This window comes from Halomonas campaniensis (assembly GCF_002211105.1).
GTDB classification, from domain to species: domain Bacteria; phylum Pseudomonadota; class Gammaproteobacteria; order Pseudomonadales; family Halomonadaceae; genus Vreelandella; species Vreelandella campaniensis_A.
The window spans coordinates 484,053-599,395 of the sequence record NZ_JPUA01000034.1; the positions used below are offsets into that span (position 1 = coordinate 484,053).

Genomic DNA, 115,343 nt, shown 5'->3' on the forward strand with positions numbered 1-115,343 from the left:
AAGCACGCTTGGAGTGTCCTAACGCCACGTGGCCGATCTCGTGGGCAATAACGTAGCGCACTTCATCGTCGGTCATTTCATCCATCAGCCCGCTATGTAGTCGAATGGAGCCATTGGGTACTGCAAAAGCATTAACTTCGTCTAAATGATAAACGTTGTAGTCAAGCGTATGGCCGTCGACGGTTTCCAAGCCTTGGGTTAGCTTCGCTAAACGTTGTGCATACTGGCTATCATCTGCAACAAGGTGGTTTTGGGAATCAAGCTGAGCAATGGTTTGATCGCCAAGTTGTTGCATTTGCTGATCCGACATCGTGGCAGCACCAGCGAAACTGGAGCCCGCAGACATTAGGCCGCCGAGATCAGCGCCGGATTGACAGCCGCTAAGAGCGAGTGTCGCCGCTAAACCTAATGCATAAGATGTTTTGCGAACCAAAAAAGGTGTTTGCATCGTCCGTTCCTTCGTCAATGTGCGTGCATAACAGTAATCGTCTGCACGTTGAGTATTGCGCCTTTATTAGCCGAACTAATATTAGACTAATCCTTTAAGTAACTCCATACCTTATCGCACATTAGCTTATAGGGATTGGCTGAGAACATCGAAACGTTGCACTTAAAGTCAATGCTCCGCTAGACCTTGCGCTGATTGTTAACGCTTTAAAATTGCACAAAGTGTTATTAATCGTAGCGGTAGAGAGCATTAACGCGATTTATCTTTACAGGGAGCGTCGCATAATTGAAAGTCGAATGTGCCAAATCAGCTGGCTGTAAGGCTACAAAAAAACGCCTCGTTAAACGAGGCGTGTATGGAGCTGAAACAGCATGCGGGTTCTATATGTTTAACGCAGATAAGCCTTAATAGCGTCAAGTGCCGCGCGCTGCTGCAGAGCGCGTTTCGCCCACACTTCCATAACATCAGCTTCTAACGCTTGTGCTGGGTTGACTAAGTCTTGCATGGCGTTTATTCCTCTTTCAGGGGATCAGAGAATGTGGTGAGACCTTGTTGTAAAAATGATGTTGTAAAAGCTCATGCCGTAAAAAGCGCATGTTGTACACAGCTTGTGTTGTGCAAAGCAGCAATGTAGCTGTGGTGAGATATTAAGAGCTTTATTTGCGAAGGGCTAGTCCTAACGATGTAGGTGATTTGCCATTTTCCGTAAGCTGTGGCTTACAAATGACGTTATGACGATATTAGGTCTTTGAATGGAAAAGGTTTTCATAACTATAAAAAAGCCGGAAATTATTCCGGCTTCGGTGATTATCTTTGGTCTAAAAGGGTGCAAAAGCACCTGAATTAGCCTAAATAGGCTTTCAGCGCTTCGACTGCGGCACGATGCCACTGAGCATGCAAGCTCCAGAACTCTAGAACTTCATTATCGCGTGCAGGGGGGGTTATTAAAAAAGTCATTGTGCGGTCCTCCTATTGGGACTACACCTCCATTATAGTCTATTTTTGTTGCGGTGCAGCATTTCTTGGTATAACACCGTCGTTGTGCGACAAAGTGTCTTAGGCTGAGTAGGATTGGTTGGGGTACTTAATTAGGTATTTGCTATGGAGAGCTCTATGCGCTTGCGTATTTTGTCTGATCTACACCTGGAATTTTTTGACGGCGACCGCGAGCTGCCTGAGGTTGATGCCGATGTCGTGGTTCTGGCAGGGGATATCCACCGTAAGAGCGAAGGCCTTGAATGGGCGCGCCTCCGCTTTCCGGCTACGCCGATTATCTATGTGCCCGGTAACCATGAATTTTACGGTACCTGCATGCCGTTGCTACGGGATGAGCTGGCGCTCGAAGCCGAGCGGCTCGATATTGAACTGCTGGATAATCGTGCCGTTACCCTCAATGGCGTACGCTTTTACGGCACTACGCTATGGACTGATTTTGCGTTATACGCCGGTGATCCAACTCAAAACCCCGCCGATACGGAGTCCAAGGCGCTACGCTACATGCCCGACTTTAAAATCGTTCAAACTTCGCCCGGGGTAACGTTCACACCCCAGGCAAGTCAGCAGGTGCACGCTGAAGCACTCGCTTGGCTTGAAGGCGAACTGTCCCAGCCATTTGATGGCCCAAAAGTGGTAGTTAGCCACCACGCCCCGCTGCACGACTGTATTCCTGATCAATATCTGGGTGACGCGTTATCCCCCGCGTTTGCCTCCAATTTGCCTCATTTAATGGGCAATATGGATGTATGGGTGCACGGGCATGTTCACGAACCCGTGGATATTCTGCGCAATGGCACGCGTGTCATTGCCAACCCCGGTGGATACCCTTATGAGTTTACGCCAGAGCTGTTTAAGCCAGACTGGGTGGTTGAAATTTAAAGAAATTTAAAATCAGTGGCTTATGGTTTTTAATAGATTGTTCGTAAATCGCTGGCAGTCAAACCGGTGAGTGCTACTTTGGTTTAAATTCCACCTCTTCTGCTTGCGTCTTAAAGCCACGCTACTTATCTTCTTGCTTGTATGATGTATGACATATAGGGCTGCATAAAATATTTATGTAGTCATGAACGGGATGCTGATCTACGCGCTAAGGCTGCTTACTGGAGAATTGTTTATGTCGAGCCACGACACTCCCACGATAACCGAGATGCAGGTCATTCCCGTGGCAGGGCGCGATAGCATGTTATTCAATATCGGTGGAGCGCACTCGCCGTATTTTACCCGCAACCTGGTTATTCTCAAAGATAGCCACGGTAATGTGGGGGTGGGCGAAGCTCCCGGTGGTGAGACGATTCAAACGTCTCTTGAGCAGTCGCGAGAGCGGGTAATTGGGCAATCAATTGGAAAAATGCGCTCCATGATTGCTTCGCTGCACAATGCCGGCAGGAGTGCCGATTTTGAAGACTTCGGTAAAGGCTCTTGGACCTTCGAGCTGCGTATCAATGCGGTTGCCGCGCTTGAGGCTGCGTTACTTGATTTGATGGGGAAATTTCTGGGAGTGCCGGTGGCAGAACTCCTAGGCAACGGCAAGCAGCGTGACAGCGTTGATGTGCTGGGGTACTTGTTCTTTATCGGTGATGGGCACGCCACGCCGTTGGATTTCCGCCGGGGCACCGAGGGCTTGGATCACGACTGGTACCGTCTGCGCGACGAGCCGGCCATGACCCCTCAGCACATTGTTGAGCTAGCTCAGGCGGCGCATGATCGATACGGCTTTAAAGACTTTAAGCTAAAAGGCGGGGCGCTGGCTGGTGAGCAAGAAATAGCGGCCGTCACGGCGCTGCACAAGGCGTTTCCGGATGCGCGCACGACCATTGACCCCAACGGCGCCTGGTCGCTCGAAGAGGCGATCCGATTATGCAAGGATCTTCACGGTGTAATCGCCTACGCCGAAGATCCTTGTGGGGCGGAACAAGGCTTCTCCGGTCGCGAGATTTTAGCTGAGTTTCGCCATGCCACCGGGTTGCCTGTCGCCACCAACATGGTAGCCACCAATTGGCGAGAAATGGCCCACGCGCTGATGCTGCGCTCAGTCGATATTCCATTAGCCGACCCGCACTTCTGGACACTTTCCGGTGCCGTACGTGTCTCCCAGCTCTGCCAGGATCATGGTATGACCTGGGGCTCCCACTCCAACAACCATTTCGATATTTCTTTGGCCATGTTCGCCCAGGTGGGGGCCGCCGCCGAGGGGCGCACCACCGCGCTTGATACCCACTGGATATGGCAGGAGGGCGACGCGCGCCTGACTCGCAATCCGCCGGAGATTGCGGGTGGCAAGGTAGCCGTCACTGATGCGCCGGGGCTGGGTGTAGAGATCGATATGGTGCAAATCGAGAAGGCCAATGAGCTTTATCGTTCACTGCCTGCTGGTGCTCGGGATGATGCGATGGCAATGCAGTATTTGATAGATAACTGGAAGTTTGATCCGAAAAAGCCAGCGTTGGTGCGCTGAGCGAATCCCCTAAATGTGACAAAGAAGGACATTACAATGAATAAAATAGTACTCAATTTATCTATTGCGTCAGCGATACTGGCCAGCGGCGGTGCATTTGCCGACTATCCTGAGAAAAACATCGACATGATCGTGCCTTTCTCAGCCGGCGGCGGTAACGATACCTTCGTTCGCGCACTACAGCCGCTACTGGAAGAAAAGCTCGATACCAACTTGGTTATCCGCAATATCTCGGGCGGCGGCGGCGCTGTGGGGCTGACGCGTGCTCAGGCATCAGATGCCGATGGCTACACCTTAGCTGCCGCCAGTAACGCATTGCTGACCTTGGAGGCGTTGGGTAATGTCGACTTTACCTACGAAGATTTTGATTTTGTCGCCAAGATTCTTGAAGAGCCCTATGTCATCGCTGTCGGTGAAGACAGTGAATACGCCGACTTGGACGCTATGGTCGAGGCTGCGAAGGAAGGCACCTCGGTGCAAGTTGGCGTTTCGGGTGTAGGGTCATCGGCTCACATCGCGGCGGTGGCATTTGCTGATACCGCAGAAGTCGATTTCAATTTCATTCCCTATCCCGGCGGTTCTGAGACCATTTCCGCGGCTATGGGAGGGCACGTGGATGCTGTGGTGTTAGGTGGGGCGGAACTTCGCTCGGCGCTAGAGTCAGGTCGCCTAAAAGCCTTGGGTATGTCTTATGAAGAGCGTAGCGAGGCGCTGCCCGATGTCCCCACTTTCCAAGAGGAAGGCTACGATCTGTCTCTAACAGTATGGCGCGGCATCGCGGGCCCGGATGGTCTACCGGAAGAGGCTAAAGAAGCGTGGATCAGCGCCATTAAAGAAATTGTCGAGGAAGGCTCCTTTGAAGAGACTGCCTCGAATCTGGGCTTGGATATTGTACCGCTGTATGGAGATGAGCTAGAGGCGTTTATCGCTGAATCTGCTGAAGTGATGAAAGAGAGTGCTGGCGACTTAGCTGCTAAATAAAATAAGGGGTTAGTGACTGATGGCGAAGGATATAGGTAAACCGATCTTTGATCTGTTTCTTTTAGTGGCATCGGCAATTGGGTTTTATATGGCCACTACGCTGCCAGCAGTCAGCATGGCGGGGGGGCTTTCCCCCGTTTCTTTTCCAAAGTTGATCTCTGGCTTGATTTTTGTGTGTGCCGTCCCCTGCTTAATACGTGATTCTTACGAATGGCTTGTTGCAAGGCGAGTGCGGAAAGCCGAAACAGCCCTTAATGCCACTGCTTCAAAGAAAGGTATTTTGCAATGGTTGACCATCGTGGCTTTGATTATTGTTTATATCAATGTGTTCGAGCGGCTGGGGTATCTCGTAAGCACAGCGCTATTTTGCTTCTTTAATGTCGTTTTACTTGTTGTAGTTAGCGGTGAATTCCAGAAGTTAAGCAACAGCCGTAAACTGCGAAACTTGGCAGCTTATACAATTTTCTCGGTCATATTGTCATTGGTTATTTATTATGTATTTACCGAACTGTTCAATATCCCGCTACCGAATTGATGAAGGAGAAGTGTGATGCTGATGGGATATATGGAAGGTTTGGGATTAGTCTTTCAATTCGGAACATTACTGGCAATCGCTGGGGGAACCTTTCTTGGCATCATCATGGGGGTGCTGCCTGGCCTAACATCGGCCATGGCGATAGCTCTGTTGTTGCCGGTAACCTTTGGAATGCCGCCTGTGATGGGTATTGGTATGCTGCTGGGTACCCTGTGTGGTGCTGGTGCCAGCGGCTCGATACCCGCCATCTTATTGAATATTCCAGGTACGCCATCCTCGGTCGCGACGACGTTCGATGGCTTTCCAATGGCTCAAAAAGGTGAGGCGGGGAGAGCCCTGGGGCTGGCCATTGTTGCCTCTTTCTTTGGCGGTGTTGCCAGTATGGTGGTGTTAAGTCTTCTCGCACCACCCATCGCTGAGTTTGCATTACGATTTGGTGCTGCGGAGTATTTTTCGCTGAGCATTTTCGGGCTAGTCATTATTGCGTCTGTTGCGGGCAAGTCACTCCTTAAAGGTTTGATTGCAGGCCTGATAGGTTTCTTTTGCGCTACCATCGGTACAGATCCTATTGCGGGGGTCGACCGTTTTACGTTTGGACAACTCTCTTTATTGACCGGGGTTAACCTTTTACCGGCGCTGATTGGGTTGTTTGCTGTATCACAAGTACTGAAAGATGCCTTCGAATATGACCCCTCCAATAAACTTCAGAATAGCCCCCATAAGGTCGATATTGCACGGCCGCGGTTTATTGAAACACTGCGCAATTGGCGCGCTCTTCTCGTCGGTATCGTGTCGGGTTCTGTCGTGGGCCCAGTACCGGGTGCGGGGGGCAGTATTGCCTCGCTGGTAGCCTATGACCAAGCACGTCGTTTTTCTAGAACACCTGAAAAGTTTGGTAAGGGGCATGGTGCTGGCATTGTCTCCGTTGAGAGCGCGAACAATGCGTTGTTAGGTGGGGCGTTAATTCCTACGCTTGCGCTGGGCATCCCTGGCGAGGCCGCGACGGCTGTTCTATTGGGTGGTTTAATGATTCAAGGCGTTACGCCGGGGCCGATGCTCTTTGAAAGCCAGAGCGGCATCATTTACGGGATATTTTTAGCGTACTTAGTCGCTAACTTCTTCATGCTTATCATCATGTGTTTAGGCATCAAGCTGTTTGTTCGTGTACTGCTCGTGCCAAGAAAACAGTTGATATCGGCTATCATTGTTTTTTGTTTTATCGGTGTTTACGGAGTCGATGGGGATGTGTTTAACCTCTACATAATGCTGGCTTTTGGATTGCTCGGCTATTTTCTCAACCGATATGGCTTTGGAACCGCTCCGGTAATACTGGGTTTAATTCTGGGGCCGATAGCGGAATCTAACTTGAGACGGGGGCTGCAGACCTTCGGTGGTGATTGGACACCGTTTTTCACCCGCCCCATCAGCGTTACCTTTTTAGTTATCGCCTTAGGGTTGCTGGCGCTGACACTGTGGCAGAACTACCGTCCTCGTCAACAAGACGCGGCGTCTGGCGCTGCTTGAAGTCCATGGCCGCCATGCGAGGCGGCTGGGGTGTTGAAGCCCACTCCCTGAGTGGGCTTTTTTAATGGTGGGGGTAAGTGATGGCTAACATCGATTTTGAGACATTGCGCAGTACGATTGAAAAATCACTCTTGAAGGCGGGCCTAAAGCCCGCTGATGCTGAGATCTGCGCGCAAATCCATGCTGAAAGTACTCGAGACGGCGTGCATTCGCATGGTATCGGGCGGGTTCCACGTTTCATTGAGTACGTTGGGAAGGGCTGGGTCGATATCGACGCTAAGCCATGCCTTGTTCAGCGGCTGGGGGCGATTGAGGTGCTGGATGGAGGGTTTGGAATAGGCGTGGTCAATGCACTTCATGCCACAGAACGGGCCATTGCATTGGCACGTGAGCACGGTATGGGGCTGGTGGCGTTACGCGATACCACTCACTGGATGCGGGGCGGAAGCTATGGTTGGCATGCGGTTGAGCAAGGGTTCGCTACGATTATGTGGACCAATACCGAGTCCTGTATGCCCGCCTGGGGCGGGGCTTCCCAATCGATTGGCAATAACCCACTGGTGATGGCTGTACCACATAGTACTGGGCCTCTGGTGCTCGATATGGCGATGTCGCAGTTTTCCTATGGGAAGCTACAGACGACTCAGTTGAAGGGCGAGCATTTGCCCGTTGACGGTGGTTTTGATGAGCGCGGAGCGTTGAGCCGTGATCCTGCGGCGATCGCTGCGACGCGCCGCTTGCTGCCGACCGGGTACTGGAAAGGCTCTGGGTTGGCGATTCTACTGGATGCGTTGGCAGCACTGCTCGCTCAAGGGCGTCCTAGCCATGCTATTGATAAGGTTCAGCGCGGCAGTGGCGGCGGTTGTAGTCAGGTGTTTATGGTCTTTGACCCTGAACAACTCGGTGGTCGAGAAGCCTGCGATAGCATTGTCGAAGGTATCCAGACGCATCTGGCCGCTACCACGCCTGCCGAGCCGGGGCGTAGAGTGCGCTGGCCGGGCGAATCGACCGCTGACAAGCGATACGGAGAGGGGACGATTATGCTTGATGACATGCTCTGGCGTTCTGTTTGTGAGCTCGCTGGGGACTAGTTAAAGCCCTTTAACCTTCAATAGGTTTATAGAGCTTGGCTGCTACTTTGGTTTAAGTTTTGATGGTTCTGCTTGCACCCTATGAGCTGGGTACTTATCTTTTAGGTTGTATGATGTATGACATAAGGTCGTTGGCTAACGAATGGTGACTGCTCACCCTGTGACCAACACATTTTAAAAGAGGGCGCAAAGTGACGTTTTCAAGAGAAGCTGTAACAAAAGCCATCGGCGATGGCCTGCTATCGTTCCCGATTACGGATTTCGATAGTCAAGGTCGTTTCGATGAAGCGAGCTATCGCAAGCGGCTTGAGTGGTTTATTAGCCACGAGATCTCGGCGGTCTTCGTCGCAGGTGGCACGGGGGAGTTTTTTAACCTGTCACTTGAAGAGTACCGCGAGATCGTTCGCGTAGCCGTTGAGGTGATCGACGGTCGCTTACCGGTAATTGCCAGCGCGGGCTTAAGCGTTGAAACGGGCAAAGCTTTTGCAAAAGCGGCCGAAGAAGTGGGCGCTGATGGCATTCTGCTGATGCCGCCGTACCTTACTGAGTGCCCGCAGGATGGCCTGGTGGAGTATGCCCGTCAGATTTGTGATGCCACCGCCGTCAACGTGATTTATTACAACCGCGGCAACGGCATTTTAAACGCCTCCTCGGTTCAGCAGTTGGCCGACCATTGCCCTAACTTGGTGGGGCTAAAAGATGGCAAAGGCGATATTCAGGCGCTCAACAAAATTGTCAAAACCGTCGGTGACCGTTTGGTCTATATCGGCGGAGTGCCTACAGCTGAAATTTTTGCCGAGGCCTATGTCTCCATTGGCGTGAACACCTACTCGTCGGCCGTGTTCAACTTTGTGCCGGAAATGGCGGTGAAATTCTACAAGGAGCTGCGTAAGGGCAATAAAGAGGTCGTCAAACAGATCACTAACGACTTTTTTATTCCCTTCGTGGATCTCCGGGATCGAAAAGCGGGCTATGCCGTTAGCCTGATTAAAGCAGGCGCTGACATTGTTGGCCGCCCCGCGGGCAGTGTTCGTGCGCCACTGGTAATGCCAACCCAGGAGGAGTGTCAGGCGCTTAAAAAGCTGATTGAGCGTGTTAAGTAGTCATAAATGACTGAGTAGTGCGCCACTCATCACTCAATAAGCCATAACAATTTAACAACGAGCGAAAGAGGTGAAAGTATGATCATTTCTAAAAAAACAGTGACAAGTGTTGGATCCGCAGCGCTGATGGCAACGTTGAGCATCAGCGCTGGTGTGGCAATGGCCCAGGATGGCCCGTTGCGCGGTAATATTCGCGTAGTCATCGGCTCAACGTCCACCGGCGGCGACACTTATCAAAACTCTACCATTGTGGTGGATCAACTAGCTGAAAAGCTGGATCTCAACATGAAGGTGGACGCGGTGGGCGCAAGCTCTGCTTTCCGCACCCTCGACCGGGACTCTCGCGGCAATACGTTGATGATCTTCCACGACCAGTCCTACCTTGGCCATCTGTATGGCGTAGAAGGTTACGACGATATCTTTGAGAAATATACCGTTGGCCCGACCATTGCTATCAACCCCGGCAATGCCTATCTGGTGCCTAAGGATTCGCCCTACGAGACCCTTGACGACATCATCGCTGCAGTCGGCAGTGGCGAGACCGTGCGTGTGGCGATCCAGCCGGGCGGCGTCTCTGAGATTGGTTTCAGTGCGTTGAAGAATGCCATCGCCATTGAGCATCCTGGGCAGGAAGATAACCTGGTCGCTGTTAACACCGGCTCCCAATCTGACAAGAACCAGCAACTGTTTGACGGTCAAGCCGACGTGATTAATGGCACCGTGCAGGCTAACGAGCAGTACACGCGGTTACCTGAAGATGACCAGAAAGCAATGCGTTTTGTCTGGTTAACGGCCCGTCAAGACACTATTGAACAGGCGCCGGAAGAGGGGCTTGGGCAAACATCTCGTGAGCAGTTGCTGGAGTATGTAGAGCCGAACGTGCACGTCACCATGGGAGACGACGAGAGCTTCACGTTCGATAAGGAGTTCTTCTTCCTCTACAACAAAGACATGGATCCGGCGATTGTTGAGCAAATCGATGAAGCGCTAGCGGAGATCTACGAAGAGGGTGAAATACAGGAGATTCAGAAGAACGCCTTCTTTATCCCCAACTTCAAGCCTTCTGATGAAGCCTCTGCGTATCTCGCCGATAAAATGGCTCGCTACGAAGAAATCATCAGCAACATCCAGTAACGGGTATGACACTCGCTGCGTGGGCGGCGGGTGTCTCACCTATGCATGAGTCGCTATAGAACCGCTATAGAAAGAACAATAGTAAGCAGGGTATCTGCTGCTAATGCCCGGAGCTGTTATGGAATCAGGTCTTTCAAGTCTGCTCAGTGTCTCTATCGATTTCGAGACCTCCCACCTGTTCTTCCCCAGGATTATCCATTGGATCATGGCGGGTCTGTTTGCCCTGATTCTGGTGACGAAGGTAGCTCCCTTCATGGCCTCTGTGAAACGGGGAGAGCGCACCATGCCCATTTTGGGGGAGGTCAGGGATAATTTTCGCTTCTTCGGCACGCTCGTCTTGATTGCGGCGTATTTTTACTTCATGGCCGTGGTGGGCGATATGTTCCCCTACACAGGCTATGGCTTCCTGCTGGTATCGATGGCTTTCGTTCTCCTGATGTCACTGCTCTATCTGCATGACTGGACGAAAAAGGCGCTTACCATCGTCGTGGTCAATGCCATCGTCGCCCCCAGTCTGGCCTGGTTCGTTCTCGCCAAGCTGTTCACTATCACCTTACCGTGACCGGAGCGAGTGCCACCATGGAATTCCTCTCACTTCTCGATATAACCTTCTTTTTACTCGCCGGGTTCGGTGCTCTGGTCGGCATCATCTTCGGTGCTATCCCCGGCATGACCGCTACTATGGCAGTCGCTGTTTGCCTGCCGCTGACTTACGCCCTTGGTTTACACCACGGCCTAGCGCTGCTGCTTGGCCTCTATGTGGGTGGTATTTCCGGCGGTATGGTGCCAGCCGTGCTGCTCAATATTCCCGGTACACCCTCTTCCATTACCACCACCTTTGATGGCTACCCAATGGCTCAGAAGGGGGAGGGTGAGAAAGCGCTGAAAATATGCGTGGTTGCATCCGTCGTTGGCGGGCTTATTAGCGCCGCTATACTCTTCTTGTTTGCGCCTCTGCTGGCCGATTTCTCGATCAAGTTCTCCTATGTAGAGAAGTTTTTGATCATTTTGTTAGCGCTGAGTGTCATTGCTTCGCTCTCCAGCAGCATGCTGATTGGCATCTTTAGCGGCGTCATCGGCATCTGGCTGAGCCTGATCGGTGACTACAGCATCTCTGATGGCGGCAATGGCAAAACCCGGCTGATGTTTGATTTCATGGAACCCTACTTATTTGAAGGGTTTTCCCTGCTGCCGGTGCTGATCGGGGTGTTTGGTATCTCTACGATTCTGCTTGAGGCGGAAAAGGGGGCGAAGAGTGATATCGCTAACCAGCGCATCAAACTCAGCAAGGGAGCAGGCTTTTCACTTTCGATCTTTAACGGTCGCCTGACTAACCTGGTGCGTTCGTCTTTTATCGGCACCTTCGTTGGCATGCTGCCTGGGGTCGGTGGCAGCGCCGCCTCCGTATTGGCTTATACCCAAGAGAAAAACTTAACCCGTGATTCATCGCAAATGGGCAGAGGGGCGCCTCAAGGGCTTATCGCCTCGGAGTCCGCCAATAATGCGTTGACCGGTGGTGCACTGATTCCACTGCTATCGCTAGGTATTCCTGGCGACTCGACAACGGCGGTGCTGATTGGTGCATTCACCCTGCAGGGCATTCAGGTCGGGCCGCTATTTATTCCTGAGAATACCGACACCTGGTACGTCATGATGACGGCGCTGGTGTTCGCCAATATCGTGATGTTTTTCTTAATGTTCTATGCCATTAAGTACATCGCCAAAGTGGTCATGGTGCCCAAGCATATTCTCTTCCCCATCATTGTGATGATGTGTGTGGTCGGTGCCTATGCCATCAACTACGGCATTATGTTTGATGTCTGGACGCTGCTGATTTTCGGCATTTTAGGCTACCTGGTGCAGAAAATTGGTTTGGAAGTGGCCCCGCTAATTATTGGCTTCATCTTGGGGAGCCAAGCCGAGGTCTACTTCGTCAAGAGCCTGGAGTCGTTCGGCACTTTCTCGATCTTTTTCACCAAAAGCCCCATCGCCATGGTGCTATGGGGGTTGATTATCGCCTCGCTAATGTTCGCCATCGTCATGGGCTTCAAATCCCGCGCCAGGCAAAAAATGGAACTGACCCAGGTAACGGGCAGTACACGCACAGCCTCAGGAAAGGGTCATGACACAGACAACGACTAATACGCGCGTGATTCGCATACACCCCAACGATAACGTCGCCATCGTGGTTGAGCCGGGCGGTCTCGCTGAGGGCGCCGTCATTGAGGGAGGGGTTACCACCACAATGGCTGTCCCCCAGGGGCATAAGGTGGCTCTTGTCGATCTGGCGGAGGGGGAGCGCATCATTCGCTACGGTGAAGTGATCGGCACGGCGGCCACGCCTATTCCCCAGGGCGGCCACGTCAGCGAGACCAACTTGCACATGCCGACACCACCGCCGCTTGCGGACCTACCGCTGGCGACTCGGCCAGCACCGAAAACCGCACCGCTTGAAGGCTATACCTTCGAGGGCTTTCGTAACCCTGATGGCAGCGTGGGCACCAAAAATGTGCTGGGTATCACCACCAGCGTGCAGTGCGTCGCCGGTACCGTCGACTTCGTCGTGCAGCGGATCAAGCGCGAGCTGCTGCCGCGATTTCCCAACGTGGATGATGTGGTGGGGCTTAATCACTCTTATGGCTGTGGGGTCGCCATTAATGCGCCTGCGGCTATTGTGCCCATTCGAACGCTTAAAAATATCGCCCTGAATCCCAACTTCGGCAACGAGATAATGATCATCGGTTTGGGGTGCGAGAAGCTGCAACCCTCGACACTGCTTTCCGATCGACCGGTGAAAATTTATGAAAACACCGAGGCGGCCGACCCGGAAGCCAACGTGTTGAGCCTTCAGGATGACTCTTTTCAGGGCTTCGGCGAGATGGTCGAGGGTATTTTGGCCATGGCCGAACGACACCTTGAGCGACTCAATCGACGCCAGCGTGAGACCTGCCCGGCGTCCGAGCTCGTCGTCGGCATGCAGTGTGGCGGCAGCGATGCCTTTTCGGGGGTGACGGCTAACCCCGCTGTGGGCTTTGCAACCGACTTGATCGTGCGGGCGGGGGGCAGTGTGATGTTCTCAGAGGTTACCGAGGTGCGCGACGCTATCCATCTGTTAACCCCGCGGGCTGTTGACGAAGAGGTGGGAAGGGCACTGATTGAGCAGATGGCGTGGTACGACAACTATCTGGCTCAAGGCCAGGCTGATCGCAGCGCCAACACTTCACCGGGCAACAAGAAGGGGGGGCTTTCCAATATCGTTGAGAAGGCGCTGGGCTCGGTGATCAAGTCGGGCAACTCGCCGATTGTCGATGTCATCGGCCCCGGTGAAAGGCTGCGCAGTAAGGGATTGACCTTCGCCGCGACCCCGGCCAGCGATTTCATCTGTGGCACGCTTCAGTTAGCCGCAGGTATGAATCTTCAGGTATTCACCACCGGGCGGGGGACACCCTATGGTCTGGCCATGGTGCCGGTGCTGAAAGTTTCCACTAACTCAGCGCTGGGAAAACGGTGGCACGACATCATCGATCTGGATGCCGGGCGCATTGCCACTGGCGAGGCCAGTATCGAAGAGGTGGGCTGGGAGCTTTTCCACCTCATCCTGGACGTGGCCAGCGGCCGCCAACAGGCCGCTGCCGACCGACTGGGAATTCATAACGATTTGGTGTTGTTTAATCCTGCGCCAGTGACTTAATCGCCTGAATAAAATTTCAACTTGGGTCAATAATAAGTAGAGGTTTACGAGATATGTTTCCAAAAATTAAATCAATGAAAGTGGTACCTGTCGCTGGTTACGATGGTTTCTTATTAAATCTCAGTGGTGGTCACGCTCCCTGGTTTATCCGCTGTGTGGTCATCCTCGAGGATGACGCGGGTAACCAGGGCGTTGGTGAGATTCCTTCCAGTGGTGGCATTCTTAAGGGGCTGGAGCAGTGCCGTGAGCTGGTGGAAGGCTCGCCGATCAATAACATCAAACACACCCTCAATCAGGTTCGCCTGCGATTAGCCCAGAACGGACGCGAGGAGCGGGGCAGGCAGACGTTTGATCTGCGCGTAGCGGTACACGTGATCACCGGTATTGAGTCGGCGCTGTTAGATCTCTATGGGCAGACGCTCCAGCTACCTGTCGCCGACCTGCTGGGTCAGTACGGCCGTCAGCGCGATGAAGTCGAGGCATTGGGCTACCTGTTTTTACTGGGTGACCCGGGCAAGACAGACCTGCCATACCCTAAAGCGCATCACCCTCAAGATCGCTGGGACGAAATACGCTACCAGGAAGCGCTAACACCCGACGCCGTCGCTAATTTGGCCAAAGCCGCCTATGAACGGTATGGGTTTAAAGACTTTAAATTAAAAGGTGGTGTATTACGTGGGGAAGAGGAGGCCGACTGCATCCGCGCCCTTCATGATGCCTTCCCCGATGCGCGGCTAACGCTTGATCCTAACGGTGCCTGGAAACTGGATGAAGCGGTGCGCGTGCTGGAGCCCATCAAACACTTGCTAAGCTACGCCGAAGACCCCTGTGGTCAGGAAGAGGGCTACTCGGGTCGTGAAACAATGGCCGAGTTCAAGAAGCGCACCGGCCTACCTACTGCCACCAATATGATTGCGACAGATTTTAAACAGCTGCAGTATGCCGTTCAGCTAAATTCTGTCGATATACCGTTGGCAGATTGCCATTTCTGGACGATGCAAGGTGCTGTCAAAGTCGGTGAGCTGTGTAATGAGTGGGGTATGACCTGGGGCTCTCACAGTAATAACCACTTTGATATTTCGCTCGCCATGATGACGCACGTTGCGGCGGCTTGTCCGGGTGAGATTACCGCCATTGACACCCACTGGATTTGGCAGGACGGGCAGCGTATCACTAAAGACCCTCTGCTCATCCGCGATGGCAAGCTCAAGGTGCCCACGACGCCAGGGCTAGGAGTTGAGCTTGACGAAGAGAAGCTTATGGAGGCCCACACGCTTTATAAGTCGTTGGATACCACCCAGCGAAACGATGCCATGGCGATGCAGTTTTTGATTTCTGGGTGGGAGTTCGATCCTAAGCGTCCTGCTCTCGTTCGTTAAAGTGCTTTAACGATAACGGTGGATTAAGCCAAATGTATTGCCGATAGAGAGATGTGGTCAACTGGGTAAATGCTCGACTTTGGTCTCATTTTTATATCTCTCTATTGTAGAGCTAACGAGAACACACTAAGTTTCAGGTTGTATGATGTATGACTTGATCATGAGAAGAAGTCTGCTGATAGGTTTTTAACCAAGGAGTACACAATGTACAAAAACAACAAAACCCTGCTAACCCTGACCGCTGCCGTCGCTTTAGCCTCACTATCTGGCGTGGCGCTAGCTGACTACCCTGAGCGCGATATCCGCGTGATTGTGCCTTGGGGGGCCGGTGGGGGTACCGATGGAATCGTTCGTAAACTGACCACCATCGCTGAAGAAAGCCTCGATGTTTCCATGTACGCAGAAAACATCGAGGGTGGCGTGAGTGCCACCGGTATTGGCCAGCTTATGAGCTCCCGGCCTGACGGCTATACCATTGGCGCGTTAACCTACGACAGCCTGGTGACCGTGCCTTGGCAAGCCATGCTGCCCAGTTACGATATGGATAAATTGAAGCTGATTGCACGGGTCACCAGCGAGCCCGATGCTATCGTCGTTGACGCCGATTCCGACTACCAAACGATTCATGACCTTATTGAGGCGGCCAAGGAAAACCCTGGCGAGATTCGCGTTGCCATTCAGAATCTGGGTGGACGCGTTCATCTCGCGATCCTGCAGTTTCAAGAGTTAACCGGTACGGAGTTCCGAATCGTCTCTTATCCTGGTGGTGCCGCCCCTCAGAAAGAAGCCATTCTGTCCGATGAGGTCGATGTTGCCCTTACCAGCCTGGGCGATTTTTCCAATCTTCTGGAAGATGGCACCGTACGCGGTCTTGTTGAGTTCTCCGATACGCAGAATCCGACCTACCCCGATGTGCCTACCACCGCTGAAGAGGGGATCGACCTCCAGATTGGCAGCTTTATTGTCTTTGCCGCACCAGCAGACACCCCGGAAGAAACCATTAACGCACTGGAAAGCGCTTACAAAACGGCGTACGACAGCGATGAGTTTCAAGAGTGGGTGGCCAACGTCGGGGTAACGCCGAACTGGCTGGGTACCGATGAGGTGACTGCCTGGGCTGATGAAACGGCCGAGTCACTGTTCAGCGAAATGGATGCGCTGGTAGAAGCAGGTGTGATGTCCAAGTAATTCGCAGCTCAAAGCGCGTGGCACCGGTTACCGGTGCCACAGCTAACTCAAGCAGAGGATTTTGAGTCAATGAACAACGTCGAACGCTTTAGAAGGTCGTCAGTACTGTTTCCTGCCTTCTTGCTGATATTGACCACGATCTACCTGGCGGAAGCCTTGAGCATACGCTCACAGTTTGGTGGTGACACCCTTGTGGGGCCGCGCTTCATGCCTATCCTGATGGCGTTCATCATGTATGCAGCGTTGATAGTCGTAACCGTAGGAGAGTGGCGCAAAGAAGCAGAGGCGGCCACTGGGGGCTCTCTGCTAAGGCCATTGCTGATTGTGGTGGCGACAGGCATCTACATCGCCTTGTTTCGTCCCTTGGGTTACGTGCCCGCTACGCTGGGTTTCGTGGTAGCCCTCTTTCTTATCTTTGACTTCGAGAAACATCGGCCCGCCTTCTTTATCTTTTATGTGATCGCCGTTACAGCGCTCTTTTACGGACTATTTGCCGGTATTTTTGGAGTGCGTCTGCCTCCCGTGTTAGGAGGATTCTAATGGAGACCTTTGTTAGTTTCCTGGGCGGTTTTGAAGCATTGCTGAGTTGGGAAGTGCTTGGCTTCATGATTGCCGGTTTCTTGATTGGTACCTTTTTCGGTGCGATGCCAGGCCTCACATCAGTGCTAGCCATTGCGCTGTTGTTACCTATTACCTATACGATCGACGTAGTACCCGCGCTGGTCATGTGTGCCTCGATCTTTATGGCGGGGATGTACTCCGGCAGTATCACGGCTACCACCATCAATATTCCCGGTGCGCCGTCCTCAATGATGACCGCCGTGGAAGGTAACGCCTTGATGTTAAAAGGGCAGGGCGCCAATGCACTGGGGCACGCGGCGCTGGGCTCGATGATCGGTGGGTCAATCGGCGCGTTACTGCTCATGGCGTTCATGCCCATTGCCGGTGAGCTGGCGCTATTGATCCGCACCCCAGGGAAGTTCTCATTGGTGCTTTTTGCGTTGGTGGTGATCATCATTGTCGATAAGGGCGCTATCGCTAAGGGCATTGTCGCTACGACGCTGGGCATCATGCTGGCGACAGTCGGCATTGATGTACTTCAGCCGATTCCACGCTTTGAGTTCGGCACTGAACTGCTGGTGGAAGGTATCGGTTTAATGCCGGTGGTCATCGGTGCCTTTGCGGTCAGTGAGCTACTGGTACAGGCGCAGAACTGGAACCTCTCTTTAGAGAGTACTTTGAAGCGGGCGAAAGGCTTAAAAATTCGTCGGCGCGATTTTATTCCCCCCTGGTCTGAAATCCGTGAAGTGGGCTTGTTTACCTATATTAAGAGCGCTTTCATTGGCTATGCGATTGGCATTCTACCCGGCGCGGGTGGCTCGATGGCGGCTTTCGTGGCCTATGCTGATGCCAAGCGCAGTTCGAAGAAGCCCGAAGAGTATGGCAATGGCAGCCGTGAAGGTATTGCAGCGGCTGAATCGGCAAATAACTCCATGTGCGGCGGTGCTTTTGTGCCGATGCTGATGTTCGGAATCCCGGGCGACCCTACCACGGCTATTGTGCTTGGTGTTTTGGTTATCAATGGCTTACAGCCAGGGCCACGTCTCATTGAGCAACAGGCTGATCTAATAGCGCCCATGTTTGCCTCTCTGTTTGTAAGCGCCTTGATCCTCATACCCCTGACGCTGTTCCTGTTCGGGCCGTACTTTATTCGCATCGTCTCAATCTCGCGTGGTCTGCTCTACAGCGCCATCGCCGTGGTAGCGCTCGTCGGAAGTTATGTGGCGACCTACTCAATTTTTCAGATGTTTTTAGCCCTATTGTTTGGTGTGTTGGCTTTCTTCCTGCGCAAACATAACTACTCGGTTGTGGCCATGTTGCTAGGCTTCATCCTGGGGCCGGATCTGGAACAGTATTTGCGCCGCTCCTTGTCGTTCAATGACGGTAACCCGATCGTCTTTTTGACGAGTATGGACAGTCTGGCTTTCCTGGCGCTAACCATCGTTTTCGCCTATCTAATTCTGCGCAAGAAGCCGAAACTTGATGCTATTCCGTGATCTTAATAAACATTTGTACAACAACAAGATTGGATTCTGTTACTCGCTATGCGCCTCCCATACTGATCATCACGAACGGCTGGGGGCGCTCTTCTCTGCCATTAGGATGCCAACATGACAACAAAAACTCGCCCCTTGCCGCGTACCGGGGGAAAAGTACTGGTTGACCAGCTTCTTATACACGGTGCTGATAGTGGCTACTGTGTGCCCGGAGAGAGCTACCTGGAAGTGCTCGATGCGCTTTATGATCAGCGTGAACATTTCACCCTCTACAATGCGCGGCACGAGGCTGGAGCGGCGAATATGGCCGAGGCTTATGGCAAGCTGACGGGGCGCCCCGGTATATGCCTGGTGACACGCGGGCCTGGCGCTTGCCATGCCGCTATTGGCGTTCATATTGCCCAGCAGGATTCGACGCCTATGATCCTGCTGATCGGCCAGGTCGACCGCAACTCTATGGATCGAGAGGCGTTTCAGGAAATCGACTACCGGGTGATGTTCGGCGGTGTCGCCAAGTGGGTTGCGCAGATAGAGGATGCGAGCCGCATTCCCGAATACATGGCGCGCGCCTTTCGGGTGGCAACGTCAGGCCGCCCAGGCCCGGTGGTGCTGGCGTTACCAGAGGATATGCTAACCGATATCGTCGAAGTCGAAGACGCTGTTCCCTACACGCCGTCAAGGCCGGGCATTGCCGTGGAGGAAATCGAGAAAATCGCTGCCCTGGTCTCCCGTGCCGAACGTCCGATGATGTTGGTCGGTGGATCGGGCTGGACGGATGAGTCCTGTGTGCAGATACGCAGCTTCGCTGAAACTAACGGTATTCCCGTCGCCTGCTCATTTCGCCGCCAGGATATAATGGACAATGCCTCAGACTGCTATGTCGGTGATTTCGGTACCGCCGTGGTGCCGTCACTGATTAAGCGCCTTGCTGAGGCGGATCTGCTGTTGGTCGTCGGAGCCCGGCTCGGCGAGATGACTACCCGAACATATACTACGCTGGCGTCTCCTACTCCCAGCCAAACGCTGATACACGTGCATATTGACCCGGATGAGATAGGCCGTGTGTTTAGCCCGGCGCTGGGCGTTGTTTCGGCCCCTGATAAGCTGGCTGCAGCGTTAGCCGCTCACGACTGGGGGCAGCGCAGCCGCTGGAGTGAGTGGTGCAAAACGTTGCGAGATGAGTATCTTGCCGATATTTTGCCTCCGTCACACGATTACCCGCTCGATATGGGCGCGGCAATGCATGCGTTGCGCGATAGCTTGCCGAAGGAGTGTATTGTCACTCTGGACGCCGGAAACCATACCGGATGGGCGCAGCGCTTTTTGGCCTACCAGCGTCCTGGTCGGATTATTGGCTCAACCTGCGGTGCGATGGGGTATTCAGTACCTGCCGCCGTGGCGGCTTCTCTACGCGAGCCCGATAAGTGTGTACTGGCGTTTGTCGGCGACGGCGGCTTTATGATGAGCGGTGTTGAAATCGCCACTGCCGTACAGCATGGCGGACGGCCCATCGTGCTGCTATTTAACAACGGTACTTACGGCACGATTCGCATGCACCAGGAGCGTGAACATCCTAATCGCGTTTCGGGAACCGATCTGGTGAATCCAGACTTTGGCCAATTGGCAGCAGGGCTTGGCGCGCATTTCGAACGTGTTATCGATACGGCCGCTTTCAAGCCCGCTCTGGAGCGGGCCATGGCCTCGGGTCGCCCTGCCGTGATCGAGCTTGTGACTGACCCGGAACGGATTTCAACACGTACTACCGTCACAGCACTGCGTTCAGCTAAAGCTCGTTCATAAAGGAACCACTTTAAGAAGAGACCCGCTAATCAAGAAGTCAGTCTTTAAAGAAGGGGGCGGGGACAACAATCTTGTTTTCCTGGCTAATTAGATAACCGGCCTCGGCACTTTTCTTGAGATAGGCGGCCCACTCTGGGTCGCTCTGCATAGCGGCGCGCCGCTGGCTACGGTCAGCGGCATCTTTGAACACCCAGATATGTACATAGGAGTTCACATTGCCGGTTTCGACCGGCCCGTATAGCAGAGGTTCGCCAAGGTGACGTTTTTGGATGGCCCAGCCATGCGCTTCGTAGAGCGCCATCTGTTTCTTCAACGTGCCAGGTGTGCAGGTATAGGTACGGTGGTCATACAGCATGGTGATACTCCTTGGTGATTACTCTATTAAGGGCTGCGGGCTATCCACCCAAGGTGGCGCTATGCAAGTAAAGAACCTTGTGTGATCTCGCCGGTATGAGGGTTACGTTAAGCCTTATTGCCTTTGGTTCCCTCTATCAATCACATGTTGTATTACATCATACAAAACTGCAACAAAAAGCATGCACCGATTGCGCCATAAGCAAGGGGGGTAAGGTATATGAGACCGTAATGTTGATGAGCTGATTTTTATCAAAGTGCTACTTTAACTTTGGTTCGGATTTCGTTAGTTATGCTTGCTTGGCACAATAATAAGGCCTATTTTTTTCTTGTATGATGTGTTGTATCTAGCATGAAAAAATATTCGTCGTTACTCGTGATGGCATTAAAAATAGAAAACAGGCTGCCTGGGGTCATTCAGAAGCCATTTATTGGCACTTCCAAGACCTAGGTTGTACGATATAATACAACTTGGATATTAATGAAGGATAGCTTCCATGGTCAAAACCAGCGCAGCGGCATCTGCCCTAAAACCGCTTCAAATAAGTAAAGTGACACAACAGGGAAGCTTGTCCGTGCACGTGGCCGACCAGTTGGAAGCGTTGATCACGCAGGGCAAAGTCGCGGTAGGAGAGAAGCTGCCTACTGAGAATAGCCTGTGTGACTCCTTTGGCGTTAGCCGCACTGTGATCCGTGAAGCGATTACCCACCTTAAGTCTCTGGGGCTGGTGGAAACCCGGCGAGGCGTAGGCACATCAGTGCTGCGCTCTTCCACAGTAGAGGCGCGTCCTGCAGAACGCATTAACCCCACTACTGTGGAAGATATCTTGCACCTGCTAGAACTGCGGCTAACCTTAGAGCCAGCGGCGGCGGAACTGGCCGCCTTACGCCACGACGATGAAGATCGTCAGCGGCTGGAGGCGCAGCACCTTGCCTTTAGTAATGCCTGTACTGCAAAAACCCAAGCCCGTGAAGAGGATTATCTGTTTCACTTTGCGATTGCCACGGCGACCAAAAATCCCTTTTTCCAATCTTTTTACAAGCAGTGGAGCCAGAGCGTGATTCCCCGCGCCAAACTGCTAAGTATTGATATTAACCCGATCTCCTCCGAGCGCTATTTAGAGCGAGTTCAGGAAGAGCACAGCTATATTCTTGAAGCTATTCTTTCCCGCGATGCGCAGGCTGCCCGTGAAACAATGTTTCAGCATCTTAACCGGGCGCGCAACACCTATGGCCAATATCGTGGGCAGAAGTAACGCGCACAGTAGCAATGCGACACGGGCGACCAGTGATATCACTGACCATTTAAGGAGCGATGTATGACAATGCGAGGCGAAATGCTGATTGGGCAACAATCAGTGACCGGGACTCAAGCCAACATTCAAGCGGTTAACCCTGCTACCGGCGAAAAGCTAGAGCCCATTTATGTCGGCGGCAGTCGTGCGCATGTTGAGCAAGCCTGCGAGCTAGCTGAAACGGCCTATGCTATCTACCGCGAAACGTCCCTCGAAGAGCGCGCTACGTTTTTAGAAACCATTGCCAGTGAAATTGAAGCGATTGGTAGTGAGCTGATTGAGCGCGCCATGGCCGAAACGGGCCTGCCCCAGGCGCGCATTGAAGGCGAGCGGGGCAGAACCTGCGGGCAACTGCGGTTATTCGCTTCCGTTGTTCGTGCCGGAGAGTGGTTAGATGTGCGTATTGATCCGGCGATGCCGGATCGTCAGCCGCTGCCGCGTGCTGACCTGCGTCAGCGCCATATCGCTCTGGGGCCTGTCGCTGTATTCGGCGCCAGCAATTTCCCGCTAGCATTTTCCGTTGCTGGGGGGGATACCGCTTCGGCCCTAGCGGCTGGCTGCCCGGTAGTGGTAAAAGGCCACTCTGCACACCCAGGCACTTCCGAGCTTGTTGGTAAGGCGATTCAAAAAGCCGTGAAAGCCTGCCAGTTACCAGAAGGCGTATTCTCGCTACTGTTTGGTGCCGGTAACGAAATTGGCCAGGCGCTGGTCGATGACCCTCGCATTCAAGCGGTTGGTTTCACCGGTTCGCGCAGCGGTGGTACAGCGCTGATGAGAACCGCCCAAGCGCGGCCTCAGCCGATTCCGGTTTACGCTGAGATGAGCAGTATTAACCCCGTCTTCTTGCTACCGGCCGCCCTTAAAGCGCGTGGTAAAGCGCTGGGAGAAGCCTTTGTGGGCTCTCTCAATATGGGCGCGGGTCAGTTCTGTACCAATCCTGGCCTGGTGATTGCGGTAAAAGGCCCTGAGTTGGATGCCTTCATTGAAGCCGCGCGAGGCGCCGTGAAAGCCAGCGGTTCGCAGACAATGCTGACGCCGGGTATTCACCGTGCTTATCAAGAGGGCGTAGCCAGCCTGAGCAGCGCCGGCAAGGTGCGTGAAATTGCCCGTGGCCAGACTGGCAGCGACTATCAGTGCCAGACAGGCTTGTTTGCCGCGTCAGCGAGCGATTTCCTCGCATCTGAAGCGCTGCAAGCGGAGGTGTTCGGTGCCAGCTCGTTGATAGTTGAGTGCGAAGATGCGGCGGAAGTAAAACGTGTTGCTGAACAGCTTGAGGGACAGCTAACCGCCACGCTACATATGGACGACGCGGATATTGATGCCGCCAAAGCGTTACTGCCCACCCTGGAGCGTAAAGCTGGGCGCATCCTTGCCAACGGTTGGCCCACCGGTGTCGAGGTGTGCCATGCCATGGTGCACGGCGGCCCGTTCCCGGCTACCTCTGATTCGCGCACGACCTCTGTGGGTTCGGCAGCCATTCACCGTTTCCTACGGCCGGTATGTTACCAGTCCCTGCCAGAAGGCTTGCTGCCCGATGCTCTCAAAGAGGGCAACCCGCTTAAAGTATCGCGGTTAGTGGACGGCAAACGCGAGCTGTAATTAACGGGTGGTTACTCTAAATAGTTGTATTTTTCTAGCGGCCTTCGGGCCGCTTTTTTATGCACTATGCTTGGGGGCTAATTCAAAAACTGTCTAGACTGACTGGCAGGGTTCTAACCCTTAGTGAGCCAACTTAGCACGTCGGGTCAGGGCAAATACTCACGTGTAAACAAGAAACCAATTGGAGAGTATGCCCATGGAGACCCTTGAACTACTCATTGCCCCCCTGCGCGATGGTCTCTATGCCATCATGATGCCGGTCAGTAACTTTATCTGGAGCTATATTCTTGTCTATCTGCTGCTAGGCGCTGGTCTGCTGTTTACCATTATGACTCGGGGTATGCAGTTCCGTATGTTCAGGCATATGGCCTATGTGACGTTCACCGCGCGCGGTGCCGGAGATGGCGTTAGCGGCTTTCAGGCATTTGCCACCTCCATGGCGGCACGGGTCGGCACCGGTAATCTCGCCGGGGTGGCGCTGGCGCTGTGGATTGGCGGGCCGGGGGCAATTTTCTGGATGTGGGTCACGGCGCTACTGGGTTTCGCCACGGCGTTTATCGAATCGACCCTGGCCCAGGTCTATAAGCATCGCAATGAAGATGGCGTATTTCGCGGCGGGCCAGCCTACTACATTGAACGCTGCCTGGGGTGGCGTTGGCTCGGCGCGCTGTTTGCGGTATTTCTGATCATTGCTTACGGCTTAGCGTTTAACGCTGCCCAGTCCAATACCATTGCGCAAGGTATGAACGGCGCCTTTGGCATACCCAATTGGCTTACCGGCGTGGTGATTGCCATCCTGGCAGGCTCGGTTATTTATGGCGGCCTCAAATCGGTGGCGCGCACCGCCGAGAAGATCGTCCCTGCAATGGCGATTGCGTATCTGCTGGTGGCGCTATGGATCCTGTTGACCAATCTGCCAGCAGTGCCCGATATGCTCTCGCTGATAGTGATGAGTGCCTTTGGCTTTGGCCCTGCGGTGGGTGGTGCTGCGGGCTACGCGATTAAAGCGGCGATGGAGAATGGCGTCAAGCGCGGCCTGTTTTCCAATGAGGCGGGCATGGGGTCAACGCCTAATGCGGCGGCCCAAGCGACGGTCAAACACCCGGCAGCCCAGGGGCTGGTGCAATCCTTTGGGGTATTTGTCGATACCATCGTTATCTGTAGCTGCACGGCGGTGGTGATTCTGCTCTCCGGCGTTTACGAGCGGCTGATGTCGGAGTCGCCGGGCGACAGCATCGAAGGTATTCAGCTTACTCAGGATGCCATGGTCGACCATCTAGGTGGCTTCGGGGAGATATTTATCGCCTTGGCGATACTGTTTTTTGCATTTACCTCCATTTTGGCTAACTTCTCGTTCTCATCGGTGAATATCGAATTTCTATTTCGTCGTCATGCCGCAAAGGCGGTAAGCTTATTTAAGGTGATTATTATCGCTATGGTGCTGCTGGGTTCTGTCGCTGAACTGAGCGTGGTATGGGACTTTGCCGACCTGGCCATGGGGCTAATGGCAACTACTAACCTGTTTGCCATTTTGATCATGGGGCCAATTGCCGTAGCCGTGCTGAAAGATTATGAGCGTCAGCGCCGCGACGGTATTAAAGAGCCGATATTTGATCCGGCCATTCTCAAACGTCCCGAGCTGGTAGATGCGGATGTGTGGCCCGTGAAAGAGGCAAAAGACGAGTAGGGAGCTAACTCGCTGCTTCAATAAACGCTTGCGCCCTTGGGTCTTGTATATAGGCGACGTTGAGCCGGAGCCAGGGCGTTGGCTGATGATCGGCAAAAAATAGATGCCCCGGCGATAGCGTGATTTCCCACCGGTTAGCCAGTTCAGTCAGGGTTTCAGGGGCGATGGCTGCCGGTGGTTTCGCCCACACAAACATCCCGCCAGCCGGTTGGGTATACACCTCCCAACCGGCATTTTTCAGCATCGTCAGTGCCATCGCCATTTGATTAGCGAGCTTGATACGCAGCCGCTCGGTGAGCTTTCGGTAGCTGCCGTTTTGCAGCAGGGTGGTGACGACCTGCTCAGCAAACCGCGAAGCGGAGATGCTGGTCAACATCTTGATATCTACTAGGCGTTGCACCCAAGCCACGGGCGCGGCGACAAAGCCTACCCGTAGTGAAGAGGAGAGGCTTTTCGAAAAGCTGCCCAGGTAGAACACCCGGCTCAAACCGTCTAGCGCTGCCAAGCGGGTGGTGGGGGTGTGCTGAAAATCCGCGTAGATATCGTCTTCAATAATCTGAAAATCGTGTTGCTCGGCGAGCTGTAACACTCGGTGCGCCACCGCCGGGGTGAGCGTGCTGCCCGTGGGGTTGTGAAAAACGCTGTTGATGTAGAACAGCTTTGGGCGGTGCTGGGCCAACAACACCTCCAAGCGCTTGATATCAGGCCCATCGGCTAATCGCGGCACGCCAATCACGCGGATTCGCTGTAAGTGCAGCAGGCCGAACAGATTGTAATAGCCCGGTGATTCCACGAAGACCACATCGCCAGGCTCTAGCAGCATCCGCACCAGCAGATCCAGCGAATGGCTGCCGCCTCCGGTCATCACGATCTGCTGGGCGTCCGCAGTAATCGCCAGTGGGCGCAGGCGTTCCTGGATTAAACCGCGTAAATCCTGCGGCCCTTGAGGTGTGCTGTACTCGAAAATCCCCGAACGGCTTTTACGCGCCACTTGGCGAATGGCGTGAGTGAGGTCATCGCCTTCTCGCCAGTCGCTGGGCAGCCAGCCGCAGCCCAGCTTGAGCGTGTGCTCATTGGCACTGAAAAGCCCCCATAGCCCGTTGGTGACCTCTTCCAATCCGCTCGTAGCTGCGGGTTGTGATACCAGTGCTGCTGCGCTATCCGCCACATAAAAACCTGAACCGGGTTGTGAGCGCACTAAGCCAGAAGCGACAAGCCGTTCGTAAGCTTCAATCACCGCATTACGGCTGATGTGGTGGGTGGCGGCTAAGCGACGAATAGAGGGTAAGCGACGGCCACCGCCTGCACCGTGCGCGGTAATCCAAGCGCGAATGCCTGCTTCGAGCTGCTGGGCGATGGGCGTCGTGGCGTGCCGATTAACCTCTAGTTTCATAACGTGGCCTATGGCTTTCAACTGTTCGCTAAAAAGGCGGAACAGTGTCTGGAAAGTGGAGGTTAAGTGTATCTTACCGCTGAGCGGTAAGCGTGGGAGGGTAGCGGTTCAATGACTTACTTATTTAGGACTTAGCTATGAGCCGCACTACCAATCGCGCTATCAATAAAAGGAGTGCAGCCTGCCTGGCGTTTGCGCTATGTACGATTACCACGGCGGTTAATTTACAGGCCCCTCTTTACGATGCGCTGGCGGCGCGGGATGGTTTGGGCGTTGGCGCCACCAGTATCGCCTTTGCCTGCTATGTGGTGGGCATTATACCGGTGTTGCTGGGGTTAAATGGCTTGGCCGATCGGGTAGGGCGCAAGCCACTAATTATGAGTGCTCTGCTGTTATGTCTTTTGGCGACGGGGATTACCCTGATAGCGCCCGGTTTGCTGGCGCTGGGTGTTGCTCGCTTTCTGCTGGGTATTAGTACGGGGTTAACGTCTGCGGTAGCTCCCGCTTATATGCAGATGCTGTTGGGTGGTGAGGACAACCGTGTGGCGACTAACTATGTAACGGCCAGTACCGCACTCGGGTTTGGGCTAGGGGCCGCGGTGACTAGCCTGTTTGTTTTCCACACCCCAAGCGTATCGCCACCCAGCCTATGGATTTATTTAGCCACCGCTTCGCTGGCGCTGGTGGTGGTCACCACGCTTAAGGATCGTGCACCGAGCGCCACCAAAAGTCCTATGCTGCGTTTGCCCAGCTACCCCCAAGGGGCATTCTCCTATGGGTTGGCGATTTTGTTGGCTTGGGCGTTGGTGGGGTTGGTGATCGCGATCCTGCCTTCGGCATTAAGCCAACACGGTTTATCCGCCTGGAGCGGTTTCGCCACCTTCGGTATCTGCAGCTGCGGGGTACTGTTTCAGCCCTGGGCGAGAAGGCTTGCGCCGCGCAGCGCTACCCAACTGGGGCTGGTGATTTTGCCGATTGCCTACGGGTTGATCGCCTGGGGAGCTGTTCATGGTTATCTTGCGGCGGTGCTGTTGGGCACAGTAGCCGCCAGCAGCGCCTGCTATGGGTTTATCTACCTGGGTGGATTAAGCGGCGTGTTGGCGATTGCGGATACCTCGGCTAGCCAACAAGCCACCCAAGCCAGCGCGGGCTATTTTCTGATGGCCTATCTGGGCTTCAGTATTCCGGTAATCTCCACCGGAGTACTCATCGATGCGGTAGGGCATACGCTTGCGTTAACGCTATTTGGCCTTGCGCTACTGGTTGGCGTGATCGCCTCGCTAGTTCTACTGCGCAAGGCTCGGTAACCTGGACAGCCTATCTATGTGTGCTTCTCTACCAATAGACCACAGGAGGGCGCTGCCCAGCGGGTGTCGGCAGTAAACACCACGTCACACACCACGGGAGAGTAGTAGCGGCGCACCTCGTCATCGACGCGCGCCCGGAGTAAATCCTGGGTGGAGACCGCAACATCGGATTGGTCGGGCAGTACCACATGCACCATCACATACAGCAGCCGCCCAGGGCGCACCATGCGCACGCGCACTTCTTGGGTGTCGGTATCCGCCAGGGCACTCGCCACGGCTTGGCGAACGGGCACAGCGATAGCCTCTTCTGGCGTTTTGTTGAGCAACTCCTTCAAGGCCTGGGAGGCCATCCTCACCGGTACACCCAGGCAGAGTACCACCACTGCAATGACCAACACCGAATCCACGTAGGGCAGAATCGTCTGCCAGCCTAAGCGCTCAAACAGCATCACCAGGCAGAAGGCGGCGAGTACAGCGGCAGAAATCACGCTGTTAACTAACCAGTTGAGTCTGTCCGCCGCCACCAGCGGGCTGCTTACATGGCGCTGACTGCGGTGCATCACCCAGGCGGTAAGTGAACAAGCCGCGGTGGCGAATAGCGCGTACAGCACCGCCAAGCCTGCCGCGATCTCACGGCCGCCAGTGAGTAGGGCGGCAATGGCGTCGACCAAGGCAAAAATAGACACGCCTAAAATCAGCAGCCCTTTGCACAGATTCACCAGCGACTCAAAGTAGCTATAGCCGAACGGGTAGGATTCGCTATCGGGGCGGCTAGCCAGTTTGCTCACTTTGATCGTGACCAGGGCAACACTGAAATAGATCAGATTGAACAGCCCATCCAGCAGGATCGCTTGGGAGTTGGAGGCCAGCGTGGCCACGATGCCTGCACAGCCAATCAGCAGCGCCATAAAGGCTGAAAACGCTAAAGTGCTCGATTCTGTCTTCACAAAGGTTTCTTCCGGTGTGCATAAGTCGAAATAGCCGATAAGCATAGCAACTTTGTTAGCGAATTATCGAATGCCGACGTATTACGCACTTTTGGAAAGCATCGTAAGTTCTACTAACCTAATGAGGCGTTTGTTTAATTCACGTTAAGCCAAACAGGAGGGTGAGACGATGCCAATGCTGAGCGTAGGAACGGAACAGGGCACGCCGGTTGAGCTTTATTACGAAGTGCGCGGGGCGGGCAAGCCCGTGGTGCTGATTCACGGTTGGCCGCTGAGTGGCCGCTCGTGGGAACAGCAGGTGCCTGCGTTAGTCGAGGCGGGTTATAAGGTGATTACCTATGACCGCCGAGGCTTTGGCGGGTCAACCCAGGCCGATGGCGGTTACGACTACGACACCCTAGCGTCAGACCTCAAGAAACTGATCGAGGCGCTGGATTTGCACGATGCCACCCTGGTGGGTTTTTCCATGGGCGGTGGTGAAGTGGCGCGCTACCTCTCCAGCTATGGCAGCAGTCGTGTTCATAAAGCCGTTTTTGCCGCGGCGGTGCCGCCTTACCTGTATAAAGCCGATGATAACCCTGAAGGTGGTCTTGATGATGCCACCATCAATCAGTTCCTTGAGGGCGTAAAAGATGACCGCCTTGCCTTCCTGGAAGAGTTTACCAAGAGCTTCTTTACGGCGGGTGAACGCAGCGACTTGGTTAGCGAGCCGAATCGAAAGTACCATCGCGATATTGCCGCCTTCGCCTCTCCTCAGGCCACTTATGACTGCATCAAAGCCTTTAGCTATACCGATTTCCGCAAAGACCTGCCGAGTATCGATATCCCCACGCTAATCATCCATGGCGATTCTGATGGCATTGTGCCCTTTGAAGTTAGTGGCAAGCGGGCCCAGGAGCTACTGCCCAATGCGCAAACGCAAGTGATCAAGGGCGGGCCCCATGGTCTCAATGCTACCCATCCTGATGAGTTTAATCAGGCGCTGATTAGCTTTTTGAATGAATAACGTTTGAGAGTGACTGCCTGCTAACAACAGCGCCGCCCTAAGGGCGGCGTTGTCGATTTAACAAGGCTAATAAATGTGGTTACCCCTCAACCCACACTTCATCACCTTTAAATTCAACCTTCCAGGTACGTAGCTTAACGTCCTCATCCTCTAAACACTGGCCGTCTTCAAGGCGGAAGTGCTGCTTGTAGATAGGCGATGCGACTACCGCCGAGCCTTTAAGGTCGCCAACGATGCCTCGGGCGATCACGTTGGCGTTTGAGAAGGGGTCATGGTGGTCGAGAGCATAGAGTTCATCGCCCTTTCCTCGCAGCCCGGGCAAGTAGAAAATAGCTACCTGGGCGGGGCCTTCGGCGGTTTCCAGCCAGGCGGCGATGCCAGAGAACGCTACCAGATCATCTTTGGTACAGACTTTTTGCCACGCCGTGTTGTCTTCAGAAGCGTGGTTTTCAAAAGCATCGCTGTTTTGCACATCCGCCATATCCATCTCTTTTTTCAGTGCCGTTGCGGTCATGGATTGCCTCGTTTTTATTCAGTGTCAGTGTCGTTGTCAGTGTCAGGGCCCTGCGTCGCTTAAGCGGGGCGCAGCTGGCCGCGCTCTGAGGTCATAATGATTGACGGATCCGGGCGGTCGTCGTTGACGAAGCTGCGGAAGCGCTTGAGCTTCTCTGGGTCGCTGATGGCGTCGGCCCACTCACACTGGTAAGTATCCACCACGGTTTGCATCTGGCGCTCCAGCTCGTCGTTGATGCCTAGGCTGTCTTCCAGAATCACCTCTTTTAAGTACTCCAGGCCGCCGTCGAGGTTTTCGCGCCACACCGAAGTGCGTTGCAGGCGGTCGGCAGTGCGCACGTAGAACATCAAGAAGCGATCAATGGTGCGGTAGAGCTGCTCGTCATCCAGGTCAGTGGCGAACAGTTCGGCGTGGCGGGGGCGCATGCCGCCGTTACCGCAAACGTAGAGGTTCCAGCCGTTTTCGGTAGCGATAATGCCGATGTCTTTGCTCTGGGCTTCGGCGCACTCGCGGGTGCAGCCGGAAACGCCGAACTTGATCTTGTGGGGTGAGCGCAGGCCCTTGTAGCGGTTCTCTAACTGAATCGCCATGCCGACGCTGTCCTGCACACCGTAGCGGCACCAGGTGCTGCCTACGCAGGATTTTACCGTGCGCAGCGATTTACCGTAGGCGTGGCCAGTCTCGAAGCCCGCCGCAATCAGCTCGCTCCAGATATCCGGCAGGTCTTCCAGGCGGGCGCCGAACAGATCGATACGCTGGCCGCCGGTGACCTTGGAGTAGAGGCTATATTTTTTGGCCACTTCGCCCAGCACGATGAGTTTGTCTGGGGTAATCTCGCCACCGGCAACACGCGGCACTACCGAGTAGGTGCCGTTTTTCTGCATGTTGGCCATAAAGGTGTCGTTGGTGTCCTGCAGGGGAATATGCGCCGCGTCGGTGATTGGCTCATTGAAGCAGGAGGCCAGGATGGACGCCACGGCGGGTTTGCAGATATCGCAACCCAGGCGGTGGGTGTCGGCGTTGCCGTGTTTTTCAATCAAGTCAGTGAAGGTTTTGATGCCTTCGACGCGCACAATATCGTAAAGCTCTTGGCGGGTATGGGCGAAGTGCTCGCAAATCGATTTATCGACTTCGACACCGCGGGCTTCCAGTTCGTGGTCAACCACGCTTTTGAGCAGCGCGGTGCAGCCGCCGCAGCCAGTACTGGCCTTGGTGGCAACTTTGACACCGCCTAGATCCACCGCGCCAGCGTCAATAGTGGCGCAAATGTCGCCTTTGGAAACGTTATGGCAGGAGCAGATGGTGGCGGTTTCCGGCAGCGCACCGGGGCCGAGAGTGGGAGCGGCACCGCTGCTTTGCGGCAGAATCAATGAGGCCGGTTCGTCGGGCAACTCAATGCCGTTGGAGTAGTACTGTAGAAGCGTGTCGTAAACGCCGTTGTTGCCGACTAGCATCGCGCCTAGAAGCTTTTTACCGTCACTGGAGACTACCAGCTTGCGGTACTCCTGCTTGATGGGGTCTAGGTAGCGGAACATGCGTGCGCTGGGGTTTTGATTGCCGTGGGCGTCACCAATCGAGCCCACATCCACGCCCAGCAGCTTGAGCTTGGTGCTCATATCCGCGCCGCCAAACTGGGTATCGCCTTCGGTTAGCGTCGAAAATGCTGCTTTGGCCATTTGATAACCCGGGGCGACCAGGCCAAAAATGCTCTGGTTCCACAGCGCCACTTCGCCAATCGCTAGAATGGCCGGGTCGCTGGTGAGGCACTGGTTATCCACTACCACGCCGCCGCGCTCACCAATCTCCAGACCGCAGTCCCTGGCCAACTGGTCGCGGGGGCGAATACCTGCTGAGAACACAATCAGGTCGGTTTCCAACACCTTGTCGTCTTGGAAGACCATGCGGTGGCGGCTTGCTTCGCCATCTTCAATGCGCTGGGTGGCGCGCTCCAGAAGTACCTGTACGCCCAGCGCTTCAATTTTTTCCCGCAGTAGCTCGCCGCCTTCGTTATCCACCTGCATGGGCATTAGGCGTGAGGCGAACTCCACCACGGCGGTATCCAGGTTTAACCCGCGCAGGGCATTCGCTGCTTCCAAACCGAGCAAACCGCCACCTACGACCACGCCGGTGGTGGCGTTTTCGGCGGCCGCTTGGATGGCGTCTAGGTCGTCCAGAGTGCGGTACACCAAACAACCATCGCGATCGTTACCGGGAATCGGCGGTACAAAGGGGAAAGAACCGGTGGCCAGCACCAGGCGGTCGTAGGGGTAACGGCCTTGGTCGGTGACCACCTCTTGTGAGTTGCGGTCGATCTCAATGACGGCTTCGCTTGTGCGCAGTTCAACGCCGCTGGTGGCGTAGTAATCCGCTTCGCAAAGCGCTAGCGAATCGGCATCGCGGCCGCTGAAATATTCAGAGAGATGCACCCGGTCGTAGGCGCGGTGGCGCTCTTCACCAAACACGGTGACCTGATAGCGCTCAAGGGCGCCGTTATCGACGAGCTGCTCGACCAGGTGGTGGCCGACCATGCCATTACCAATAATAATAAGCTGCTGTTGGGTAGACATTTAAGCCGCCTCCGACGTTGTATGAGAAGAGTGTTTAGAAGAAGAGTGTTTTGAAGAGAACTCAGAAGAATCAGGGCTGTGTTGAGATGCTTCGCGGAGCACCTCGACATCAGCACCACCAAACAACAGGGCTTGGCGGTAAGCGTTGAGATGGGTACCTGCGAGCGCCTGCTCGAAGTACCAGGGGCCTTGGCTGGTGTCGCCGTAAAGCACCGCGCCTTCAATCTGGCCGTTGCGCAAGAGCAGGCGGCGGTAGTCGCCGCGCTCAAGGTCGTGATAGCTCAAGACGTCATGCTCGGCGCTGGCCTCAGTGGGGCCAAAGGCATAGAGCGCTACGCCGCTGATTTTAAGTTTGGTGGCGCTGGGAGTATCCGCGTAGCCATGGGTAGGCATGCCGCATAGGGTGGCGGCAAGTACCTCCACCTGGCGCCAGATCGGTTCTACCAAGCCGTAGGTGGTGCCCTCAAACTGACAGCACTCGCCGAGGGCGGAAATAGCCGTATCCGAAGTCGTCAGAAATTCGTCGACGACGATGGCGCGCTGGGTGGTCAGGCCCGACTGATGTCCGAGTTGCGCATTAGGGGTAATGCCCGCGGCTACGATCACACTGGAGGCCTTCAACTGGCGACCATCAGCAAGATGCACCTTGACGACCCGACCCTGGGCGTCACCTTCTAGCCGGGCTACTTGCGCGTCCGTAATGATTTGTAAGCCGCGCTGAGTGAGGGTGTCTTTAAGCAGATGGGCGGCGGTGGTATCCAACTGGCGGTTCATCAGCCGCTCGCTGCGCTGGAGCACGCTCACCTTGATATCACTGCCACGTTTACGCAGCCCTTCAGCCGCTTCAAGACCGAGTAGGCCACCACCAATCACCACAGCGTCGCCGCCGCGCTGAGCGATGGCCTCAAGAGAAGCGGCGTCCTGTAGGTCGCGAAAGCCGTGTACGCCCTCAAGCTCAATCCCGGGAACGTCTGGTAGTGCTGGGCGCGAGCCGGTGGCGATGATCAGATGATCGTAATCGAGTGATCGCCCGCTATCGGTGGCCAACGTTTGGCTTGCGCGATCAAGCGTCTCGACCTTTTCATCCAGTATCAGCGTGACGCCCTGTTCGGCGTACCACGCGGTGTCGCGCAGGGTCAACGCCTCTTGCTGCATTTCACCAGCCAGCAGCGGTGAAAGCAGAATACGGTTATAGGCAGGGGTGGGCTCGGCGCCAATCACCGTGATGCGCTGGGGGCGTGTGGGTTGTTTGACCAGCGCCTCGATTAGGCGGTGGCTGGCCATGCCATTGCCAATGATCACTAGATGGTCGTTAGGTGAGCACCGGGAAGTGGTTTCCATAGGTGGCTCCTCTTGTCGTTGCGGCTACTTGAGCACCAAACAAAAAACGCCCCTGTCTCGCACCTCTTTGCAAAGAATCGCAAAAGCGTGCGTAACAGGGGCGTCGTTGCCCGATAGCGTCTTTTTAAACGCGCGACAACCACCATTGGCTGTCAGCTGATTAAAAATCTTACTCCGTAACAAGCAAGGAACTAGCCAACTGGCCATTAACCATCTTTTGTATAATTATTTCAGTTGCTTAGGATTGTTAGCTGGATTGCTGGCGGCACGGCTCTGCGCATAGGCTGCACAGCGATGGTGCGAAAAGGGCGGTAGCGTGCACCCTCACATGCCATTTAACGTGCGCAGAGTGCTAAAAAGCGTGCCGCGTGATGATTCGTTATTTTTTAACCATTTGTTTTTAAATCATTATTTTTAAATAGTACGGTTTTCGGCCTGGTTTTTGCATCTATCAGGGCAATAAGTGAGTTAACAAGGGATAAGCGCTCATTGTTAGGCGATGGCAGCGAATAACTCCAAAGCCGTTAAAAAAACAAGTAGCCGAATGTGTAGCTGTTAGAAATTCTTCATTTGTTTGAAGAGACTATTGTAAAGAGTAAGGCACCGATGAAGGTGCGCTGTGGCAACGACGTCCAGCCCTCTTCTCTTAATGCGTTTATAGAGCGTATTAGAGAACGGGACTGGGCGTTTTTTTATGCCTGGCGCTAATGAGCAACCCGAGGAGTAGCTATGACTCAGGCCAAAACCACATGCCCCTACTGCGGCGTCGGCTGTGGCGTGACGGCAACCGTTGAAGCGGGCACGCTGAGCGCTGTCGAGGGCGACCGCGAGCATCCGGCGAACTTCGGGCGGCTGTGTGTCAAAGGTTCTGCGCTACATGAAACCTTGGGGAATCAAGGGCGGCTGACTCACCCTCGCGTTGATGGTGTTGAGGTCTCCTGGGACACCGCCTTAAGCACTACTGCCGAGCGTTTAAACGCCCTGCGCACTGAACATGGCAATCACAGCGTGGCCGCGTATCTCTCCGGCCAACTGCTTACCGAAGATTACTATGTGGCCAATAAGCTGTTTAAAGGCTTTTTAGGCACGCCTCATTTAGATACTAACTCGAGGCTGTGCATGGCCTCAGCGGTGGTTGGCTACAAGCGCGCCTTCGGTGCCGATGCGGTGCCGTGTAACTACGAGGATATGGAAGAGGCGGAACTGATCGTGTTGGTGGGTTCCAACCTGGCCTGGAATCACCCGGTGCTCTACCAGCGCATTAAAGTGGCGAAAGAGCGCAATCCGCTGATGCGTTTGGTGGTGATCGACCCCCGTGTGACCGATAGCTGCGAAATCGCCGACCTGTACCTGGGGATCAAGCCTGGCAGCGATGCTTACCTGTTTAACGGCCTGCTGGCGTGGATGGCGCAGCGCCGCAGGCTCGATACTCTCTACCTTGAGCGCCACACGGAAGGGTTTGACGATGCTCTGGCGGCGGCGCAGCAAACCGCGGGTTCGGTGGCGGAGGTAGCGGCGGCCTGTGATGTCGACCCCGAGCGCCTGGAAACCTTTTATTACTGGTTCGCCAGTCAGTTGCATGTGGTCACCCTTTACTCCCAGGGCGTTAACCAATCTGCCAGCGGTACCGATAAGTGCAACGCGATTATTAACTGCCACTTGGCGGGCGGCAAAATCGGCTTGCCGGGGGCGGGGCCGTTCTCGATTACCGGCCAGCCCAACGCCATGGGTGGCCGCGAAGTAGGCGGGCTGGCCAACCAGCTAGCCGCGCATATGGATTACCACACTCCAGGCGCCCTCGATCTGGTCAGCCGCTTCTGGGCTACCGACAGCCTTACACCTATCCTGCCGGAAGGGCCGGGTTATAAAGCGGTGGAGCTGTTTGACGCCATTGAGCGTGGCGAGATAAAAGCGCTGTGGGTGATGGCCACCAACCCCGCCATTAGCCTGCCCGATGCCGCACGGGTGCGCACCGCGCTGGAGAGGTGTCCGCTGGTGATTGTTTCCGAGTGCGCCGCCCATACCGATCTGCTGCCTTACGCGGATATCGTGTTGCCTGCCTCGGGGTGGTCGGAGAAAGATGGCACCGTGACTAACTCCGAGCGGCGCATTTCTCGCCAGCGGGGCATGCTGCCACCGCCGGGTGAAGCCCGCCATGATTGGTGGATAATGTGTGAGGTGGCGAAACGACTTGGGTTTACCGAGGCGTTTAACTACACGCACCCCTGGGAGATTTTCGACGAGCACGCCCAGCTCTCCGGGTTTGAAAACGGTGCCGCCACCGGCAGTCCAAAACGGCTGTTTGATATATCGGGATTGGTGGGCCTGGGCCGAGATGACTACGACGCCTTGGCCCCCATTCAATGGCCGGTCACAAAGGCCGCTCCCCATGGTACGGCACGGCTGTTTGAGGATGGCGAATTTGCCACAGAGAATGGTCGTGCCAAGCTGCTGGCAATCCATCCTCAAGGGCCTGAACAGGCGCTGAGTGCCGCCTACCCGCTACGGCTGAATACCGGCCGGATACGCGATCAGTGGCACACCATGACCCGCACCGCACGTTCACCACGGTTAATGAACCACCGCGCTGAACCCTTTATGGACGTGCACCCAGACGATGCCCACAGCGCCGGTGTTACCGATCAGGGGCTAGCAGTCCTAACCGCCGCAAAAGGGGAGTTTCGCGCCAGGGTGCGGGTCTCCAATGCCCAGCGCCGCGGTGAGGTCTTCGTACCCATCCACTGGAGTGACTGCTTCACCCAGCAGGCCAGAAGCAGCGCGCTGATCGACAGTATTACCGACCCGCTCTCCGGTCAGCCGGAATCGAAGCACGGCGCCGTGGCGCTGGCGCCTCTGGCTACCGATTGGCAGGCCACCCTGCTGGTCGCCGAAGGGGCAGCAGAATCAACACCGTGGTGCAGCATTGCCTACTGGACACGCATCCCCATGCGCGGCTGCCAACGCTGGCAGCTTGCCAATACGCAGTCGGTTAGTGACTGGCTGGCGCAGTTGAGAACGTGGCTGCCCGGCGATGTATCGGTCGTTAGCCAAGACCCCACTACCGGACGGCTGCGCGCTGCCTGCGTGGAGAACGGTCAGTTGCGCTGGTGGTTGATGGTCGGCCCACCCAAAGAGTTGCCAGGGTTAGCGTGGCTGGAAACGCGTTTTAACGAGGCGGAGCTGAGCGATAGCCACCGCCGCCGCCTATTGGCCGGCTGCGACGACGGCGCCGCGGATACCGGCCCGGTGGTATGCAGTTGCCACCAGGTGGGCCAAACCACCATCGTCAATGCCATCCGCGAGGGCGACACCAGCGTAGAAGCGTTGGGCGCCAGGCTTGCTTGCGGCACCCAGTGCGGTAGCTGTATTCCCGAATTGAAATCACTTATTGAAGAGGAGCGGCCCAATGCCCGCACTAAGCAACCCCTTGCTACTGAAGTGGTTTAACGCCTTTATGCGGTTATCGCACCGCGCGCTAACGCCGTTGGTTCAGCAGGCTGCAGACATACGTTTGCCACTGCGCGGCGAATGCCGCGCCGAGCAGGTTTACTTGGTCGGCGCAGGCAGCGGCGATGCAGAGCTGTTAACCCTCAAGGCTGCACGCTTACTTATGCAGGCGGACGCCGTGGTGTATGACCGCTTGGTAGGTGATGACGTGCTGGCGCTGATTCCTAGCAGCAGCGAGCGCTACTACGTGGGTAAAGCCCGTGGTCACCACAGTGTACCCCAGGCGGAAATTGGTGCGCTGATGGTAAAACTCGCCCGCGAGGGTAAATCAGTGGTGCGCCTGAAGGGTGGTGACCCGGCGGTGTTTGCGCGGATGGGCGAGGAGCTGGATGCCCTGGCCGCTGCCGAGATCCGCGCTGCCATTGTGCCAGGGATTACCGCGGCCTCTGCCGCCGCTGCCTGCATGGGTATTCCGCTCACCGACCGTGGTCATGCCCAGCAACTACGCTTTGTGACTGCCCAGCTCTGCCGCGAAGACGGCACGCCGGATTGGGCATCACTGGCGCGCAAGGATGAAACCCTGGTGTTTTATATGGGGCTTTCAAAAGTGAGCGCAATTTGTCATGGCCTGCGCCAGGCAGGTCTGCCGGATGAGTGGCCGATCATGCTGGTGGCCAATGCCAGCCAGCGTGAGCAGCAGTCGCTGGTGGGCTCGCTGGCGGATATGCCCGAGAGGCTCGCCGCCACTCCCTTGCCATCTCCCTGCTTGATTGTGGTGGGCAGCGTGGTGCAAAGAGTTGCCACAACGCCCGCTACCCTTGCCACCAATTTCTTCTCTGCACAGCAAACCATGCCTTAGCGGCAGGGTTTGCTGTGCGCGTTTTACGCTGCTGACCCTACTGTCCCTTTAAATCCACAACAAAGGAAACGCTCTCTATGTCCTACTTATTGCCTGCCGAATTTGCCACCAAGATGGTCGATGCTGGCGAAGCCAAGCTGCATATGTCTACCCGCGATGCGCTGATTCGCGCCTTTATGGCGGGAGCCATTTTGGCTATTGCGGCGGTGTTTGCGGTGACCGTAGCAGTGCAAACCGGCTATCCGATTATCGGCGCTATCCTGTTTCCGGTGGGTTTTTCGATACTCTATTTAATGGGGTTTGATTTGTTGACCGGGGTGTTTGTGTTAACCCCTTTGGCATGGCTGGATAGGCGGCCTGGGGTGACGATTAAGCGTATTCTCAAGCACTGGGGCATTGTGTTTGTCGGTAATTTTGGCGGGGCATTAACGGTTGCCTTTCTCATGGCGATTGTCTTTACCTACGGCTTTAGCACCGAACCCAGCGAAGTGGGGCGGGTGATTGGTGAAGTGGGTGAAGGGCGCACCGTGGGTTATAAAGAGTATGGTGCTGGTGGTATGGCGACAATTTTTATTCGTGGCGTATTGTGTAACTGGATGGTCTCCCTAGGCGTGGTGGGCGCAATGATCTCCACCACGGTGAGCGGTAAGGTGATTGCCATGTGGATGCCGATCATGCTGTTCTTCGGCATGGGCTTCGAGCACTCGGTGGTCAACATGTTCCTGTTCCCCTCTGGGCTGATGATGGGGGGTAATTTCTCGATTATGGATTACCTGATCTGGAATGAAATTCCGGTAGTGCTGGGTAACTTGATCGGTGGTTTGGCATTAACAGGTCTCACGCTCTACACCACGCACGTACGTACCGCGCCCCAGAAAGCTTTATAGATGAAGAAATTAAATGCCAAGCTTTCGCTACTGTGAAGCCCTAGGTTGATGATAAACATCGGAGCTTAGTCGAGGTCGGAATCAACCCGTAGCGGGGGTCTTTCGCCATGGATGGCGAAAGTAGCGCCCATGGATGGGTCTACAGCGCCCCCGCGTAGGGTTGTTCCGACCGTTTGCAATGTTCGCTCCGGCGGAGGCTTTTTTAGGGGAAGTATAATGGCAGCGCTGACCATTTCGCTCGGCCAGCACTCTGATAAAGGGCGCAAGCCAAGCAATCAGGATTTTTACGGCGCTTATCTACCCAGCGACCCCCAGCGCGCCACCAAAGGCATTGCGATCGCGTTAGCGGATGGGATCAGCAGCAGCGAAGTGAGCCGGGAAGCGAGCGAAGCAGCAGTAGGCGGGTTTTTAACAGACTACTATGCCACCCCGGCTACCTGGGCGGTTAAAACCTCGGCCCAGCGGGTACTGCAAGCCACCAATGCATGGCTTTACGCCCAAACCCGGCAAAGCCAGTACCGCTACAACCTGGATCGCGGCTATGTGTGTACCCTGAGCGCGATGGTGATTAAATCCACCACTGCGCACCTGTTTCACGTTGGTGATAGCCGTATCTATCAGCTCGCCGGCAATACGCTGGAGCCGCTGACCGAGGATCATCGCTTCTGGGCATCCCAGGAAGTCAGCCATTTAAGCCGCGCCATGGGAGCCAGCCAGCACCTGGAGTTGGATTATTGCGCCGTATCGCTGAGTATTGGCGATGTGTTTGTACTCACTACCGACGGCGTTTACGAATGGCTAACCGGCGCTGAAATGGCCGCGCTGATTCACACCCATTGGGGCGATCTCGATGCGGCGGCTGAGGCGCTAATCGCGGCTGCCATCGATCGTGGAAGTGATGACAACCTCACCGTGCAAATTGTGCGCATTGATTCGCTGCCTGAGCGCCACGCTAATGAACTCTACGCGGCGCTGAGCACCCTGCCGTCACCGTCTGAGTTGCGCGCAGGAAGCGAGCTGGACGGCTACCGCATTGTGCGACAACTGCATGCCAGCAGCCGCAGCCATGTCTATCTGGCGGAAGAGGTAGCGAGTGGCGAGAAGGTGGCACTTAAAACCCTCTCAACCGAGCTAAGCCAAGACCCGGCGAGTATCGAGCGGTTCGTGCGTGAAGAGTGGATTGCACGGCGTATCGATAATCAGCACGTACTCAAAGCCCCCGCCCAAGAGCGGCCTCGCCACTATCTTTATACTGTGCTGGCGTATATAGAAGGGCAAACCCTGACCCAGTGGATGCGCGACCACCCCAACGCCGAATTAGCTAGCGTACGCCCCATCGTCGAGCAGATCGCCAAGGGGCTGCGCGCCTTTCATCGTCTGGAAATGCTCCATCAAGATTTGCGCCCCGATAACGTCATGATCGATAGCCACGGCACGGTAAAGCTGATTGATTTCGGCGCTGCCAAGGTGGCGGGCATTGCCGAAGAGGTCAATGCGACTAGCGACGATATTCTAGGTACTGCCCAGTACACCGCGCCGGAGTATTTTCTGGGTGAAGGTGGCACGCCCCGTTCGGATCAGTACTCACTGGCGGTGATCACCTATCAGATGCTAACCGGCACACTGCCCTATGGCACCGAGGTGGCCAAAACCCGCACTCGGGCAGCGCAGCATAAGCTTGCCTACCAATCGGCGCTTAGCGAGAACCGTGAACTGCCTGCCTGGGTAGATGAGGTGCTCAAAAAGGCCCTTCATCCCAATCCTCACAAACGTTTTCCGGCCCTTTCGGAGTTTATTTTCGAGCTGCGCTCGCCAAGCCAAGAAATGCTTAAACGCGCGCAGTTACCGCTGCTGGAGCGTGACCCGGTGCTGTTTTGGCAGGGCGTGTCGCTGATCCTGACGCTAGTGGTTATCTTCCTGCTAGTGCGTTGATAGCACCGAGGCCGATCAAGAGATAACAAAGAAGGGGGTTGAAGTGGGGCATTGACCGCCCCATGTTAGTTAACACGCTATCAATAGAAAAGGATGTTAATGATGCAGAATGTAATGCCTAACCCCGGCTTCGGCACCTTTCGCCTGGAAGGCGATACGCTTAAGCAAAGTATCCACGCAGCGCTTGAGGCCGGTTACCGGCACATCGACACAGCACAGTTTTATGGCAATGAAAAAGAGGTAGGGGAGGCGATTCGCGACAGCAGCGTGCCACGCAGCGATATTTTCCTAACCACCAAGGTGTGGTTCGACAACCTTGAACCTACAACACTCAAAGCCAGCGTGGACGAAAGCCTGCAAAAATTAGGTACCGATTACGTCGACCTGCTGCTGATCCACTGGCCGTCCCCAGAGAATGAAGTGCCAATGGTCGATTACCTGACGGCGCTGAAAGAGGTCAAAGCCGAGGGTAAGACGCGCAATATTGGTATTTCCAACTTTACCATCGCCCAGGTGGACGAAGCGGTTAGCATTCTAGGCAAAGGTGAGATTCTTACCAACCAGATCGAAGTTCATCCCTTTTTACAGAACCGTAAGCTAGCGGAGCACTGCGAGCAGCATGGGATTCAAGTCACCGCCTTTATGCCGCTAGCCGTTGGTAAGGTTATGGATGACTCGACCCTTAAGCAGATTGCCGACGCATATAACGTCACGCCCGCGCAAATTGCCCTTGCTTGGGTCAATCAGCGCAATATGATTGCAATCCCATCATCGACTAAGGCGCGAAATATTCAAAGCAACATTGCCGCCTTTGATTTAGCGCTAAGCGACAGTGAAATGTCCGAGATCGCTACGCTTGACCGCAAAGAGCGCATTGCCAACCCCGACTTTGCACCTGCCTGGGATGAGTAATGGGTATGAATACGCGGGCTGAAGGTACTAAGATTTTTTGCTCGATTTGGAACGCTAGAGAATAGTCTTTGTCATACTTTGCCACAGTGGGCGCCTGTTTAAAGCGGGCGTCTGTTAAAGGCAGTGTTATACGCCAGGAGAAAACGATGAAACAGCGCAAGATCAAAGATAACGCGTTAAAAGCGCAGCTGCGAACGCCGATGTTTAAAATGCAGCAGCAAACGCCGAAAAAAGGTAAAGGCAGCTACTCCCGTAAAGGACGTAACTCCCTGGGAGGGCATCGCCAAGCCGCCTGAGCTGGCGTTTTGGCGATGCCTTCCCCAGGCATCTCTGCGCAGTATCCCTCATACTGTGCAGACTCCCATCAGTTTGGCCGATCCAATGGATCGGCTTTTTTTATTTATTCCCACTGCACGGCATTGCGGCGCAAAATATCGCAAAAGCCGGTCACCGGTTCGCCATAATATGTATCTTTTCGGGTTAATAACCCAAACGGCGAAAGCGTTCTTCCAAGGGTCAGTGGTAGCATCTCAATAAGCCCTATATTGAGGTGATCTCTGAGAACGGATTCAGCCATTACCAATAGTGCATCGCTTTTTTGTACTAGCTGTAAGGCAGCAAAGATTGAACCACATTCGATGATATCGCGTGGCGACATTAGTCCTTCCATCTCCAACTCTTTCTCTAGCGCTTGGCGTGCAGGCGTAGTTATCGGTTGAAGTATCCAAGGCCAGTGCTCTAGCAACTGCTCCAGGGGTGGTAAAGGGGCATCGGTTAAGGGGTGACCACGGCGTACCACGGTGACCATGTTTTCGTTACCTAATGGCTCAAAATCGAATTGGTTATGCTGAATAGAGGTCGCATAGCGAGCGATTGCGATATCTACTTTCCCCTGTTCGAGCAGCGCTACTAATTGATCGCTAGTTTCACCCATCAAACGAATTTGTAACATAGGTCGCTGGCGTTTCATCTCAATGATCGCTTGAGCCACCAAGTCAGGTGCGGCCCCCATAATGGCTCCAACTGTTAACTGCCCGCGTCCACCAAGCTGGTAGCGATGCACTTCTTCGGCACATCGATCTAAACGGGTTAACGCGTTATCAGCAAATTCCACCAACATTTCGCCCACTTTGGTCGGGCGCATACCCTTTGCCATACGTTCGAATAACTGGCACGCAAACACCCGCTCAATTTCACTCAGCATACGTGTCGCGGCTGGCTGTGACATATGCATGGCCACGGCAGTTTGGTGTAGGTTGCCCACTTTGCCTAATGTCGAGAGCATAAGAAGGTGCTTATAACGAAGCCTTGCCACAAGCAATTGAAAGCTTTCCATTCTCATCTCTCTGTTGAGTTGATACCTAAACGGTATGGTGTTTGTACTTCAGTTGGCTGTTCGACATTAGTCTAGTTATTTGGATTCTGATTATTAAGCGGTTTAGCGCAAGCTTGCGCCATTGCTGGTTTACCGGCATCTGATAACTTAAAGGTATCGAGACGAACCAGATAATCATTGGCTACCTTGCTCGCTTTTACTTAGAACTTCCTCAACAAGAGTACGTTAACAAGCATAGCGAGGAGTAATTATGAGCGAGCCCACCATCAAGCAGGTGCGTGCCTATACCGTCCGGGGTGGCGGTGCTGACTACCATGACCAAGCCGAAGGTCACTGGATCGATTCCCAAATCGCCACACCCATGAGCAAGTATCCAGAGTACCGCATGACACGCCGAAGCTTTGGACTTAATGTGCTGGGCACCTTGGTGGTTGAGGTAGAGGCGAGCGATGGAACCGTAGGGTTTGCTGTAACCACCGGTGGTGAAATTGGTGCTTGGATTGTCGAAAAACATCTTGCCCGTTTCATTGAGGGTAAACAGGTCACTGAAATCGAAAAAATTTGGGATCAGATGTTTAACGCCACACTCTATTACGGTCGAAAAGGGGTGGTGATTAATACAATTTCCTGTGTTGATCTGGCACTTTGGGATCTGCTGGGTAAGGTGCGACAACTGCCGGTACACCAGCTATTAGGTGGCCCGGTTCGCGATGAACTGGTGTTTTACGCCACCGGCGCACGCCCAGACCTCGCTAAGGAAATGGGCTTTATTGGTGGCAAGATGCCTCTCGTTCATGGGCCTGCTGAAGGCGATGAAGGGCTACAAAAGAACCTCGAGCACCTGGCAAAGATGCGTAGCGCTGTCGGCGATGACTTCTGGCTGATGTATGACTGCTGGATGAGCCTTGATGTCAATTACGCCACTCGGCTAGCTCAGGGAGCCCAGGCGTACGATCTGAAGTGGATCGAAGAGGCGCTTCCGCCCGATGACTACTGGGGCTACGCGCAGCTCAAGCGCGATGTACCCAAAGGCATGCTGGTGAATACCGGTGAGCACGAGGCCACCCGTTGGGGCTTCCGTATGCTGCTGGAAATGGAGTGCTGTGACGTTATCCAACCGGATGTGGGGTGGTGCGGTGGGATTACTGAGCTGATCAAGATTTCAGCGCTGGCCGATGCGCACAACAAGCTGGTTGTACCCCACGGCTCGTCGGTCTATAGCTACCACTTTGTAATCACACGCCATAACAGCCCGTTCGCTGAGTTCTTGATGATGGCGCCGAAAGCCGATGAGGTCGTGCCCATGTTTAATCCGTTGTTGCTGGATGAGCCGGTGCCTGAAAACGGTCGTATGGCGGCTTCTAAACTCGACAAGCCAGGGTTTGGTGTACGCCTTAATCCGGATTGTGAACTTTCTAGGCCTTACCAACATTAAAATTATGGCCTGATAAGCATTGTTTCCGCTAAAAAGTAGGGAACTTAAACCAAGTAATATCAGAGGAAACTACAATGAAAATGAATAACACCTCACGTCTTTCAATCTCTAAATTGACCACAATTGGTGCCGCAGGGCTGCTCTTCATGATGCCCTTTGGCACTGCCTATGCTGAAACGAAAATTCGTTTCGCACACCATATTTCAACTGATTCCGAGCAGCATTTAGCGGCTGAAAGATTCCGCGATCTAGCAGCTGAGTACAGTGACGGTGAAGTACAGGTTGAAATCTTTCCCGCCGGACAAATGGGAGGGCAAAGAGAGATTATTGAGTCGGTCGAGTTTGGCGTACTAGAGATGGGATACGGTGAGTCAGGTCTATATGCCAACTACGTGCCCGAATTTGGCTTATTGACGCTACCTTACCTTTATCGCGACGTTGATCACTGGGAAAACGTGGTGACAGGTGAAATAGGGGATCAGTTGATTGAACAATTGGTTACTACTTCCGGAGTCAGGCCGCTTAACTGGATTTTGGCAGGCTATCGAGATACCTATCTAGCCGAAGGCCAAATCGATGGCCCGGACGATTTCAATAACTTGAAAATTCGCGTACCGGAATCCCCCGTGTTTGTGGGCACCTTCTCCGCACTGGAAGCTCAGCCGACGCCTGTGCCCATGCCGGAAGTCTACACCGCGTTACAGGCAGGTGTTGTCGATGCCATGGAAGGCACCCCAGAAGTTGGTTACACCTTCCGCATATTTGAGGTAGCCGAGTCACTGTCCAAAACACGTCATATTCTTTTCGATGGTAGTTTTGCCATCAACGAGTCCTTTTACAACAACCTTTCTGATAGTGACCGTGAAGCGGTAAGCCGGGCCGCACGGGAAGCGGCAGAAATGCAGCGCAGTGAGTGGTTTGAGCGTGAGCAGTCCTGGTTTAGCCAGCTTGAAGAAGAGGGAATCGCCATCAATGAGGTGGATCCCGTGCCCTTCCAGGAAGCACTGGCAGGCTTCCGTGAGGAGTTTGCTGCCAATATGGGTGCCGTAGAACTCCTTGAGTCCATTGGGCAGCAGTGACGCTGAAAAGGAGCTCGCAAATGCGTCGTTATCTGGATAATGCATTTGCCACCCTTGGCGCCATGACCGTCGCCATCTTTGCGGCGATCATGGCGTTGATTTTCATACAGGTCATCAACCGATTTCTCCTGGGGCTGCCACTTTTCTGGACAGAAGAAGTGGTGAGGATGCTACTGGTTTGGTTGGTACTTATGGGAACCCCTGTGGTGGTTTACAAATGCGATGACATAAAGGTGGAGCTGTTTCGGTTTAACAACGATCGCTTTGAAAGGATAAGGCGTTTCGTGGTAGCAGCCATCTCAATCATTTTCTGTGCCGTTTTAGCCTATTGGGGGTACCTATTCACACTACGCGCTTTGGGCACCATGCAACCCTCGTTGGGTATTTCTAGGGCTTGGCTGTATGCACCCATCCCCATTGGGGGTGTGCTGACGATCCTTGCTTTCATTGTTCGTCGTGATGAAGTGAAAAAAGTATCAGGCGTAGAGGAGCTACTATGATCGTTGCCTTAATGTTTGGATTATTTACAGCTCTTCTAGCTTTTGGCGTGCCCATCGCCTTCGCCATGGGGCTTAGTGCTGTTGCTGTACTGGTCATTGATGGCGGGGTACCGCTTCTGGTGTTGCCTCAGCGCTTTTTCAGCTCTTTGGATAGCTTTCCCTTACTGGCCATCCCGCTCTACATCTTTGCCGGTAATCTAATGAATTACGGTGGTATCACTTCGGCAATCGTTGGCTTTTCACGCTCACTAGTGGGTCATATAAGGGGCGGGTTAGGTCAGGTGAATATCATGACGAGCGTGCTGTTCTCGGGAATCTCCGGTTCGGCTTCGGCAGATGTGGCTGCGGTCGGAGGAATGATGATTCCGGCAATGAAAAAGGAGGGCTACAAGCCAGAATGGGCGGTAGTGATTACTGCCGCTTCGGCAATCTTGGGGCCCATTATTCCACCTAGCCTACTCATGGTGATCTATGGGGCCATGACGGGGCTCTCCATTGGCACGCTGTTTTTGGCCGGTATCGTTCCAGGCCTGTTTCTCGCCATGATCATGATGGCACTGGTTTACTGGAAAGCTGATGAGATCGGCGCACCTCGTCACCTCAGAGCCAGCCTGGGCGAAACCGGCAAGGTGTTTTTGAAAGCAGCACCCGCGATGGTGATGCCGGTGATCATTGTAGGGGGTATCCAGAGTGGTTTATTCACGCCTACCGAGGCAGGCATTGTGGCCGTTGCCTATGGGCTCGGTTTTGGTCTGCTTTCTCATCGCCTGAATGTCAAAAATACCTACCGCTTCGCCCTTCAGTCGGTGGTTACCTCAGCGAGCATTCTGATCATCCTCGGCAGTGCCGCTTTGTTTAGTTGGATCATTGCCCGAGAGGGTGTACCCGCCACATTAGCTACTTGGCTTTCTAGTATCACCAGCGAGCCAGCTATCGTACTGCTGCTTATCGTGCTGGTACTGATCCTAGTCGGCATGTTTATCGAAACAATTTCAGCGCTAATCTTGATGGTGCCGATACTGACACCTATTGCCCAAATGTTCGGGTTCGACATGATCCACTTTTCAGTCGTGGTCATTATTGCGCTGCTTTTAGGTTCGCTGACGCCACCAGTGGCTTTAATCGTTCTATTGGGGTGCAAGATCGCTGAGGTTGATTACATGAAGACAATGCGCCCACTCGTGCCTTTCTTTATGGTTCTCGTTATTGGGTTGCTATGCATCATGTATTTACCCTTCTTAACACTTGGCTTACCTGGCCTGCTTGGGGCTTTTGACTAGTACCACTGGAGTGTAACGACGATGGAAATGCCCGTTAATACATTTAAAAGCGCACTGGCTAAAAGTGACCCCATGTGGGGTTGCTGGGCTGGTTTTGCGACTGGTTATGCCGCTGAAATAGTGGCGAGCACTGGTTTTGATTGGTTACTGATTGATGGTGAGCATGCCCCCAATACGGTGCCGACTATTTTGGCTCAACTACAGGCAGTGGCGCCCTATTCAGCGGCGCCGGTGGTTCGCAGCGTTAACCAGGACGCTGCGTTGATCAAACAACTACTCGACATTGGCGTTCAGACACTGATGGTGCCCATGGTGGAAAGCGGTGATCAAGCTGCGGCCCTGGTACGTGCTACCCGCTATCCCCCCAATGGCATCCGTGGCGTTGGTGGCGGACTAGTGCGGGCAACGCGCTGGGATGGCGTGGATGACTACCTAAAGAAGGCGCATGAGTCGCTTTGCCTAATCGTGCAAGTTGAATCCCCTAAGGGCGTTGAGCAGGCAGAGGCGATTGCAACAACTGATGGCGTTGATGCGGTCTTTATTGGCCCGGCGGATCTCTCGGTAGGAATGGGACATCCAGGCAATCCAGGGCACCCAGACGTTCAAAAAGCTATTGAGAAGGTGATTAAAACGGTACAGGCGGTGGGTAAGCCGGTGGGAATCCTGGCGCCGCTTGAAGGTGACGCACGCCGCTACCAGGCACTTGGCTGCCAGTTTATTGCGGTGGGGATCGATATTAGCCTTCTTCGCCAGGGCGCGCTGGCAACCGTTGCGCGTTACAAGGGACAAGCGGCAAGCCAGGCATCCAGTACTTATTAACTCAATGTTTGTCAGTAATAAACATTTCTTAATCCGACACTTATCACTTTAGCTCTTCCCAACAGGTGGTCTCGTTGAGGCCAATATAATGACAATAGGAGTACTAAGATGACACAGCCAACTATTTATCAAAACTATATCAACGGCGCATTTGAAGCGTCCCAGCAGCACCTGGAAGTATTTAACCCTGCCAACCAGACATTACTATCGCGTGTTCCCGCCTCAAGTGCAGACGATGTCGAACGAGCGTTAGATGCTGCGCGTGGAGCGCAAAAAAGTTGGGCAGCGACGCCTGCCGTTGAGCGTGCGGCTTTTCTACATCGTTTAGCCAATAAACTGCGTGATAACGTTGCCCGTTTGGCACGTACGATTACGGAAGAGCAGGGAAAAATCAGTGGGTTGGCAGAAGTTGAAGTGAATTTTACCGCCGACTATTTGGATTATATGGCCGAGTGGGGGCGTCGCATTGAAGGTGAAATCATTCAAAGCGACCGCCCTAAAGAGAGCATTTTTCTTTTCCGTAAGCCGCTTGGAGTGGTGGCGGGTATTTTGCCTTGGAACTTCCCGTTCTTCCTGATCGCACGTAAGATGGCGCCGGCATTGGTCACGGGTAATACCATCGTGATTAAGCCCAGCGAAGAAACACCCAATAACTGTTTTGAGTTCGCCCGTCTGCTAGATGAAGTGGGGTTGCCAAAAGGTGTCTTCAACGTGGTGAGCGGCACGGGCGCTGAAGCGGGCAACGCCCTTACCGCTAGCCAGCAGGTCGATATGATTAGCTTTACGGGCAGCGTGGAAACGGGTTCACGCATTATGGCCAACGCCGCTAACAATATCACCAAGCTCAACCTGGAGTTGGGTGGTAAAGCCCCCGCTATTGTGCTGGATGATGCGGATCTTGACCTAGCGGTGAAAGCGATCCGCAGTTCACGGATTATCAATACCGGGCAGGTATGCAATTGTGCCGAACGCGTTTACGTTCAGCGGGGCGTTGCGGATGAGTTTATTGCGCGTATTGCTAAAGCGATGGAATCCACCCGCTATGGTGATCCGCTAGCGGATAGTGATGTTGAGATGGGTCCCATGATCAACCGAGCAGGCCTGGATAAAGTGGCCCAAATGGTAGAAACCGCTCGTGGGAATGGGGCTGAGTTGATTACCGGCGGTAATGTCGCGGATCTGGGGGCCGGCTTCCACTATCAGCCGACGGTGCTGGCGGGCTGTCGCCAAGACATGGCCATTATGCGCCAGGAGATTTTTGGCCCGGTTCTGCCCATTCAAATCATCGATACCCTTGATGAAGCTATAGCACTGGCCAATGATTGTGAATATGGCCTTACCTCATCGATTTATACCCGGAGTCTTAATAACGCAATGCAGGCCTGCCGTGAGCTTGATTTTGGTGAGACCTATATCAACCGAGAGAACTTTGAAGCTATGCAAGGCTTCCACGCTGGCGTACGAAAGTCAGGTATTGGCGGGGCGGATGGTAAGCACGGTCTTTATGAATATACCCATAGCCATGTGGTGTATCTAGAGGGCTAATAATGGCTTGCAGCGAAACGCCCCGGCCACTTCCTGTGACCGGGGCGTCGGCTACGCCAAACTACTCCCGCAGTGGGGACATTTCTCGTAGGCGTCGCGGGTTTCAGCCTGAAGGCGCTGGTTGCGCTGGCTTGGCTCCTCTACGCCGTGAATGGATACTAGCTGGCCCTGCTCCCAGCGTAGGCCAATATCTTTCAACAGGTGCGGGTCATGAAAGCGCGGATCTTCGTAAAAGCGCCGCTGGTTACGATAGTGAGTGAAAGCGCTGAGTAGTTTGCGGGTCATTGTTGCGATTGCCATGGGGCGGTCTCCTGGGTTAGGAGGCCGGGCAACATCGCGATCAGGGAGTCTCAAAGGTAACGATAAAACAACATGGCCGCGACACCTGCCGCGGCCAGTTTTCTCATTACATCTCTGGCGCGCGACAACAACAAGCTGATACCGCATTATTAATAATGCGATGCAGCTTATTCATTCGTGTCGCGGGGATTTGCCAGCGCATGATGAGGTCTCTGAGAATTATTACGTTAAGAAAATTACGTTAATCAAATTCTGGTTAATAAAACCAAGCTTCCTTTTAAAGGCAGCTTTTATCTTTTAACCGATGCTTATATGAGCGTCAAGTCTAGATGCCATCTAGTTAGCGACTTGTGCTATAGAGGTGGTTTGGCAGGTCTCCATGCGATACCCCGACTGGTAAACGCTGCGAAGACGCAGGCCGTGCCGTCCATCCAACTCCAACTTACGACGTAGGCGGCTTACATGGGTATCTACGGTTCGCGTTGAAACGTCCCCTTTGATACCCCATACCAACTCTAATAAATGCGCACGGGTAATCAGTTCACCGATTTTTGAGAAGAAGAGCGCCGCTAATCGATACTCACGCTCGGTTAAATCAACGGCGTTGCCCGCAACACTGATGTAGTGCTCTTCGGTGTGCAGAGTAAAGGTCTCTGGGCAAGCGGGAGCTGGGCGAGGAGTGGTATATCCGGATCGTCTACCTAGTGCGCTTACTCTGGCAATAAGCTCACTGGGGCGCAGGGGTTTCGCAAGGAAATCGTCGGCACCCTGTTCGAGCGCTTTAACGACGTCGTCTTCACCCTGGCTAGCGGTAATAAACAGGATTGGCCCGCGCCAGCTGTCATGTTGGCGCAGGTGGGCAACCACATCCATGCCGTCACTGTCGGGCAACCACCAGTCGATAATCAAAAAATCAAATGATCGTTGCTGGGTCGCGCGACGCAGCTCGTTGGCGCGGGTAAATAAAGAAACCTGATGGCCTGCCGTGAGTAGACACTGCTCAATAAAAGCCTGCTGATCAATATCATCTTCAAGTACGCCAATATGCATGGTGATCCCCTGTATTACCGTCTTATAAGCGTCACACGCGTAGTAGCTACAAACTCATGCGTTAAGTTTAGTTGATGATGGTGCGTTGACACAAAGGTTCACAGTTTGTCCGCAGACGGCCGATATATACTGCTTGCACTCTTTATCGCTCATACCGAGGTGCAGCTTAATGCGTGGTTCTTTGGTTTCTAAAAGCAAGGTTTTAATCGCCGCAGTGGGGCTTGCCTTGCTGTCGCCGCCCCTGGCTAGTGCGCTGGAAGTACCTGAAGGCCCGGTGATATTGGTAGTGAGTGGAAAGGTGGGGCAGACTAATGTGGGTGACGAAGCCCATTTTGATAAAGCGATGCTAGCAAGCTTAGGGCAGCACGAAACGATTACCCGTACGCCCTGGCACGACGGCGTGATTGGCTTCTCAGGCCCCTTGGTGCGAACTATTCTGGAAGCCGCCGATGCCGAGGGGGAGAATATTCGTGTGGTAGCGTTGAATGAGTACGCCGCGACAGTGCCCGTCAGTGATTTTGAGGATTATGATGTCATTCTTGCCATGCAGGCAAACGGTCAAGCGCTGCGAGTTCGTGACCAGGGGCCACTGTTTGTCATTTACCCTTTTGACCAGCACCCCGAGTTGCTAAATGAAGAGATATTTTCGCGCTCTGTGTGGCAGGTGGCGCGCATCGACGTTAAATAAAATAATCGGACAATTGCCATGCTGGCCTTATTGAAATTCTATTTTTCCCGCAGCACCAGGGTCGCTACATTTTCAGCGATCCTTTTTTTTCTTTCAGCGCTAACCACCGGTGGGGTTATTTATAACCGTCAGCATGCGCTGGAGAATCGGTTGCTCGAAAACTTGTTATGGGCCGGGTATCAGTTTGATCGAGAGGTGCGCGAATTGCGCCTCTCACTGTTCGAAACGGGTGCTGGAAACGCGACGGTTGATGACGTGTTGCTGCGTTTTGAAATTCTCTTCAGCCGACAGTCACTTTTTTTTCAAGGTGAAATAGGAAAAATCGTGGCGAAACTTGAGGCTGTTGAGAAGATCTTTCAGCAAACTCAAACCCACATTTTAGAGATGGAAATCCTACTCGAAGCGGTATGGAACGACCCTGCTCAGTTAAATAGCGAATTAACGGCTACTCTCCTGCAACAAACGGCTGAACTACAGCAACTCACCAGCAATATTTTGAACGAAACTAACGCCCATGTTTCCCAGATGCACAGTGAGGAACACCGCACACTGACGCGTCTTTACGGGTTGGTGCTGTTGCTTATTGTATTGTTAATGTTTTCAGGTGGCATGCTGGTTCGCGCGCTGATTTTGGAAAGCCGTTCAAGTGATTACAAGGCACAGGCATTAGAAGCCAAAGGTAAAGAGCTTAACGAGGCCGCCAAGCAAGCAGAGAAAGCGAGCCTGGCAAAATCTGAGTTTATGGCGGTGATGAGCCATGAAATTAGAACCCCATTAAATGGCGTCGTAGGTATGGCGGATTTGTTAAGCGAGGAGGTTAAAACAACAAGTGCGAAGACTTATCTCGCGGCGCTTAAGCGCAGCGCAGAGAGCCTACGCGCGGTGATCAACGATATTCTCGACTACACCAAAATTGAGTCGGGGCGCCTCGATCTGGATCTCCAGCCGTTTGATCTCCACCAATGCATCGACCAGCTTTGTGAAAGCTATACTCTCCGCGAACCGAAGGCCCAGGTTGCTTTTAGTTATGTAATTGACCCCGCTTTACCCCGTTATGTGATGGGCGATATCGCTCGGCTGCGCCAAGTCATCATGAACTTACTTAATAACGCCTTGAAGTTCACAGAAGAGGGATTTGTTAAGTGCCAGGTAAAACCTCTTGGAGACGATAATATTTTAGTGGAGGTGCACGATACTGGCTGTGGTATCACGGAAGCGGATCAAGCGCAGCTCTTCTCGGCGTTCTCGCAAGTGGATACCTCCATGTCGCGTCGTCACGAAGGCACCGGGCTTGGGCTCGCAATCTGTAAGCGCTTAGTCGATGCCATGCAGGGCGAGATAGGTGTTAATAGCCAGCAGGGGCTCGGCAGTCGATTCTGGTTCACCGTCAGCCTGCCGGAAACCGAACCTTTGACCATTTACCAAAGCGGGGAACACCTGCCAGCAATGACCCCCCATCACCATATCTTGGTGGTAGAAGATAATCCGCTTAATCAAACGGTGGCACGGGTCATGCTTGAGCGCCTTGGTCAGCAGGTGACGGTTGCAGAGAACGGTCAGGAGGCGCTTGATCAGTTGAAAGCTGACCATGGTCGATTTGACTTGGTGTTAATGGATATGCAGATGCCCAAGCTGGATGGCACCGAAACCACTCAACGCTGGCGCGATTATGAAGCTGTGCATCAACTGCCTAAGCTGCCTGTAGTGGCGATGACCGCCAATGTGATGCCTGAGCACCGCGAGCGCTGCATGCAAAGCGGTATGGACGATATGATCCATAAGCCTTTTACCCGCGATGAGTTGCATCAGGTGATCTGCCGCTATATCTCAAACGACGAAAGCATGGATTCTGTCAGCATTCGCGCTGCTGCTCCTGCTAAAAAAACTGAATTGCTGGGCGATAGCGCCGGGGCAGTGCAAGTTCTCGATAAGCGTCTCTGCGAAGAGCTGCAAAGTACCTTTGAACCCAAGGCATTGGATGCGCTGCTAACTACGTTTTTAACGCGCCTTGATGAGCGTATCTCTCGTCTTAACGTCTACTGGCAATCTGAGAACCGCCAAGCCTTGGGTCAAGAGGCGCATTCGTTGAAAGGGGCTGCGTCTTCTCTCGGCTGCTCAGCCATTGCTGAGCAAGCGAGCCAGTTGGAACAAACAGCGTTAACAGCTCCCATGGAAGAACTCGGCATTTACGTGGAACGATTGGCGGTACTGCAAGCCTCGACACAGCAGGCGTTACGGCGAGCAAGCATGCTCTCATTCTGAGCCGTCATTGCATGGGTTTGTGAACGCTCACACATCCAGGCGCTAAAGGCAGCCGCGGTGAGTGGCCGAGAAATGAAGTACCCCTGGCCGACTGCGCAACCCGCTTCGACCAAAATGGCGTGTTGTGCTGCTGTTTCGATCCCTTCGGTGACTACCGTCAGCCCAAGGCGTTTGCCTAAGTCGATAATCGATTCTGTAATCACCAGTGCATCCTGATCCTGGTCGATCAGTGAGACAAAGCTACGGTCAATTTTAAGCTCGCTGAAAGGCAGCCGATAGAGCTGTGTCAGTGATGAGTGACCGGTACCAAAATCATCTAACGCCAGTTTGCAGCCCCGTTGCCGCAACGCTTTGAGCACGTAGCAAGCGTAGCTCAAACACTCAACCCCGACCGTTTCGGTGAGCTCCAGGGTGATCTTGCTAAGAACAGCCTGGTGCTCTTGGGTGAGTTGATCAAACACTTCCAGAACGCCCTCTGCCTGAATAAAGGCCGCCGGTATATTAATCGAGATGTTTAAGTCCCACCCTTGCGACAGCCACTGGGCTTGTTGCTTCATGGCAAGCTCAATAACGTACCAAGTTAGCGGTAGAATCAGACCGTTTTGCTCTGCTAGAGGAATAAAGCTATTGGGGTAGAGCACGCCACGTTGAGGATCTTGCCAGCGAACCAGTGCTTCAACGCCAATGACCTGACCTTGTTGAGTGCCTTGCTGGAGGTTTATTTGGGGTTGAAAAGCTAGAAATAGCTGTTGTTCACGTATGGCCTTCGCCAATTCATCGCCTGTAGGCGCTTTGGGCGCTTTTTTTAATGGCCCAAGGAATGTCGTTAGACCGGTGAGCAGCTTGGATTTAGATAGGAAACCTAGCATTTTCAAGCTTTTTGCTTCACCTGCTGCAAGAGCATGAGCGGCAGTTTCTTCCGTGCAACTACTAATTAATAAAATTGAAGCGTTTAAGCGTAAATCATACAAATATTCCAGAATATCAAAGCTGGTAAACTCACCTAGATCGATATCAAGCAAGATCAGCTCGACATTGAGCAGGTCAGGTTGGCGCACCAGCTCGCCCAAACTACTTGCCGTCATCACCTGATAACCGTGCTGGCGTAATAGCATTCTGCCCAAGAGTTGGACGTTACAATCATCATCAATAATTAAAGCATCAGACAGCATACGTGTACCTTTGATGATTACGATGAGCGGCTGTGGTTAGACAAAGCGCTTGCTAAAATGGATACGCATTATATAAGTCGGTAATAAACCTTCCTTGGGCTCAGCGTAAGCCCAAGGAAGCATCAAGAACTCTAAGGGAGATCGCTTAGAATGACTCCCACTCAGGTTGCTGTGAGCTCGGCATACGACGCGGGGCAGCAGGCGTAGGCGAGGGCTTATTCGTCGTAGAGGCAAGGGCTGCTTTAGTAAGGGCTGGTTGCTGGTGGGTATTACTGAGCTTGAACGCCCCCACTAGCACACCCAGCCGGTCGGCTTGCTCTCTTAGCTCCGCCGCGGCAGCGCTGGACTCTTCCACCATGGAGGCATTGTGTTGGGTCATACTATCCAACTCGTTGACCGCGTCGTTGACTTGCCCTATACCCACACTCTGCTCTTTTGCACCGGCGCTAATTTCGGCAATTACATCGGCTACGCGCTCGATGCTTTTCACCATCTCCTGCATAGTGACGCCAACTTGCTTCACCTGGTCAACACCGGATTTTGTGCGACTTAATGAGGTATTGATCAGCGTGGCAATATTTTTGGACGCATCACTGGAGCGGCTGGCCAAGATACGTACCTCTTGGGCGACCACCGCAAAGCCACGACCATGCTCACCTGCGCGGGCGGCCTCTACCGATGCATTCAGCGCCAGGATATTGGTTTGAAAAGCAATACTGTCAATTAGGCTGACGATATTACTGATTTCAGATGACGAGTCATTAATGGTATCCATGGTTTGCTCAACGCTGTGCATGGAGTGCAAGCCCTGCTGAGCGAGGTCGCGGGTTGAAAGCGCCAGTTGGTCGGCCTGCTGGGCAGAGTCAGAGGCGTTGTTGACCACCGCCGCAATTTCCTCCATTGAAGCAGAGGTCTGCTGTAAATTCGCAGCAGCTTGTTCTGTGCGTGTTGCAAGCTCCTGACTGCCTTTAGCAATTTCATTTGAGGCATGCTGTAGACTAACAGTACTGCTGCTAACTGACTGTAGCGTATCGTCAATACGTTTAATGAAGGCGTCGAACTGTTGTGCCAACTCACCAATTTCATCACGGCGTTGGCTCTCAATCCGCGCGGTTAAATCGCCATCACCTTCGGTGATCTCCTTAATACGCCCACTGATTTGACGGATAGCGCGAGACATCATTAGCGGCCCTAATAGCGCAATCAGTGTCGCCACAATAAAAATAATTAATGCAATTATAATAGTGGATGTTTGCTGTACTTGAATTCTATCAACCACAGCTGCTTCCGCTTGATTAATAGCTGTCTCAATATTCATTCCTGACACATCATATACATCGCGTAGTGCATTAAAGTTATCTAGTGATGAGCCGGAAAGTGTTGTTAGTGCTGCTGCTGTATTGCCGTTTTGATGCAGCTCAAAAACACGTGTTGCCTCTTGTTGCCAATCGCTATACAACGTTTCAAAGTTGGCTAGTTGCGTGGTTAACTCTGGGTAGTCCCGCATATATTCGGCATAGCGATGCATGCGATCGTAAGCCTGTTGTGAATTCTCTTTGAATTCAGCGATTAGCTCCGGTGCGCGCTCTGTGCCTGGGTCTGCTAATAGATACTCGATCTCAGCTACACGAGCTTGGTACAGGTCTCTATCGGCATTGAGTACAGTGGAGCTAGCAGGAATATAATTTTTAATAAACGTGTCTAGCCGACCCTTTACCATGTTAACGAGCAGTGCGTCGGCGACCACAATAGCCAGTAGTGCTAACGCAACGCTGATAAAGGCAAGAGCATATTTCACTTTTATCTGATGAAGACGGTTCATATGTGTCACTCCTGTTGTAGTGTAAAACCATGAGAGCACATTACCTTTAAAGCATTAGAAGGGTCGACAGATTTATAAGACCTGTGACGTTTGTTCACGTTCGGCTTTTAATTAGCAGGGTAATGATTTGAGCATAGTTATAATAAGAATTATTAACTTTGAAGTGGCTATTTATAACCCGCCGCCTGGAGTTGAAATAGTTTTGCATAGCGCCCCGCAGTGGCCAGGAGTTCTTCATGGGTGCCGCGTTCAATAATATGTCCTTGATCAATAACCAGAATGAGATCAGCGCTGCGTACTGTGGAAAAGCGATGGGAGATCAAAATCGCCATTTTATCGCGGCTGTGCTCGCGAAAGCGGGCAAATATTTCGGCTTCTGCGGCGGCATCCATGGCGGCGGTGGGTTCATCCAGCACCAAGATGTCAGCATTTTCGCGCATATAAGCCCTTGAGAGAGCAATTTTTTGCCACTGGCCGCCGGAGAGCTCCTGACCATTTTTAAACCAGCGGCCAAGCTGGGTTTGGTAGCCGCTGGCCATGTTGGTAATAAACGCATCCGCCATGCCGTGACGGGCGGCATTCTGCCAACGTTCTTGGTCGTTAAAAGCATAGGTATCGCCGACGCCAAGGTTCTCGCCCACCTGCAATTGATAGCGTACGAAGTCCTGAAAAATAACGCCGGTGCGTTCGCGTAGTGCTTGGGTACTCCAATCCCGCAGGTCGCTACCATCTAACAGAATTCGCCCCTGAGTAGGGTGATAGAGCCGTGTGAGCAGTTTGATCAGGGTAGTCTTACCTGAGCCATTCTCGCCAACTAAGGCCAGGCTCTGCCCAGGGCAGAGGTGCAGCGAGATATCGTGAAGCACATCAGCGCCGCCAGGGTAGGAGAAGCTAACATGCTCAAAGCGTAGGCCGTCGCCAGGTAGTACACCCTGGGTGAGTGTGCCGTTCTCGCTCTCTACCGGTTGCTCTAGATACTCGTAAAGGTTCGACAGATAGAGGTTGTCCTCGTACATGCCGCTGATCGCGGTCAGGCTGGCGGATAGGGCGGCTTGGCCCTGTTTAAACACCATGAGGTACATGGTCATCTGTCCCAGGGTAAGTACCCCGGCAATCGTTTCAATGACCACCCAGGCGTAGGCGGCATAAAAGGTTAACGTGCCCAGTAGGCCGAGCAGAAACCCCCAGCTCTCTCGGCGCAGCGTTAGACGACGATCCTCAGCAAAAAGCTGGGTAAAAATATCCCGGTAGCGCTTAAGAAAGAGTCCTTCAAGGCCAAACAGCTTGACCTCTTTAATGCTATCTTCCCTTGCCAGCACCGTCTCTAAATAGATCTGCATACGGGTTTGCGGTGAGCGCCAGCGAAACAGCCGAAAGGCATCGCCCGAGAATTTGGCCTCTGAGATAAATACCGGCAGGGCACCGGCCACCAAGATCAGTAGCGCCCAGGGGGAAAACTGCACCAGTAGCACGGCGAAGCTACCCAGCGAGATAGCATTTTGCAGCAAGCCGAAGGTTTTATTCACCAGCGCAAGCGGGCGCGTAGACGCTTCACGTCGCGCTCGGGTGAGCTGGTCGTAAAGCTCAGAGTCTTCAAACTGGCTGAGTGACAGCTGGCCGGCTTTCTCCAGGATCATCACATTGACCTTCTGCCCCAGCAGCGCACGCAGCAGCGACTGCTGGGCTGCAAGGCCCCGCTGAGCCAGAGCAATAAACCCAATAATCACGGCCTCAATACCCACTAGCGTTAGCACCGGCGTAATGGACGCTAGCAGGTTGGGATCAGTGGCTGCCTGGTGGGCCTCCATGGCACTCACTACCCCATCCACAATCAGTTGCCCCACCCAGGCGGCCACGGCAGGCAGAACCCCAGCGACCAGGGTACACAGTGCCAAGCCAAGCATCATCCAACGAGAGGTTTCCCAGACTAAGCCAAGTGCGCGACGGCTATAACGAAATACACCAAAAAAGCCGCTTAGCGGTGAGGATGAGGAGGTTTGAGAAGAGGGCGGCGGTGACATAGTGAAAAAGGCAGAACTCTAATAAAAAAAGAGCAGCCATAATGCGGTGATTGAGAGGAGATAGCCAGCTAACAACCGCCGGTTGCCTTCAACGGCAACACGGCGGAAAGTCAGTTTAGTGGATAGGCGTTACCAGGGAAGCACAGCCCCATCGGTGCGTGGTTCGGTGCCGCCTTGGAGTACCCCGGTGTCAGGATGACGAAGAATGATTTGGCCACGGCCAAAGCTGATTGAGTCGGCGACTTTGACGATGTCGTGGCCGCGGCGTGCCAAGGCCAGTGCTAAGTGATTGGGGAAATCGGCCTCAACTTCGATGGTTTTGCCTTTGGTCCATTTCCAACGGGGCATATCCAGCGCCGCTTGAGGATTCAGTTGATCCTCAAGCATGGCCGTTACCACCTGCACATGGCCCTGGGGCTGCATATAGCCCCCCATCACGCCAAACGGCCCAACGGCTTGGTTATCTTTGGTGATAAAGCCAGGGATGATGGTGTGGTAGGTGCGTTTGCCAGGTGCCAGTGCATTAGGGTGTTGTGGATCCAAGGAGAACGACCAGCCGCGGTTTTGCAGGCTGATGCCGGTTCCTGGCACCACCATGCCCGAACCAAAGCCTTTGAAATTACTCTGAATCAGCGACACCATATTGCCTTCGCTGTCAGCTGTTGCAAGATACACCGTGCCGCCTTTAATTGGATTGCCGTGTACCGGATCGACCGCCTGTTCGCCAATCAGCGCTGCTCGCGCTTTCAAATAGTCGTCGTCCAACATTTGATCAATCGTAGGGCGCATCGCGCCTAGATCGGTAACGTGCGCGAAGCCATCCACGTAGGCCAGTTTGGTGGCTTCGATACGGCGGTGAAGTGTTTCAACCGGGTCGGAACCCTCTGCGCCTAAGTGCTCAAGCATACCCAGCGCTTGCAGCACTATCATGCCACTGCCGTTGGGGGGGATCTCCCAAATATCGTGGCCTTTGTAGCGAACGCTAATCGGATCTACCCACTCCGGTTGGTAAGCAGCCAGATCTTCTTTGCTTAGCAGCCCGCCATGTTCCCGGGAGAAGGTGTCGATGGCTTCGGCCAGCTCGCCTTCGTAAAATGCTTTAGCGTGGGTGTCAGCAATGGCTTTTAGGCTTTTTGCATGGCCTTCAGAGCGCCATAGCTCACCCGCCTCAGGCGCTCGACCTTCGGGGGCAAAGGTATCAAACCAAGGTTTGAAAGAGGCATCGTTATAGGCTGAATAGGTATTGAAAGCCTCCTTCCACATTTGATGAATAACGGGAGAGACGGGAAAACCTTCATCGGCCAGCGCAATGGCAGGCGCTAGCAGTTCAGCGAATGGCAGCTTGCCGAAGCGCTCAGAGAGCGCCGCCCAGGCAGCGGGGGCTCCAGGAACTGTGACAGGCAGCATACCGTGATTGGGCACTGCATCATGGCCGAGTGCTTTCAGCGCTTCAATGGTCGCCGCTTGTGGCGCAGGGCCACTGGCATTAAGGCCATGTAGCTTGCCGTCGACCCAGACAATTGCAAAGGCATCGCTGCCGATCCCATTGGAGGTGGGTTCGACCACCGTTAGCGCCGCCGCTGTCGCAATGGCGGCATCAATGGCGTTACCTCCTTGCTGCAGTATGTTAATACCCACTTGTGCCGCTAATGGCTGGGAGGTGGCGACCATGCCACGTTTACCGAAGGTGGCCATCCGGCGCGAGGCGCTGGGATAATAGAGTGCATCTTGTTGCATGCCAGAGTTCCTTTTGAACGGAGTTGTCAAATAGCCTAGTAATGTCCTAAATGTTTTCCCGCTGAGCGGCATTTTTTAACCGCTGAATCTTGCGATCCTGATAGAGCGAAAACAAAATCGAAGCGACGGCTAATGCCAGGAAAAGCGCAGAGAGAGGCCGGGTTAAAAACGTCAACCAGCTTTCGTTAAGCTCTAGGGCGCGGAATAGCTGACGCTCAAGGTTGTCGCCAAGTACCACACCGAGTATCAGAGGCGTTAGAGGAACGTCTGCTTTCCACAGCAGGTAGCCGATGATGCCGAAGATAAACAGCACCCAAATATCAAACAGGTTGTTATTCAGGGCGTAAGCGCCAATGGCGCACAGCATTAGTACGACGGGAACGAGGATCTGTTGGGGGATTAACGATATTTTGGCGAACCAGCGCACTAGCAGCAGGTTGCAAAGCACCATGACGACCGCACCGATGAGCAGGCTGGTATAAATAGCACCCACTAATACGGGGTTCTGCTCAAACATCATGGGCCCCGGCGTAATGCCGTGCAGAATTAGTACACCCATCATGATCGCCATCGGCAAATCGCCCGGTATGCCCAAGGCAAGCGTGGGCACAAAAGCGCCGCCCGCCACCGCACTGTTGGAGGCTTCAGAAGCCACAATGCCACTCGGCGTACCGGTACCAAACTCTTCCGGATGTCGGGAGAATTTTTTCGCTTGGTCGTAACTCAAGAAGTTGGCAACGGTGCCGCCGGTGCCAGGGAGCGCCCCCACTAAGCTGCCAATCAGCGATGAGCGAAGGGTATTGAGCTTTTGCCCCGCCATATCTTTGAGTATCAGGCCGTAGGGAATGGTGACATTGGTATCGATTTTTTTTGCGTCGCTTTTCTCATCCTTCAGCTTTTCGATATTGCCAAGCAGTTGTGAGAAGGCAAAGATGCCGATCATCACGGGCAGGATTTCAAACCCAGAGCCCATTGCAGGTAGGCCAAAGTCAAAGCGCAGGTTGCTGTTGCGGTCATAGCCAACGGTGGTGACCAAGAGGCCTAACGCCGCGGCCATCAGCCCTTTGAGCAGCGCGCCACTTGAAAGCCCGGCTACCAGCGTCAGGGCGAAAACGATTAATGCGGTGATTTCCCAAGGGCGGAAGTTCATGCTGAAACGGGCAATCAGTGGGCCGAAAAAGACCAGCACTGCCACGCTGATCAGCGTACCTAGAAAAGACGATGCAACGCCGATGCCCAAGGCGCGGCCAGGTTCGCCTTTTTGTGCCATTGGATAGCCATCATAAACGGTGGTAATCGATGAGGGCGTGCCAGGTATACCCAGCATGACGCCAGACACAATACCGCCAGAGTAGCCACCCACAAACACACCGACCATCAGCGATACGCCGCTTACCGGATCCATGGCAAACGTGAACGGGAAGACCACCAAGATAGCCATGGTGACGGTAAAACCAGGAATACTCCCGCCAACAATCCCAAACAGTACGCCAATGATGATCAAGCCCAAGACCGATGGCGTGCCGACCTCAGCGAGCGCTTGGAGAAAAAAGTTGGTCATTATTTACTCCAGGTTAAGGCAGCCAAACATTCAGGCCATAGCGGAAAACGATAAATATCACGATAGCTAAGGTGCCGCTAAGAGTGAGATTAATCATCCATTTACGTCGCGTATCGATGCCCAACAGTAGTGCCAGAGAAGCGACCAGGAAGCCTATGGTGGCTGCGATATACCCCACCACTGGAAGTAAGGCGGCATAGAGCCCAAACAGTAGAAACAGAGCGAGTGTGGTGCGTCGGCTTTGAAACCAATCAGTAATGAGCTGTATTGCGCCAGGTCGTTCAGGCACGTTTACCCATAAGGAACGCACTAAAATCAGCAGTGATAACAACCCAACAACGACTAATAAAATACGGGGGAAAAGCGCTGACCCATAAGGCTGCCAGCTGGTCGGCGGACGAATATCACCCGACTCCATCCACATGACAGCCACCATTAAGAGCAGCGCCAGCGCCAGGGCGCGGTCTTTAGTTAGCGTAAGCATTAGCGATGCCTCCGGCAGCTCTAGCCCCCGTATTAACGAGAGCTAGAGCGTGCGCCTCAGTTCTGGAAGTCGATGTTCTCAGCAGCGGCTGATAGTGCTGACTCGTTTTCATCAAGAAACGCTTGGTAATCGTCACCGGCCAGAAAGCGAACAACAGAGCCAAATTCATTTTCTATACGGCTCTGTACTTCTTCATTTTCCAGTGCTTGGCGATAGGCATCAGCAATGGTATCGATCACTTCCGGAGGCGTGCCTTTAGGCGCGAAAATGCCGCGACTGGTCGAGTGATCCATCTCGATGCCTTGCTCACGCAAGGTAGCTACATCGGGCATGCTTTCGAGACGTTCTGGATGAGCGATGCCGAGCGCGCGGAAGGTGCCATCTTCAAAAAACGCACCGCCAGAGGGCAGGTTAAACATCGCGAAATCAACTTCTTCCGCCATCAAGGCCGATACCTGTTCTCCCGTATCGGGATAGCCAACTAGACGCACATCGGCCATATCAATGCCCGCCTCCTGAAAGAACTGTGCCCAGAAGAAGTGATCCGTGGAGCTGGGGATCATGCTGAAACGCACTTGGCCTGGATGTTCACTGACGTAGTCAGCGATTTCGTCAGCGCTCTGCACGGGGTGATTGGCATGTGCAGTGGGAATGTTGATGGTTTGGGTCAGCAGCGCGATAGGTTCGAAGGCATCAAACGAGTAGTCGACGGTGCCCGCTAGCTTTGAAAGTGCAATGGTGTCGTGGCTGCCAAGCAGCGTGTAGCCATCGGGATCAGCATCTTTGACGTTGCGTGAACCCAACGTCGCCCCAGCGCCTGCCATATTGACGGGTACGATGGACTCGCCTAGCGTTTTCTCAGCTTCCTGGGAAATCAACCGGAACAGGATGTCCGTTGCTCCCCCGGGCCCGTAAGGGATGATTAAGCGAATATCCTGCTCCGGATAGTCCGCTTGTGCGGTGGTGGCCATTGCCAAACTAGACGCAAGTCCGATGGCGGCGAGGGTAGTGCTTAGAGTAAGTGTTGAACGCGTCATTCTTATACACCTTTATGTTTTGAGGTTGGTGTTGTGGGATGCCGCCCTTACTGCAGCGGCGTGGTGAGCGCGTGATCCGTTATCGGACTCTTGTTATTTGATGAATGCACCTGCCAATTAGCGTTAGCCCAGGAAGAAGCCTCCATAAACCAAGGCGCCCATAACCACAAAGGCGGGGTGCGTTTTGAAGCGGATCAATGCAATAGCGGCGACTACGCCAATGATCAGGGTGTGAATCGTCCCGCTGGTGTCCAAACTTTCGAGCAGAAAGCCCAGGGTTAGCCAGGCCATCATCATGGCGATGACCGGGCGCACCCACTGGCTCATACGCTTAACCCTGGGAGAGTCGCGATGGCGGTAGAGCAGCCCCAAGGCACCCAGCATTAGCAGCAGTGTAGGAATCACCGTGGCGGCTACGGCGATGAAAGCGCCGCCAATGCCCGCTACTTCATAGCCCACGTAGCCGGCCATTTTGGTAGCGATAGGGCTAGGCAGGGCGTTACCCAAGGCTAATGTTTCGGCGAAGGTTTGCGCGGTCATCCAGCCATAACGGCCCACCACTTCCGCCTCAATCAGTGGAATAATGGCCGGGCCACCGCCGTAACCGATAATGTTGGGAATAAAAAACGCTAAGAAGAGCTCCCAGTAAATCACGCTGCCCCCTCCGCTTTTTTCTTGCCAGCAGGACGCAGCAGGGCGGCAACGAGAATGGCGCCGATCACCCAGCCTGGGTGTAGGCCGAGCCAGTAGATTAGCCCGGCGGCAATAATGGCCATGGCAATGCTAACCAGCCAGCCAAGCGCGGCCTGGGATTTATCAAAAAAGTCCCAAGTGAGTTGCGCCATCATCACCATGACTACTGGCACCACGGCTTGGCCCATGCCGCGAATCCATGCTACATCGCGGTAGCGGCTGAAAATGCCTAACATGACAATCATCGCTACAATCATTGGCACGATAATGGCAATGACGGCGGCGATGCAGCCTGTTACACCCCCCACTCGGTAGCCAATGTAGCCGGGCATTTTGGTGGCAATGGGGCCCGGTAGGGTATTGCCAATCGCCAGCACGTCGGCGAACTCTTCATCGGTTAGCCAGTGGTGACGGGTGACGACCTCGGCCCGTACTAAGGGAATCATGGCGGGGCCGCCACCAAAACCGAAGATGCCAATGCGGAAGAAGGCCCAGAATAGTTGCCAGGAGACAGTAGGTGGTTTCATGGGCGCATATCCCCCACAGCCGACGAAGGGAGCAAAATCATACTCTAGCCTTATTTATCGTTTGTAGATTAAAAAATCGATTATTTTGTCTAAAATAGAATATAGGTAGTGCCTGATCCAACGTCAACAGCGAAAAATAGAATGGACAGCGGGAGCTGAGATGAATAAAGGACATCGCCATGAGTAATTCTTTACCGACGCCAGCAGGGCCAGCAGGTACTGCATCAAGTCGTGTGTTTGATCATTTACGTAAAGATTTGGTGGGCGGGCGTTTTGTCGCTGGCGAAAAGCTCGCGATCAATGCGCTTAAAGATCGCTACCAAGTCGGTTTGAGTCCGCTAAGAGAAGCGCTCAATAAATTGGCGGCTTATGGGTTGCTGGTGCAGGAGAATCAGCGCGGTTTTCGGGTACCGAAGTTGTCCCGGGATGAACTGGACGATATTGCCCAGATGCGTTTGGAAATGGAGGGAATGGCGCTTGAGCGGGCGATTGCTAAGGGTGACTCGCTTTGGGAAGCTGACCTGTTAGCCGCTGCGCACCGCCTGAAACGGGCTGATATAACCCTGGATAAAGGCGAGGAGTGGGAACACCTGCATACCCAGTTTCATCGTACCTTGGTGGCGCCCTGTGGGTCAGTGTGGCTATTACGTTTTATTGAACAGTTACACGATCAGTTTGATCGCTATCGTCGTTTGGGCCCCAAAATGCCGACGATACGTCAAGAGCTGGACGAGCAGCACCATCAGCTTGTGGAGCTGGCGCTACAGCGCGATGCTAAAGCAGCGCGTGCATTAATGGACGACCATATCCATAAATCTTATGAGGTTGCCTTGAAGCGCTATCAAGAGCACGTGTAGTTGGTCATGAACAGTTGGTAAACTGCTGCGCACAGGGTGTCGGTCATCACCGACCCGATCAGTAAAGAGGGTGCTATGCACGCAGATAACCAAATAGTTGCGCAAACGTTGAATTGGGTGCGCACCTTCATTGTGGCTCACGACATTTGCCCGTTCGCTCAACGTGAGCTAGCGCGTGACACCATCCGCGTTGAGGTAGTGCGCTCCAAGAAAATCGAAGTGGCACTGGAGGAACTGATGGTCGAAGTCCAGTGGCTGGATGAACATCCAGAAACAGAAACCACGCTGCTGGTATTCCCAACGCTCTTCAAAAGCTTTGATCACTACCTGGATTTTGTTGAGCTGGCAGAAAGTATTCTTGTCGACCAGGGGTATGAAGGGGTCTATCAGCTCGCCACTTTTCATCCGGATTACTGCTTCGACGGGGCTGAGCCCGATGACGCCTCTAACTATACCAATCGCTCTCCCTACGCCATGGTGCATCTGCTACGTGAAGAGAGTGTCGAAAAGGCGATTGAGTTTTACGGTGATACCGACGCTATTCCCGAGCGCAATATTGCCAAGTTGACGGCCATGGGCAGCGAAGCCGCTGAGCAGCAGTTGCAGCACTGTTTTGATGTGAATAGCTAAGGCTTATGAATCACGAGCTGATGCTTGCCTTTGTTTTTAGCCGCATATAGGGCGCTATCGGCAAGTTGTAGCACCGTTTCAATATGCAGGCCGTGGTGTGGCCACCAAGCGGCGCCCAAACTACAGCCCACATGGGCGCGCTTATTTTCGGGTAATAAAATCGGTTGGGCGATAGCCGTAAGTAAACGCCTACTCACTTCGTGGGTAAGCATTTCCAAGTACTCCTGCTTGGTTTTGAGCACCATGACGAATTCATCGCCACCCAGGCGCGCCACCACATCGCCACTGCGCAGGGCGTTTTTCAGGCGCTGGGTTATCTCAATAAGCAACAGATCCCCCGCATGGTGACCCAGTTCATCATTGACCCGTTTGAAACCATCCAGATCGATATACATGACCACCATGCTTTGCTGGTTTCTTTCCGCTTCTGGAATGGCCAACTGTAGGTATTGATTCAGAAAGGCGCGATTGGGAAGCCCCGTTAGTGGGTCGGTATTGGCTAGATCCTCTAAGCGGTTGATCGTTTGACGCTGATCCAGTAGCCGACTGACCATGTTACGCATGGAGGTCGATAGGCGCTTCATTTCAGGAGAGCCGTTTTCCAGAGGAATACAGTCGGCTTGCTCGCCCTCCTGTATTTGATCGGCGGCACTGGCTAAGCGGGTGAGAGGAGTCACCATTCGAGAGGCAATCGCCCAACCAATCATTGCAAACAGCAGCGCCAGTAGAATACCGATGCCCATAATGGCTGCCTGTAGCTGCTCCATAGGGGCAAAAGCGATAGAGACCGGTTTTCGGCTAATCGCTATCCAGCCTAATCCAGGAAAGTCCTCGTAGCCGTCGCTTCGAGCGTAGCCTGTAACAAATTGTTCACCATTGGGCCAGGTTTCAATAGCCCATTGCGGTGATGTGGTAGCGGGGCCGGGTAGATGATCCAGGCTGGCTAATGATTGTCCCATGAGCGTTTCTGGGCCCAGCAAGACGGTACCATCAGTTGAAAGCAGTAGCATCTCGGTATCTTGACGCTGCTTAGTAGGTGAAAACATTGAATGCTGAATATATTCTGCCCATTCCCAGCTTAAATGTACCGCCAGAACGCCCTGGAGCTCCCTATTGCGGTCATACACCGGGGTGGCAATATCGACGAACTTCAGCGCTTCACCACTGGGGTTAGGCAGCAGTTGTGCGAGAAGCACTGCCTCATGAACATCGCCGATCCAAAGCGCTTTGCGCCCTTCAATAAATACGGGTCTTTGCGCTATTGAAACACCTTCTAAAATTCCTCCTGTCGCTGCTTGAACAGTCCCTTCCGGGTCAGTAAAGCCAATCCACGACACAACGTCATGATTGTCTTGCAATCGTTCTAGCTGCCCCCGTAGCGCGCCAGGGCGCGTGTCATTAGTGAGTGCCTGCATACCCAATAGGAGTTTGACCTCCTTAATGCGTGCATCCATATTGCGCTCTAGCTTATCCACCATTTGATAGGCCGCTTCTGCAGTCGCCGTACCAATGCTAGCTTCCATTTGCTGCGCTGATTCACGAGATGCCACCCAGCCAAGTAACAGCGTAGTGGCAAACACCAACGTTGCAATTAGTGCGCTAAACCGTGAGCGTAGTGAGAAGCGCGAGAATAACCAGGTATGAACAGACATTATTATTAGCCATCACCGATAAGAGGAACTGCTTATTAACGTATTGTCATTAGCTGAGGGAAAGTACCTTATTTTGTTGGTTTTTGCATTTAGCGAGCATTAATGAGGATTCGCTTAACGGCTGGCCTAAGGGAAAAGGACCAGCGACGCTGGCCCAAATAGGTGAATTAAAACTCTTCCCAATCTGGTGTGGTGCTGGATAATTTTTTAGACGTATAAGAAGAGTGAGTTGTTGCCAGGGTATGCTGTGAAGCAGTGGCGGTAGAGGGTTCCGAACCAGCGTTGGCAACCCGCTTCAGTTTGAAGGTGGTGACCAACTCGGCCAAACGAGTGGCTTCATCCTGAAGTGATGCAGATGCCGTGCTGGTCTCTTCAACCAATGACACATTTTCCTGCGTGGCGGAATCCATCTGAGATACAGCCGTACTGACTTGGCTAATGCCCGACTCCTGCTCTTTTGCAGCGAGCGCAAGCTCTTGCATCATTTCCGTCACTTTACGAATCGCTTCGTTGATATCCGCCATATCATGGCCATTTTTCGCTGCTTGTTCCGCACCGACCGCAATACGCTGCGCGATATCTTCAATCATGGTGCGTATCTCTTTCGATGAGGTGGAGGTCTTTGTGGCTAGTGAGCGAACTTCACTCGCCACCACCGCAAAGCCTCTCCCATGCTCGCCTGCACGGGCAGCTTCCACAGAGGCATTGAGTGCCAGGATATTGGTTTGAAAGGCGATAGAGTCAATCACCTGAACAATATCGTGGACTTTGTGCGAGGTTTCTTCCAGTTCGCGCATCAGTAGGCTAGTGCGCTCAGAGGCCTGTTTGCCGGTATTCGCCTGTTGTGCTGCGTCTTGGGTTAGCTGTTGTGCTTGACCAGCGGTGTCCGCGTTCTGCCGCACAATCGATGAAATTTCATCCATGCTAGCAGCGGTTTGCTGCAAAGCCGCGGCTTGTTGCTCGGTACGTGAGGCGAGGTCCTGGCTGCCGCTAGCGATTTGCTTGGAACTGGAGGCGACGGCTTCGCTACTTTGATTGAGTGTGCCAATCATGTCTTCCAGACGCTCTTGCATATCCTGCATGGCACTATAAAGGCGGCCGATCTCGTTACGTCCTAGGGTGTCGATATGGCTGGTCAAATCCCCCTTGGCGATATTTTCGCAGATGCGAACCGCACGTTGGAGTGGATTAATAACGAGCCGATTAATCATTATTTGTACAACGATATAGAGCACTATGGCCGTTAAGATAAGAGTGCCCACGGTAATGCCAAAAATAACGCTGTCGCGCTGGGCTTCCGAGTGAACTTGGCTGCCCCGGCTTAGTGCATAGTTATTAAAATTACTGATTGCTGTGCTGAAGCTTGAAAATTTTTGGTTGATAGGATCCCTATACGCATTGAGAGCCTCATAACGCTCATTAGCCAAGTCGCCCCTTAGTTCGTCAGTGACAATAAGGTTGTAGCTTTCGACAATGTCAGCAATGAGCGGGCGACGCTCGGAACCCACCGGGAGCTCAATGCCTGAGAGTTCTGCAATACGCCGGTCAGACCTTTCCAAACTCTGCAGTGCTTCCCCTAACGCCCGCTTCGCATTGTTTTCGTTACCCGCTTGGTAGTGCTGGGAGATACGCTCTAATCTTACCCGAACCTCCATTAGGTTCGTTTCCGCGCGGTTGGCAGCACTCGCCTGCTGAGCGCTTATCTCATTAATTTCTGCTAGCAGCTGCGCAGCCTCACGTTCTGCCATAGCCCCCATACTGCCCAAAATAATAAGCATGGCTAAAAGCACAATCAGTGCGCCAGCAATCACTCTCTTAACTGATATGTTTTGCATTGATACTTCTCCTAATACTCCCCGCACCTGAATTGGTGCATAGGGGAGTGTTAAAAGGTATCAATTAAGCGTTAAAAGCAGCGGCTTGATTAAGTTGGCTTTATTTTTTGATATTGTAAAATGCTCGACCATAATAAAGTCGTATAATTAAACGTTTTTTTAAGTTTTTTTGGCTTTTTCGATAAAAGGCTGTTTGATAAGTGTATTATCGCTAAAGCACCTTATGCATCACATACGTATCGACAAAACCATGGCGCGCATGGCGATAGGCGTTAGGCACGGTACCTACGATACTAAAACCAAGTTTCTGCCACAACGCAACGGCCACTTCATTGGTGGCCACCACGGCGTTGTACTGCATGGCGAGAAACCCCAGTTCTCGTGCCTGCTGCTGGGAGTGCTCGCACATGGCGCGTGCTACGCCTTTGCCCCGTGCGGCGGGGGAGACCATATAACCACAGTTACATATATGATCGCCGGGGCCAGCTGCATTGGTTTTTAGGTAATAAGCGCCCAGCACTTGGCCCTTTTCATCCTTGGCAACCACGCTTGCATTCGGAGTTTTACACCATAACTGACGGGCGGCTTCAAAACTGATATTGGGATCAAACGCATAGCTCTCTTGTGCTTCAACAATGGCCTGGAAGGTGGGCCAAAAAGCAGCAAAATCGTCATCCGTTATGGGTGAGAAAGCGAGTGTGATCATAACTATCCTATGCAGTCAAGCGCTTAGCGGGCGACCTCAGCCACAATTTCGTAGCTGCGTAGACGGTCGGCGTGATTGTAAAAATCGCTATTAATCATCAGTTCATCGGCACCCGTACGTGCTTGGAACTCCTCAAGCTCTGCCTTAACCGTCTCAGGCCCACCAATAATAGCCGCACCTAAAAACTGGCTGACTTGAGCCTGTTCCATCGGCGACCAATCGAGCTGCTCAACTGGCGGCAGTGACTGAGTCGGTTTGCCGCGGATCAGGTTCAAGAATTTCTGCTGGGCTGTTGTGGCCAGGTAGTGAGCCATCGCGTCGCTCTCTGCGGCCATCACGGGAAGGCCGACCATGGCATGGGGTTTATCCAGGTGTTGCGAAGGGCGGAAGTTATCACGGTATAAACGCAGTGCTTCAAATAAATAGCCCGGTGCGAACTGAGCCGCAAACGCGAAGGGCAGGCCTAGTTTGGCTGCCAACTGCGCGCTGTAGCCACTGGAACCCAGTAACCAAACAGGCACATGGGTACCTTGGCCAGGCACCGCTTTCACCCGTTGCTGAGGCTCTGCATCGGCTAAGTAGCTGCGCAGCTCATTTAGCAGCTGTGGAAAGTCGTCGACACCCGCGTGAGCGTTGCGGCGCATGGCCTGCATCGTGGCGCCATCCGAACCTGGGGCGCGGCCTAAACCGAGGTCAATACGACCCGGATAAAGCGTTTCCAGGGTGCCGAACTGCTCGGCAATCACCAGCGGTGGATGGTTAGGCAGCATAATCCCACCGCTACCCACGCGGATGGTGGATGTTTGTCCCGCTATGTGGCCAATTAGAACAGCGGTTGCGGCGCTGGCAATGCCAGCAATATTGTGGTGTTCGGCGAGCCAGTAACGGGTATAGCCTAGCCGCTCGGTTAATTGTGCCAGGGCAACACTATCGCGAAAGGTCTCTGCGGCACTGCCGCCCTGGCGGATGGGCGCCAGGTCGAGGACGGAAAGTGCCGTGGATGCGAGTTGGCTCATGGGTCACCTGCAAATTAATTCGTGGGCGCGTAGAGTGAAAAAATTACTTAGCGCGCTTGGTAATTACACGTTATGCGGCCAGTGCAGATGAATTGCAAGGTGCCGATTATCCAGGTGGCGGATATACATGCTCGCTGGCTTCTCACTCCTCACTTAAAGGCGGAGTGGGACGGATAAGAATTTCATTCACATCGACATGGGCAGGCTGGGCAAGCGCGTAAATTACCGCATTGGCGATATCGCGATCGTCTAAGGCATAGGTCGGCGGTTCATCAAAAAAGGGCGTGTCGACCATTCCCGGTTCAATCAGCGTTACGCGCATGCCAGTGCCACGGAGTTCTTCACGCAGGTTATAGCCAATGCCGGTGACCGCCCATTTGGTCGCGCTATACATGGAGCCTGGTATCGTCGTGCGGCCTGCGGCTGAGCCAGTCAGCAATACATGGCCTTTGCTGCGTTTAAGGGCGGGCAAACAGGCTTGAATAGTGAGGCCCACGCCATAGATATTGGTGAGAATCATCTCACGCCATGCGTCGTGGTCGGCTTCACTAAAGCCGCCGGGCGAGCCACCCCGGCCAGCGTTGGCAAAGACGCCATCCAGGCGGCCAAAGGTTTCCAGCGCCTGCTCAACCATGGCTTGTTGCTGCTCCATGTTGGTTACGTCCAGCTCACATGCCAGCACATTTTCCGGCCCCAGCTCCTGGGCCAGTGCGGTGAGCTTGTCGCTAGAACGGGCGGCCAATACCAGTTTATAGCCCTCACGCGCGGCTGCTCGGGCGGTGGCTGCGCCAATGCCGCTGGATGCGCCGGTAATTAATAGCACGCCGTTTTGCATGGGTTGCACTCCTTGCCTGATAAATCAAGTAAGCTTTTAGCATGGCTAAGGTGACGGCATCCTGCAAATATCGGCTTAAACTGCTGGCGGCAGTGCTGCTAAGTGGCCGTTAACGGCGGCGTTATGTATTTGCATCCTTACGTTTCAGCATCGCGGAGAGATCGAGAATAGCTTGAGCCATATCCGCCATGCTTTTGCTTTGATCCATCGAGGTTTTACGCAGAAAGCGGTAGGCCTCCTCTTCGCTCATCTCCTGGTGCGCCATGATCAGACCCTTGGCGCGTTCAATCAATTTGCGTTCACGCAGTGCTTTGCGGGTATTTTCGAGCTCATCGCTCAGTCCCTGTAAGCGGCTAGCTTGGGCCTGGGTGAGTTCGATCAGTGAACGTCCCAGTGGAGAGGTGAGGGCGTTGGCAGTGAGGTCACCTAACGGTTGCCCATCATTAAGCGCCAGCAACTGTTCGCACGGCGCAGGGGCATAAGTACACGTCTGCGTTTTCGCTTTCTCTAAAGCATCCTCTGCCTGGGCAATTTTGCGGTGGCAAAGCACGCTCAACTGAGAGATCAGCGCATCTTCAACCATTTTCATTGAGTCGATACGCAGGGTGGTGAGTTCGTACCAGTTTTCACCCAGCTTATCCGGTGTCTCCTTGGGTAATGGTTGAGTTGCCGAGGGTCGCTGACAGGCGACATCTCGCAGTTGGCAAATACCCGACAGCGTGCGTGGAGAAAGCTCTTTTTGCCATGCCTGTTGCGCTTCGGGGGTTGCAAACTCTACAAAGGTGTCAAAGCAACGCTGCTGATCCGTCATTAGCTGGTTTAGCAGGGCACGGTGGGGCTCGTCGAAGTGACCATGGGTAAAGCCAAAGGCGCCACAGGCTCGCTCTTGGCCCGCCAGCTCTTTACCTTGCATCAAATGGAAAATGGCCACTAGCGTGCGGGTGATGTCGGGATCGATAGCGGTGTCAGCGGCCTCAAATACAATGGACAGCAGTCCGCTGGTCAGTTGGTTAAACGCCTGAGTCGCCGCATCGGGTGTGATGGCAAAGGTATCGATGGCCTGGCGAAGGGCACCCAGCTCGTCAAGTGCATACCAAACGGCGGCGATCCGGCGCAGTAAGCGCGCGGCGGCCTGGGGGCGGGCTTCCTCGCTGAGCGCTTCCAGCCGTTGGCGCATTAATGTTTCGGCCTGCTGACTGTGCTGTCGGTAGGTGTCGCGGCGGGTTTTGAAGCGCTGCCCCTGGGAAACCAGGTAAATCGTCGATGCGCCACGTTCACGCTGGAGCATATGGATAAAGCGGCTAATGTCGCCGACAATATCCGCAGTGGTGGCAAGGTGGGTAAGGTTGTCGATATCGCAACGGATGGCAGTTAAGAGCAGTTGCTGCGCTGAAGACATAGAGATTTCCTTGGTAGCTTGCCGCCTAAATGAAAACACTCCCATACCGCTAAATAGCTAGATGGGAGTGTACTCGAGTGTACTGGAAAGCGTTTAACGCAACGACAGGGCGCCTGCGCCAACATCATCACCAATCGCATCGCGGTAGGCTTTGGCCTCTTCTGCTTCAGTGGCATCACTAAAGCGCACCAGTAGCACACAGGAAGCCAGCACCAGTACCGTAAGGCCTAAATAGAACAACCCTTGTTGATAGCTCAGGCTTTCGCTGCGGAACAAAAAGGCTGCGCCTACCGCGCCTACGTTACCGCCAGCACCAACTATGCCCGCCACGGCACCCAGCGCCTTTTTATTGATAAATGGAACTACGCCAAAAGTAGCGCCTTCTGCCATTTGCACAAATAGGCTGAACACGAGCATGATGCCAATCGCGAGGCTCAAGACATGCATCTGCGAGAACGCTACCAACGCAATACCTTCGCAAACCAAGGCAATAAACAGCCAGCGAACGCGCCCTTTCAGGCCCCCTTGCTTGGCGAAAAGATCCGAGAAAACCCCTCCAAGGGTACGCGCAAAAATATTCATTAACCCGAACAAGCCAGCGATCATGCCCGCGGTAGCCAGAGTGAGATCAAACTTATCGAAGAAGTAGATGGCGGCAATATTGTTGATCGTCAGCTCCACGCCAAAGCAGAGGCCGTAGACAACGAACAGCGCCCACACACGGATATCCTTGGCGGCGGCTAAAAAACTTTGCGCGGCACCGTTTTCGCCGGAAGCTTCAGGTAGTTCACCCCGAGCGCGCAGTTCGCTGAAATTACCATTGGGGGCATCCTGGGTGAAGAACCAGTAACCAATACCGGTAAAGAGCATCACTACGCCAGGCACCATCATCGCCAGGCGCCAGCCAAAGGCCTCATTCACGCCCAGCATCAGCATGCCAGAGAAGATCAGCGGCATTAGAATTTGTGTGGTGCCACCACCCAGGTTGCCCCAGCCCGCGCTGGTAGCGTTAGCGGTACCAACCACATTGGGCGCGAACATCATCGACGTGTGGTACTGGGTAATCACGAAAGAGGCACCGATGGCCCCAATGGCCAAGCGCGCTAATAAAAAGGTTTCAAAGCTATCGGCCAAGCCAATGCCCATTACCGGGATTGCGCCCAATAGCAGTAGCCCAGTATAGGTTTTGCGCGGGCCGATCCGGTCACACAGTACGCCAATGGCAAGGCGTACTATCACGGTGATCGCCACCGAAGCGATAATCGTATTGCCGATTTGTGTTTGTGTCAGCGAAAGGTCTTCACGAACAATCGCCATAAGAGGGGCGATGCCGAACCAGCCAAAAAAGCAGATATGAAATGCGAACCATGAGAAGTGGAAAGCGCGCATCTGAGGGGTCGAGAAGTTGAATAACCGAATGCGGTTGGCTTTGTTGCGTATGTCCATGGGATGGCCTCACGGGGCATAAAACGAGTTGATCGCTACGCAACGCAAACGAGTTAGCGCGTTACGCAAACAATTGACGAGAACATGCCTTCATCGTTGAAGGTCAGGCTCGACGCACTCGTACCCAGTTGGGCCTGGTCCACGCCTACCACCACTGGTAGTAGTTATGCAGGTAGTTTGCCAGCTGAAAGCTTATTTCTAAAAAATCAAAGTCTTAAAGAATTTACCCCCATGTGTGTGAAGGATGAATAGGCAAGCTTGTGCTGCATGATTGGGCATGCAGCGCGCATTTTGCGGCATCTTGGTGCTAAAAAAGGGGCAATTGGGCGGACTGAACGTGCAGCCATTATTCATGTAAATAGACGGCATCAATATCAAGTGTGGAGTGGCTACCAATCGCATCGAAGTGTTCGCTTAGCCAGCGTTCAGCGGCAGCTTGGCCCTGTTCGAACAGGTGACATAGAAAAGCCCACTCGGAATTGGATTTACTCGAGACGGAGAGCCCCTCAAGCGCCTGCTCGCCGCTGATGCGGTGAAACAACGCCTGTTGATAGCAGTTTTCAATGCCTTGCTCATCAAGGGCATGCTTAAGCAGCGCAATCATGCGGATCTCTTTAATCAGAGCTGAGTTAAAGGTGATCTCGTTGAGGCGGTTCATAATGGCTGACGCCGAGGTAGGCACTTCATTGCGGCTGATGGGGTTGATTTGTATCAGTAGAATATCCCGTGCGCTGCACTCCTCCATGAGAGGAAACAGGGCGGGGTTACCCATGTAGCCCCCATCCCAATACGCTTCGCCATCGATCTCCACTGCTTGAAACATAAAAGGCAAGCAAGCGGAGGCCATCACCGCATCAACGCTCATCTCCTCACGGCGAAACACCCGCTGTTTACCTGTGCGTACATTAGTTGCCGCGACGAATAGCTTAAGCTGCTGACATTGGCGCACCCGCTCGAAATCAATGTGATCAGTCACGATATCGCGCAGCGGATTGATGTTGAGCGGGTTAAGTTGATAGGGGGAGGCCACTCGGCTTAACAGATCCATTGCAACAAAGCCGGGTGAGTGATCCAGGCTCCAGTTGCCGGTCAATATATCCAAAGGGGAGCGGCGGATGGGACTGGCCATGCCTGCTCGACTCACCGCTTGCCAAAAGTCGTGCAGCGCTTGCCGTGCGGTCTCTTTATCGCCACGTGTCAGCGCATCGGCCATGACCACACCGTTCATCGCCCCAGCGCTGGTGCCACTGATACCCTCAATTTCAATTCGGTCATCTGCCAGCAGGCAGTCAATGACGCCCCAGGTGTATGCCCCATGAGCGCCGCCGCCTTGTAATGCGAGGTCGAGCTTTTTGACCTTTGCCATATGCTTTTCCCATTGCTGCTGGTGAGGAAAGTTGTTTCAGTGAAACCAGCATGGCATAGGCGGCTAGATAAGACGAAAGGCTATTTAGCGCACGGTGGTTATTTAAGGCGCCCCTGCAAGCGGTGAACGGTGGTTGGTTGAGTAGGGTGCTTCAAATATAGCGTGTTCCATAAGGTTATCCAGTTGAAGGGCGAGCTGCTGGCTGGCTTCTTCCATTACGCCCAAGGCAGCCAGTTGGCCATTGCGGTCGCCCAAACGGGCAAACTTCAGCGCTTCAGCACCACTGTCGTGCATGCGGCGGTGGGGGGCCGCCAGTGCTCTATAAGCGTCGGTGCGAGCGTAGCGTTGGTGGCCCTCTCCCTGGTGATACCAGCGGCCCAAACGACACTGGTGGTGATCCTCTAAGGGCGTGTCTGTGTTGGCAGAGAGAAGCTGCTTATAAAGACGGCATTTCCACACCGCATGATCAAGCTTCGCGGAGTGTAAAAACGCCGCGGTGGCGCTGTGATGGATTACCTTGTGCATATGCTGGGATTGGTCAGCAAGTTGATGCACTGCCTGCTTGGCTGTTTGCGCCGAGCGGGCAATCTCATCGTCAGCTAAGCGCTTTTTCACCACAGCCTGTGAGTGCACTCTTACCTGGCTATTAACCTGCTCCATCAGTTGGCTGAGCTGGTGACTTAAGCGGTGCATAGTCAGCGCGAGATGGTGCATGTCATCCGCAATGGCTGCCAACCCTGGTGACGCCTGGCTAGCCGAGTCAGCGCTGCCTATTAGACCCTGGCTATGGGCCGTTTCCAGCGCCGCGCTCACCGCTAACGCTTGGGCGTGGCCTGCATTGCGGGCGAGAGAGACCTGCAGTTGGCTTAGCGCATGTAACGTCTTTGCCAGCACTAGCGGGGGTAAGGCTTCGGCCTGCTCGGTGTCGAGACAATGCTGATCAAGGGTATCGACCGCCTGCTCGGCGGCGGCAATTAAATGGGCTGTCTCGGTTAGAGTGGCGCGCTCGCCGGCAAGCTGGTCAGCGAACTCCTGAAGGCCATTATTAAGAGAAGTCAGCATATCTGCGCCTCTCGCCTGCAGCATGCTGATGGATTGCGCTGGTTTCATCAGGTTTAGCAATCGGCAGCTGGGGGAGGGGGTAGCAGCATCAAGCTGAGTGCGTAGCTCGGCAACTTCCTGTTCGAGGCGGCGAATTTTTTGATATGGGTGCATAAAGGTGAACATGGCAGAGACACCTACGGCAGATAGCAACACTTTGTGTTAATTTGTCACGAAGTATTGCAGAGAGTTCCCGCGTACGCCTGATTTAGCGGCCGTAAATGATGAAATTGAGCTATCAATTATCACTAAGACTGAGGTTGTTAACGCTCACCTTTACCAAAAGCCCTGATATTAGCGCCGGGCAAGCTGTGCGGCGGCGGCCGTGCAGCCGAGAAACGCAGAGGTGGCCAGCCACTCGGCATCGGGATAATAAGCGAACACATACTGATCCTCTTTGAGGCTATTGATCAGCGGGTAAGTCACGTCTTCACGCACTGCCGGGCAGCCATGACTGCGCCCGAGCCGCCCCGTCTGGGTGATGAACGCATCGCTCACATAGTCCGCGCCATGGATGACAATAGCGCGTTCATACGCCAAGTCGTTGACGTTAGGCTCCAGCCCCTCCAAGCGCAGGGAATAGCCGTTGCGGCCGTAATAACTGTTCATGGTACGAAATAGACCAATGCTGGATTGATGGCTATCAGGGATATTGGAAAATGTCTCGGCCTGGGCGTCGCCCGACCCCTGGCCGTGGGAGACCAACTCTTCAAAGAGCAGCTTGTGTTGGCGTAAATCAAACACCCACAGGCGCGGCTCGGTAGATGGCAACGAGTAATCGATCACCGCCAGGCGCTCGGCATTAGGCTCGGCGCAGTTAAGCGCTTGGGCGGCTAAACGCAGTGCATCGGGAGACGCCTGGGGGGCGAGCTGCTGCAACTGATGGTTTAAAGGCAGTACGCCACGGGGGGGCGTTGAATCAACTTGGGCAAAGAAACTGGCAGCGTGTAGCGGTAATGTAAATAATGTAAAAGGTAGGGAAAAGATTAACGTGGCAACATTTAAACGAAGAGCCATAAAAGTCGATCCTAAAAGCAATATCAGTCATTATTAATGATTAGCCGACTAAGATAAAAACGGGACGGCGATGTGGAAGACTATAGTAACGCAAGGAGAGGGCGATGAACGAGATACAGCCACTAAGACAATGGGCGATAGGGGTCGCTCTATGTCTCACGCTTACCCACAGCCCTTTAGGTATTAGTCAGGCGTATGCGGACTCAGTGCCGTTACAGCAGGCGCTGAGCCAGCAGTTAAGCAAGGTGGACGCGCACCGATTACCCATTGCTGAGTTTTATCAACTTCGCGATGGTCAGCCCGCTTGGCAGTCAGTCAGCGCGGTTGAATCATTGGTAGCCGCTCTGAACAGTCTGGAGACCGACGGTCTAACACCCGATGATTATCACGCTGATACGCTACTGGATGAGTTTCAGCGCAGTCAGGCAGGGAGTGAAGCCACCCAGGCGACGTTTGATATTAAAGCGACCCGGTCGCTGCTGCTGGCGCTGGATCATTTAGAACGGGGCAAAGTGAACCCTCGTGAGATAGAGCCCCAGTGGGACACTCCGCGCCCTGAGCGTGGTTACTCGCTGTTGCGCGTTGTGCATGCTGTCGATGATCGCGTCATTGAGAGCGCTATCGCCCTGGCTCGGCCCTCATCACCTGAATATCAGCAGTTGCGAGATGCCTTAAAGCAGCATTATCAGCTGGTGAACTTGGGTAGTGTGCCCTACTTGGCCGCACGGGATGAATCGCTTCGGCCAGGGGACGAAGACGACGATGTGAGCGTGTTGCGTCAACGGTTAGCGCTGTGGGGCGAAGCTGATTTACAAGTGGCTGACAGCCGTGCTTATCCCATGATTGGGGTGCAGGCGGCGCCTAACCGGCGCACCTATGATGCGCCCCTGGAAGCTGCTGTAAGGCGTTTCCAGCGCCGCCACCTGCTGCAGGAAGATGGTGTGGTGGGCGAACAAACCCGCCTGGCATTAAACACCTCAGTGGCATCACGCATTGATCAACTGCGGGTCAATTTAGAGCGCGCGCGGTGGATCAGTCCGATGCAGTCTGCTGAGCCGCGGGTATGGGTTGATATTGCAGGCTACCGGATGCACTACGTGCGCCCAAATGGTCAGCACTGGGATGCCCGAGTGGTGGTAGGTACGCCGCGTCGCGAGACGCCGATCATCCACTCCACGATCAGCCATTTAACCATTAATCCCTCCTGGACAATCCCGCCGACGATTATGCGCGAAGATGTGTTGCCCCAGGTGCGTGCTGATATCGACTACTTGGCGCGTAAAAATATCCAGGTGATTAGCCCGATGGGCGAGCCGCTGGTTGCAGATGAGGTCGATTGGCAGCACCCCGGCGGCGTTATGCTGCGCCAAGTGGCGGGCACGGGTAACCCGCTAGGTCGCGTTGTGGTGCGGTTTCCCAATGATGACATGATCTATTTGCACGATACCCCCGCGCGCGGCTTATTCCAGCGTGATCAGCGGGCACTTAGTTCAGGCTGCATTCGAGTTGAAGGGGTGGCTGAACTGGCGCAAATGCTGCTGCAAGACACCGGTAGTCACTACCAAATGAGTTCGCTGTTAAATGGGGGAAGTGATCGTAATGTGAACTTAACCCAGCGTATTCCCATTGCGCTGCACTATTTAACCGCGTGGCCGAATGCCGAGGGTGAGGTGGAGTTTAGGCCTGATATCTACCGCCGTGATGCAACGCTACTGGCCGCATTGCGTCGTCCTGTCTAAGTATTTACACATTTACACAAGCCAATGCAAAACACCGCCGAGAGGCGGTGTTTTGCATGTAAGCATCTCATGTCATCTGCCGGGTTGTTAGTCGTCACTTTCGCTCTGATAATTAGCCACGCTAACCGTGCCTGTTTCGCCGCTTTCCAGTGCCGCCAATATGGGGGCTGCCTGGCTCTGGAACGCAATAAGCGTGTCGCCACTCAAGCTGGTGTTTTCAGGCAGGGGAACCGTCATTGCATTGACCGGCGAGTTGTTGACGATGACTTCGTAGTGCAGGTGAGGGCCGGTGCTGCGGCCTGTATTGCCTGACAGAGCGATACGCTCGCCCATTGTTACACGCTCACCTTGCGTCACCAGCGGCCGGGAGAGGTGCAGGTAACGCGTTCGGTAGCCATTGTCGTGACGGACGACAATATAGCGTCCTGCGGCGTGATGGTTACTCACCCGCTCAACGACACCGTTAGCAGGAGCCGTTACCGGCGTGCCAATCGGCATAGCAAAATCGGTGCCGTTATGGGGACTAATGCGGCCAGTCACCGGATGCTTGCGGCGTGGATTGAAACCGGAGCTCAAGCGGTAATTGCCTTCAAACGGATGGCGCGCAAAGGCCGGATCCAGGCTGCCACCCTCAGGTGTATAGAAGTTATCGTCGCTGGCATTACGCACAACGGTTAAGTCCATGCGTTCGCCGTTGTAATGAACCGCCAATACGCGGGAGTCTAACGTTTCACCGTCGATCATGTCTGACTCGACCAGTACCTGGAAGCGATCACCGCGGCGGCTGTCTCGCCGAAAATCGAGTTTCTTTTCGAGCAGCTTGGTCAGCTCTGTTACCGAGCTGCTGTTCAAACCTGTCGCCTGGGCGGAGCGTGCAAAACTACCGCTAACGCTACCCGCATAGAGGCGCTGAACGGGTTCACCCTGGCGTTCGATAGTGGTGATGGCGTAGTGATCGGCATCCTTTTCCAGCAGTATGCCGTCGCGGGTGTTTTTCATCATCCGCAGTGACAATAAACGCCCATCTTCATCCAACTGATAATCAAAGCTGTGCCCGGCGCGCCAATTGGTTAACATGCGCTGGTCGGGTAGGTCTTCAAGCAGTGCCATCACTTCGCTGTAGCCCAGGCCTAGTTCATTTTGCGCCAGGACGGCGAAAGTTTCGCCAGATTCAACAATATGTGTTTCCCATTGAGGCACAAACGGCTCTTCCGCCGCCAGCTCTAAATCCAGGAACGATATATCGTCAAATAGCTCCACCCCGTAATCCTCGTAAGAGGTGGCATCGGCTATTTCAACGGAGGAGTCATCTACATCGAGCATGCCACTGGCAAGTGTGCCCAGCACAATGGCCATATGCAGCGCGCCATCATCAAGACCGGCGCTTTCCAGTACGGCGGTGTTCAGTACCGCGACATCGCTGTCCAAAGCAGGTTGGTCTGCCATGTCGGCTTCTGCGCTGGCAATCATGTCAAGATCAACGATTTCGGTTGCTGTTAGTTCGCTGAGGGGGATGTTTTCGCGGGTGGCGTCGAGGGCACGAGAGGCGCGGTCGATCGCTTCTGCCACCGGGGTGCGTTCTTGACGCAGGGAAGGTACGCCCGGTGTAGAGTCACTTGGAAGCGGAACCAGCACGCTTTCAAGCGGGGTGTGCGGTTGATTTAAATCTTGGTATGTCGTTAATAATTTTTGTGTGCCCAGCACGGTGACCATTGTGGCCACGGGTAACAGTAATAATTTATGCGTGCGAGGCAGCGAATGGAGGATTCGCAACATGAGTAAATGGACCGCCGAGTTCGTGATTAAAAGTAACTATAAAGTGAATAAACCCGGAAACCATACCCCATGAAGGCAGAGGTGCATAGACTGTATATCTATACATAAAGCGTAATTAAATACAAAAATGGTAACAATAGATAGAGATTACTATTTATAAACACCGTTTGCTAACAAATGTAACCAGTAGAGCGTGCTAACTAAATATTCTGAGTGCACTATAGACGAAAACTATGTTTTTAAAAACTCAAATATAACCTGTGTCGAGTATTTTCCTGCCGCTAGCCGCTAATCTTAAGCATTTTACAAGCATGGGCGGAAGTGTTGGCTGTTTCCTGGCATCCTAGCCATGTTTTCGAACACAAGTTTTTTCGAACATTAAGCGCATTGTTTCGCTGTATTGCGTTGAGGAAATCGAAATGTCCCGGGTAACACTTTCACAATGGCAAATGTTGGCCGCCGTGGTTGACCATGGTGGGTTTGCGCGTGCGGCAGAGGCGGTACATAAAAGCCCCTCCACACTGAACCATGCGGTGCATAAACTAGAAGAGCAACTAGGCGTGCAAGTGCTCGAACCTATCGGCCGCCAGGTACGGTTAACCGAAGCGGGGGAGTTGCTGCTTAGGCGTGCGCGCCAATTGATTGAGAGCGCGGCTTCACTTGAGGATGTCGCCACCCGGCTAGCCGCGGGTTTAGAGGCAGAAGTGGTCGTAGCAATCGATCAGGTATTTCCTGCTGCCGCTCAAGCTAAAGCGTTGGAGCGCTTTTCTGAAACGTACCCTCAGGTGCGTGTTCAATTACACGAGAGTGTGCTCAATGGTGGCATTGAAATGCTCTACGACGGCCGCGCAGACCTCGTGGTCTCCGGGATTGAGGCCCAGGGCTTCTTGGGCGAGCCGTTAGTAACCGTGCGTTTTGTGGCGGTGGCGCATCCCCAGCATGCGCTGCACCAGTTGGGTCGCTCGTTGGATCTGCGCGATCTGGCCCAGCATCGGCAGTTGGTAGTGCGTGATTCAGCACTGCGCCAATCAACTAACGCTGGCTGGTTAAAAGCTGAACAGCGCTGGACCGTCAGCCACCTAAACACCTCGCTGGATATGCTAAGGCGTGGTCTGGGCTTTGCCTGGATGCCTGAAACACGCATTGCTGAAGAGTTACAAAGCGGCCAGTTAAAGCCGCTGCCACTGCCCGCGGGGGGGATTCGTGAAGTGCCGATTCAACTGATTTTCCGCGACCGGGATCGGGCCGGGCCTGCGGCCCATGCGATGGCCGCCGCTCTGAAACAAGCCGTGGTGAGCGAGTGCGCGCTGCATGATTCGACTGACTCGAACGAAAGACCGTAAAACATCCGCTTGAGCCTCCTTGAAGCGGGCGTATGCTGAAAACAGTGACGTAATAACTAAAACCCCAAACAACTTTTCAGGAGACGCCCCATGGGACTACTTGTAAACGGCGAATGGCAAGACCAGTGGTATGACACCAAAAAACACGGCGGCGAGTTTGTACGCGAATCCGCCCAGCTTCGTGACTGGGTGGGTGATCAGCCGAAGACTGACGGTGAATGCTACCCAGCGGAAAAAGAGCGTTATCATTTATATGTCTCGCTAGCCTGTCCGTGGGCGCATCGCACACTGATTATGCGTAAGCTGAAAGGGCTGGAGCCGTTGATTGGCACTTCCCATGTTAGCCCCCTGATGCTCGACCAAGGCTGGACGTATCACCAGGACGAAGGTGCCAGTGGCGACCCCATTAACGGTGTCGACTACCATCACCAGCTCTACACCATGACGGATCCACACTATACCGGCCGTGTCACCGTGCCCGTGCTATGGGACAAACAGCGCAGCGCCATCGTGAATAATGAGTCGGCAGACTTGCTACGTATTTTTAACCGTGCGTTCGATGAATTGACCGGCAACGACCTGGATTTTTACCCAGAAGATCTGCGCAAGGTCATTGATGACGTAAACGCCGATGTTTACGACCACATCAATAACGGCGTTTATAAATCAGGTTTTGCCACTGAGCAGGCGGTTTATGAAAAGCATGTGAAGGCACTGTTTGACGCGCTAGAGCGTATGGAAGCGCGTTTGGCCGAACATCGTTACCTAGCAGGAGAGTGGTTAACCGAAGCAGATATCCGTCTGTTTACGACGCTGATCCGTTTTGATGCGGTTTACTATGGTCATTTCAAATGCAATTTTAAGCGCATTGAGGATTATCCCAACCTTGCCAATTACGTGAGGGAAATCTATCAGTGGCCCGGGGTGGCTGAGACCGTCAATATGGATCACATCAAACGCCACTACTATTATAGTCACGACACAATTAACCCGACGCGGATTGTGCCAGCAGGTCCACTGCTCGATTTTCAGCGGCCCCATGACCGCGAGCGTTTGCCGGGCAAGGGTGTACGGCGTAAACAGGCTAGTAGAGAAGTATAAATAGGTCGGGTATCGCCAAGCGATGCCCATCAAATAAGCCCATCAAAAAAGGGCCGCCCAATTGGGTGGCCCTTTTTAATAGCGTTATGATTTTTGGCTAGCGCTAGGATATTCCTAAACGCTGCAAATCATCGTTAACCATTATCATCGATATCTAATGCTTCACGGGTACGCTGCCAAGCGCTTTCAGCACCTTCTTGTGTGGTTTGCCAAGCGTCGCGAGCGTTCGCTTTGGTCTGTTCCCACCACTCGTTGTTATAAGCGGGGAAACCTTCTACTTCTTCCTGGCTGGCTTCGACCATGATGCGGTGTTCTGTATCACCATCGGCTTCCGTTTCGGTCTCGAGGGTGAAGTAATCAGTATCCACGACAATTTCACGACCGCCTAAACCCAATACAGATCCACTTTCGATCACAATCGCGGTAATCCGCATCTCTTCATCAAACAGAATGTCATCAACATCACCTATCTCTTCACCAGAACCGCCGGCGAAATAGACTTCTGCATCGAGGATGTCATCGGCAGAGTACATGCCCTGTGGCTCGTTTTGGGCATGAGCGCTCATGGCAAAGCCCCCGATTAGGACAGTACCGATCACTGTTGACAGAATTGTCTTACGCATAGCATCTCTCCATGTGGCTACGAAAAATGTTAAGTCGCTTATCGGCTATGCTAGCCAACCGACAGACTCAAAACAGGAATAGAGTGTTATAGAAGGAGCAGTCAAAACGCTACTGCTTGTCAGCCCAGTCGTCGGCTTGGCGCTCTGCTTCTTCGCGCTCAAGGCCGTACTTCTGCTGAAGCTTGCCTACCAGCTGATCTTTCTTACCGCCGATCTGATCCAATTCATCGTCGGTAAGCTCGCCCCAGCTAGAACGTGCTTTACCCTTCATCTCTTTCCATTTGCCTTCGATTTGATCCCAGTTCATTGCATCGCTCCTTGAGAATAGTGAACTTGATTAGGCATTTCTCAGGTTAGACCATATGTGCATGAGTGCAAGCCCTTGTTTCAATGTGGTGTAAGTTAAAAGTGCTGGTCAGAAGCGAAATGCGATGTTAGGATGCGCCCTCCTCGCATGTGTTGACCCCTCCATCACGACGGTAAGCGTTAAACTGCATAATTGTTAATGAGTAGATGTTAATAGTTATTTGTAGTGTCGCTTGCGGGAACATCTCGCCAATTGCTAGATGTTCATTGCTGTGTAGATGGCGCGCCTCCAGTATTTTGCCACACGGGTGAAATCGGCGCAGAAGGTCGCCACAGCGGTTGGCCCGCTAACGCGGTGTTTGCCAACCGGATGCTAGGTGCGACCGGCGTCTCCGACTCCATTGATGGCTTTGACCGCTACGGCGGTGCCTGTTATCGACAATGACCACACTTTATGGCGTTGTGCGATGACAGAGTCAGAGACGCTTACGATGTTTTTTGCCGGTACTTACCGGCCTACCAAGGTGTGATTAATGACCTCGACTTCTGTCGCCTCGCCGAGCTTCGGCGATCTGGCTCTTTTGCCTGCCGTTCTGTCTGCTGTTGAATCACAGGGCTATTTAGTTCCCTCGCCGATTCAGGCACAAACCATCCCCGCGCTGCTTGAAGGCCGCGATATGCTGGGCCAGGCCCAGACGGGTACCGGCAAAACCGCAGCGTTTGCATTACCGTTACTGTCACGTTTAGAACTGACTCGCCGTGAGCCGCAGGTGCTGGTAATGGCGCCAACCCGCGAATTGGCTCAGCAAGTAGCTGCTTCGTTTAGCAAGTATGGCCAAAACCTGAAAGGTCTCGAAGTGGCGACCCTATGCGGTGGTCAAGAGTACCGTGAGCAGTTGGGCGCCCTTAAGCGTGGTGCGCAAGTAGTAGTAGGCACCCCAGGCCGTATCATTGATCACCTGGATCGCGGTAGCCTGAAGCTTGACGGCCTCTCTGCCCTGGTGCTGGACGAAGCTGATGAAATGTTGCGCATGGGCTTTATCGACGACGTAAAACGCGTGGTTGCCGATACCCCGAAAGATGCTCAGCGTGTGTTCTTCTCGGCAACACTGCCGACTGAAATCGAGCGCATCGTTAACCGCTACTTGGTTAACCCGGTGAAAGTCGCGATTGAGTCGGGCACTACGACCGGCGAAAACATCGAACAGCGCATCGTGCGCGTTGATGGCGGCGCTAAGTTGGAAGCGCTTTCGCGTATTCTTGAGGTCGAGCCGGTCGATGGGGCCATCGTCTTTGTGCGTACCCGTGCAGCTTGTACCACGCTTGTTGAGCAGTTGACTGCGCGTGGCGTTAACGCCGCTGGCCTATCGGGTGATCTCGATCAGAGCCTGCGTGAGCGCACCATTACCCGTTTGAAGCGTGGCAAAGTCGACGTGCTGATCGCCACCGACGTGGCAGCCCGTGGTCTTGACGTGTCGCGCATCACCCACGTTATCAACTATGACCTACCCCAAGACGCGGAAGCCTACACGCACCGTATCGGTCGTACTGGTCGTGCGGGACGTAGCGGTATCGCGATCACCTTTGCGGGCTTCCGTGAAGGCCGTAAAGTGGGCTGGATGGAGCAGGCAACCGGTCAGAAAATGACCGAAATGCCGCTGCCTGACGAAGCTGCCATTCGCGCCCATCGTGATGAGGTCTTCCATCAGCGTGTTCTTGCTTCCTTGACCAAAGGCGCCGAAGAGCAGCGTGCGCTGATTGAGCGTCTGATCGAAGAGGGTCATGACCCGATCGAGCTGACTTGTGCGTTTGCCGCTATGGCCCGTGCTGACGAAGCGCCGATCGGTCGCCTACAGGCGCCGCGCAAAGAGAAGCCTTCGCGTGATGGCGCGCCAGCCGGTAAGCCGGGTGCTCGTCGTGAACGCACTAGCGGCCCGACCGAAGGCATGACGCGTTACCGTGTATCGGTTGGTCATAAAGATGGCGTTAAGCCGGGTCAACTAGTCGGCGCTCTGGCTAATGAAGGTGGTATTGAAGGCGCACGTATCGGCCGTATCGATATTCGCAACGCTTTCTCTGTGGTCGAACTGCCGAGCGGTTTGCCTGCGACGATTCTGACCAAGATGGCCCGTGCCCGTGTGGCCGGCCGTCCGCTGGAAATCAGCGAAGACAGCGCACCGGCTGAGCGCGCTCCGCGCCGCCGTCGTGATGAAGGCGATGCGCCGGTTCGTCGTCGCGAACGCGCCTAAGTCTTTATCAGTGTAAGGATTAATCAGCTGCCGCCAAGTGGCAACTGAGTAATTCTCAAACGCCCCCGCCCCTTTACTGGTGCGGGGGCGTTTTTTTGCTACCTTATTCATCATTAACCGTTTCATGGAGGAAACCATGCCCGCACCATTACACGAATGGAATCTGGCCCCCAAGGAAGCGATGGCGCTGCAGTCGCAGTTGGCCAAGCGCTTGGAAATGACTGATCGTCTAGCGCCGGTAACGCATATCGCCGGGGTGGATATTGGTTTTGAAGAGGGTGGCGAAATCACCCGGGCAGCGGTGGTGGTATTGAAGTGGGATCCTGCCACTGCACCCGATTTAAGCGTGGTAGAGCAGGTGGTGCACCGCGAGCCCACCCGTATGGCCTACATCCCCGGTTTGCTTTCGTTTCGCGAAATCCCCGCCGCGCTAGGGGCGTTTGAAAAACTCAGCGTGATGCCGGAACTGGTGATGGTCGATGGCCAAGGGGTTGCCCACCCACGACGGTTAGGGGTGGCCGCTCACTTGGGGCTATGGCTGGATTTGCCCACCATTGGGATTGCCAAGTCACGTCTCTATGGTCAACACGCTGAGGTGGGCGAGCAGCGCGGCGACTGGGTACCGCTTGACGCGGGGCAGGAAACCATTGGCGCCGTTTTACGCTCCCGCGCCAAGGTGAAACCCGTGTATGTATCGCCTGGCCACCGCATCACGCTTGAAACCTCGATGGCGTGGGTGATGCGCTGCTTAGGGCGCACCAAGCTACCTGAGCCAACACGGCTGGCGGATCGGCTGGCCTCGCGGCGTGATCAGCGTAAGTAGACGGCTTTTGTTAAGGTTTGTTGCTAGAAACTATACGAACGCCAAAAAGCGACGCAGCAGGCTGGTAGCATCATGACAGTCGACAATGTTCGCCAACAGAGCGTCGGGCTCTTCGCCTTGGTCGCGTAGGGCGGCGCGTTGGCGCTCAAGGTAGGCGCGCATCACTGGCGCCGTAAACTCGGGGTGAAACTGCACGCTCCACTGGCGCGGGCCGTAGCGCAGCGCCTGGTGGGCGTCGTGGCTGTTATGGGCCAGCACCGTGCAGCCGTGAGGCGCCTGCATCACCGACTGAGCGTGGGTCAGGTGGGCGGCAAAACTTTCCGGTAGCTGGCTAAACAGCGGGTCTTGCTGGCCCGCTTGAGTAAGTCGCACGGTGCGCGTGCCCGATTCCCGGCCCGCCGGGTGGTAGTCGCTCACACCTCCAAAAGCGGCGGCCATTAACTGGTGGCCATAGCAAACGCCTAGCATAGGAATGTCGTTTGCCAATGCCTCTTGCAGCCACGGCTTAAGTGCCTCGCTCCAGGGCTCAGCCTCGCTGACCATGCTGTGCGAGCCCGTAATCACCATACCCGCGAGTGTATTAAGCTCAGGAGCGCTGGGTTGGCGGGTTGCATCCCACACCTGTAAATCTAAATGTGCCGGTAAAGCCGTGCTAAGCTGCTTTTCAAATAGCGTTTCAAAATCACCGTGCTGGTCGACAACTTCCGGAAAAGCGTCGCCGGTTTTAACGATTAATACGCAGGCCATATCACTCCCTCGGTAGGATGAAACGCAAACATTGAACAAAGGCCTTTCAGGAACAGCGCAAAGGCGTGAAGATAGCCTATCATGGCTTCTCAGTTGGTAAGAACGAGTTGGTAAGAACGCATTAATTATTAACGTCATAAGGAGACAATAATGCAACAGATTACCCGCGCAGGCGAACCGCTGGATGTGGCGGGCACGCTGCCCGCAAAAGGGCAGGCGGCACCTGAAATGACGCTGACCAATACCGAGCTGCAAGACGTTACCCTCGATACCTATGCAGGCAAGCGCAAGGTGCTCAATATCATTCCCAGTGTGGATACGCCCACCTGTGCTATGTCCACGCGTCACTTTAATGAGCTGGCGTCTAATCTTGATGACACCGTGGTATTGGTCGTCTCTGCGGACTTACCCTTCGCAGCTAAACGCTTTTGTGGCGCAGAAGGGCTGGATAACGTCGAAACGCTATCGACTTTCCGCCATCCCGAGTTTCGCGAAGCCTGGGGCGTGGCGCTGTGTAACAACCCCATGGAAGGCCTTTGCGCTCGTGCCGTCGTGGTGCTGGATGCCGACAACCGGGTGCTGCACAGCGAGCTGGTGAGCGAGTTAAAGAACGAGCCTGACTACGAGACTGCCTTGGCGGTGCTGAACTAGCTCGTCTACCGTTTTGCATGCCGCTGTGACGCCCTCACCAGCGCACGAATCAGGCGCTGCTGGGGGCGGTTAAATATCAGCCACTCAGGGTGCCACTGCACGCCAATCAAGAAGTCGTGCTCCCGCGACTCAATTCCTTGCACCAAACCATCTCTGTCCCGTGCAACGATTTCAATCCCTTTGCCCGCCTGATAAACGGCTTGATGATGCAGGCTGTTAACCCGGCACCAAGTGACCCCTAACAGACGGTGCAGCTTACTCGCTCCCACGATATCAACGGTTTTGCGCGGTAGTACGGTGCGGCGTCTTTTTAGCCCCTCATGGGTGGTGTAGATATCCGGATCCAGGGTGCCGCCAAGATGCACGTTGATTAATTGTGCCCCTCGGCAAATACCCAGCACCGGTGTATGCAGCGGAATAAAGCGTTCAAGTAGGGCTAGTTCCAGCTCGTCCCGTGCCGGGTCTAAGCGAACATCCAACTGCACTTCGCCACCGTAGAGGTGGGCCTGGATATCGTCACCGCCGCCAATGATCAAGCCGTCCAGGCTTTCAGGCTTCGGGCGCGAAGGGGACAGCCGTAGCGGTTTGCCGCCATGCCGCCAGACGGCAAACCAATCAAACCACCAGGCGAGGTGGCTTTTTTGGTCAGAGGTGGTAATTCCGATAAGCGGCCGAGTCATGCGGATAGTTACTCACTGTGACAGGAAATGAAGGATGTGAAACGAGGGGCTGCAAAAACGCTAGCGCTTACGACGAAGCCAACGAACCAGCTTCTCTTTTACGCGGATCAGCATCGGTCGGTTATGGTCGGCAATATACTCAGCGCAGCGAGCAAGCAACACCTCGGAATTAGCGGCAAGTTTCTCAACTTCCACCCAGCGATTCCACTCGGTCACTGAGCCCCACCCCGGCTGGGAAAGCTGAGCGTTGGGTAAGCGGTAGTGAAAGGTGGGGCGCGGCTTGGTAAGCTGCGTATGCAGTAATTCATGAGAGTGGTCGGGGCGTAGATAGGCAAATAGCGGCAGCATATCCAGCTCGCGATTGCGGGTTGGATTGTGGTGCAAGTAGTCGTCAATCAGTGTATCGAGATCAGGCGAATAGCGGCTATCCAGTACTTTTAGTGCATAAGCTTTGTGGAATGGATTGGCGTGGGGCAGCATCTCTCGGGTAATGTCGACTTTAATTTCGTCGCGCAGCCAGCCAGCCAGCAGCAAGTAAGCGCGCAGCATAGCGAGTAAGTAGTCAACGTCAAAGCGCTCCACTTCAGGGTTTAGGTGTAAACCAAACCCATACAGCAGGCTGGCATCGGTGCCCTTAGCGCCGTGTTCACGCAGGGCTTCAAACAGCGCGTCTAACTCTTCCAGCTCATTCCAGGGTATCGGTGGGCAAACGATTTCGGTAGGTACCAGACCGGTGACCATATCACCGATCAGTTCGCGGGTTTTTTGATGAAATTCGACTCGTCGCTGGTGCTGATGACGTGCCCACTCGCTATCTTCAGCGAGCGGAACGTCGACCAGTGACTTATCGGGATGCGCGTACTGGGTGTCGAGTTCGATACCAAACTCACCCCAGCGGGTATCTTCAACGAGTAGCCGATGGGGGCTTACCACGTTAAGCTCCCCGCCAAATAGCTCGCGTACGATCATCGCCGTGTCTCGGGGCGGCAGGCCAGCGAATTCAATTTCGATGCCAACTTGCCGGGTTTTCCCGTGGCTATTTAAGCGATTAGGCGGAGCTTGTAGCGTCATCTCGACATCCTTGAGGTGAACGTTTAGGTTTCCAGCCTATCATAGTCACGCGTTAAGACTGTGCGTATTGCTGGCGTAGCGGCGGCAGACGATAAGCAGAGCGCCATTTAAGCTAATTTTCAGGAGTAAGGCGTGCGACAGCACTGGTTAATCAACTCGCTAATAGGCGTTGTCTTGTTTGTGCTAGCAAGTCTGACAGTGACGAGCATGGCAATCACCCAGGCTCAGGCGCAAACGGTGTCGCTGCCCGGACTTGGCAGCGGTTCCGAAGAGCAAACGACCGAGGTTAGCGGCGAAGAGTTTCAGCGTTCGCTAAATGACGTCATCACTCTGCTCGAAAACGAGCAGCAGCGCAGCGAGTTGCTTAAATCGCTACGCGAGCTCCAGGTCACCGCTGACGCTGCCAGTGAGGATGAGGGCGTGGTGCGCCAAGGGCTGCTGGGTGCTCTTGCCGATACCTTGAGTGACTTGGGTGACCAAGCTGAGGCGAGTGGTTCCCCCATAGATGAGTGGGCGCGCCAACTGGCGCAAGGTGCTGAAGATTTGCGCGCGCTTAACGATGATGCCGACCAGGGCGAGGCCATTCGCGCGGTGGCCGAGGGGGCCGTGCTGGCCTTTATATGGGGGGTACTGCTGGTCGTCATGATTGCCTTTGGGCGTATGGTGGCTACCCGCCGGGAGTGGCCACTGGATCTCCCCAGGGATCCTAAGGGCTGGTTGATGGCAGTGCACTTCTTACGGCGTATGCTGCCCTGGGCGTTGTCGTTTGCCATCACGCTGGGCATTGGACAAGTGTTGCCCGATAGTCCTGGGCGAACGCTGGTGCTGGTGGTGGCCTATATTTGCGTGTGTGGCCGGGCCCTCTCGGTGGTGTTTGAAACGGTCATCGCGTTCTTTAGCCGTGGCCACCGGTTTACCGCGGTTCAACTGCTTCAACAACGTGCGCTGCGCGGGCTGTTTGTGATTGGTGCCTTGATTGCGTTGGGCGATGCGGTTAACTCCTCTCGTTTGGTGGAAATGCTGGGCAGTGAGCTGTCGAGCCTGGTGTCGGTACTTTCCAATATGCTGGCGGCGCTGTTCGCGGCGCGGTTTATTATCAAATTCAAACGGCCTGTGCGCCATTTGATTTGCAACCGCCCCTTCAAGCAGCGGCGTGATGCCAGCACCGCGGTCGAAATGATTCGCTCCTTGGGGGGGCTCTGGCACATCCCGGCGCTGTTACTGGTGAGTGGTTCGCTGCTGGCGATCTTTATCACCGTGGGGGATGTGGGTACCGCCCTGGCGCGCTCGATTATTTCTGCCAGCCTGTTGGTGCTTACGTTGGTGGTCACTGGGTTATTACGCCGCCAGGCTGAGCGGATGGGCAAACGTCGTCACCGCCACCGCCAGAGCCAGTACCGTAAGCGTTTGGAGCGTTTTGGTTTTGTGCTGGCACATATCTGTTCTTGGATGGTGTTTGCTGAGCTCTCCATGCAAGTTTGGGGCAGTTCTTTCTTTGGTTTGGGCCAGCAGGCGGTCGCCAGTGCACGGATTGGTCAAGCACTGGTGAGCCTTGGCGCCACCGTGCTCCTGGCATGGCTAGTGTGGATCTTTGCCGATACCGCCATTCAGCGAGCCCTGACATCTTCGGCACGCTCTCGTGGGCGGCGGGTCAATCAGGCGCGGGCGCAAACCATTACGCCGATGATTCGCAATGTCATCTTCGTCACCATTTTGATTATTGCCTTCATCGCTGGGCTGGCGAATTTGGGTGTCAATGTCACGCCGCTGCTAGCCGGTGCCGGTGTTATCGGTCTAGCGATTGGTTTTGGTGCCCAGACGTTAGTACAGGATTTGATCACCGGTATTTTTATCTTGATTGAGGATTCGCTGGCGGTCGATGACTTCGTGCAGATCAATAACCATATGGGTACGGTCGAGGGGCTGACGCTGCGCACCGTGCGGCTGCGCGATTTGGATGGGATAGTGCATATCATCACCTTCAGCCGCATTGAGTCGATTCATAACATGTCACGCCAGTTCGGCATTGCGCTGATGCGTATCCGCATTCCCTTTGATATGAAAATCGACGATGCGATTACGCTGATGCAGGAGACTGCCCAGGAACTGCGCCGTGACCCGATGATGCGTCACTACATCTGGTCGCCTCTGGAGATGCAGGGCGTTCAGGGTTTTGAAGATGGCTGCCCCATTTTACGTATGCGCTTTCGCACCGCGCCGGAGATGCAGTGGGATGTTTCACGGGCGTTTAACCTGCTGCTGAAGCAGCGTATGGAAGATCAACAGATTGACCTGGGCATACCGCGTCTCAGCGTGAGTATGGAAGCGCGCGCCGAAGACCGTATGGAGGCCACCGCGGGGACTTCGTTCTCTTTGGAAAAAGACTCGCCGGAGAGCGGACAGAACGGTGATGAAGCTGGGCAGGAGAGCGAATCAAACGATGGGCATCATAAGCAACCGGCGCCGCCGAAGCCCGCGCCGCGTCCGACAAAAGCCGAGATACGCCAGGACGAGCAGGCGCGCAAGCACGATAAGACGGCTAATCGGGCAGCCTCACATCGGCAAACGGCCCATGCACAGGGCGAGCCCCAGGGCGATACCTATGCCAGCCCCGGCGGCGAACACGGCGATGAGTAGCCATGGCCCACGTAATCGGCGCCAGCGGTTGTACAGCGAGACCGCGTGGCTAACGCGGTCAACCAGTTCGTCGTGACGGGCAATAGCGTGGTCGGGGGGCAGTGAAAAGTCGTTAGCGACATCGCCCTGCCAGTGGGCACCGTGGCTGAGCCCAAGGCGTGCGCGTAGCCTGCCAATATCACTGACGGTGTCGTGCAGCGTATCGTAGGTTTCGCGGCGTTCGGCAACCGCGAACACCGCCTCAGCATCCTGGCGTAGCGCGCTGTGCTGGCAGCTAGCCACAGCTTGGCTGATTTCCTGGTCGTTGGCCTCGGGGGAAACGGCGAGGCGCTGATACAAATCGCGCATAGGGGGCTGTTGTTTCTCTTAGAACTCGTTTCTTGTGAACCGGCGCATAGTGCGAAACGTATAGCGTCACATGGTCTTAGTAAGTTTGCATTAAATAATCATAGGCATTTTTAATACGCTGAAACCGTGCTGACGCCAAGGCAACCTGGTGTTCGCTTTCCGAATAGAAGCGGTCCGGGTGGTGAAGCTGCGCCATCCGTCGATAGGCGTGGCGTACCTCTACCCGGGTGGCGCCAGGGGTAAGCCCCAACACCGAAAGCGCCCGCGTGGTGCGGTCGGGCGGTGGCGGTGAAGCGCGCTGCTGCCGATGGCGGTGCTCTTGGTGGTGCTGCTGACGAGAATCTTGTTGGCGGGAGCGTCGCTGCTCGCGTTCGGCTTGTTCGCGCTGCTGTTGCTGCCTTTGTCGTTCCTGCTCCTGTTGGCGTGTCTGTTCCCGCTGGCGCTGCTGTTCCTGTTCTCGCGCTTGGCGCGCCTGCTCCTGACGTTGCTGCTTCTCCTGCTGTTTTTGTTGCTTCTGTTGGTGGCGCTGCTCTTTTTTTCGTTGCTGTTGTTCGGCCCGGGCGTGAGCCTGCTGGTGTTGCCGTTCAGCCGCCTCAGCCTCACGTGCTTTTCGGGCATGGTAATCTGGGTCGTGGGTTTGCCAGTAGGCGTCGCGGCTAGGGTCTTCGGGGGTGGCAAGCGGGGTGCCTGTGAGTTCCTTAAACAGCGTATTTAAGGTCATTGGTGCAACATTTAGCAAATCAGCCAAAAAGCGCAAAATATAGTGGTTGGCCAGCGACAGCTCGCCGTCATCGGTGGCGACGGTAATGGCTTGATGAATAATGCTTAGGCTACGTTCAGAGCCGCACTCTTTGCGAACCACCTCGGCGGCTAACTGGATTGCCTGCAGATCCTGGCTATGGGCAATACTCATCACCGGCCCCAGCTCATGCCCATGGCGAAACTGCGCGGTCACCTGAGCCAAGCGGCGGCGGCGCTGGCCTTCCGAGACGTGTTGGCGGTGCACCAGCACCCAGGCCAACAGCAGCAGGGTTGCCGTATCCACTTGGCTACGGCTCTTTAATAGCAGCAGCTCAAAGGGTGAAAAACGGGCAATGGGCATTTCCTAGCTCCACAGACGAAGAGGTAAATAAAGTACGGTGGCTTTATGCGGCAACATGATCATTTTTAGCCATGGTATATCATCACGTTAGGCAAAGGAGTAGGAGATTGATGAGTTGATCAACGTTGAGCGTAAAAACAGCTTTCAGCTGCGTCTTACCCGGCGGCTCAAGGAAGAGACATCGCATAACCTCGACGTCTATCTTTTTGTGCCTGGCGATTTGGGATTAAGCACCCAGCTTATCTCAGAAGAAGCCTTTTATCATGCTGCCATCAATGTCTCGCGTACCTACTACAGTGACGAGTATCTCCTGCCGCTGGTGCATAGTCGACTGGCCAGCCGTAATCGACTTGGCAGCGACTCGTACCGGTTGAGTTTGAGCCTCTACGCCTACCAATACGTGGAAGCGATGGAGCGCACTACCCGCTCAATGCTGGTGAGTGCCAATAAGCTGCGCCATGCTCGCCAAGAGGAGCGCGAAGAGAACAGTGAGGTACAAGAGAGTGCCGTTGCTCTGCGTGACCAACTGCATGAGATGATCGACCTGAGCGACGGTATTCTCAAGCGATTGAGACGGCATCAGCCCGATGACGAAAGTCTCTATAAGTACTTTGCCAATATTGATAACTACCTCTCCTGGTTTACCGAGCAGCAGTTGCTGGCGTTGGTCGCCCATATGCCTCGAGGGGGCGAGTTTACCGATATTCGTCGCCGTTTTATCAGTGTCTGCCATCGTGAGGATGAGTACCGCCGCGAACAGCAGTACAACGCTGAGCGGGTGATGGCCGACCCGACACGAATGTCGAATAAAATGCGCCTGCTGCGGCGGTTGATTGAGCACCCGATTACGCTGAAACAAGAGGCCTTGGAGTTGGGCAGCGGTGAGCAAAAAGCGGTTAAAGCGCTTGCCACCGCCGTGGTGATGGCCTTTGTATCGTTAGGCGTGCTGCAGTTGCGTAGCGCCCTGGGTGATATCACCGCGCTGTTTGTGCTAGCCATGGCACTGCTCTACGCCATGCGGGAGGTGTTTAAGGATGATTTGCGCAATACCCTGTGGCGCTGGTTGCGTAAAGGCCGCCCCAAGTGGCGCCGCCAGTATTTAGACCCTACGCGCAATGCCGCGGTGGGGCGTCAATTGGAGTGGTTTGATTATAAGCGCTTTGCTTCATTGGCCGCTGATATCCAAAAGATGCGCCGCCGCACGGTCGCTCAACGTGAAGAAGTGGTGCTTCACTACCGTTCAAGTTCACGTATGTCCCCCACGCGCTTTTTAAGCGGCTACGAGCACACCCGCGAAACCCTCAATCTGGATATCTCCATGCTCACCCGGCTCATGAGTAAGGGCAAACATCATATCTACCGCCTGAAAGATGGCCAGGCAGTGCGTGAGGGCGTCGAGCGCCGCCATCTGTTCAATCTGGTGATTCGGGAAACAGGCAGCGAAGATACGCCCTATCTTGCTCGTTGGAAGGTCGTCGTGAGCCGTTCGGGCATTGTCGATGTGGAGAAAGTCGAAGAGAGCAGTGGCGTGCAGGAGAAGAAATAAAAAGTGAGGAGTCAATACGTCCCCATCCCCATAAACTGTGCCAGATCAACGCTGCCTCAATGCGTTCTTGGTTATGGCTCGCCAGCATAGGCAAATTGCCCGCAGCGAACTAGGCTCAAAGAACAAGCAGGACAACCTGCATCTGCGACTCAGTCTTTAAAATACCTCTTAAGGGCTGACGCAAGGAGGAGAGCCATGCAAGCTATCGATATTATGACGCCCAAAGTGGTCAGCGTGGGCCCGGATACGGAAGTGCGCGACATTGCCCAACTGCTACTCAAGCACCGTATCAGTGCCGTTCCTGTGGTGGATAAGGATCGCCAGTTGGTTGGCATTGTCAGTGAAGGCGATTTAATGCGTCGGGTAAAAGATGAGGGTGACCACCGCGACGCCTGGTGGTTATCGCTGTTTACCGGTGGTAAGGATGCGGCGGACTATGTGAAGTCCCACGGTCGAAAAGCCCATGAAGTCATGACGGCCAACCCGCTATCCGTCGCGGAAAACACACCGCTGCACACCATTGCGCGTATGTTGGAAAAACACCATATCAAGCGGGTGCCTGTGCTACGTGATGGCAAGTTAGTGGGCATTGTCAGCCGCGCTAACCTGCTACAAGGTATCGCCAATGCTGCCGTGGCGCCAACCCAGTCGCCCACGGATGACCGGCAGATTCGTGAGGCCATTCTCAAAGAGGTTGAGAATAATACCGGTGTACAGGTCGAAGGCATTAGCGTGATTGTGGATGGCGGTGCGGTAGAGGTTTGGGGGCTGGTTGAATCCCATGAGCAGAAGCAGGCGGTGACCGTTGCTGCGGAAAACGTGCCAGGGGTCACGAAGGTTGAAAACCACCTGGGTATGATGCCGCGGGGCGTGGGCTATATGTGACCTAAAGCCCGCTATTAAAATAGCGGGCTTTTCCTTCGTTGCTTCTCTTAAGCACTCTATTAAACACGCGCTTAAACCACTGCTTTAATCGCTTGCTCCAAGCTGTTTACGCTGCGCTCTGTGTGGTGCAGCTTATCTAGACCAAATAGACCTATCCGGAAGGTTTGGAAGTTATCGCCCTCATCGCACATTAGCGGTACGCCGCCCGCCACTTGCACGCCCGCCTGGGCAAGTTTGCCCACCAAGCCGCTATCGTCGCTGTAGCACACCACCACGCCAGGGGCTTCAAATCCTTCCGCGGCAACGCTGACAAAACCGTGGCGCTTAAGCATCGCGCGGACTTCCCTGCCAATCGCCTGCTGCTCCTCTTTTACCTTGGCAAAGCCATAAGCCCGGGTCTCCTGCATAATGTCCCGTAACTGCCGCAGTGCATCGGTAGGCATGGTGGCGTGGTAAGCGTGCCCGCCATTTTCATAGGCCTGCATAATGCTGTGCCACTTGCCTAAGTCGCAGGCAAAGCTGTTGCTCTGGGTCTCGCTCAAACGCTGGGTGGCACGCTCTGAGAGCATCACCATGGCGCAGCAGGGCGAGCCGCTCCAGCCTTTCTGCGGTGCGCTGACCACCACATCAATGCCTAGCGCCTGCATATCCACCCACAGGGTGCCCGCCGCAATGGCGTCCAGCACGAACAGACCACCTACCTCATGAGTTGCTTCGGCAAGCGCCTGAATATAGTCGTCCGGGAGCAGCAAGCCAGCGGAGGTCTCCACTTGCGGGGCAAACACGACGGCAGGTTTCTCGCTACGAATTTGCGCCACGGCCTCATCAATGGGCACTGGATGAAAAGGTGAATGCGGATCATCGGCATTCAGGCGCCGTGCTTTAAGCACCGTGTGCTGTTGGGTTAAACGCCCCATCTCAATAATTTGCGTCCAACGGTAGCTGAACCAGCCATTGCGAATAACCAGGGGGTTCTGGTCAACGGCAAACTGGCGCGCCACCGCTTCCATACCAAAGGTACCACTCCCCGGCACGATGACCGCAGCGTGGGCGCTATACACCTCCTTAAGCGTGGCCGAAATGTCCCGCATCACACCTTGAAACTGCTGTGACATATGGTTCAGTGAGCGGTCGGTATAAACCACTGAGTATTCAAGCAGACCCTCGGGGTCGACATTGGGCAGTAAACCAGCCATGGCGTTCTCCTGGTGTTAGAAACAGCTAGTGAAACACGTGCTTGAGCGGCGCTAAAGCACGTGTGAACACATCAGAATACGGATAACCAGGGCGCTATGCCAATAGCGTTAGCGAACAGAGTGGTCCTCTTTAGTTCGACTAAAGTTGCAGATAAGTAAACGTTTACGTATTTGCAGTAAACGTTTACTTTAGCGTTTGAGAGGTACAAAGATGCTATTTAGGCGCGACTGCCAGTCTGGCTGAGGAGAAAAGATGACTATTAATGTCACCGTATGGGGTGAAAACGTTCACGAACAAACCAATGACGTCGTGGCACGCATTTATCCTGACGGCATGCATCACTGCATCGCCAGAGGTTTAAACGAAGCGAAGGGTATTCACGCCACCGCGGTTACCTTGCAAGACCCCGAGCAAGGGCTAAGTGAAGCAACCCTTGAGAATACCGATGTGCTGCTGTGGTGGGGCCACGCCGCCCACGGCGATGTGCTGGAAGAGACCGTCGACCGCGTACAGGCCCGCGTGTTGCAGGGCATGGGACTTATAGTGCTGCACTCTGGGCACTACGCAAAAATCTTCAAGCGTTTGATGGGCACCACCTGCTCTCTCAAGTGGCGGGAAGCGGGGGAGCGCGAGCGGCTGTGGGTCGTGAACCCTGGTCATCCTATCGTTCAGGGCCTGGGCGACTATATCGAGCTGCCGCATACCGAAATGTACGGCGAGCCGTTTGCGGTGCCCAACCCCGATGAGGTGATCTTTATCAGTGCCTTTGAAGGTGGCGAAGTATTCCGTTCAGGGCTGACCTACAAGCGCGGCAACGGCAAGATTTTCTACTTTCGCCCTGGCCACGAAACCTACCCGATTTACTATGACGTCCAAGTTAAAACGGTGCTGAAGAACGCGGTGAATTGGGCCCGCCCGGAAGGCTCCCGATGGATCGACAGCTGCCCAAATGTTCCTGCCGATCAGGCCCCCAACCCGGTGGAGATCAAAGGGGAAAGCCTGCATAAACCTGGCGAGGAGGGCTTCAAATGATCCGTTTAGCGATTATTGGCGCGGGCAGCATGGCAGGAGAGCACGCCAAGCACTTTGGCCGGATTGAGGGTGTGGAAGTAGTGGCGGTGTGCGATATGGAGCTGGCCAAGGCCCGCGACTTTGCTGGTCGTTTTGGTATCGCCGATGCGTATGACGACCTGGAGGCTATGCTGGCGCGGGAGGATATCCAGGCCGTTAGCAACGTCACGCCAGATGGTGTTCATAAGCGCACGTCACTGGCCGCGATTGCCGCCGGCAAACACATTTTATGTGAAAAACCGCTGGCGACGAATGCCGACGATGCTCATGCAATGGCCCAAGCGGCCGAGGCCGCCAACGTTATCAATATGGTCAACTTTAGCTATCGCGATGCACCGGCCATTCAGCACGCCCGTGCACTGATTACCGCTGGGGCGATTGGACAAGTCCGACACGTGGATGCCAGCTATCGGCAGAGCTGGCTGGTCAGCAATGCCTGGGGGCGTTGGGATCAGGATAGCCAGTGGCTTTGGCGGCTCTCGGAAGCCCACGGCAGTAAAGGCGTGCTAGGGGATGTGGGCGTCCATATTGTCGATTTTGCAAGCTTCCCCGTTGGCGATATTACCCGCGTTAACTGCGAACTGACCTGTTTTGAGAAAGCCCCGGATAACCGCATCGGCGACTATCTGCTGGATGCTAACGATACCGCGCTAATGCGAGTGACCTTTGCCAATGGAGCCAAGGGCACCCTTCAGGCTACCCGCTGGGCGACCGGGCATCACAACTCGCTAACCCTGAGCGTACACGGCGATAAAGGAGCTATTCGGGTCGATTTGGATACATCATTAGATGAGGTGCAGGTCTGCCTGGATGACAGTGTTCACCCCGCCCGCTGGAGCACGGTCAAGGCTCCGTCCACACCCAGTATCTATCAGCGTTTCATTGAAAGCATCCGCAGTGGTGAAAACGACCAGCCGGACTTTGCCCGCGGCGCGGCGATCCAAACCGTTCTTGATGCCTGTGTTATCTCCAGTCAGGAGGATCGCAGCTTGGCCATTGTCCGCTAAAACAATTGATACAACGCTCTAACCACCTACCAATAACAAATAGAGGTGAATTGCCATGTTCCACACCCCACGTAAAGCGCTATGTATGTTAGCGGGCCTGGCCTTGCTGCCTTTCGCGCTACCTGCCGATGCCGTCGAGATTACTATTGCCTGTGGTGATGGCGGTGAGGCAGATTTTTGCCCGGAGCTGGCGCAGCGCTGGGCAGAAGCGAACGGTCATCAGGTTAATATTGTAACCACGCCGCCGTCGCCCACTGAGAAACTCTCGCTGTACCAACAGCTGTTAGGCAGCCACTCGCAAGATGTGGATGTGCTAATGGTTGATATCGTCTGGCCAGGCTTATTAGCCGAGCACTTGGTCGATTTAAATGAGTACCTGCCTGACAGTGCCACCGAAGGATTTATTCCCTCTTTAATGGCGAATAATACCGTGCAGGGAAAATTGGTGGCACTGCCCTGGTTTACCGACGCGGGGTTACTTTACTACCGGCACGATTTATTAGACAAATACGACGCCTCAGTGCCGCAAACTTGGCGAGCTCTGACCGACACCGCGCGACAGATTCAAACCGCTGAGCGTGAGGCTGGCAATCAGCGAATGCACGGGTTTGTATTTCAGGGGCGGGCCTATGAAGGCTTGACCACCAATGCTTTAGAGTGGGTAGCGAGCTACGGCGGCGGTACCTTTATTGATGAAAAGGGGCAGGTGACGGTTAATAATGTCAATGCAGTCACCGCCTTAACCCTGGCTGCTTCGTGGATCGGTGATATTAGCCCCGAAGGCGTACGTAACTATATGGAAGAGGAAGCCCGAGGCGTCTTCCAGGCAGGAAATGCAGTTTTTATGCGCAACTGGCCTTACGCATGGTCGCTAGGGCAAGCCGATGGCACGCCGATTCAGGGCAAGTTTGCGGTGGCGCCGTTACCCAGTGGGCCTGATGGGCAGTCTGTCGCGACGCTTGGTGGCTGGAACTGGGCTGTTTCGCGCTACTCAGAACACCCAGCAATTGCTGCTGATTTAGCCGCCTATTTAAGTGCTGCCGAGCAACAGAAATCCCATGCGATTATGTATGGGCGTAATCCCACTCGGCCTGCCTTGTATGAAGACGACGATGTCTTGGCCGCTCAGCCCTTTATTGGCGAGCTTTATCAGACCGTAATGAATGGCGTGCCGCGCCCAGCCAGTATCACCGGAGATGCTTACCCTCGGGTATCTAATGCTATTTTTAACCGCGTGCACGAAGTCCTTTCTGGTGACGTTGAGCCCAGCCAGGCATTACAGCAGTTGGAAAGCGAGCTTATTCGTTTAGGGCGTCGTGGCTGGTAGTCTGTCGCAACGCCGGGCGTTTTTCGGCACACTGGACGCTTTCCAGGTGAGAGATAGGGCGAGAAATAGTCGGTGAGAGAGAGCAAACAAAGCGCCCAAACGGCCACCATTCGGGAAATTGCCCGGCGGGCCCAGGTATCGATTGCCTCGGTCAGCCGGGCCCTGAACGGCAAGCCGGGGCTCAGTGAGGCCCTGCGTGAGAAGATTTTGGCGATTAGTCGGGAAGTAGCCTACCAGCCCAGCGCCGCGGCTCGTCAGCTAATAAGCGGTAAAATGGCGGTGGTGGGCATCTCGCTCGGGCGTCAGGATATTGAGCTGCGCCCTTACTATATCTTGCTCTACCAGCATCTTACCGTGGCCCTTCATCAGCAGGGGATGGTGCCGGTGTTCTTTAATCACCAGCAAACCGCCGAACTGCCAGCGCGCGCGGGGGCAGCCATTTTGCTTGGTGAGGCTCCCAACGATGAGCGCCCAGCGCTGCTCAAATCTGCGGCGATTCCCTTTGTGCGCATAGGGGAGGCGGGGGCGGGCTTTTCCGTCTCCCCGGACGATAGGCAGGGTCTGTATGAGATGACCCACCACCTCATTACTCAGGGTCGCAGGCGGCTGGCGTTTATGGGTGGAGAGCTAGAGGTGCCGCGCCCCCATAGCCGTTTGGAGGGCTACCGGCGGGCGTTGGCAGAGGCTGGGTTTGCCGAACGCTTGATCAGCCTACCGCACCGCTTGGCGTCAGACTCCCTTAACAGCTATCGCTATTTAAATCGCTATTTAGATCAAGAGGGCGCCCAACCACTGCCTTTTGATGCGCTGGTATGCGCCACCGACGAACTAGCGTTGGGCTGTGTGGCCGCGCTGGAAGACCGTGGAATTGAGGTGCCTGTTCAGGTCGCGGTGACAGGCTTTGATGACCTGCCCACCCTCGCCACTGGGCTCACCACCGTACGGCAGGATATTGCCGAGATAGCCGAGACGAGCATGGCTCTACTGGCAGAAGCGAGGGCGGGGGAAGCGCCCCGTCACGTATCGCTGCCGGTGACGCTGGTGGTGCGCGAAACGAGTTAGCGCGGGGGTAGCTGCTCCAGCCCGAAGGCGTTGGGGAGCAGTGCTTGCATATGCCTTGCATATGCAAGAATGAGTGGCTATATTGTACAGATAAGGCATTTGTAGGGGGGGGGTTATGCGTACAGTATCCATTTTCAAAAACGGCAAAAATCAAGCCGTCCGATTACCTAACGATATGGCATATGAGGGTATCGGAGAGCTTGAAATCACGCGTGAAGGCGACGTCATCACATTGCGGCCTGTACGCCCCTCGTGGGTATCCTTCTCTGAACTACCCAAAGCGGATGACGATTTTCTAATTGAGCGTCCTAACGTTGTGAGTGATGAGGGCAGGTTCAATCTGTGACGACCTATATGCTGGATACCTGTATCTGTTCGTTCATTATGCGCGAGCGAGCAGTATCGGTGATTAGTCGTCTCGCTACTGAGGTGGAGCAGGGTAATCGAATAGTGGTATCAACGATCACGTATGCAGAAATGCGCTATGGCCAAATTGGCAAGAAGGCATCTGCTAAGCATAAGTCTCTAGTTGATGAGTTCGTGAAGCGGTTAGATGCCGTATTGCCCTGGGATAAGCAAGCCGTGGATGCGACCGTTGAGGTAATGCGAGTGTTAGCTAAGGCAGGCACGCCTATTGGCGCAAACGATGCGGCCATTGCCGGACATGCTATCGCCTCGGATTGTACGGTGGTTACCAACAATGTGCGTGAGTTTAGCCGGGTGCCAGGGCTGGTTTACGAGGATTGGGTTCATTAACGCTGTTTATTAAAAAAACAAAAAAACGACTATTTTTAATCGGTTGTGTAGTGTTTCTGCCGGTCTGTTAAGTGGATCCATATAAGCTTTCGCGCACTTTCTCCATTTTTATTCAATGGGCTATAAGCCATGCGTGCTCGTTTATTTTTGCGTAACCACTCTACCAGATGCGCGAAGGCAAGTTCTGGCCGAGCTGGCTCGATAACGTGATTGATTTTTTATGGGGACAACACAGTGAATCTATATTTTCGAATGATCTGGCTACTACTGACTGCGAAGCGTCGACGCGGTTGGATGCGCCTTAATGCCCTTGAAAATACCCTTGAGGGGCTTGTTTTACCCAATGATATCGACGTGAATGGCCACATGAACAATGGCCGGTTCATGACGGTCTGCGATCTTAACCGCATTGACTTATTCATTCGCACAGGCTTGGCTCGAATCATGCTTCGGCGAAAATGGATGCCCATCATCTCTTTCCATGACATGAACTACTATAAGTCACTCAAGCTGGGTCAGCGTTATCGCTGCAGCATGAGCATGGAGCGCTGGGACGAGAAGTATTTCTACATGCGGCACAAGTTTACCAACCCCAGTGGTGCCACGGTTGCTGAGGGTGTGTCGCGTGCGGTGATTCGTGGCAGAGACGGCGTCATTCCACCCGAAGAAGTGGTGGCTGCTGTGGAAGCGTATCAACAGTTGTACACGGAAAAGCCGTCAGCTAAATAAAGCGAAACGGCTTCTTTTGTGTAGGAATATTAACGCGGTGGCAGTTGCTCGGGCCCAAAACCGTCGGGCAGCAGGGCTTCCATGGTGTAGGTTTTCATTAGTTCACCGCTGCCGGAGAGCACCTTGATCTGCGTTTCTGGCGTTGCGAACTCGCGGATGCGCTGACGGCAATCGCCGCAGGGCGTGCAGAGGTGATCGCCCGGGCCCATGACGTAGACGGTCGCTAGCTGGCGCTGCCCGGCCGTGACCATGGCGGAAATGGCCGAGGCTTCGGCACACAGGCCTTTGTAGTGAGCGACTTCTACATTCGTACCCGCAAATTGCTGGCCATCCGGTGTCACCATGACTGACGCCACCGGGTGGGCCGAGTAAGGCACATAGGCGTTGGCTCGTGCGCTGAACAGTTTTTGGACAATCTCTTCGGATACCTGAGTCATGGTTTCTGTCTCCTAGGCGCGGGCAGCGTCGTCGCGCAGTACAGTGTCTAGCGCGATTAGCATCATGTCGTCAAAGGTGGTTTGACGATCGGCGCTGGAGAGCGAGTCGCCTTTCAAAATATGATCCGACACCGTGCAGATGGTCATGGCGCGGGCGCCAAACTCAGCGGCGACGCCGTAAAGACCGGCGGCTTCCATCTCGACGCCGACAATGCCGTAGCGTTTAAGCATTTCAGCCATTTCGGTTTGCGGGTTGTAGAACAAGTCCGCTGAGAAGATGTTGCCCACTTTGACCGGCACGTTCTTAGCCTTGGCGGCAGCCACCGCGTGCTGAGTCAGTTCAAAATCCGCAATCGCGGCGAAGTCGTGGTCGTTAAAGCGCATGCGATTGACCTTGGAGTCGGTGCTGGCGCCCATGCCGATGACCACATCGCGCACGTTAACGTCGTCGCGCACCGCGCCGCAGGAGCCCACGCGAATCAGTGATTTAACGCCGTAGTCGGTGATCAGCTCTTTGGCGTAGATGGAGACCGACGGAATGCCCATGCCGTGGCCCATCACGGAAATCGCGCGGCCTTTGTAGGTGCCGGTATAACCGAACATATTGCGCACGTCATTGACCTGGCGAACGTTCTCCAGGTAGGTGTCAGCGATGTACTTGGCGCGCAGCGGGTCGCCGGGCATCAGGACGGTATCGGCGAAATCACCGGGAGCAGCGTTAATATGCGGGGTTGCCATCAAATATCTCCTTTAAGCGGCTTCAGGAAGAAAGCTTTTGCCATCGGCCATGGCCGGTAGCAGGAAAAAGTCGGCCAGGGTTTGGCCAATATCGGCAAAGGTGCCGCGCTCGCCCAGCGGGCCGGGGGTAAAACCGTGGCCGTGCACCAGAATGGGAATGTACTCGCGGGTGTGCTCGGTGCCGTGCCAGCTGGGGTCGCAGCCGTGATCGGCGGTGAGGATCAGTAGATCGTCTTCGCTCAAAGAAGCCAGCAACTTCGGTAATTTGGCATCGAAATCTTCCAGCGCTTCGGCATAGCCCGGCACGTCCCGGCGGTGGCCATAGACCGAGTCAAAATCGACAAAGTTGGTCATGATCATCACGCGCTCACCTTCATCGCGCTGACTGGTACGCTCGATCTCGTTGAGGGTGGCGTCCATTAGTGCGTCGTGGCCGCTGGCTTTTACCTTGTGGGTAATGCCGCAGTGGGCGTAGATATCGGCAATTTTACCAATCGAGACCACTTCCCCACCGGCATCGGCAAGCTTCTGCAGCACCGTAGGCGAGGGCGGTTCGACGCTGTAGTCGCGACGGTTGCCGGTGCGGGCGAACGTTTTGCTATCTTCGCCGATAAACGGACGCGCAATGACGCGGCCGATGTTGTAGGGCTCCAGCAGCTCGCGCACGGTTTCGCACAGCTTATAAAGGCGTTCAAGGCCGAAATGCTCTTCGTGGGCGGCAATCTGAAAAACCGAGTCCGCCGAGGTATAAACGATGGGCTTGTCGGTGGCTATATGCTCTTCACCCAGGCGGGCGATGATCTCGGTGCCTGACGCATGGCAGTTGCCAATCACGCCGGTAAGGTCAGCTTCTTGGACGATGGCGTCGAGCAGCTCAAGAGGGAAACTGTCAGTTTTATCCAGAAAGTAGCCCCAATCAAAGCGTACCGGGACACCGGCGATTTCCCAGTGGCCGGAGGGGGTATCTTTGCCGCTGGAAATCTCTTTGCCGTGGGCGTAAGCACCTTCCAGACTTTCCGGCAGCGTCACGCCTTCGGCAACGCTGCCGGTGGCATCGCGGTGGGCGTGAAATAGCCCCAACTTGGCCATATTAGGCAGCTTGAGTGGCCCTGAACGGTTGGCGTTATCCGCCTCGCCGCGGGCGCAAGCGGCAGCGATATGACCCAAGGTGTCGGAACCTTCATCGCCGAAGGTGGCGGCATCGGGGGCGGCGCCAATACCAAACGAATCGAGGACTAATACTATCGCGCGGCTCATAAGGCTTCTCCACGGAAAGTGTCTTGTAGCAGGGTGTCGGCGCTGGCGGTACCTTCGCCAATGGTAAATGCGGCGCGGAGCTGCTCAGCGGCGCGCTCGGCGGCGGCTTCACTGCGGGCGTGCACCATGGCGATGGGGCGCTGGCTATCCACGTGCTCACCGATTTCGACGATGTCGGTAAAGCCGACGCTGTGGTCGACGCTGGCGTCGTTACGCAGGCGGCCACCGCCCAGTTCCACCACGCTCATGCCCACCGCGCGGGTATCGATACGTTGTACGACACCTGATTGCTCGGCATACACCGGCTTAATCACCTCGGCTTTGGCCAAGTAGTGCTCCGAGCGCTCCATAAAGTCGCTGGGGCCGCCGAGTTCGCGCACCATGCGGGCGAATACTTCAGCCGCTGCGCCAGAGGTTAGCGCCTTCTCAAGCTGAGTAAGTGCCTCTTCACGTGAGCCTGCTAGTTTGCCCGCAATCAGCATTTCCACTGCCAGTTCACGGGTGACTTGCATCACGCGGCTGTTGGGGCGGTCGCCGCGCAGCAGGGCCAGTGTCTCGACGATTTCAACGGCATTACCGGCGCAGGGGGCTAGTGGCTGGCTCATATCGGTAAGCAGGGCAGTGGTGGGCGTACCCGCTTGGGTGGCCACATTGGCAATACTTTTAGCCAACTCGCGAGATTTTTCCGGCGTGGGCATAAAGGCGCCGCTGCCGACTTTAACGTCCATTACCAGCGCATCCAGTCCGGAAGCCAGCTTCTTGCCTAGAATAGAGGCGGTAATCAGCGGGATGGATTCCACGGTGGCAGTCACGTCCCGCACGCCGTAAATACGTTTATCGGCAGGTGCCAAGTCGCCGGTCTGACCGATAATCGCTACACCGGTGGATTTCACCACCTCGCGGAAACGCTCTGGTGCGGGGTAAGGGTCGTAGCCGGGGATTGATTCAAGCTTATCCAGCGTGCCGCCGGTATGGCCCAGGCCACGCCCGGAGATCATCGGTACAAAGGCGCCGCAGGCAGCCACCCAGGGGCCGAGCACGAGCGAGACTAAATCGCCCACGCCGCCAGTGGAGTGTTTGTCTACGATCGGGCCGGGCAGGTTTAGGTCGCTCCACTGCATCACATGACCGGAATCGCGGGTGGCAGTAGTCAGGGCTACGACTTCTTCACGGCTCATGCCGTTGAGGAACACTGCCATGGTGAAGGCGCCAATCTGGGCGTCGCTGATACGGTCATCGGCAATGCCCTGGACAAAGGCTTTGATCTCTTCCGCGGGCAGCGACTGGTTATCACGCTTTAAGCGAATCAGCTCCTGGGGGAGCAGGGTGTGTTGAGTGGCGTTGGCAGACATTAGTAACCTCCCTCTGTAGTGGCCGCGTTGGTGTTGCCGGTCAACGTCGCCAGCAGATTGCCCAGCAGGCTAGAGGCACCAAAGCGGAAGTGCGCGGGCGTCGCCCAGCCTGGGCCCATGATGTCGTTGGCAAGCGCCAAATATTCTGCTGCGTCTTCGGCGGTTTTGACGCCACCCGCCGCTTTGAAGCCGACGTCCTGGCCACTGGCTTTAATCGCCTTGAGCATGATTTCGGCGGCTTCAAGGGTGGCGTTAATGGCCACTTTGCCAGTGGACGTTTTAATAAAATCAGCGCCACCCTCAATAGCGAGTTCGCTGGCGCGTTTAATCAGCGCAGGCTCTTTAAGCTCGCCTGACTCAATGATCACTTTGAGCAGTGCTTGGCCAGCGCAGGCGGCTTTGCACATTTCTACCAGCTCAAGGCCGGTCTCTTCGTCGCCTGCCATCAGCGCGCGGTAGGGAAATACCACATCAACTTCATGGGCGCCGGAGGCAACTGCATCGCGGGTTTCACGGGCGGCGGCCATAATGTCGTCGTCGCCATTAGGGAAATTGGTGACCGTGGCGATCTTTACCTGCTCATTTAGCTTGTGAGCAGTCAGGGCACGTTGTGCGGTAACAATAAACTGTGGGTACACGCAGACCGCGGCAGGGGTACCGAAGGGCGTTTTTACCTGCTGACAAAGCGCTTCAATGGTGCTGTCTGTGTCGTTGTCATTCAGGCTCGTTAGATCCATGAGGGTGAGTGCTTGGCGGGCGGCTTGGACGATATGGGGAGAGGCGGTCGCAGTCATGGAATTCTCACAAATCAGTAAAAGATAAAAACGGGCACTGCGGATAAAACCGCAGCGCCCGTCACCTTCAGCAAATCTCGCTGTGTTAAGCAGTGACGTTACTTAGGGCGATAAAGAAGCCAGCAATCGAGGCCGACATCAGGTTGGACAGTGTACCGGCCAACACGGCTTTGACACCAAAGCGGGCAATCTCTTTGCGGCGGGTCGGGGCAATGCTACCCAGGCCTCCCAGCAGAATCGCAATGGAGGAGAGGTTGGCAAAGCCACACAGCGCAAAAGAGAGAATCGCCATAGTGTGCGGCGTCATCATTTGACCCGTGGCAGCTACCACCTGTTCCCCATCAATGTAGGGCGCCAGGTTGATATAAGCGACAAACTCGTTGACCACTAACTTTTGGCCAATGAAAGAGCCTGCCAGCGTGGCCTCTTCCCAGGGTACACCTAATAGGAAGGCCAGTGGGGCAAACAGCCAGCCCAGGATCAGTTCCAGGCTCAGCGAGTCAAAGCCCACCCAGCCGCCAATACCACCCAAAATACCGTTGACCAACGCAATCAGGGCGATAAAGGCCAGCAGCATGGCGCCCACGTTGGCTGCCAGCATTAGGCCCGAGGTGGCACCTGATGCGGCAGCATCCAGGACGTTGGCAGGTTTATCTTCCTTGGCTTCAATCTCCTCTTCCACCTTGGTAACGCTGTCGCTGTCGGTGACATCTTGGGTTTCCGGCATGATCAGCTTGGCAAACAGTAAGCCACCGGGGGCCGCCATAAAGGAGGCGGCTACCAAGTACTCCATGGGAATGCCCAGCGCCGCGTAGCCCGCCAGTACTGAACCAGCCACCGACGCCAGACCGCCACACATAACGGCAAACAGCTGCGACGGTGTCATGCGGGCGATAAAGGGACGTACCACCAGCGGTGCTTCGGTTTGGCCGACGAAGATATTCGCGGTGGCGGAGAGCGACTCCGTGCGTGAAGTGCCTAGCGCTTTCTGCAGCGCGCCACCGAGGATACGAATCACCCACTGCATAATGCCGATGTAGTAGAGCACGGCGATTAGCGAGGAGAAGAAGATAATGACCGGCAGCACTTTGATGGCGAATACAAAGCCGACGTTATCCACATCGGCTAAGCCGCCGAAGAGAAAGCCGATACCGTCGTTGGCATACACCAAAATCTGGCTAACGCCGGACGAGATGGCCTGAAGCACCGCTTGGCCAAACGGCACATAGAGTACAAAGGCACCAATACCCGCTTGAATAGCAAAGGCACCCAGCACGGTACGTAAGCGAATGGACTTACGGTCGTAGGAGAAGATCAGGGCAATGGCCACCAGAGTGACCATACCCACCAAGCTCATAAGGAGTGTCATAAGGTGATCCTTCGAGTCCGCGAGTAAGAAGCGCGTTTATAGTAAGTTGAGCTTGACGGAGTAGATCATCGCATTCTGATAGTCGTTGGGGGTGCCCAACTTATTATCAGAGTAGCGGTACTGAATGCCGGTGGTGATTAAGTCACTAGGATGCCACCACAGGCTCAGTGCACCGTTGGTGCCTACACTGCCCGCTGTATCGCCCACGTAGTTCTGCTCCAGATACTCATCGTCACGGCCAAACGTCTGTTCGTGCCAGTTGGTGACGCTGAAGTTCTGGTTGAGCGCAGTGAAATCATAACCCGCGACCCACCCTGCCATATAGCCGTTCATGCCGGTATAGCTATTGCTTTGCACCCGCGCCGCGCCAATGAAGGGTTTAAACCATAGGCCGTTATCAAAGGTGGTACGGTAACCCAAACCCAGAATCTGATCCTGCTCGCGGCTGTTATAGCCGTAATCGCGGAAGTCATAGAGGTGGGCATAAATCGACAGCGGGCTATCACCCAGGTAAATATGCGAGGTCACTTTGCCCGCGGTGCGGAAGTTGTCTTTACCACCGCTTGACTCATCGAACTGATCGTTGGTGGGGTTCTCGAAATCAAAGAAGCCGTAAAACTCACCCCAGCTAAAGCCAGCGCCGCCTTCGATTTCGAGAAACATAAAGTCGCTTTTCGCCGCGTTGGAAGCGGTGCGATCTTCGGTACCGTTTGACCAGTCCAGGTAGTTAACCGAAACGTTGGCGAATGACCACAGCCGGTCAAGGGGATGCGGCTGAGTAGACTCATCTGCCATTAGCGGCATAGTGAGCATTGCCCCTAATACGCCAGCGCCAAGCGCGATCTTAGACGAAGGGGTGCGAGAGAGTGTTCGAGCAGTCATAAGAGCCTCAACAAGGGTTGTCGCGGAGCCATTTGGGTGTGGCTATCCGAGGTTATAGTCGTGCGGGCTGGCGTTAATGTTAAAATTATAACATTCAGTGTTATTTTTCTAACGTTGATTTGCAAGTATTGTCACATCAACGCTATTTAAATGTCATATAACTCTCGCGGGGATCAGGTAGAGGCTGGGCGGTTCAAGGGTTGTGGTAGCCGTGGAGACATGGCCGTAGAGACATCCCATGACGATATAGCAGTGGAAATTCCGCCGTTGCTCACGCAGCATAGAAATGAACGCTGACTATTTAGGAAGGCAGCATCGCCAAGACATCGATACGATATTTACGTTTAGCTTCACACAACAAGAGGGGTTTGCAAGGAGATGCCCACTACCAATGGCCGAAGCGCGCTGCGCCTTGCCAAACTTCAGGAAGCGCTTGCCAGTGGCGGCACTCTGCATCTGCGCGATGCCGCAGAGTTGTGCGATGTTTCAGAAATGACCATCCGCCGCGATCTGACTACCCAGAAGACCGCTATTAGCCTGCTGGGGGGGCGGCTAGTGATGGCAAATTACCCGGGCGTAACCCCTATTTATGATTTAAATGAGCAGCAGGCCAGCCACTATCAAGCCAAGCACCGGCTCTGCCAGCGCGCCTTAGCTTATATACAAGAGGGCGATACGCTGTTTATTGACTGCGGGTCAACGCTGATGCCGCTGCTAAGCCAGTTAAGTCATTTCCACGAACTGACGGTAGTCACCTATGCGTTAAACGTTGCCAATGCTGTCGCTGCACTCCCCAACGTGCGCTTGGTACTGCTGGGTGGGCTGTTTTATCCTGCTTCGCAGTCATTTGGCAGCGACAATATGGCCGCTGCCATCGAACGGTTGGGTATTAATAAAGCGCTGATATCGGCGGCTGGGGTAGATCTAGAGCGAGGTGTTAGCTGCTTTCACTTTCACGAAGTTGCACCCAAACAGGCAGCCATTGCCACCGCCATGCAGCGGCTGTTGGTGGTGGATGCTAGCAAGTTCGGCGTAGTACGCCCTGCCTATTTCGCTGCTCTGGACGATTTTGATGTGGTGGTTACCGACGAAGAGAAGACACATAGCAGTCAATACCTGGGGTGCGGCAATGCGCCACTTCTTTCGTGATCTAGATCAATAGAAAATACTTTAGTCTTAGCTGCTTAAGTCCTTTAGTGCTTAAGCAGCGCGACTCGTCGCCATTTCCCATTCGGCGACGCATATTTTTCCCGGAGCAGTGACGCTCACAGCTTCATGCAGTGTTCTGACGAGCATGTTTTGGGAAGAGTATGGGGTGGTAGTTAGCCTGCTATGTTTTTTGTCGCGTGGCTAGCTAGTGTTTTAAACAACCTCTGACGAGATCACACCATGCAACGACGCTCACTTTGGCGCAGGCGAGGCACGCTAGTGCTCCTTGCGCTGTGTCTGTTTCTAGCAGGCTGTAGTTCAGCGCTGCTAGACCCAAAAGGCCAGATTGGCGCTGAGCAGCGCACACTGATTCTCACCGCCTTTGGCCTAATGTTGATTGTGGTTATTCCTGTGATTGTCATGACGCTGCTGTTTGGCTGGCGTTACCGGCGAAGTAATAGCCTGGCTAAATACACGCCTGATTGGGCGCACTCCAATGTGATTGAGGCGGTGGTGTGGCTCGTACCTTGCGCAATTATCGCTGTACTCGCCCTGTTGACCTGGAAGACCTCCCATACCCTTGATCCCCACAAACCGCTGGAAAGCGATGTGGCGCCGATCGAAATACAGGCGGTGGCGCTTGATTGGAAGTGGCTGTTTATCTACCCCGAGCAGGGTATTGCCAGTGTTAACGAAGTGGCCTTTCCGGTGGATACACCGGTGCGCTTCCGGGTCAGCTCAGGCTCAGTGATGAACGCTTTCTTTATCCCCCATCTTGGCAGCCAGATTTATGCCATGGCGGGCATGGATAACGATGTCCATCTGATCGCTAATGAAATTGGTAGCTACCCTGGTCGTTCCACCAACTACAGTGGCGCGGGCTTCTCTGGCATGACTTTTGAAGCCAAGGTGACGACGCCTGCTGATTTTGACGCTTGGGTTGAAACCGTGC

Annotated in this window: 101 protein-coding genes (1 of these 101 only partly in view); 56 read left to right on the forward strand and 45 right to left on the reverse strand. The window is 54.4% G+C overall.

Going from position 1 to position 115,343, the window contains the following annotated elements:
• Positions 1 to 448 (reverse strand): M48 family metalloprotease (locus JI62_RS14625; protein WP_170938563.1); only part of this gene is annotated, 448 nt, incomplete at its 3' end.
• A 1,113-nt stretch (positions 449 to 1,561) separates the two neighbouring features.
• Between JI62_RS14625 and JI62_RS14630 the strand changes: the two genes are divergently transcribed.
• The 16 genes from JI62_RS14630 (at position 1,562) to JI62_RS14705 (ending at position 20,382) form a co-directional block, all read left to right on the forward strand.
• A complete protein-coding gene (locus tag JI62_RS14630) occupies positions 1,562 to 2,323 on the forward strand; it encodes a metallophosphoesterase (protein ID WP_088700843.1) in 762 nt (253 codons plus the stop codon).
• Positions 2,324 to 2,558: 235 nt separating this feature from the next.
• Positions 2,559 to 3,899, forward strand: a complete 1,341-nt coding sequence (locus JI62_RS14635; protein ID WP_088700844.1) for an enolase C-terminal domain-like protein — start codon at positions 2,559 to 2,561, stop codon at positions 3,897 to 3,899.
• 36 nt (positions 3,900 to 3,935) lie between these two features.
• On the forward strand, positions 3,936 to 4,880 hold the full coding sequence (locus tag JI62_RS14640; protein WP_088700845.1) for a tripartite tricarboxylate transporter substrate binding protein: 945 nt from the start codon (positions 3,936 to 3,938) through the stop codon (positions 4,878 to 4,880).
• 19 nt (positions 4,881 to 4,899) lie between these two features.
• Positions 4,900 to 5,415 carry a tripartite tricarboxylate transporter TctB family protein gene (locus JI62_RS14645; protein ID WP_088700846.1) on the forward strand — a complete coding sequence of 172 codons (516 nt, stop codon included), beginning with the start codon at positions 4,900 to 4,902 and terminating at the stop codon, positions 5,413 to 5,415.
• 15 nt (positions 5,416 to 5,430) lie between these two features.
• Entirely contained in the window at positions 5,431 to 6,939 is a 1,509-nt protein-coding gene (locus JI62_RS14650; RefSeq protein WP_088700847.1) for a tripartite tricarboxylate transporter permease, read from the forward strand.
• An 80-nt stretch (positions 6,940 to 7,019) separates the two neighbouring features.
• Positions 7,020 to 8,030 carry a 3-dehydro-L-gulonate 2-dehydrogenase gene (gene yiaK, locus JI62_RS14655; protein WP_088700848.1) on the forward strand — a complete coding sequence of 337 codons (1,011 nt, stop codon included), beginning with the start codon at positions 7,020 to 7,022 and terminating at the stop codon, positions 8,028 to 8,030.
• Between the two features lie 191 nt (positions 8,031 to 8,221).
• A complete protein-coding gene (gene kdgD / locus JI62_RS14660) occupies positions 8,222 to 9,133 on the forward strand; it encodes a 5-dehydro-4-deoxyglucarate dehydratase (protein WP_088700849.1) in 912 nt (303 codons plus the stop codon).
• Between the two features lie 78 nt (positions 9,134 to 9,211).
• Positions 9,212 to 10,267: an ABC transporter substrate-binding protein gene (locus JI62_RS14665; protein ID WP_088700850.1), complete on the forward strand. Its 1,056-nt coding sequence runs from the start codon at positions 9,212 to 9,214 to the stop codon at positions 10,265 to 10,267.
• Positions 10,268 to 10,385: 118 nt separating this feature from the next.
• Positions 10,386 to 10,829, forward strand: a complete 444-nt coding sequence (locus JI62_RS14670) for a tripartite tricarboxylate transporter (RefSeq protein WP_088700851.1) — start codon at positions 10,386 to 10,388, stop codon at positions 10,827 to 10,829.
• Positions 10,830 to 10,846: 17 nt separating this feature from the next.
• Positions 10,847 to 12,409, forward strand: a complete 1,563-nt coding sequence (locus JI62_RS14675) for a tripartite tricarboxylate transporter permease (RefSeq protein ID WP_088700852.1) — start codon at positions 10,847 to 10,849, stop codon at positions 12,407 to 12,409.
• Positions 12,390 to 13,958: a galactarate dehydratase gene (gene garD / locus JI62_RS14680; protein ID WP_088700853.1), complete on the forward strand. Its 1,569-nt coding sequence runs from the start codon at positions 12,390 to 12,392 to the stop codon at positions 13,956 to 13,958. The genes JI62_RS14675 and garD overlap by 20 nt, the downstream gene beginning before the upstream one ends.
• A 53-nt stretch (positions 13,959 to 14,011) precedes the next feature.
• Positions 14,012 to 15,337: an enolase C-terminal domain-like protein gene (locus JI62_RS14685; protein ID WP_088700854.1), complete on the forward strand. Its 1,326-nt coding sequence runs from the start codon at positions 14,012 to 14,014 to the stop codon at positions 15,335 to 15,337.
• Positions 15,338 to 15,541: 204 nt separating this feature from the next.
• On the forward strand, positions 15,542 to 16,525 hold the full coding sequence (locus JI62_RS14690; RefSeq protein WP_088700855.1) for a Bug family tripartite tricarboxylate transporter substrate binding protein: 984 nt from the start codon (positions 15,542 to 15,544) through the stop codon (positions 16,523 to 16,525).
• A gap of 69 nt (positions 16,526 to 16,594) precedes the next feature.
• Positions 16,595 to 17,065, forward strand: coding sequence for a tripartite tricarboxylate transporter TctB family protein (locus tag JI62_RS14695; RefSeq protein ID WP_088700856.1), 471 nt, complete (start codon positions 16,595 to 16,597; stop codon positions 17,063 to 17,065).
• Positions 17,065 to 18,582: a tripartite tricarboxylate transporter permease gene (locus tag JI62_RS14700; RefSeq protein ID WP_088700857.1), complete on the forward strand. Its 1,518-nt coding sequence runs from the start codon at positions 17,065 to 17,067 to the stop codon at positions 18,580 to 18,582. The genes JI62_RS14695 and JI62_RS14700 overlap by 1 nt, the downstream gene beginning before the upstream one ends.
• A 114-nt stretch (positions 18,583 to 18,696) precedes the next feature.
• Complete coding sequence (locus tag JI62_RS14705; RefSeq protein WP_088700858.1) at positions 18,697 to 20,382, forward strand: thiamine pyrophosphate-binding protein; 1,686 nt, start codon at positions 18,697 to 18,699, stop codon at positions 20,380 to 20,382.
• Between the two features lie 37 nt (positions 20,383 to 20,419).
• Here JI62_RS14705 and JI62_RS14710 read toward each other — a convergent pair whose 3' ends face one another.
• On the reverse strand, positions 20,420 to 20,737 hold the full coding sequence (locus JI62_RS14710; RefSeq protein WP_088700859.1) for an NIPSNAP family protein: 318 nt from the start codon (positions 20,735 to 20,737) through the stop codon (positions 20,420 to 20,422).
• A gap of 496 nt (positions 20,738 to 21,233) precedes the next feature.
• On the opposite strand from JI62_RS14710, the gene JI62_RS14715 reads away from it, so the two are divergent.
• The 3 genes from JI62_RS14715 to JI62_RS14725 all read left to right on the forward strand — a co-directional run bounded on the left by JI62_RS14715 (position 21,234) and on the right by JI62_RS14725 (position 25,317).
• A complete protein-coding gene (locus JI62_RS14715) occupies positions 21,234 to 21,992 on the forward strand; it encodes a FadR/GntR family transcriptional regulator (protein ID WP_170938564.1) in 759 nt (252 codons plus the stop codon).
• 63 nt (positions 21,993 to 22,055) lie between these two features.
• Positions 22,056 to 23,630, forward strand: coding sequence for an aldehyde dehydrogenase (NADP(+)) (locus tag JI62_RS14720; RefSeq protein WP_088700860.1), 1,575 nt, complete (start codon positions 22,056 to 22,058; stop codon positions 23,628 to 23,630).
• Positions 23,631 to 23,826: 196 nt separating this feature from the next.
• Positions 23,827 to 25,317: an alanine/glycine:cation symporter family protein gene (locus JI62_RS14725; protein WP_088700861.1), complete on the forward strand. Its 1,491-nt coding sequence runs from the start codon at positions 23,827 to 23,829 to the stop codon at positions 25,315 to 25,317.
• Positions 25,318 to 25,321: 4 nt separating this feature from the next.
• Here the strand turns inward: JI62_RS14725 and JI62_RS14730 are convergent, their stop codons facing one another.
• A complete protein-coding gene (locus JI62_RS14730; RefSeq protein ID WP_088700862.1) occupies positions 25,322 to 26,710 on the reverse strand; it encodes a PLP-dependent aminotransferase family protein in 1,389 nt (462 codons plus the stop codon).
• Positions 26,711 to 26,847: 137 nt separating this feature from the next.
• Here JI62_RS14730 and JI62_RS14735 point away from each other — a divergent pair, with 137 nt between their 5' ends.
• Positions 26,848 to 28,017 (forward strand): MFS transporter, encoded by a 1,170-nt coding sequence (locus JI62_RS14735; RefSeq protein WP_088700863.1) that lies wholly within the window; start codon positions 26,848 to 26,850, stop codon positions 28,015 to 28,017.
• A 14-nt stretch (positions 28,018 to 28,031) separates the two neighbouring features.
• Here the strand turns inward: JI62_RS14735 and JI62_RS14740 are convergent, their stop codons facing one another.
• Positions 28,032 to 28,964 (reverse strand): cation diffusion facilitator family transporter, encoded by a 933-nt coding sequence (locus JI62_RS14740; RefSeq protein ID WP_088701344.1) that lies wholly within the window; start codon positions 28,962 to 28,964, stop codon positions 28,032 to 28,034.
• A gap of 169 nt (positions 28,965 to 29,133) precedes the next feature.
• Between JI62_RS14740 and JI62_RS14745 the strand changes: the two genes are divergently transcribed.
• Complete coding sequence (locus tag JI62_RS14745; RefSeq protein ID WP_088700864.1) at positions 29,134 to 29,970, forward strand: alpha/beta fold hydrolase; 837 nt, start codon at positions 29,134 to 29,136, stop codon at positions 29,968 to 29,970.
• Between the two features lie 79 nt (positions 29,971 to 30,049).
• Here the strand turns inward: JI62_RS14745 and nirD are convergent, their stop codons facing one another.
• From nirD to JI62_RS14760, 3 genes are read right to left on the reverse strand one after another with little or no spacing between them, the layout of a single operon-like run.
• Complete coding sequence (gene nirD / locus JI62_RS14750) at positions 30,050 to 30,484, reverse strand: nitrite reductase small subunit NirD (RefSeq protein WP_088700865.1); 435 nt, start codon at positions 30,482 to 30,484, stop codon at positions 30,050 to 30,052.
• Positions 30,485 to 30,543: 59 nt separating this feature from the next.
• Complete coding sequence (gene nirB / locus JI62_RS14755) at positions 30,544 to 33,051, reverse strand: nitrite reductase large subunit NirB (RefSeq protein WP_088700866.1); 2,508 nt, start codon at positions 33,049 to 33,051, stop codon at positions 30,544 to 30,546.
• The gene (locus tag JI62_RS14760; protein ID WP_088700867.1) at positions 33,052 to 34,392 is read right to left on the reverse strand and encodes an NAD(P)/FAD-dependent oxidoreductase; all 1,341 of its coding nucleotides are present in this window, start codon (positions 34,390 to 34,392) and stop codon (positions 33,052 to 33,054) included.
• 729 nt (positions 34,393 to 35,121) lie between these two features.
• Between JI62_RS14760 and JI62_RS14765 the strand changes: the two genes are divergently transcribed.
• From JI62_RS14765 to arfA, 6 genes are all read left to right on the forward strand, one after another.
• Positions 35,122 to 37,839, forward strand: a complete 2,718-nt coding sequence (locus JI62_RS14765) for a nitrate reductase (protein ID WP_088700868.1) — start codon at positions 35,122 to 35,124, stop codon at positions 37,837 to 37,839.
• Positions 37,799 to 38,698: a uroporphyrinogen-III C-methyltransferase gene (gene cobA, locus JI62_RS14770; RefSeq protein ID WP_088700869.1), complete on the forward strand. Its 900-nt coding sequence runs from the start codon at positions 37,799 to 37,801 to the stop codon at positions 38,696 to 38,698. The genes JI62_RS14765 and cobA overlap by 41 nt, the downstream gene beginning before the upstream one ends.
• 77 nt (positions 38,699 to 38,775) lie before the next feature.
• The gene (locus JI62_RS14775) at positions 38,776 to 39,585 is read left to right on the forward strand and encodes a formate/nitrite transporter family protein (RefSeq protein WP_088700870.1); all 810 of its coding nucleotides are present in this window, start codon (positions 38,776 to 38,778) and stop codon (positions 39,583 to 39,585) included.
• 216 nt (positions 39,586 to 39,801) lie between these two features.
• The gene (locus tag JI62_RS14780) at positions 39,802 to 41,517 is read left to right on the forward strand and encodes a bifunctional protein-serine/threonine kinase/phosphatase (protein ID WP_088700871.1); all 1,716 of its coding nucleotides are present in this window, start codon (positions 39,802 to 39,804) and stop codon (positions 41,515 to 41,517) included.
• Between the two features lie 93 nt (positions 41,518 to 41,610).
• Positions 41,611 to 42,429, forward strand: a complete 819-nt coding sequence (gene dkgB, locus JI62_RS14785; protein WP_088700872.1) for a 2,5-didehydrogluconate reductase DkgB — start codon at positions 41,611 to 41,613, stop codon at positions 42,427 to 42,429.
• A gap of 146 nt (positions 42,430 to 42,575) precedes the next feature.
• Positions 42,576 to 42,725 carry an alternative ribosome rescue factor ArfA gene (arfA, locus tag JI62_RS14790; protein ID WP_008957724.1) on the forward strand — a complete coding sequence of 50 codons (150 nt, stop codon included), beginning with the start codon at positions 42,576 to 42,578 and terminating at the stop codon, positions 42,723 to 42,725.
• Positions 42,726 to 42,829: 104 nt separating this feature from the next.
• Here arfA and JI62_RS14795 read toward each other — a convergent pair whose 3' ends face one another.
• Positions 42,830 to 43,765 (reverse strand): LysR family transcriptional regulator, encoded by a 936-nt coding sequence (locus JI62_RS14795; protein ID WP_240513260.1) that lies wholly within the window; start codon positions 43,763 to 43,765, stop codon positions 42,830 to 42,832.
• Positions 43,766 to 44,015: 250 nt separating this feature from the next.
• On the opposite strand from JI62_RS14795, the gene rhmD reads away from it, so the two are divergent.
• The 6 genes from rhmD to aldA all read left to right on the forward strand — a co-directional run bounded on the left by rhmD (position 44,016) and on the right by aldA (position 50,423).
• Positions 44,016 to 45,200 carry an L-rhamnonate dehydratase gene (gene rhmD, locus JI62_RS14800; protein WP_088700874.1) on the forward strand — a complete coding sequence of 395 codons (1,185 nt, stop codon included), beginning with the start codon at positions 44,016 to 44,018 and terminating at the stop codon, positions 45,198 to 45,200.
• A 74-nt stretch (positions 45,201 to 45,274) separates the two neighbouring features.
• Entirely contained in the window at positions 45,275 to 46,279 is a 1,005-nt protein-coding gene (locus tag JI62_RS14805; RefSeq protein ID WP_088700875.1) for a TRAP transporter substrate-binding protein, read from the forward strand.
• Between the two features lie 20 nt (positions 46,280 to 46,299).
• A complete protein-coding gene (locus JI62_RS14810) occupies positions 46,300 to 46,779 on the forward strand; it encodes a TRAP transporter small permease (protein WP_088700876.1) in 480 nt (159 codons plus the stop codon).
• On the forward strand, positions 46,776 to 48,059 hold the full coding sequence (locus JI62_RS14815; protein WP_088700877.1) for a TRAP transporter large permease: 1,284 nt from the start codon (positions 46,776 to 46,778) through the stop codon (positions 48,057 to 48,059). The genes JI62_RS14810 and JI62_RS14815 overlap by 4 nt, the downstream gene beginning before the upstream one ends.
• Positions 48,060 to 48,080: 21 nt before the next feature.
• Positions 48,081 to 48,878 (forward strand): aldolase/citrate lyase family protein, encoded by a 798-nt coding sequence (locus JI62_RS14820; RefSeq protein ID WP_088700878.1) that lies wholly within the window; start codon positions 48,081 to 48,083, stop codon positions 48,876 to 48,878.
• Between the two features lie 108 nt (positions 48,879 to 48,986).
• Complete coding sequence (gene aldA, locus JI62_RS14825) at positions 48,987 to 50,423, forward strand: aldehyde dehydrogenase (protein WP_088700879.1); 1,437 nt, start codon at positions 48,987 to 48,989, stop codon at positions 50,421 to 50,423.
• Between the two features lie 51 nt (positions 50,424 to 50,474).
• Here aldA and JI62_RS14830 read toward each other — a convergent pair whose 3' ends face one another.
• Positions 50,475 to 50,723 (reverse strand): hypothetical protein, encoded by a 249-nt coding sequence (locus JI62_RS14830; RefSeq protein WP_088700880.1) that lies wholly within the window; start codon positions 50,721 to 50,723, stop codon positions 50,475 to 50,477.
• 336 nt (positions 50,724 to 51,059) lie between these two features.
• The gene (locus JI62_RS14835) at positions 51,060 to 51,773 is read right to left on the reverse strand and encodes a response regulator transcription factor (protein WP_088700881.1); all 714 of its coding nucleotides are present in this window, start codon (positions 51,771 to 51,773) and stop codon (positions 51,060 to 51,062) included.
• A 169-nt stretch (positions 51,774 to 51,942) separates the two neighbouring features.
• Between JI62_RS14835 and JI62_RS14840 the strand changes: the two genes are divergently transcribed.
• Positions 51,943 to 52,461: a molybdopterin-dependent oxidoreductase gene (locus tag JI62_RS14840; RefSeq protein ID WP_170938565.1), complete on the forward strand. Its 519-nt coding sequence runs from the start codon at positions 51,943 to 51,945 to the stop codon at positions 52,459 to 52,461.
• Between the two features lie 18 nt (positions 52,462 to 52,479).
• A complete protein-coding gene (locus JI62_RS14845; RefSeq protein WP_088700882.1) occupies positions 52,480 to 54,723 on the forward strand; it encodes an ATP-binding protein in 2,244 nt (747 codons plus the stop codon).
• Here the strand turns inward: JI62_RS14845 and JI62_RS14850 are convergent.
• The 9 genes from JI62_RS14850 to JI62_RS14890 form a co-directional block, all read right to left on the reverse strand.
• Positions 54,648 to 55,895: an EAL domain-containing response regulator gene (locus tag JI62_RS14850; RefSeq protein WP_088700883.1), complete on the reverse strand. Its 1,248-nt coding sequence runs from the start codon at positions 55,893 to 55,895 to the stop codon at positions 54,648 to 54,650. The genes JI62_RS14845 and JI62_RS14850 overlap by 76 nt on opposite strands.
• Positions 55,896 to 56,040: 145 nt before the next feature.
• Entirely contained in the window at positions 56,041 to 57,717 is a 1,677-nt protein-coding gene (locus tag JI62_RS14855; protein ID WP_088700884.1) for a methyl-accepting chemotaxis protein, read from the reverse strand.
• Positions 57,718 to 57,884: 167 nt separating this feature from the next.
• A complete protein-coding gene (locus JI62_RS14860) occupies positions 57,885 to 59,738 on the reverse strand; it encodes an ABC transporter ATP-binding protein (protein WP_088700885.1) in 1,854 nt (617 codons plus the stop codon).
• A 129-nt stretch (positions 59,739 to 59,867) separates the two neighbouring features.
• Positions 59,868 to 61,475, reverse strand: coding sequence for a gamma-glutamyltransferase family protein (locus JI62_RS14865; protein ID WP_088700886.1), 1,608 nt, complete (start codon positions 61,473 to 61,475; stop codon positions 59,868 to 59,870).
• A 46-nt stretch (positions 61,476 to 61,521) separates the two neighbouring features.
• A complete protein-coding gene (locus JI62_RS14870; protein WP_088700887.1) occupies positions 61,522 to 63,036 on the reverse strand; it encodes a tripartite tricarboxylate transporter permease in 1,515 nt (504 codons plus the stop codon).
• A 13-nt stretch (positions 63,037 to 63,049) separates the two neighbouring features.
• Entirely contained in the window at positions 63,050 to 63,520 is a 471-nt protein-coding gene (locus JI62_RS14875) for a tripartite tricarboxylate transporter TctB family protein (RefSeq protein WP_088700888.1), read from the reverse strand.
• Positions 63,521 to 63,576: 56 nt separating this feature from the next.
• Positions 63,577 to 64,557, reverse strand: coding sequence for a Bug family tripartite tricarboxylate transporter substrate binding protein (locus JI62_RS14880; RefSeq protein ID WP_088700889.1), 981 nt, complete (start codon positions 64,555 to 64,557; stop codon positions 63,577 to 63,579).
• A gap of 123 nt (positions 64,558 to 64,680) precedes the next feature.
• Positions 64,681 to 65,211 (reverse strand): chromate transporter, encoded by a 531-nt coding sequence (locus JI62_RS14885; RefSeq protein ID WP_088700890.1) that lies wholly within the window; start codon positions 65,209 to 65,211, stop codon positions 64,681 to 64,683.
• A complete protein-coding gene (locus tag JI62_RS14890; protein ID WP_088700891.1) occupies positions 65,208 to 65,777 on the reverse strand; it encodes a chromate transporter in 570 nt (189 codons plus the stop codon). The genes JI62_RS14885 and JI62_RS14890 overlap by 4 nt, the downstream gene beginning before the upstream one ends.
• 179 nt (positions 65,778 to 65,956) lie before the next feature.
• On the opposite strand from JI62_RS14890, the gene JI62_RS14895 reads away from it, so the two are divergent.
• The gene (locus JI62_RS14895) at positions 65,957 to 66,634 is read left to right on the forward strand and encodes a GntR family transcriptional regulator (RefSeq protein WP_088700892.1); all 678 of its coding nucleotides are present in this window, start codon (positions 65,957 to 65,959) and stop codon (positions 66,632 to 66,634) included.
• 75 nt (positions 66,635 to 66,709) lie between these two features.
• Complete coding sequence (locus JI62_RS14900) at positions 66,710 to 67,264, forward strand: DUF1415 domain-containing protein (RefSeq protein ID WP_088700893.1); 555 nt, start codon at positions 66,710 to 66,712, stop codon at positions 67,262 to 67,264.
• On the opposite strand, the gene JI62_RS14905 is transcribed toward JI62_RS14900, so the two are convergent.
• From JI62_RS14905 to JI62_RS14950, 10 genes are all read right to left on the reverse strand, one after another.
• Entirely contained in the window at positions 67,261 to 68,916 is a 1,656-nt protein-coding gene (locus JI62_RS14905) for a sensor domain-containing diguanylate cyclase (RefSeq protein WP_088700894.1), read from the reverse strand. The two genes, JI62_RS14900 and JI62_RS14905, sit on opposite strands and share 4 nt — an antisense overlap.
• A 167-nt stretch (positions 68,917 to 69,083) precedes the next feature.
• On the reverse strand, positions 69,084 to 70,751 hold the full coding sequence (locus JI62_RS14910) for a methyl-accepting chemotaxis protein (RefSeq protein WP_088700895.1): 1,668 nt from the start codon (positions 70,749 to 70,751) through the stop codon (positions 69,084 to 69,086).
• A 211-nt stretch (positions 70,752 to 70,962) separates the two neighbouring features.
• Entirely contained in the window at positions 70,963 to 71,457 is a 495-nt protein-coding gene (locus JI62_RS14915) for a GNAT family N-acetyltransferase (protein ID WP_088700896.1), read from the reverse strand.
• A 23-nt stretch (positions 71,458 to 71,480) separates the two neighbouring features.
• Positions 71,481 to 72,473: an LLM class flavin-dependent oxidoreductase gene (locus JI62_RS14920; protein WP_088700897.1), complete on the reverse strand. Its 993-nt coding sequence runs from the start codon at positions 72,471 to 72,473 to the stop codon at positions 71,481 to 71,483.
• 142 nt (positions 72,474 to 72,615) lie between these two features.
• On the reverse strand, positions 72,616 to 73,308 hold the full coding sequence (locus JI62_RS14925) for an SDR family oxidoreductase (protein WP_088700898.1): 693 nt from the start codon (positions 73,306 to 73,308) through the stop codon (positions 72,616 to 72,618).
• 121 nt (positions 73,309 to 73,429) lie between these two features.
• Positions 73,430 to 74,707 (reverse strand): nitrate regulatory protein, encoded by a 1,278-nt coding sequence (locus JI62_RS14930; protein WP_088700899.1) that lies wholly within the window; start codon positions 74,705 to 74,707, stop codon positions 73,430 to 73,432.
• A gap of 93 nt (positions 74,708 to 74,800) precedes the next feature.
• Positions 74,801 to 76,153, reverse strand: coding sequence for a NarK family nitrate/nitrite MFS transporter (locus JI62_RS14935; RefSeq protein WP_088700900.1), 1,353 nt, complete (start codon positions 76,151 to 76,153; stop codon positions 74,801 to 74,803).
• A gap of 346 nt (positions 76,154 to 76,499) precedes the next feature.
• Entirely contained in the window at positions 76,500 to 77,519 is a 1,020-nt protein-coding gene (locus JI62_RS14940) for a patatin-like phospholipase family protein (protein ID WP_088700901.1), read from the reverse strand.
• A 102-nt stretch (positions 77,520 to 77,621) separates the two neighbouring features.
• Positions 77,622 to 78,746 (reverse strand): CZB domain-containing protein, encoded by a 1,125-nt coding sequence (locus JI62_RS14945; RefSeq protein WP_170938566.1) that lies wholly within the window; start codon positions 78,744 to 78,746, stop codon positions 77,622 to 77,624.
• A 168-nt stretch (positions 78,747 to 78,914) separates the two neighbouring features.
• Positions 78,915 to 79,637 (reverse strand): murein L,D-transpeptidase catalytic domain family protein, encoded by a 723-nt coding sequence (locus tag JI62_RS14950; RefSeq protein ID WP_088700902.1) that lies wholly within the window; start codon positions 79,635 to 79,637, stop codon positions 78,915 to 78,917.
• A gap of 104 nt (positions 79,638 to 79,741) precedes the next feature.
• Between JI62_RS14950 and JI62_RS14955 the strand changes: the two genes are divergently transcribed.
• On the forward strand, positions 79,742 to 81,376 hold the full coding sequence (locus tag JI62_RS14955) for a L,D-transpeptidase family protein (protein ID WP_088700903.1): 1,635 nt from the start codon (positions 79,742 to 79,744) through the stop codon (positions 81,374 to 81,376).
• 87 nt (positions 81,377 to 81,463) lie between these two features.
• Here JI62_RS14955 and JI62_RS14960 read toward each other — a convergent pair whose 3' ends face one another.
• The gene (locus JI62_RS14960) at positions 81,464 to 83,152 is read right to left on the reverse strand and encodes a peptidoglycan DD-metalloendopeptidase family protein (protein WP_088700904.1); all 1,689 of its coding nucleotides are present in this window, start codon (positions 83,150 to 83,152) and stop codon (positions 81,464 to 81,466) included.
• A gap of 419 nt (positions 83,153 to 83,571) precedes the next feature.
• Between JI62_RS14960 and JI62_RS14965 the strand changes: the two genes are divergently transcribed.
• Both JI62_RS14965 and JI62_RS14970 read left to right on the forward strand, forming a co-directional pair.
• Positions 83,572 to 84,495, forward strand: a complete 924-nt coding sequence (locus JI62_RS14965) for a LysR family transcriptional regulator (protein ID WP_088700905.1) — start codon at positions 83,572 to 83,574, stop codon at positions 84,493 to 84,495.
• Between the two features lie 90 nt (positions 84,496 to 84,585).
• Positions 84,586 to 85,596, forward strand: a complete 1,011-nt coding sequence (locus tag JI62_RS14970) for a glutathione S-transferase family protein (RefSeq protein ID WP_088700906.1) — start codon at positions 84,586 to 84,588, stop codon at positions 85,594 to 85,596.
• A 134-nt stretch (positions 85,597 to 85,730) separates the two neighbouring features.
• Here the strand turns inward: JI62_RS14970 and JI62_RS14975 are convergent, their stop codons facing one another.
• Positions 85,731 to 86,219 carry a PRC-barrel domain-containing protein gene (locus tag JI62_RS14975; RefSeq protein WP_170938567.1) on the reverse strand — a complete coding sequence of 163 codons (489 nt, stop codon included), beginning with the start codon at positions 86,217 to 86,219 and terminating at the stop codon, positions 85,731 to 85,733.
• A gap of 109 nt (positions 86,220 to 86,328) precedes the next feature.
• Positions 86,329 to 86,526: a CsbD family protein gene (locus JI62_RS14980; RefSeq protein ID WP_027959898.1), complete on the reverse strand. Its 198-nt coding sequence runs from the start codon at positions 86,524 to 86,526 to the stop codon at positions 86,329 to 86,331.
• Between the two features lie 252 nt (positions 86,527 to 86,778).
• Here JI62_RS14980 and JI62_RS14985 point away from each other — a divergent pair, with 252 nt between their 5' ends.
• The 3 genes from JI62_RS14985 to nfi all read left to right on the forward strand — a co-directional run bounded on the left by JI62_RS14985 (position 86,779) and on the right by nfi (position 89,597).
• Complete coding sequence (locus JI62_RS14985; RefSeq protein WP_088701348.1) at positions 86,779 to 86,970, forward strand: hypothetical protein; 192 nt, start codon at positions 86,779 to 86,781, stop codon at positions 86,968 to 86,970.
• 88 nt (positions 86,971 to 87,058) lie between these two features.
• On the forward strand, positions 87,059 to 88,774 hold the full coding sequence (locus tag JI62_RS14990; protein WP_088700907.1) for a DEAD/DEAH box helicase: 1,716 nt from the start codon (positions 87,059 to 87,061) through the stop codon (positions 88,772 to 88,774).
• A 136-nt stretch (positions 88,775 to 88,910) separates the two neighbouring features.
• Positions 88,911 to 89,597, forward strand: a complete 687-nt coding sequence (nfi, locus tag JI62_RS14995; RefSeq protein WP_088700908.1) for a deoxyribonuclease V — start codon at positions 88,911 to 88,913, stop codon at positions 89,595 to 89,597.
• Between the two features lie 30 nt (positions 89,598 to 89,627).
• On the opposite strand, the gene JI62_RS15000 is transcribed toward nfi, so the two are convergent.
• Positions 89,628 to 90,344 carry a glutamine amidotransferase gene (locus JI62_RS15000; protein WP_088700909.1) on the reverse strand — a complete coding sequence of 239 codons (717 nt, stop codon included), beginning with the start codon at positions 90,342 to 90,344 and terminating at the stop codon, positions 89,628 to 89,630.
• Positions 90,345 to 90,494: 150 nt separating this feature from the next.
• Between JI62_RS15000 and tpx the strand changes: the two genes are divergently transcribed.
• Positions 90,495 to 90,995: a thiol peroxidase gene (gene tpx / locus JI62_RS15005; RefSeq protein ID WP_088700910.1), complete on the forward strand. Its 501-nt coding sequence runs from the start codon at positions 90,495 to 90,497 to the stop codon at positions 90,993 to 90,995.
• 5 nt (positions 90,996 to 91,000) lie between these two features.
• Here tpx and JI62_RS15010 read toward each other — a convergent pair whose 3' ends face one another.
• Both JI62_RS15010 and JI62_RS15015 read right to left on the reverse strand, forming a co-directional pair.
• Positions 91,001 to 91,675, reverse strand: a complete 675-nt coding sequence (locus JI62_RS15010) for a gamma-glutamyl-gamma-aminobutyrate hydrolase family protein (protein WP_088700911.1) — start codon at positions 91,673 to 91,675, stop codon at positions 91,001 to 91,003.
• A gap of 60 nt (positions 91,676 to 91,735) precedes the next feature.
• A complete protein-coding gene (locus tag JI62_RS15015; protein ID WP_088700912.1) occupies positions 91,736 to 92,746 on the reverse strand; it encodes an amidoligase family protein in 1,011 nt (336 codons plus the stop codon).
• A gap of 132 nt (positions 92,747 to 92,878) precedes the next feature.
• Between JI62_RS15015 and JI62_RS15020 the strand changes: the two genes are divergently transcribed.
• The gene (locus JI62_RS15020) at positions 92,879 to 95,383 is read left to right on the forward strand and encodes a mechanosensitive ion channel family protein (RefSeq protein ID WP_088700913.1); all 2,505 of its coding nucleotides are present in this window, start codon (positions 92,879 to 92,881) and stop codon (positions 95,381 to 95,383) included.
• On the opposite strand, the gene JI62_RS15025 is transcribed toward JI62_RS15020, so the two are convergent.
• Together JI62_RS15025 and JI62_RS15030 are read right to left on the reverse strand one after the other, a co-directional pair.
• Positions 95,300 to 95,731 carry a hypothetical protein gene (locus tag JI62_RS15025; RefSeq protein ID WP_088700914.1) on the reverse strand — a complete coding sequence of 144 codons (432 nt, stop codon included), beginning with the start codon at positions 95,729 to 95,731 and terminating at the stop codon, positions 95,300 to 95,302. The genes JI62_RS15020 and JI62_RS15025 overlap by 84 nt on opposite strands.
• A gap of 76 nt (positions 95,732 to 95,807) precedes the next feature.
• A complete protein-coding gene (locus tag JI62_RS15030) occupies positions 95,808 to 96,833 on the reverse strand; it encodes a DnaJ domain-containing protein (RefSeq protein WP_088700915.1) in 1,026 nt (341 codons plus the stop codon).
• Between the two features lie 115 nt (positions 96,834 to 96,948).
• Between JI62_RS15030 and JI62_RS15035 the strand changes: the two genes are divergently transcribed.
• Together JI62_RS15035 and JI62_RS15040 are read left to right on the forward strand one after the other, a co-directional pair.
• Positions 96,949 to 98,379 (forward strand): hypothetical protein, encoded by a 1,431-nt coding sequence (locus JI62_RS15035; protein WP_088700916.1) that lies wholly within the window; start codon positions 96,949 to 96,951, stop codon positions 98,377 to 98,379.
• 195 nt (positions 98,380 to 98,574) lie between these two features.
• Positions 98,575 to 99,264, forward strand: a complete 690-nt coding sequence (locus JI62_RS15040) for a CBS domain-containing protein (RefSeq protein ID WP_088700917.1) — start codon at positions 98,575 to 98,577, stop codon at positions 99,262 to 99,264.
• 71 nt (positions 99,265 to 99,335) lie between these two features.
• On the opposite strand, the gene JI62_RS15045 is transcribed toward JI62_RS15040, so the two are convergent.
• Positions 99,336 to 100,460, reverse strand: coding sequence for an aminotransferase class V-fold PLP-dependent enzyme (locus JI62_RS15045; RefSeq protein WP_088700918.1), 1,125 nt, complete (start codon positions 100,458 to 100,460; stop codon positions 99,336 to 99,338).
• A 253-nt stretch (positions 100,461 to 100,713) separates the two neighbouring features.
• On the opposite strand from JI62_RS15045, the gene JI62_RS15050 reads away from it, so the two are divergent.
• From JI62_RS15050 to JI62_RS15080, 7 genes are all read left to right on the forward strand, one after another.
• The gene (locus JI62_RS15050; protein ID WP_088700919.1) at positions 100,714 to 101,493 is read left to right on the forward strand and encodes a ThuA domain-containing protein; all 780 of its coding nucleotides are present in this window, start codon (positions 100,714 to 100,716) and stop codon (positions 101,491 to 101,493) included.
• Entirely contained in the window at positions 101,490 to 102,539 is a 1,050-nt protein-coding gene (locus JI62_RS15055) for a Gfo/Idh/MocA family protein (RefSeq protein WP_088700920.1), read from the forward strand. Before JI62_RS15050 ends, JI62_RS15055 begins: the two co-directional genes overlap by 4 nt.
• A gap of 55 nt (positions 102,540 to 102,594) precedes the next feature.
• Complete coding sequence (locus tag JI62_RS15060; protein WP_425348124.1) at positions 102,595 to 103,866, forward strand: ABC transporter substrate-binding protein; 1,272 nt, start codon at positions 102,595 to 102,597, stop codon at positions 103,864 to 103,866.
• 72 nt (positions 103,867 to 103,938) lie between these two features.
• Entirely contained in the window at positions 103,939 to 104,928 is a 990-nt protein-coding gene (locus tag JI62_RS15065; RefSeq protein ID WP_088700922.1) for a LacI family DNA-binding transcriptional regulator, read from the forward strand.
• Positions 104,929 to 105,043: 115 nt separating this feature from the next.
• Positions 105,044 to 105,274 carry a type II toxin-antitoxin system VapB family antitoxin gene (vapB, locus tag JI62_RS15070; protein WP_088700923.1) on the forward strand — a complete coding sequence of 77 codons (231 nt, stop codon included), beginning with the start codon at positions 105,044 to 105,046 and terminating at the stop codon, positions 105,272 to 105,274.
• Positions 105,271 to 105,684: a type II toxin-antitoxin system VapC family toxin gene (locus JI62_RS15075; protein ID WP_088700924.1), complete on the forward strand. Its 414-nt coding sequence runs from the start codon at positions 105,271 to 105,273 to the stop codon at positions 105,682 to 105,684. The genes vapB and JI62_RS15075 overlap by 4 nt, the downstream gene beginning before the upstream one ends.
• A 294-nt stretch (positions 105,685 to 105,978) precedes the next feature.
• Entirely contained in the window at positions 105,979 to 106,413 is a 435-nt protein-coding gene (locus tag JI62_RS15080) for an acyl-CoA thioesterase (RefSeq protein WP_088701349.1), read from the forward strand.
• 29 nt (positions 106,414 to 106,442) lie between these two features.
• Here JI62_RS15080 and cdd read toward each other — a convergent pair whose 3' ends face one another.
• The 7 genes from cdd to JI62_RS15115 form a co-directional block, all read right to left on the reverse strand.
• Positions 106,443 to 106,850 (reverse strand): cytidine deaminase, encoded by a 408-nt coding sequence (gene cdd / locus JI62_RS15085; protein WP_088700925.1) that lies wholly within the window; start codon positions 106,848 to 106,850, stop codon positions 106,443 to 106,445.
• Between the two features lie 12 nt (positions 106,851 to 106,862).
• Positions 106,863 to 107,588: a purine-nucleoside phosphorylase gene (gene deoD / locus JI62_RS15090; RefSeq protein ID WP_088700926.1), complete on the reverse strand. Its 726-nt coding sequence runs from the start codon at positions 107,586 to 107,588 to the stop codon at positions 106,863 to 106,865.
• 12 nt (positions 107,589 to 107,600) lie between these two features.
• Entirely contained in the window at positions 107,601 to 108,845 is a 1,245-nt protein-coding gene (locus JI62_RS15095; protein WP_088700927.1) for a phosphopentomutase, read from the reverse strand.
• On the reverse strand, positions 108,842 to 110,197 hold the full coding sequence (gene deoA / locus JI62_RS15100) for a thymidine phosphorylase (RefSeq protein ID WP_088700928.1): 1,356 nt from the start codon (positions 110,195 to 110,197) through the stop codon (positions 108,842 to 108,844). The genes JI62_RS15095 and deoA overlap by 4 nt, the downstream gene beginning before the upstream one ends.
• Complete coding sequence (gene deoC / locus JI62_RS15105; protein ID WP_088700929.1) at positions 110,197 to 110,991, reverse strand: deoxyribose-phosphate aldolase; 795 nt, start codon at positions 110,989 to 110,991, stop codon at positions 110,197 to 110,199. Before deoC ends, deoA begins: the two co-directional genes overlap by 1 nt.
• 85 nt (positions 110,992 to 111,076) lie before the next feature.
• Entirely contained in the window at positions 111,077 to 112,360 is a 1,284-nt protein-coding gene (locus JI62_RS15110; RefSeq protein WP_088700930.1) for a NupC/NupG family nucleoside CNT transporter, read from the reverse strand.
• 36 nt (positions 112,361 to 112,396) lie between these two features.
• A complete protein-coding gene (locus JI62_RS15115; protein WP_088700931.1) occupies positions 112,397 to 113,242 on the reverse strand; it encodes an outer membrane protein OmpK in 846 nt (281 codons plus the stop codon).
• Between the two features lie 378 nt (positions 113,243 to 113,620).
• On the opposite strand from JI62_RS15115, the gene JI62_RS15120 reads away from it, so the two are divergent.
• Positions 113,621 to 114,391 (forward strand): DeoR/GlpR family DNA-binding transcription regulator, encoded by a 771-nt coding sequence (locus JI62_RS15120; RefSeq protein ID WP_088700932.1) that lies wholly within the window; start codon positions 113,621 to 113,623, stop codon positions 114,389 to 114,391.
• Between the two features lie 240 nt (positions 114,392 to 114,631).
• Positions 114,632 to 115,343, forward strand: partial view of a ubiquinol oxidase subunit II gene (gene cyoA / locus JI62_RS15125; protein ID WP_088700933.1) — the 5' portion only. The gene runs 314 nt beyond the window's last position; only the first 712 of its 1,026 coding nucleotides appear in the window; the start codon lies at positions 114,632 to 114,634; its stop codon lies off the right edge, out of view.

Coding starts and splice junctions, on each gene's coding strand:
- JI62_RS14630 (WP_088700843.1), top strand. CDS start 1,562: ATGCGCTTGCGTATTTTGTCTGATCTACACCTGGAATTTTTTGACGGC.
- JI62_RS14635 (WP_088700844.1), top strand. CDS start 2,559: ATGTCGAGCCACGACACTCCCACGATAACCGAGATGCAGGTCATTCCC.
- JI62_RS14640 (WP_088700845.1), top strand. CDS start 3,936: ATGAATAAAATAGTACTCAATTTATCTATTGCGTCAGCGATACTGGCC.
- JI62_RS14645 (WP_088700846.1), top strand. CDS start 4,900: ATGGCGAAGGATATAGGTAAACCGATCTTTGATCTGTTTCTTTTAGTG.
- JI62_RS14650 (WP_088700847.1), top strand. CDS start 5,431: ATGCTGATGGGATATATGGAAGGTTTGGGATTAGTCTTTCAATTCGGA.
- yiaK (WP_088700848.1), top strand. CDS start 7,020: ATGGCTAACATCGATTTTGAGACATTGCGCAGTACGATTGAAAAATCA.
- JI62_RS14665 (WP_088700850.1), top strand. CDS start 9,212: ATGATCATTTCTAAAAAAACAGTGACAAGTGTTGGATCCGCAGCGCTG.
- JI62_RS14670 (WP_088700851.1), top strand. CDS start 10,386: ATGGAATCAGGTCTTTCAAGTCTGCTCAGTGTCTCTATCGATTTCGAG.
- JI62_RS14675 (WP_088700852.1), top strand. CDS start 10,847: ATGGAATTCCTCTCACTTCTCGATATAACCTTCTTTTTACTCGCCGGG.
- garD (WP_088700853.1), top strand. CDS start 12,390: ATGACACAGACAACGACTAATACGCGCGTGATTCGCATACACCCCAAC.
- JI62_RS14685 (WP_088700854.1), top strand. CDS start 14,012: ATGTTTCCAAAAATTAAATCAATGAAAGTGGTACCTGTCGCTGGTTAC.
- JI62_RS14690 (WP_088700855.1), top strand. CDS start 15,542: ATGTACAAAAACAACAAAACCCTGCTAACCCTGACCGCTGCCGTCGCT.
- JI62_RS14695 (WP_088700856.1), top strand. CDS start 16,595: ATGAACAACGTCGAACGCTTTAGAAGGTCGTCAGTACTGTTTCCTGCC.
- JI62_RS14700 (WP_088700857.1), top strand. CDS start 17,065: ATGGAGACCTTTGTTAGTTTCCTGGGCGGTTTTGAAGCATTGCTGAGT.
- JI62_RS14705 (WP_088700858.1), top strand. CDS start 18,697: ATGACAACAAAAACTCGCCCCTTGCCGCGTACCGGGGGAAAAGTACTG.
- JI62_RS14710 (WP_088700859.1), bottom strand. CDS start 20,737: ATGCTGTATGACCACCGTACCTATACCTGCACACCTGGCACGTTGAAG.
- JI62_RS14715 (WP_170938564.1), top strand. CDS start 21,234: ATGGTCAAAACCAGCGCAGCGGCATCTGCCCTAAAACCGCTTCAAATA.
- JI62_RS14720 (WP_088700860.1), top strand. CDS start 22,056: ATGACAATGCGAGGCGAAATGCTGATTGGGCAACAATCAGTGACCGGG.
- JI62_RS14725 (WP_088700861.1), top strand. CDS start 23,827: ATGGAGACCCTTGAACTACTCATTGCCCCCCTGCGCGATGGTCTCTAT.
- JI62_RS14730 (WP_088700862.1), bottom strand. CDS start 26,710: ATGAAACTAGAGGTTAATCGGCACGCCACGACGCCCATCGCCCAGCAG.
- JI62_RS14735 (WP_088700863.1), top strand. CDS start 26,848: ATGAGCCGCACTACCAATCGCGCTATCAATAAAAGGAGTGCAGCCTGC.
- JI62_RS14745 (WP_088700864.1), top strand. CDS start 29,134: ATGCCAATGCTGAGCGTAGGAACGGAACAGGGCACGCCGGTTGAGCTT.
- nirD (WP_088700865.1), bottom strand. CDS start 30,484: ATGACCGCAACGGCACTGAAAAAAGAGATGGATATGGCGGATGTGCAA.
- nirB (WP_088700866.1), bottom strand. CDS start 33,051: ATGTCTACCCAACAGCAGCTTATTATTATTGGTAATGGCATGGTCGGC.
- JI62_RS14760 (WP_088700867.1), bottom strand. CDS start 34,392: ATGGAAACCACTTCCCGGTGCTCACCTAACGACCATCTAGTGATCATT.
- JI62_RS14765 (WP_088700868.1), top strand. CDS start 35,122: ATGACTCAGGCCAAAACCACATGCCCCTACTGCGGCGTCGGCTGTGGC.
- cobA (WP_088700869.1), top strand. CDS start 37,799: ATGCCCGCACTAAGCAACCCCTTGCTACTGAAGTGGTTTAACGCCTTT.
- JI62_RS14775 (WP_088700870.1), top strand. CDS start 38,776: ATGTCCTACTTATTGCCTGCCGAATTTGCCACCAAGATGGTCGATGCT.
- JI62_RS14780 (WP_088700871.1), top strand. CDS start 39,802: ATGGCAGCGCTGACCATTTCGCTCGGCCAGCACTCTGATAAAGGGCGC.
- dkgB (WP_088700872.1), top strand. CDS start 41,611: ATGTTAATGATGCAGAATGTAATGCCTAACCCCGGCTTCGGCACCTTT.
- arfA (WP_008957724.1), top strand. CDS start 42,576: ATGAAACAGCGCAAGATCAAAGATAACGCGTTAAAAGCGCAGCTGCGA.
- JI62_RS14795 (WP_240513260.1), bottom strand. CDS start 43,765: ATGGAAAGCTTTCAATTGCTTGTGGCAAGGCTTCGTTATAAGCACCTT.
- rhmD (WP_088700874.1), top strand. CDS start 44,016: ATGAGCGAGCCCACCATCAAGCAGGTGCGTGCCTATACCGTCCGGGGT.
- JI62_RS14805 (WP_088700875.1), top strand. CDS start 45,275: ATGAAAATGAATAACACCTCACGTCTTTCAATCTCTAAATTGACCACA.
- JI62_RS14810 (WP_088700876.1), top strand. CDS start 46,300: ATGCGTCGTTATCTGGATAATGCATTTGCCACCCTTGGCGCCATGACC.
- JI62_RS14815 (WP_088700877.1), top strand. CDS start 46,776: ATGATCGTTGCCTTAATGTTTGGATTATTTACAGCTCTTCTAGCTTTT.
- JI62_RS14820 (WP_088700878.1), top strand. CDS start 48,081: ATGGAAATGCCCGTTAATACATTTAAAAGCGCACTGGCTAAAAGTGAC.
- aldA (WP_088700879.1), top strand. CDS start 48,987: ATGACACAGCCAACTATTTATCAAAACTATATCAACGGCGCATTTGAA.
- JI62_RS14830 (WP_088700880.1), bottom strand. CDS start 50,723: ATGGCAATCGCAACAATGACCCGCAAACTACTCAGCGCTTTCACTCAC.
- JI62_RS14835 (WP_088700881.1), bottom strand. CDS start 51,773: ATGCATATTGGCGTACTTGAAGATGATATTGATCAGCAGGCTTTTATT.
- JI62_RS14840 (WP_170938565.1), top strand. CDS start 51,943: ATGCGTGGTTCTTTGGTTTCTAAAAGCAAGGTTTTAATCGCCGCAGTG.
- JI62_RS14845 (WP_088700882.1), top strand. CDS start 52,480: ATGCTGGCCTTATTGAAATTCTATTTTTCCCGCAGCACCAGGGTCGCT.
- JI62_RS14850 (WP_088700883.1), bottom strand. CDS start 55,895: ATGCTGTCTGATGCTTTAATTATTGATGATGATTGTAACGTCCAACTC.
- JI62_RS14855 (WP_088700884.1), bottom strand. CDS start 57,717: ATGAACCGTCTTCATCAGATAAAAGTGAAATATGCTCTTGCCTTTATC.
- JI62_RS14860 (WP_088700885.1), bottom strand. CDS start 59,738: ATGTCACCGCCGCCCTCTTCTCAAACCTCCTCATCCTCACCGCTAAGC.
- JI62_RS14865 (WP_088700886.1), bottom strand. CDS start 61,475: ATGCAACAAGATGCACTCTATTATCCCAGCGCCTCGCGCCGGATGGCC.
- JI62_RS14870 (WP_088700887.1), bottom strand. CDS start 63,036: ATGACCAACTTTTTTCTCCAAGCGCTCGCTGAGGTCGGCACGCCATCG.
- JI62_RS14875 (WP_088700888.1), bottom strand. CDS start 63,520: ATGCTTACGCTAACTAAAGACCGCGCCCTGGCGCTGGCGCTGCTCTTA.
- JI62_RS14880 (WP_088700889.1), bottom strand. CDS start 64,557: ATGACGCGTTCAACACTTACTCTAAGCACTACCCTCGCCGCCATCGGA.
- JI62_RS14890 (WP_088700891.1), bottom strand. CDS start 65,777: ATGAAACCACCTACTGTCTCCTGGCAACTATTCTGGGCCTTCTTCCGC.
- JI62_RS14895 (WP_088700892.1), top strand. CDS start 65,957: ATGAGTAATTCTTTACCGACGCCAGCAGGGCCAGCAGGTACTGCATCA.
- JI62_RS14900 (WP_088700893.1), top strand. CDS start 66,710: ATGCACGCAGATAACCAAATAGTTGCGCAAACGTTGAATTGGGTGCGC.
- JI62_RS14905 (WP_088700894.1), bottom strand. CDS start 68,916: ATGTCTGTTCATACCTGGTTATTCTCGCGCTTCTCACTACGCTCACGG.
- JI62_RS14910 (WP_088700895.1), bottom strand. CDS start 70,751: ATGCAAAACATATCAGTTAAGAGAGTGATTGCTGGCGCACTGATTGTG.
- JI62_RS14915 (WP_088700896.1), bottom strand. CDS start 71,457: ATGATCACACTCGCTTTCTCACCCATAACGGATGACGATTTTGCTGCT.
- JI62_RS14920 (WP_088700897.1), bottom strand. CDS start 72,473: ATGAGCCAACTCGCATCCACGGCACTTTCCGTCCTCGACCTGGCGCCC.
- JI62_RS14925 (WP_088700898.1), bottom strand. CDS start 73,308: ATGCAAAACGGCGTGCTATTAATTACCGGCGCATCCAGCGGCATTGGC.
- JI62_RS14930 (WP_088700899.1), bottom strand. CDS start 74,707: ATGTCTTCAGCGCAGCAACTGCTCTTAACTGCCATCCGTTGCGATATC.
- JI62_RS14935 (WP_088700900.1), bottom strand. CDS start 76,153: ATGGACATACGCAACAAAGCCAACCGCATTCGGTTATTCAACTTCTCG.
- JI62_RS14940 (WP_088700901.1), bottom strand. CDS start 77,519: ATGGCAAAGGTCAAAAAGCTCGACCTCGCATTACAAGGCGGCGGCGCT.
- JI62_RS14945 (WP_170938566.1), bottom strand. CDS start 78,746: ATGTTCACCTTTATGCACCCATATCAAAAAATTCGCCGCCTCGAACAG.
- JI62_RS14950 (WP_088700902.1), bottom strand. CDS start 79,637: ATGGCTCTTCGTTTAAATGTTGCCACGTTAATCTTTTCCCTACCTTTT.
- JI62_RS14955 (WP_088700903.1), top strand. CDS start 79,742: ATGAACGAGATACAGCCACTAAGACAATGGGCGATAGGGGTCGCTCTA.
- JI62_RS14960 (WP_088700904.1), bottom strand. CDS start 83,152: ATGTTGCGAATCCTCCATTCGCTGCCTCGCACGCATAAATTATTACTG.
- JI62_RS14965 (WP_088700905.1), top strand. CDS start 83,572: ATGTCCCGGGTAACACTTTCACAATGGCAAATGTTGGCCGCCGTGGTT.
- JI62_RS14970 (WP_088700906.1), top strand. CDS start 84,586: ATGGGACTACTTGTAAACGGCGAATGGCAAGACCAGTGGTATGACACC.
- JI62_RS14975 (WP_170938567.1), bottom strand. CDS start 86,219: ATGCGTAAGACAATTCTGTCAACAGTGATCGGTACTGTCCTAATCGGG.
- JI62_RS14980 (WP_027959898.1), bottom strand. CDS start 86,526: ATGAACTGGGATCAAATCGAAGGCAAATGGAAAGAGATGAAGGGTAAA.
- JI62_RS14990 (WP_088700907.1), top strand. CDS start 87,059: ATGACCTCGACTTCTGTCGCCTCGCCGAGCTTCGGCGATCTGGCTCTT.
- nfi (WP_088700908.1), top strand. CDS start 88,911: ATGCCCGCACCATTACACGAATGGAATCTGGCCCCCAAGGAAGCGATG.
- JI62_RS15000 (WP_088700909.1), bottom strand. CDS start 90,344: ATGGCCTGCGTATTAATCGTTAAAACCGGCGACGCTTTTCCGGAAGTT.
- tpx (WP_088700910.1), top strand. CDS start 90,495: ATGCAACAGATTACCCGCGCAGGCGAACCGCTGGATGTGGCGGGCACG.
- JI62_RS15010 (WP_088700911.1), bottom strand. CDS start 91,675: ATGACTCGGCCGCTTATCGGAATTACCACCTCTGACCAAAAAAGCCAC.
- JI62_RS15015 (WP_088700912.1), bottom strand. CDS start 92,746: ATGACGCTACAAGCTCCGCCTAATCGCTTAAATAGCCACGGGAAAACC.
- JI62_RS15025 (WP_088700914.1), bottom strand. CDS start 95,731: ATGCGCGATTTGTATCAGCGCCTCGCCGTTTCCCCCGAGGCCAACGAC.
- JI62_RS15030 (WP_088700915.1), bottom strand. CDS start 96,833: ATGCCCATTGCCCGTTTTTCACCCTTTGAGCTGCTGCTATTAAAGAGC.
- JI62_RS15040 (WP_088700917.1), top strand. CDS start 98,575: ATGCAAGCTATCGATATTATGACGCCCAAAGTGGTCAGCGTGGGCCCG.
- JI62_RS15045 (WP_088700918.1), bottom strand. CDS start 100,460: ATGGCTGGTTTACTGCCCAATGTCGACCCCGAGGGTCTGCTTGAATAC.
- JI62_RS15050 (WP_088700919.1), top strand. CDS start 100,714: ATGACTATTAATGTCACCGTATGGGGTGAAAACGTTCACGAACAAACC.
- JI62_RS15055 (WP_088700920.1), top strand. CDS start 101,490: ATGATCCGTTTAGCGATTATTGGCGCGGGCAGCATGGCAGGAGAGCAC.
- JI62_RS15060 (WP_425348124.1), top strand. CDS start 102,595: ATGTTCCACACCCCACGTAAAGCGCTATGTATGTTAGCGGGCCTGGCC.
- vapB (WP_088700923.1), top strand. CDS start 105,044: ATGCGTACAGTATCCATTTTCAAAAACGGCAAAAATCAAGCCGTCCGA.
- JI62_RS15080 (WP_088701349.1), top strand. CDS start 105,979: ATGCGCCTTAATGCCCTTGAAAATACCCTTGAGGGGCTTGTTTTACCC.
- cdd (WP_088700925.1), bottom strand. CDS start 106,850: ATGACTCAGGTATCCGAAGAGATTGTCCAAAAACTGTTCAGCGCACGA.
- deoD (WP_088700926.1), bottom strand. CDS start 107,588: ATGGCAACCCCGCATATTAACGCTGCTCCCGGTGATTTCGCCGATACC.
- JI62_RS15095 (WP_088700927.1), bottom strand. CDS start 108,845: ATGAGCCGCGCGATAGTATTAGTCCTCGATTCGTTTGGTATTGGCGCC.
- deoA (WP_088700928.1), bottom strand. CDS start 110,197: ATGTCTGCCAACGCCACTCAACACACCCTGCTCCCCCAGGAGCTGATT.
- deoC (WP_088700929.1), bottom strand. CDS start 110,991: ATGACTGCGACCGCCTCTCCCCATATCGTCCAAGCCGCCCGCCAAGCA.
- JI62_RS15110 (WP_088700930.1), bottom strand. CDS start 112,360: ATGACACTCCTTATGAGCTTGGTGGGTATGGTCACTCTGGTGGCCATT.
- JI62_RS15115 (WP_088700931.1), bottom strand. CDS start 113,242: ATGACTGCTCGAACACTCTCTCGCACCCCTTCGTCTAAGATCGCGCTT.
- JI62_RS15120 (WP_088700932.1), top strand. CDS start 113,621: ATGCCCACTACCAATGGCCGAAGCGCGCTGCGCCTTGCCAAACTTCAG.